Source organism: Tessaracoccus bendigoensis DSM 12906 (assembly GCF_900141915.1).
Taxonomy (GTDB): Bacteria; Actinomycetota; Actinomycetes; order Propionibacteriales; family Propionibacteriaceae; genus Arachnia; species Arachnia bendigoensis.
On sequence record NZ_FQZG01000006.1, the window covers coordinates 1 to 110,574 of the forward strand.

At 67.3% G+C, this 110,574-nt stretch carries 93 protein-coding genes, 3 pseudogenes and 1 riboswitch; of the genes and pseudogenes, 51 read left to right on the forward strand and 45 right to left on the reverse strand.

What is annotated here, in order from left to right:
• Nucleotides 1–155: 155 nt before the first annotated feature.
• Nucleotides 156–1,706, reverse strand: a complete 1,551-nt coding sequence (locus BUC15_RS01635) for a serine/threonine-protein kinase (protein WP_084189279.1) — start codon at nucleotides 1,704–1,706, stop codon at nucleotides 156–158.
• Nucleotides 1,707–1,811: 105 nt separating this feature from the next.
• On the opposite strand from BUC15_RS01635, the gene BUC15_RS01640 reads away from it, so the two are divergent.
• The gene (locus tag BUC15_RS01640; protein WP_073185831.1) at nucleotides 1,812–2,261 is read left to right on the forward strand and encodes a MarR family winged helix-turn-helix transcriptional regulator; all 450 of its coding nucleotides are present in this window, start codon (nucleotides 1,812–1,814) and stop codon (nucleotides 2,259–2,261) included.
• Nucleotides 2,254–4,311, forward strand: a complete 2,058-nt coding sequence (locus BUC15_RS01645) for an MDR family MFS transporter (RefSeq protein WP_139280051.1) — start codon at nucleotides 2,254–2,256, stop codon at nucleotides 4,309–4,311. The genes BUC15_RS01640 and BUC15_RS01645 overlap by 8 nt, the downstream gene beginning before the upstream one ends.
• Here BUC15_RS01645 and efeB read toward each other — a convergent pair.
• The 3 genes from efeB to efeU are packed head-to-tail and all read right to left on the reverse strand — an operon-like array spanning nucleotide 4,308 to nucleotide 7,572.
• Nucleotides 4,308–5,573 (reverse strand): iron uptake transporter deferrochelatase/peroxidase subunit, encoded by a 1,266-nt coding sequence (efeB, locus tag BUC15_RS01650; RefSeq protein WP_073185833.1) that lies wholly within the window; start codon nucleotides 5,571–5,573, stop codon nucleotides 4,308–4,310. The two genes, BUC15_RS01645 and efeB, sit on opposite strands and share 4 nt — an antisense overlap.
• Entirely contained in the window at nucleotides 5,570–6,724 is a 1,155-nt protein-coding gene (efeO, locus tag BUC15_RS01655) for an iron uptake system protein EfeO (RefSeq protein WP_073185834.1), read from the reverse strand. Before efeO ends, efeB begins: the two co-directional genes overlap by 4 nt.
• Complete coding sequence (gene efeU, locus BUC15_RS01660) at nucleotides 6,721–7,572, reverse strand: iron uptake transporter permease EfeU (protein WP_073185835.1); 852 nt, start codon at nucleotides 7,570–7,572, stop codon at nucleotides 6,721–6,723. Before efeU ends, efeO begins: the two co-directional genes overlap by 4 nt.
• A gap of 123 nt (nucleotides 7,573–7,695) precedes the next feature.
• On the opposite strand from efeU, the gene BUC15_RS01665 reads away from it, so the two are divergent.
• Together BUC15_RS01665 and murJ are read left to right on the forward strand one after the other, a co-directional pair.
• Complete coding sequence (locus tag BUC15_RS01665) at nucleotides 7,696–9,573, forward strand: DUF6049 family protein (RefSeq protein WP_073185836.1); 1,878 nt, start codon at nucleotides 7,696–7,698, stop codon at nucleotides 9,571–9,573.
• The gene (gene murJ, locus BUC15_RS01670; protein ID WP_073185837.1) at nucleotides 9,557–13,135 is read left to right on the forward strand and encodes a murein biosynthesis integral membrane protein MurJ; all 3,579 of its coding nucleotides are present in this window, start codon (nucleotides 9,557–9,559) and stop codon (nucleotides 13,133–13,135) included. Before BUC15_RS01665 ends, murJ begins: the two co-directional genes overlap by 17 nt.
• Here the strand turns inward: murJ and BUC15_RS01675 are convergent, their stop codons facing one another.
• On the reverse strand, nucleotides 13,136–13,537 hold the full coding sequence (locus BUC15_RS01675) for an NINE protein (protein WP_073185838.1): 402 nt from the start codon (nucleotides 13,535–13,537) through the stop codon (nucleotides 13,136–13,138).
• A gap of 142 nt (nucleotides 13,538–13,679) precedes the next feature.
• Here BUC15_RS01675 and BUC15_RS01680 point away from each other — a divergent pair, with 142 nt between their 5' ends.
• On the forward strand, nucleotides 13,680–14,405 hold the full coding sequence (locus BUC15_RS01680; protein ID WP_084189281.1) for an FMN-binding negative transcriptional regulator: 726 nt from the start codon (nucleotides 13,680–13,682) through the stop codon (nucleotides 14,403–14,405).
• A gap of 320 nt (nucleotides 14,406–14,725) precedes the next feature.
• Here BUC15_RS01680 and BUC15_RS21055 read toward each other — a convergent pair whose 3' ends face one another.
• Both BUC15_RS21055 and BUC15_RS01690 read right to left on the reverse strand, forming a co-directional pair.
• Complete coding sequence (locus BUC15_RS21055) at nucleotides 14,726–16,879, reverse strand: ATP-dependent DNA ligase (protein WP_073185839.1); 2,154 nt, start codon at nucleotides 16,877–16,879, stop codon at nucleotides 14,726–14,728.
• A gap of 582 nt (nucleotides 16,880–17,461) precedes the next feature.
• Nucleotides 17,462–18,070: a TetR/AcrR family transcriptional regulator gene (locus BUC15_RS01690; RefSeq protein WP_073185840.1), complete on the reverse strand. Its 609-nt coding sequence runs from the start codon at nucleotides 18,068–18,070 to the stop codon at nucleotides 17,462–17,464.
• Nucleotides 18,071–18,125: 55 nt separating this feature from the next.
• Between BUC15_RS01690 and BUC15_RS01695 the strand changes: the two genes are divergently transcribed.
• Together BUC15_RS01695 and BUC15_RS01700 are read left to right on the forward strand one after the other, a co-directional pair.
• Nucleotides 18,126–18,809 (forward strand): ATP-binding cassette domain-containing protein, encoded by a 684-nt coding sequence (locus tag BUC15_RS01695; RefSeq protein WP_073185841.1) that lies wholly within the window; start codon nucleotides 18,126–18,128, stop codon nucleotides 18,807–18,809.
• Nucleotides 18,802–20,952, forward strand: a complete 2,151-nt coding sequence (locus BUC15_RS01700) for a YhgE/Pip domain-containing protein (protein WP_073185842.1) — start codon at nucleotides 18,802–18,804, stop codon at nucleotides 20,950–20,952. The genes BUC15_RS01695 and BUC15_RS01700 overlap by 8 nt, the downstream gene beginning before the upstream one ends.
• Nucleotides 20,953–21,096: 144 nt before the next feature.
• Here the strand turns inward: BUC15_RS01700 and BUC15_RS01705 are convergent, their stop codons facing one another.
• The 7 genes from BUC15_RS01705 to BUC15_RS01735 form a co-directional block, all read right to left on the reverse strand.
• On the reverse strand, nucleotides 21,097–22,446 hold the full coding sequence (locus BUC15_RS01705; protein ID WP_073185843.1) for a Na+/H+ antiporter family protein: 1,350 nt from the start codon (nucleotides 22,444–22,446) through the stop codon (nucleotides 21,097–21,099).
• Nucleotides 22,447–22,487: 41 nt separating this feature from the next.
• Entirely contained in the window at nucleotides 22,488–23,696 is a 1,209-nt protein-coding gene (locus BUC15_RS01710) for an MFS transporter (protein ID WP_073185844.1), read from the reverse strand.
• A 128-nt stretch (nucleotides 23,697–23,824) separates the two neighbouring features.
• Nucleotides 23,825–25,345, reverse strand: coding sequence for a glycerol kinase GlpK (gene glpK / locus BUC15_RS01715; protein WP_073185845.1), 1,521 nt, complete (start codon nucleotides 25,343–25,345; stop codon nucleotides 23,825–23,827).
• Nucleotides 25,346–25,386: 41 nt separating this feature from the next.
• Nucleotides 25,387–26,151 (reverse strand): MIP/aquaporin family protein, encoded by a 765-nt coding sequence (locus BUC15_RS01720; protein ID WP_073185846.1) that lies wholly within the window; start codon nucleotides 26,149–26,151, stop codon nucleotides 25,387–25,389.
• A gap of 202 nt (nucleotides 26,152–26,353) precedes the next feature.
• On the reverse strand, nucleotides 26,354–27,202 hold the full coding sequence (locus BUC15_RS01725; RefSeq protein ID WP_073185847.1) for a hypothetical protein: 849 nt from the start codon (nucleotides 27,200–27,202) through the stop codon (nucleotides 26,354–26,356).
• A 398-nt stretch (nucleotides 27,203–27,600) separates the two neighbouring features.
• The gene (locus BUC15_RS01730; RefSeq protein WP_073185848.1) at nucleotides 27,601–30,030 is read right to left on the reverse strand and encodes a YhgE/Pip domain-containing protein; all 2,430 of its coding nucleotides are present in this window, start codon (nucleotides 30,028–30,030) and stop codon (nucleotides 27,601–27,603) included.
• A complete protein-coding gene (locus tag BUC15_RS01735) occupies nucleotides 30,027–32,702 on the reverse strand; it encodes an MMPL family transporter (protein ID WP_073185849.1) in 2,676 nt (891 codons plus the stop codon). Before BUC15_RS01735 ends, BUC15_RS01730 begins: the two co-directional genes overlap by 4 nt.
• Nucleotides 32,703–32,833: 131 nt before the next feature.
• Between BUC15_RS01735 and BUC15_RS01740 the strand changes: the two genes are divergently transcribed.
• On the forward strand, nucleotides 32,834–33,439 hold the full coding sequence (locus tag BUC15_RS01740; RefSeq protein ID WP_073185850.1) for a TetR/AcrR family transcriptional regulator: 606 nt from the start codon (nucleotides 32,834–32,836) through the stop codon (nucleotides 33,437–33,439).
• Between the two features lie 283 nt (nucleotides 33,440–33,722).
• Here the strand turns inward: BUC15_RS01740 and BUC15_RS01745 are convergent, their stop codons facing one another.
• On the reverse strand, nucleotides 33,723–34,346 hold the full coding sequence (locus tag BUC15_RS01745; RefSeq protein ID WP_073185851.1) for an MBL fold metallo-hydrolase: 624 nt from the start codon (nucleotides 34,344–34,346) through the stop codon (nucleotides 33,723–33,725).
• 110 nt (nucleotides 34,347–34,456) lie between these two features.
• Between BUC15_RS01745 and galE the strand changes: the two genes are divergently transcribed.
• Complete coding sequence (gene galE / locus BUC15_RS01750) at nucleotides 34,457–35,446, forward strand: UDP-glucose 4-epimerase GalE (protein ID WP_073185852.1); 990 nt, start codon at nucleotides 34,457–34,459, stop codon at nucleotides 35,444–35,446.
• A 249-nt stretch (nucleotides 35,447–35,695) separates the two neighbouring features.
• On the opposite strand, the gene BUC15_RS01755 is transcribed toward galE, so the two are convergent.
• Nucleotides 35,696–36,913, reverse strand: a complete 1,218-nt coding sequence (locus tag BUC15_RS01755; RefSeq protein ID WP_073185853.1) for a dicarboxylate/amino acid:cation symporter — start codon at nucleotides 36,911–36,913, stop codon at nucleotides 35,696–35,698.
• Nucleotides 36,914–37,231: 318 nt separating this feature from the next.
• Between BUC15_RS01755 and BUC15_RS01760 the strand changes: the two genes are divergently transcribed.
• Nucleotides 37,232–38,443, forward strand: coding sequence for a sensor histidine kinase (locus BUC15_RS01760; protein WP_084189284.1), 1,212 nt, complete (start codon nucleotides 37,232–37,234; stop codon nucleotides 38,441–38,443).
• Nucleotides 38,440–39,090, forward strand: a complete 651-nt coding sequence (locus BUC15_RS01765; RefSeq protein WP_073185855.1) for a response regulator — start codon at nucleotides 38,440–38,442, stop codon at nucleotides 39,088–39,090. Before BUC15_RS01760 ends, BUC15_RS01765 begins: the two co-directional genes overlap by 4 nt.
• A gap of 3 nt (nucleotides 39,091–39,093) precedes the next feature.
• On the opposite strand, the gene BUC15_RS01770 is transcribed toward BUC15_RS01765, so the two are convergent.
• Together BUC15_RS01770 and BUC15_RS01775 are read right to left on the reverse strand one after the other, a co-directional pair.
• A complete protein-coding gene (locus BUC15_RS01770; protein ID WP_073185856.1) occupies nucleotides 39,094–40,431 on the reverse strand; it encodes an MFS transporter in 1,338 nt (445 codons plus the stop codon).
• Nucleotides 40,432–40,436: 5 nt separating this feature from the next.
• On the reverse strand, nucleotides 40,437–41,642 hold the full coding sequence (locus BUC15_RS01775; protein WP_073185857.1) for a TerC family protein: 1,206 nt from the start codon (nucleotides 41,640–41,642) through the stop codon (nucleotides 40,437–40,439).
• 187 nt (nucleotides 41,643–41,829) lie between these two features.
• Here BUC15_RS01775 and BUC15_RS01780 point away from each other — a divergent pair, with 187 nt between their 5' ends.
• Nucleotides 41,830–43,710 carry a penicillin-binding transpeptidase domain-containing protein gene (locus BUC15_RS01780; protein ID WP_073185858.1) on the forward strand — a complete coding sequence of 627 codons (1,881 nt, stop codon included), beginning with the start codon at nucleotides 41,830–41,832 and terminating at the stop codon, nucleotides 43,708–43,710.
• A 24-nt stretch (nucleotides 43,711–43,734) separates the two neighbouring features.
• Here the strand turns inward: BUC15_RS01780 and BUC15_RS01785 are convergent, their stop codons facing one another.
• The 3 genes from BUC15_RS01785 to BUC15_RS01795 all read right to left on the reverse strand — a co-directional run bounded on the left by BUC15_RS01785 (nucleotide 43,735) and on the right by BUC15_RS01795 (nucleotide 45,419).
• Nucleotides 43,735–44,199: a hypothetical protein gene (locus BUC15_RS01785; RefSeq protein WP_073185859.1), complete on the reverse strand. Its 465-nt coding sequence runs from the start codon at nucleotides 44,197–44,199 to the stop codon at nucleotides 43,735–43,737.
• Between the two features lie 549 nt (nucleotides 44,200–44,748).
• A complete protein-coding gene (locus BUC15_RS01790; RefSeq protein ID WP_073185860.1) occupies nucleotides 44,749–45,108 on the reverse strand; it encodes a DMT family transporter in 360 nt (119 codons plus the stop codon).
• Nucleotides 45,105–45,419 (reverse strand): DMT family transporter, encoded by a 315-nt coding sequence (locus tag BUC15_RS01795; RefSeq protein WP_073185861.1) that lies wholly within the window; start codon nucleotides 45,417–45,419, stop codon nucleotides 45,105–45,107. The genes BUC15_RS01790 and BUC15_RS01795 overlap by 4 nt, the downstream gene beginning before the upstream one ends.
• A 21-nt stretch (nucleotides 45,420–45,440) precedes the next feature.
• A riboswitch (guanidine-III (ykkC-III) riboswitch) is annotated at nucleotides 45,441–45,499 on the reverse strand.
• Nucleotides 45,500–45,555: 56 nt separating this feature from the next.
• On the opposite strand from BUC15_RS01795, the gene BUC15_RS01800 reads away from it, so the two are divergent.
• Nucleotides 45,556–47,223: a DUF885 domain-containing protein gene (locus BUC15_RS01800; RefSeq protein WP_073185862.1), complete on the forward strand. Its 1,668-nt coding sequence runs from the start codon at nucleotides 45,556–45,558 to the stop codon at nucleotides 47,221–47,223.
• Between the two features lie 7 nt (nucleotides 47,224–47,230).
• Here the strand turns inward: BUC15_RS01800 and BUC15_RS01805 are convergent, their stop codons facing one another.
• From BUC15_RS01805 to BUC15_RS01820, 4 genes are all read right to left on the reverse strand, one after another.
• Complete coding sequence (locus tag BUC15_RS01805) at nucleotides 47,231–48,088, reverse strand: acyltransferase domain-containing protein (RefSeq protein ID WP_073185863.1); 858 nt, start codon at nucleotides 48,086–48,088, stop codon at nucleotides 47,231–47,233.
• Nucleotides 48,089–48,185: 97 nt separating this feature from the next.
• Nucleotides 48,186–48,935 (reverse strand): extensin family protein, encoded by a 750-nt coding sequence (locus BUC15_RS01810; RefSeq protein ID WP_073185864.1) that lies wholly within the window; start codon nucleotides 48,933–48,935, stop codon nucleotides 48,186–48,188.
• A gap of 55 nt (nucleotides 48,936–48,990) precedes the next feature.
• Nucleotides 48,991–49,488 (reverse strand): flavodoxin domain-containing protein, encoded by a 498-nt coding sequence (locus tag BUC15_RS01815; protein ID WP_073185865.1) that lies wholly within the window; start codon nucleotides 49,486–49,488, stop codon nucleotides 48,991–48,993.
• Nucleotides 49,489–49,545: 57 nt separating this feature from the next.
• Nucleotides 49,546–50,148: a mycothiol-dependent nitroreductase Rv2466c family protein gene (locus BUC15_RS01820; RefSeq protein ID WP_073185866.1), complete on the reverse strand. Its 603-nt coding sequence runs from the start codon at nucleotides 50,146–50,148 to the stop codon at nucleotides 49,546–49,548.
• Between the two features lie 164 nt (nucleotides 50,149–50,312).
• Here BUC15_RS01820 and BUC15_RS01825 point away from each other — a divergent pair, with 164 nt between their 5' ends.
• Nucleotides 50,313–51,260, forward strand: coding sequence for an NAD-dependent protein deacetylase (locus tag BUC15_RS01825; protein ID WP_245787850.1), 948 nt, complete (start codon nucleotides 50,313–50,315; stop codon nucleotides 51,258–51,260).
• Between the two features lie 162 nt (nucleotides 51,261–51,422).
• On the forward strand, nucleotides 51,423–52,397 hold the full coding sequence (locus BUC15_RS01830; protein WP_073185867.1) for a DUF808 domain-containing protein: 975 nt from the start codon (nucleotides 51,423–51,425) through the stop codon (nucleotides 52,395–52,397).
• A gap of 211 nt (nucleotides 52,398–52,608) precedes the next feature.
• On the opposite strand, the gene BUC15_RS01835 is transcribed toward BUC15_RS01830, so the two are convergent.
• On the reverse strand, nucleotides 52,609–53,184 hold the full coding sequence (locus tag BUC15_RS01835; RefSeq protein ID WP_073185868.1) for an NADPH-dependent F420 reductase: 576 nt from the start codon (nucleotides 53,182–53,184) through the stop codon (nucleotides 52,609–52,611).
• A 77-nt stretch (nucleotides 53,185–53,261) separates the two neighbouring features.
• Between BUC15_RS01835 and BUC15_RS01840 the strand changes: the two genes are divergently transcribed.
• From BUC15_RS01840 to BUC15_RS01865, 8 genes and pseudogenes are all read left to right on the forward strand, one after another.
• A complete protein-coding gene (locus BUC15_RS01840) occupies nucleotides 53,262–53,744 on the forward strand; it encodes a MarR family winged helix-turn-helix transcriptional regulator (RefSeq protein WP_073185869.1) in 483 nt (160 codons plus the stop codon).
• Between the two features lie 474 nt (nucleotides 53,745–54,218).
• Nucleotides 54,219–54,476: a hypothetical protein gene (locus BUC15_RS20180; protein WP_217652073.1), complete on the forward strand. Its 258-nt coding sequence runs from the start codon at nucleotides 54,219–54,221 to the stop codon at nucleotides 54,474–54,476.
• Nucleotides 54,477–54,500: 24 nt separating this feature from the next.
• Entirely contained in the window at nucleotides 54,501–54,752 is a 252-nt protein-coding gene (locus tag BUC15_RS20185; RefSeq protein ID WP_217652074.1) for a hypothetical protein, read from the forward strand.
• A 2-nt stretch (nucleotides 54,753–54,754) separates the two neighbouring features.
• The gene (locus BUC15_RS20190; protein WP_245787856.1) at nucleotides 54,755–55,321 is read left to right on the forward strand and encodes an ABC transporter permease; all 567 of its coding nucleotides are present in this window, start codon (nucleotides 54,755–54,757) and stop codon (nucleotides 55,319–55,321) included.
• A 4-nt stretch (nucleotides 55,322–55,325) separates the two neighbouring features.
• Entirely contained in the window at nucleotides 55,326–56,246 is a 921-nt protein-coding gene (locus tag BUC15_RS01850; protein WP_073185870.1) for an ABC transporter permease, read from the forward strand.
• 52 nt (nucleotides 56,247–56,298) lie between these two features.
• Nucleotides 56,299–57,350 (forward strand): annotated as a pseudogene (locus BUC15_RS01855) (ABC transporter ATP-binding protein).
• Nucleotides 57,347–58,432, forward strand: a complete 1,086-nt coding sequence (locus BUC15_RS01860) for an ABC transporter ATP-binding protein (protein ID WP_139280052.1) — start codon at nucleotides 57,347–57,349, stop codon at nucleotides 58,430–58,432. The pseudogene BUC15_RS01855 and the gene BUC15_RS01860 overlap by 4 nt, the downstream one beginning before the upstream one ends.
• On the forward strand, nucleotides 58,429–60,159 hold the full coding sequence (locus tag BUC15_RS01865) for an ABC transporter substrate-binding protein (protein WP_139280053.1): 1,731 nt from the start codon (nucleotides 58,429–58,431) through the stop codon (nucleotides 60,157–60,159). Before BUC15_RS01860 ends, BUC15_RS01865 begins: the two co-directional genes overlap by 4 nt.
• A 62-nt stretch (nucleotides 60,160–60,221) precedes the next feature.
• On the opposite strand, the gene BUC15_RS01870 is transcribed toward BUC15_RS01865, so the two are convergent.
• Genes BUC15_RS01870 through BUC15_RS01880 form a run of 3 tightly spaced genes read right to left on the reverse strand, consistent with a single transcriptional unit; the run spans nucleotide 60,222 to nucleotide 66,408 of the window.
• Entirely contained in the window at nucleotides 60,222–61,259 is a 1,038-nt protein-coding gene (locus tag BUC15_RS01870) for a family 20 glycosylhydrolase (protein ID WP_073185871.1), read from the reverse strand.
• Between the two features lie 2 nt (nucleotides 61,260–61,261).
• Nucleotides 61,262–63,955 carry an endo-beta-N-acetylglucosaminidase gene (locus tag BUC15_RS01875; RefSeq protein ID WP_073185872.1) on the reverse strand — a complete coding sequence of 898 codons (2,694 nt, stop codon included), beginning with the start codon at nucleotides 63,953–63,955 and terminating at the stop codon, nucleotides 61,262–61,264.
• An 8-nt stretch (nucleotides 63,956–63,963) separates the two neighbouring features.
• A complete protein-coding gene (locus BUC15_RS01880; RefSeq protein WP_073185873.1) occupies nucleotides 63,964–66,408 on the reverse strand; it encodes a family 20 glycosylhydrolase in 2,445 nt (814 codons plus the stop codon).
• Between the two features lie 220 nt (nucleotides 66,409–66,628).
• On the opposite strand from BUC15_RS01880, the gene BUC15_RS01885 reads away from it, so the two are divergent.
• Complete coding sequence (locus BUC15_RS01885) at nucleotides 66,629–68,185, forward strand: M81 family metallopeptidase (protein WP_073185874.1); 1,557 nt, start codon at nucleotides 66,629–66,631, stop codon at nucleotides 68,183–68,185.
• A 31-nt stretch (nucleotides 68,186–68,216) separates the two neighbouring features.
• Complete coding sequence (locus BUC15_RS01890) at nucleotides 68,217–69,551, forward strand: alpha-L-fucosidase (RefSeq protein ID WP_073185875.1); 1,335 nt, start codon at nucleotides 68,217–68,219, stop codon at nucleotides 69,549–69,551.
• 615 nt (nucleotides 69,552–70,166) lie between these two features.
• On the opposite strand, the gene BUC15_RS01895 is transcribed toward BUC15_RS01890, so the two are convergent.
• On the reverse strand, nucleotides 70,167–71,177 hold the full coding sequence (locus BUC15_RS01895) for a LacI family DNA-binding transcriptional regulator (RefSeq protein WP_073185876.1): 1,011 nt from the start codon (nucleotides 71,175–71,177) through the stop codon (nucleotides 70,167–70,169).
• Between the two features lie 130 nt (nucleotides 71,178–71,307).
• Here BUC15_RS01895 and BUC15_RS01900 point away from each other — a divergent pair, with 130 nt between their 5' ends.
• From BUC15_RS01900 to BUC15_RS01930, 7 genes are all read left to right on the forward strand, one after another.
• The gene (locus BUC15_RS01900) at nucleotides 71,308–74,388 is read left to right on the forward strand and encodes an alpha-mannosidase (RefSeq protein WP_073185877.1); all 3,081 of its coding nucleotides are present in this window, start codon (nucleotides 71,308–71,310) and stop codon (nucleotides 74,386–74,388) included.
• Between the two features lies 1 nt (nucleotide 74,389).
• Nucleotides 74,390–75,586, forward strand: a complete 1,197-nt coding sequence (locus tag BUC15_RS01905; protein ID WP_073185878.1) for a glycoside hydrolase 5 family protein — start codon at nucleotides 74,390–74,392, stop codon at nucleotides 75,584–75,586.
• Nucleotides 75,587–75,723: 137 nt separating this feature from the next.
• Nucleotides 75,724–76,470, forward strand: coding sequence for a succinate dehydrogenase cytochrome b subunit (locus tag BUC15_RS01910; RefSeq protein ID WP_217652076.1), 747 nt, complete (start codon nucleotides 75,724–75,726; stop codon nucleotides 76,468–76,470).
• Nucleotides 76,467–78,494 carry a fumarate reductase/succinate dehydrogenase flavoprotein subunit gene (locus BUC15_RS01915; protein WP_073185879.1) on the forward strand — a complete coding sequence of 676 codons (2,028 nt, stop codon included), beginning with the start codon at nucleotides 76,467–76,469 and terminating at the stop codon, nucleotides 78,492–78,494. Before BUC15_RS01910 ends, BUC15_RS01915 begins: the two co-directional genes overlap by 4 nt.
• Nucleotides 78,491–79,252: a succinate dehydrogenase/fumarate reductase iron-sulfur subunit gene (locus tag BUC15_RS01920; protein WP_073185880.1), complete on the forward strand. Its 762-nt coding sequence runs from the start codon at nucleotides 78,491–78,493 to the stop codon at nucleotides 79,250–79,252. The genes BUC15_RS01915 and BUC15_RS01920 overlap by 4 nt, the downstream gene beginning before the upstream one ends.
• A gap of 274 nt (nucleotides 79,253–79,526) precedes the next feature.
• Nucleotides 79,527–81,026, forward strand: coding sequence for an alanine/glycine:cation symporter family protein (locus tag BUC15_RS01925; protein ID WP_073185881.1), 1,500 nt, complete (start codon nucleotides 79,527–79,529; stop codon nucleotides 81,024–81,026).
• A 503-nt stretch (nucleotides 81,027–81,529) separates the two neighbouring features.
• Nucleotides 81,530–81,718 carry a hypothetical protein gene (locus BUC15_RS01930; RefSeq protein WP_073185882.1) on the forward strand — a complete coding sequence of 63 codons (189 nt, stop codon included), beginning with the start codon at nucleotides 81,530–81,532 and terminating at the stop codon, nucleotides 81,716–81,718.
• A 32-nt stretch (nucleotides 81,719–81,750) separates the two neighbouring features.
• Here BUC15_RS01930 and BUC15_RS01935 read toward each other — a convergent pair whose 3' ends face one another.
• Nucleotides 81,751–82,614: an NgoMIV family type II restriction endonuclease gene (locus tag BUC15_RS01935; protein WP_073185883.1), complete on the reverse strand. Its 864-nt coding sequence runs from the start codon at nucleotides 82,612–82,614 to the stop codon at nucleotides 81,751–81,753.
• On the reverse strand, nucleotides 82,614–83,570 hold the full coding sequence (locus BUC15_RS01940; RefSeq protein ID WP_073185884.1) for a DNA cytosine methyltransferase: 957 nt from the start codon (nucleotides 83,568–83,570) through the stop codon (nucleotides 82,614–82,616). Before BUC15_RS01940 ends, BUC15_RS01935 begins: the two co-directional genes overlap by 1 nt.
• Nucleotides 83,571–83,733: 163 nt before the next feature.
• On the opposite strand from BUC15_RS01940, the gene BUC15_RS01945 reads away from it, so the two are divergent.
• From BUC15_RS01945 to BUC15_RS01955, 3 genes are read left to right on the forward strand one after another with little or no spacing between them, the layout of a single operon-like run.
• Nucleotides 83,734–84,243, forward strand: a complete 510-nt coding sequence (locus BUC15_RS01945; protein ID WP_073185885.1) for a flavin reductase family protein — start codon at nucleotides 83,734–83,736, stop codon at nucleotides 84,241–84,243.
• A gap of 11 nt (nucleotides 84,244–84,254) precedes the next feature.
• Nucleotides 84,255–85,265, forward strand: a complete 1,011-nt coding sequence (locus BUC15_RS01950; RefSeq protein WP_073185886.1) for a serine hydrolase domain-containing protein — start codon at nucleotides 84,255–84,257, stop codon at nucleotides 85,263–85,265.
• Nucleotides 85,266–85,323: 58 nt separating this feature from the next.
• Entirely contained in the window at nucleotides 85,324–87,252 is a 1,929-nt protein-coding gene (locus BUC15_RS01955) for a solute carrier family 23 protein (RefSeq protein ID WP_245787852.1), read from the forward strand.
• A 26-nt stretch (nucleotides 87,253–87,278) separates the two neighbouring features.
• Here BUC15_RS01955 and BUC15_RS19750 read toward each other — a convergent pair whose 3' ends face one another.
• The 4 genes from BUC15_RS19750 to BUC15_RS01975 form a co-directional block, all read right to left on the reverse strand.
• Nucleotides 87,279–87,512 carry a hypothetical protein gene (locus BUC15_RS19750; RefSeq protein ID WP_073185887.1) on the reverse strand — a complete coding sequence of 78 codons (234 nt, stop codon included), beginning with the start codon at nucleotides 87,510–87,512 and terminating at the stop codon, nucleotides 87,279–87,281.
• Nucleotides 87,513–87,524: 12 nt separating this feature from the next.
• Nucleotides 87,525–87,797 (reverse strand): hypothetical protein, encoded by a 273-nt coding sequence (locus BUC15_RS19755; RefSeq protein ID WP_175558219.1) that lies wholly within the window; start codon nucleotides 87,795–87,797, stop codon nucleotides 87,525–87,527.
• 443 nt (nucleotides 87,798–88,240) lie between these two features.
• The gene (locus BUC15_RS01970) at nucleotides 88,241–88,663 is read right to left on the reverse strand and encodes a hypothetical protein (protein WP_139280054.1); all 423 of its coding nucleotides are present in this window, start codon (nucleotides 88,661–88,663) and stop codon (nucleotides 88,241–88,243) included.
• Nucleotides 88,664–88,708: 45 nt separating this feature from the next.
• Nucleotides 88,709–88,948, reverse strand: coding sequence for a hypothetical protein (locus tag BUC15_RS01975; protein WP_073185890.1), 240 nt, complete (start codon nucleotides 88,946–88,948; stop codon nucleotides 88,709–88,711).
• 77 nt (nucleotides 88,949–89,025) lie between these two features.
• On the opposite strand from BUC15_RS01975, the gene BUC15_RS01980 reads away from it, so the two are divergent.
• Both BUC15_RS01980 and mobF read left to right on the forward strand, forming a co-directional pair.
• A complete protein-coding gene (locus tag BUC15_RS01980; protein ID WP_073185891.1) occupies nucleotides 89,026–90,150 on the forward strand; it encodes a type I restriction enzyme subunit R domain-containing protein in 1,125 nt (374 codons plus the stop codon).
• A gap of 309 nt (nucleotides 90,151–90,459) precedes the next feature.
• A pseudogene (gene mobF, locus BUC15_RS18960) lies at nucleotides 90,460–95,352 on the forward strand (MobF family relaxase); the annotation flags it as partial.
• A gap of 156 nt (nucleotides 95,353–95,508) precedes the next feature.
• On the opposite strand, the pseudogene BUC15_RS20630 reads toward mobF, so the two are convergent.
• Nucleotides 95,509–96,297 (reverse strand): annotated as a pseudogene (locus BUC15_RS20630) (IS256 family transposase); the annotation flags it as partial.
• Between BUC15_RS20630 and BUC15_RS02010 the strand changes: the two are divergent.
• Together BUC15_RS02010 and BUC15_RS02015 are read left to right on the forward strand one after the other, a co-directional pair.
• Nucleotides 96,245–96,565 carry a hypothetical protein gene (locus tag BUC15_RS02010; protein ID WP_073185892.1) on the forward strand — a complete coding sequence of 107 codons (321 nt, stop codon included), beginning with the start codon at nucleotides 96,245–96,247 and terminating at the stop codon, nucleotides 96,563–96,565. The pseudogene BUC15_RS20630 and the gene BUC15_RS02010 sit on opposite strands and share 53 nt — an antisense overlap.
• Before the next feature lie 171 nt (nucleotides 96,566–96,736).
• Nucleotides 96,737–96,931, forward strand: coding sequence for a hypothetical protein (locus BUC15_RS02015; protein ID WP_073185893.1), 195 nt, complete (start codon nucleotides 96,737–96,739; stop codon nucleotides 96,929–96,931).
• A gap of 49 nt (nucleotides 96,932–96,980) precedes the next feature.
• Here the strand turns inward: BUC15_RS02015 and BUC15_RS02020 are convergent, their stop codons facing one another.
• Both BUC15_RS02020 and BUC15_RS02025 read right to left on the reverse strand, forming a co-directional pair.
• On the reverse strand, nucleotides 96,981–97,328 hold the full coding sequence (locus BUC15_RS02020; RefSeq protein ID WP_073185894.1) for a type II toxin-antitoxin system HicB family antitoxin: 348 nt from the start codon (nucleotides 97,326–97,328) through the stop codon (nucleotides 96,981–96,983).
• Nucleotides 97,328–97,573 (reverse strand): toxin HicA, encoded by a 246-nt coding sequence (locus BUC15_RS02025; protein WP_073185895.1) that lies wholly within the window; start codon nucleotides 97,571–97,573, stop codon nucleotides 97,328–97,330. The genes BUC15_RS02020 and BUC15_RS02025 overlap by 1 nt, the downstream gene beginning before the upstream one ends.
• Before the next feature lie 144 nt (nucleotides 97,574–97,717).
• On the opposite strand from BUC15_RS02025, the gene BUC15_RS02030 reads away from it, so the two are divergent.
• From BUC15_RS02030 to BUC15_RS02040, 3 genes are all read left to right on the forward strand, one after another.
• The gene (locus BUC15_RS02030) at nucleotides 97,718–97,963 is read left to right on the forward strand and encodes a hypothetical protein (RefSeq protein ID WP_073185896.1); all 246 of its coding nucleotides are present in this window, start codon (nucleotides 97,718–97,720) and stop codon (nucleotides 97,961–97,963) included.
• 315 nt (nucleotides 97,964–98,278) lie between these two features.
• Entirely contained in the window at nucleotides 98,279–98,830 is a 552-nt protein-coding gene (locus tag BUC15_RS02035) for an RNA polymerase sigma factor (protein ID WP_073185917.1), read from the forward strand.
• Entirely contained in the window at nucleotides 98,827–99,786 is a 960-nt protein-coding gene (locus BUC15_RS02040; RefSeq protein WP_073185897.1) for a hypothetical protein, read from the forward strand. Before BUC15_RS02035 ends, BUC15_RS02040 begins: the two co-directional genes overlap by 4 nt.
• Before the next feature lie 105 nt (nucleotides 99,787–99,891).
• On the opposite strand, the gene BUC15_RS20195 is transcribed toward BUC15_RS02040, so the two are convergent.
• Both BUC15_RS20195 and BUC15_RS20200 read right to left on the reverse strand, forming a co-directional pair.
• Nucleotides 99,892–100,446: a tyrosine-type recombinase/integrase gene (locus BUC15_RS20195; RefSeq protein ID WP_217652077.1), complete on the reverse strand. Its 555-nt coding sequence runs from the start codon at nucleotides 100,444–100,446 to the stop codon at nucleotides 99,892–99,894.
• Nucleotides 100,379–100,780, reverse strand: a complete 402-nt coding sequence (locus BUC15_RS20200; protein WP_217652078.1) for a site-specific integrase — start codon at nucleotides 100,778–100,780, stop codon at nucleotides 100,379–100,381. Before BUC15_RS20200 ends, BUC15_RS20195 begins: the two co-directional genes overlap by 68 nt.
• Before the next feature lie 134 nt (nucleotides 100,781–100,914).
• Between BUC15_RS20200 and BUC15_RS02050 the strand changes: the two genes are divergently transcribed.
• From BUC15_RS02050 to BUC15_RS19760, 4 genes are read left to right on the forward strand one after another with little or no spacing between them, the layout of a single operon-like run.
• Nucleotides 100,915–101,304 (forward strand): GntR family transcriptional regulator, encoded by a 390-nt coding sequence (locus BUC15_RS02050; protein ID WP_073185898.1) that lies wholly within the window; start codon nucleotides 100,915–100,917, stop codon nucleotides 101,302–101,304.
• On the forward strand, nucleotides 101,301–102,143 hold the full coding sequence (locus BUC15_RS02055; protein WP_073185899.1) for an ABC transporter ATP-binding protein: 843 nt from the start codon (nucleotides 101,301–101,303) through the stop codon (nucleotides 102,141–102,143). The genes BUC15_RS02050 and BUC15_RS02055 overlap by 4 nt, the downstream gene beginning before the upstream one ends.
• The gene (locus tag BUC15_RS02060; RefSeq protein ID WP_073185900.1) at nucleotides 102,136–102,774 is read left to right on the forward strand and encodes an ABC-2 transporter permease; all 639 of its coding nucleotides are present in this window, start codon (nucleotides 102,136–102,138) and stop codon (nucleotides 102,772–102,774) included. The genes BUC15_RS02055 and BUC15_RS02060 overlap by 8 nt, the downstream gene beginning before the upstream one ends.
• 27 nt (nucleotides 102,775–102,801) lie before the next feature.
• The gene (locus BUC15_RS19760; protein WP_175558220.1) at nucleotides 102,802–102,969 is read left to right on the forward strand and encodes a hypothetical protein; all 168 of its coding nucleotides are present in this window, start codon (nucleotides 102,802–102,804) and stop codon (nucleotides 102,967–102,969) included.
• Between the two features lie 243 nt (nucleotides 102,970–103,212).
• Here BUC15_RS19760 and BUC15_RS02065 read toward each other — a convergent pair whose 3' ends face one another.
• Nucleotides 103,213–103,614, reverse strand: coding sequence for a hypothetical protein (locus BUC15_RS02065; RefSeq protein ID WP_073185901.1), 402 nt, complete (start codon nucleotides 103,612–103,614; stop codon nucleotides 103,213–103,215).
• Between the two features lie 233 nt (nucleotides 103,615–103,847).
• Between BUC15_RS02065 and BUC15_RS02070 the strand changes: the two genes are divergently transcribed.
• Nucleotides 103,848–104,864: a S41 family peptidase gene (locus BUC15_RS02070; RefSeq protein WP_139280055.1), complete on the forward strand. Its 1,017-nt coding sequence runs from the start codon at nucleotides 103,848–103,850 to the stop codon at nucleotides 104,862–104,864.
• Nucleotides 104,865–105,523: 659 nt separating this feature from the next.
• Here the strand turns inward: BUC15_RS02070 and BUC15_RS02080 are convergent.
• Together BUC15_RS02080 and BUC15_RS02085 are read right to left on the reverse strand one after the other, a co-directional pair.
• A complete protein-coding gene (locus BUC15_RS02080; RefSeq protein ID WP_073185903.1) occupies nucleotides 105,524–105,961 on the reverse strand; it encodes a hypothetical protein in 438 nt (145 codons plus the stop codon).
• 125 nt (nucleotides 105,962–106,086) lie between these two features.
• Nucleotides 106,087–106,977: an ATP-grasp domain-containing protein gene (locus BUC15_RS02085; protein WP_073185904.1), complete on the reverse strand. Its 891-nt coding sequence runs from the start codon at nucleotides 106,975–106,977 to the stop codon at nucleotides 106,087–106,089.
• Between the two features lie 363 nt (nucleotides 106,978–107,340).
• On the opposite strand from BUC15_RS02085, the gene BUC15_RS02090 reads away from it, so the two are divergent.
• The 4 genes from BUC15_RS02090 to BUC15_RS02105 all read left to right on the forward strand — a co-directional run bounded on the left by BUC15_RS02090 (nucleotide 107,341) and on the right by BUC15_RS02105 (nucleotide 109,584).
• Entirely contained in the window at nucleotides 107,341–108,084 is a 744-nt protein-coding gene (locus tag BUC15_RS02090; protein ID WP_073185905.1) for a hypothetical protein, read from the forward strand.
• Nucleotides 108,071–108,610, forward strand: coding sequence for a type II toxin-antitoxin system VapC family toxin (locus BUC15_RS02095; protein ID WP_040283213.1), 540 nt, complete (start codon nucleotides 108,071–108,073; stop codon nucleotides 108,608–108,610). The genes BUC15_RS02090 and BUC15_RS02095 overlap by 14 nt, the downstream gene beginning before the upstream one ends.
• Nucleotides 108,611–108,779: 169 nt before the next feature.
• Nucleotides 108,780–109,193, forward strand: a complete 414-nt coding sequence (locus BUC15_RS02100; RefSeq protein WP_073185906.1) for a hypothetical protein — start codon at nucleotides 108,780–108,782, stop codon at nucleotides 109,191–109,193.
• A 76-nt stretch (nucleotides 109,194–109,269) separates the two neighbouring features.
• The gene (locus tag BUC15_RS02105) at nucleotides 109,270–109,584 is read left to right on the forward strand and encodes a hypothetical protein (RefSeq protein WP_073185907.1); all 315 of its coding nucleotides are present in this window, start codon (nucleotides 109,270–109,272) and stop codon (nucleotides 109,582–109,584) included.
• A 72-nt stretch (nucleotides 109,585–109,656) separates the two neighbouring features.
• On the opposite strand, the gene BUC15_RS02110 is transcribed toward BUC15_RS02105, so the two are convergent.
• Complete coding sequence (locus tag BUC15_RS02110) at nucleotides 109,657–110,100, reverse strand: hypothetical protein (RefSeq protein WP_073185908.1); 444 nt, start codon at nucleotides 110,098–110,100, stop codon at nucleotides 109,657–109,659.
• Nucleotides 110,101–110,574 lie beyond the last annotated feature (474 nt).

The window sequence follows — 110,574 nt, forward strand, 5'->3', positions numbered from 1 at the left end:
CCAACGCCCCCGCAAGGCCGGGAATCGGCGTCGGATTTGAGCAGGATCCGACACTCAACGACGCCGACGCGGCATCGTCAGCAGACAACGCCCCAACCCCCGCAATGACTTGCAAATCCTGCTCAACCACCTCCGACGACGCAGCGCATCGGCTCTCAGGGGCGGCGGAACGACCCTTCGCTCGGGGCGTCGGGGGTCGTCGCGACGCAGTAGAAGAGCCGACTGCCGCCCTCGAAAGCCGACTCGCTCGGCGGCAGGACCTTGGTCTCCAACTCGTCGACAGGCAGGTCGGTGTAGGCCGCCAAAGCCTCGGTCGTACAGGCCGCCCGCACGGCCGGGTCCTGTTCCACATCGGCGATGCTCGCAGACGCGATGTCGTCGGACAGCGAGCCGACGACGTATGCCTCCCAGTAGTGCTCCGAGTCGCAGTCGACCTCGCGTGACGAGTAGAAGCCGCTGATCGACGTCATCCCCCCGAAACAGACCGGGCTGACGGGCACCACGGCACCAGGAACGCTCGACCCACTCGCCGTCGACCCGGTTGACGGCGTAGGCCCGGTTGACGGCGTCGGGGTTGCCGTGGCACCCCGGGAACCAACGGGCGACCTGGTCACGGTCGCGTCGGCGACCGGCCCGTCCGAACCCACCAGATTGTTACCCAGCGCGAACCCACCGGCCCCGACGGCGACCACGAGCAGCGCGCCGACCACCACCGGCCAGGCCCGCCGCGGCCTCGTCGGCCGGTCCACCGCGGCCAGGTGCGCCGACGACGTCGACGGCGGGGAGGGCGACCCAACCTGCCGGGGCTGGGACCGCACCACCGGAAGCACCCTGGTGACATCTGTGCGAGGGGCCTCGGCCTGGGTGCCGAGCCGTCCACGCAACCCCAGGAGCGCGGCGTGGAGTTCGACCCCGTCCGCGTAGCGCTGTTCGACGTTGGGCGCCGTCGCCCGCCAGATGACCCTCATCAGGGCTTCGGCCCCGGCGCCGAGGCCCGGGATCGCCGGGAGGGGTCGGTAGAGCGTCTGGATGATCTCTGCGACGCTCTGGGGCGACCCATCGTCGTTTCGGCGCGGCACCTCGCCGGTGAGCAGCGAATAGAGCGTGGCGCCGAACGCCCAGACGTCGGCGCGCTTCGTCGGCGCCGCCTGTTCGAAAGCCTCGGGAGCCGCGTAGGCGGGCGTCAGCGCCTCGAGGGTCACCGACGACTCCCCTTCAACAGGCAACGCGGCCAGCCCGAAATCGCCGAGCCGCGGCGTGCCGTAGTGGTCAATCAGGATGTTGGAGGGCTTGATGTCGCGGTGCAGGATCCCGTGCTCATGGGCCGCGGCGAGCGCGCTAGCGATGGCGATGCCGAGCTCAAGCGCCGCCTCGGGCGACATCGGGCCGTCGCGTTTGACCAGTTGCCCGACCGAGCCGTTGTCGCACAACTCCATCACGAGGTAGGGACGGTTGTCGCGGGTGGTGCCGGCGTCAATGAGAGACACGACGTGCGGGTGCGAGGAGATGAGCGCCGCCGCGGTCGCCTCCCTGAGGAAGCGCCGCCGGTTGCGAGGATCGTCCAGGACGCGGGCGTCGATCTTGATCGCGACGTCCCGGTCCAGCGAGACCTGCCTGGCGCGGTAGACGGTGGCAAAGCCCCCCTTGCCGATCACCTCACCCAGCTCGAACCCGGGCACAAGTCCTGGGGAAACGGGCTCGGGCATCGGGGTTCCTAGTCTCGGGTTGACGGTGCCGCGATTCTACCGGGGGCCCGGTTCTCGGCCTTGGTCGATTTCTCGCCCACACCCCGAGAGATATATGCTTGCGCCATGCAAGTAAATCAGGGGCTCTCCGACGAGCTCTTCCGGCTCTTCGCCAACCTCGGGCACGCCACCCATCGCCCCGGCGCGTCGGAGACTTCCACCGTCACCTTCTCTTTGCTGGCCGCCCTTGACGGCGCCCCCCGTAGAGGGTGTGAGCTCGCCGCCGCGCTCGGGCTCGACCAGTCCACCATTTCCCGGCGCCTCACCTCGCTCAGGGACGCGGGCCTGATCGAACGCCTCCCCGACCCCGAGGACGGCCGCGCCCACCTGATCCGGACCAGCCCCGTAGGGCGCTCGTTGGTCGAGAAGGAACGCTCTCGACGCGTCCGCACGATCACCGATACGCTCGACGGCTGGTCCGACGAGGACCGCAGCGAACTGTCCCGCCTGCTCGGCCAACTCAATTCGACGCTCGAGGCCCACCGCGGCCTCCGCCAGGAGGAATCGCGTGACTGAAACCCAGGAGGTTTTCCGCCTCACCCCCCAATCCCGCCGGGTATTCACCGGCCTGCTGATCGGCATGTTCGCCGCCTCCGTCAGCCAGACCATCGTCGGCCCGGCGATGCCGCGGATCGTCGCGGAGCTCGGCGGAATGGACCACTACTCGTGGGTCGCGACCGCGGCGATGCTCGCCTCTGCGGTGGTGGTGCCGATCGCCGGGAAGCTGTCCGACCAATACGGACGCCGCCCGTTCTTCCTCGGCGGCCTGCTGGTGTTCATGGTCGGCTCGATCGTGTCGGGCCTCGCGCCCAGCTTCGGGGTGCTGGTCGCCGGTCGCGCCATCCAAGGGCTCGGCATGGGGACGATCATGCCGCTGTCCCAGACGATCATCGGTGACATCATCCCCGCTCGCCAGCGTGGCAAGTACCAGGGTTACATGGGCGCGGTGTTCGGGCTCACCTCCGTCGCCGGCCCGCTCGTCGGCGGGGTGATCACCGACAACTTCGGCTGGCGCTGGCTGTTCTTCTCCGCGCTGCCGGTCGGGGTGATCGCCTTCATCCTGGTCTCGATGTTCCTGCACCTGCCGCACAACCCGCGGAAGGCCAAGGTCGACGTCGCGGGCATGATCACCCTGAGCTTCGCCCTGATCGCGATCCTGCTCGCCACGAGTTGGGGCGGCTCGACCTACGCATGGGGCTCCCCGGTGATCATCGCGCTGTATGGCGGCGGCGTCGTCCTTCTCGGCCTGTTCGTGTTCTTCGAGCGGCGGGCCGCCGAGCCGGTGCTCCCGCTGCGCCTGTTCCGCTCGTCGGTCTTCACGCTGACCAACCTGTCGGTGTTCACCTTCGCGATGCTGATGTTCTCCGCGATCATCTACATCCCCGTCTTCGCGCAGGGCGTGCTCGGCGTCAACGCGACCAACTCCGGCCTGATCCTGATGCCGCTGATGCTCTCGTTCGTGGTGATGGGCATCGTGATGGGCCAGATCGTCACGCGCACCGGCCGCTACAAGGAGTTCATGCTCGCGGGGATCGCCATCATGGGCGTCGGGGTCACGCTGCTGACCCGCCTCGACCACCTGTCGACACCGCTGCAACTGTCGCTGTCGATGCTGGTGCTCGGCATCGGCATGGGCATGGTCTCGCAGCAGTATGTGCTGGTCATCCAGAACGCCTCGACCCGCCGCGACCTGGGCGTGGCCACCGCCTCGACGCAGTTCTTCCGCAACGTCGGCTCCACCGTCGGCACCGCGGTGATGGGCGCCGTCATGACCTCCGGGCTCAGCGTCGCCATCGCCGGCCACCTGACGGCGGAGGCCGCCTCGAAGCTGCCCGAGGGTGGCATCGATGCGGGTTCGGTGCTCGACCCGGCCGCCCTCCAAGGCCTGGACCCTGCCGTCGTGGACGCCGTCCGCCAGGGACTCGGCGAACAGCTGCACACGGTCTTCCTGCTCCTCTACCCGCTGATCGTGGTGCAGTTCGTCGCGATCCTGTTCGTCAAGGCGCTTCCGCTGCGCGAGACCTTGGACGACCCCGGCAAGGAACTGCTCGACTCGATGGCCCAGACCGCGGCGCACGAGGGCGACATCGTCCCCGTCTTCCACTCGGCAAGCACCACAGGCGCCCGCTCCCGCGAGCGGGTGATGGGCTACCGGTTCCACGCCATGGCCGAGCAGTCAGAGCAGCCCGACCGGCCGATGCTGCGCCGGGCGATCACCGAGATCGGCTCGGGCGACCTTGAACGCGGCCGACGCCTGCTCCAATTGGCCGGAGACATGCTGATCACCGAGGACCCCGAGGTCGCCGCTCATCGGGAGAAGTATGCGGCCGAGATCGCGTCGAAGGTCAAGGGCGGGTCGGTGCTCTCCCCGGAGCTCCGCATCGATCTGGCGGCCGTCTTTGCCGACCTCGAACGTTCCAAAGTCGTCGGGAGCATCGAGCCGACGGTCGACGAGCGGTTCGAGGCGGTCGACGTCGGCAGGCTCCGGGAGGCCGCGACCGACCTCGCCGTCGCGTTCCTCGCCGACATCTCCGGACGGAGCACCCGGCCCCCGGAGGACGCCTAGGCGAACAGCGCCTGGCCCACGAACTCACCCTCCGTGACCCCCGGCGGCACCGCCCACAGCCCCGAGCCGATGTGCTGCAGGTACTCCATCATCAGGTCGTTTCTGCTCAGCCTCGACTGCATCGGGATGTAGTGCGTGCGCGGGTCGGTCACGAATGCGATGAAGAACAACCCGGCCGACAGCCGACCCAACTGGTCGTTGCCGTCGACGTAGTTGTAGCCGCGGCGCAACATCTGGACGCCGTCGTTGTGATCGGGGTGCGCGATCGCCACGTGTGAGGCGACGTCCATCACTGGCACGCCCCCGCGTCCCTCCAAAGTGAAGTCGGGCTGGTCGAACTCGACGCCGCCGGAGAGCGGTGCGCCCTCCCGTTTGGTGCGCCCGACGATGTTCTCCTGCTCGCGCATCGGCGCCCTGTCCCACGTCTCGATCTGCATCTTGATCTTGCGGGCCACCATGTAGGAGCCGCCGACCAGCCAGTCAGCCGCCGGGTCTGCGCCCGCCTGTACCCAGACGTGCGCGTCGATCAGGTCGGTCTGCTCGGCCCGCAGCCCCATGGTGCCGTCCTTGAACCCGAACAGGTTGCGTGGGGTCGCCTGGTCGACGCTCGTCGACGACGTGCGCCCGAACCCCAGCTGCGACCACCTGAGCACCGCCCGCCCGAACGCGATCCTGGTCAGGTTCCGGATGGCATGGACGGCGACCTGAGGGTCGTGCGCGCACGCCTGGATGCACAGGTCGCCGTCGGAGAGGTTGGGGTCGAGGTTGTCTGCCACGAAGTGCGGCAACCGCTCAAGCGCCGCCGGGCGACGCGCCGCGATCCCGAACCGGTCGGCCCCCGCCGCGTCGAGAAACAGGCCTGGCCCGAACCCGAACGTGATGGTCAGCCCAGACGGCGGCAGGTCATAGGCCTCGCCGGTGTCCTCGGGCGGCGCGTCGTAGCTGCCCGACATCGCGTCCAGTTCCCCGGCCGAGCCGCCCTGCGTCATGCGCGACGCGGCATCGGTCCAGTCCCGCAGCAGCCCGATCAGAGCGTCCCGGTCGAGCCCGGGGGCCGTGTCGAAGGCGGCGAAGTGCATCCGGTCCTGGGCCGGGGTGACGATGCCGCCCTGGTGAACGCCGAAGTACGGATAGGCGTCCGAGACGGTCTCCTCCTTGCTGGACGGCGACGCCGAGCCTGCCGCGGCAAGCACCAGCGCCCCGGCCGCCGCACCACCGACGCCGACGGCGCCGAACAGGCCGCGGCGGCTGAGGTCGCTCATGACAAGATCACGCCCGCCATCTTCGACAACGGCTCGGACAAGGTGTTGACGGAGTCGGCCAGCTCCTTCACATCGGACGCGGAGAGCTGGTCGTAGGTGACGAAGCCGTCGCCGGAACGGTGCTTGTCCAGCAGGGTCTGCAGGTCTGCGAACGCCTGCCCGATCTGCGAGTCGAGGGCCTCGTCCTTGCGCTGCAGCAGCGGGCGCAGCCCCTCCCAGGCGACCTTGGCGCCGTCGACATTGGCTTGGAAGTCCCATAGGTCGGTGCGCGACCAGTACTCCTCCTCACCGGTCACCTTTCCCGTGGCGACCTCGTCGAGCAGCCCCTTGGCGCCGTTGGCGATGTCTGAGGCGGTAAACGTCATGTCGCGGGTGCGGTCGTACAACGTGTTGGTGTCCGCGACGAGCCGGTCGGCGACCGCCGCGCGTTCCTCGTCCGTCATCGGCGTGTAGCCCTCGGCCCGGGCGGGCCAGAGGTCCTTCTCCAGCCGATGCCAGCCGGTGAACTCGTCCCCGGCCTCGAGGTCGGCCTCACGGGCGTCCATCTGCGGGTCCAGGTCGCCGAAGCTCTCCGCGACGGTCTCCACGCGCTCCCAGTGGACGCGGGCGTCGGCGTAGAGCGCACGGGCGGCGTCGTCGTCGCGGGCCTTTACGAGGTCGGCGAACGTCTGGGTCTTGACGAGCAACTGGTCGACCTGGTCGCGGACGTACGAGGCGTACTGGGCATCCGCCTCGGCGACCAGCTCCGCATCCTCGCCCTTGGGTCCGACGTCTTCGCCGGAGTCGGTGACGGTGAACCCGCCGCGGATGCCGTCGCCCACCATCCCGGGCTTGCAGGCCGTGAAGTAGTTGCCTGCGGGCGCCGTCAGAACCAGGTCGCGGCTGAGGCCCGGGCCGATGTTCTCGATCTCCGCGACGATCCGCAGGCCGTCGTCAGCCAGCAGGTAGAACTCGTTGATCTTCGAGCCGTCGTTGGTGACCTTGAAGGTCAGCGTGCCCGACGGCGCCTCCGCGGCCGACACGTTGCACTCGGTGTCGGAGGCATTGACCGTCAACGTGCGGGCATCGCCGGTGGCTGCGGTGTTGTCGGTGCAGGCGCTCGTCAGCAGGAGGCCTGCGACGAGGGCGGGGATGACGAGTCGACGGTTCACGAAGCGGCTCCTTGGGGAATGGGGGTCGGGGCCGGACGGTGCGCGGCCCGGTTGCGGCGGAAGAAGAGGGTCCCGACGATGGCGACGTAGCTCACCCAGGCGAGAGCCTCGAGCACCGTCGTGACTGGCGAGAAGTTGAAGATGCCCTTGAGCAGCGAGCCGAGCAGGCTGTCGAGGGAGATGACGTGGCTGACGTCGAACGCGATGGTGTGCAGGCCGGGCAGGAAGCCTGCCTCCTGCAGGTCGTGGATGCCGTAGGCGAGCACGCCTGCGGCCACGAGGATGAGGAAGGCCCCGGTCCAGGTGAAGAACTTGGAGAGGTTGATCCTGAGGGCGCCACGGTACATCAGGTAGCCGAGGACGACCGCGGCCAGGATGCCGAGCAGCGCTCCGATCAGCGGTTCGGTGGTGGCACCGGTGCCACGGGCGGCGGCCTGGGTCGCGGCCCAGATGAACAGCGCGGTCTCGAGCCCCTCCCGACCGACCGCGAGCAGGGCCACCACCACCAGCGGCCAAGGTCTGGTCGCGTGGTCGAGGCTGCCCTTGAGGCTGCGGCTGAGCGTCCGCGACGCGGTCGCCATCCACAGCACCATCCAGGTGACGAAACCGACCGCGACGATGGAGAGGGTGCCGCCGATCAGTTCCTGGGCCTCGAACGTCAACCCTCGCGGCCCGTAGGTGAGCGCGGCGCCGAACGCCAGCGACACCGCGACGGCGATCCCGACGCCGAGCCAGATGTAGCGCAGGTCGTGACGCCGGTCCGACTTCACCAGATAGGCCACCAGGATGCTGACGATGAGGGCGGCCTCGAGCCCTTCACGGAGCCCGATCAGAAAATTCGCCAACATTGTCTTTCCCTTAATCTTTACGGTGAGGGTGACCTAACTAAAGACCCGGCGGGGGGTCAGAGTCAACTCCGCGGTCTGACGACCCACATCGGTGAGACGGCTCCGGCCGACTACGATGAAACGGTGAATCTCCGACGACTGATAGGTGCGCTGTCCGCCGCGCTCCTCATCGTCGTCGTTATCACCGTCCCAGCGAAGACCGCATCGGCGGATGTGTCGGCCCTGGACGTCCGCATCGACTCCGTGTCAACCCCGGTGCTGGACTTCTCCGATCCCACCCAGTTGGTCGAGTTGAAGGGCACCGTCACAAACACCTCCACGACACCCGTCACGGAGGCGGTGGTCCACTTCTGGCGGCTCCCCACCCCGATCCGATCTGCCGAGCAACTCCGCGAGTTGCGCGCTGCACCCCCAATCGGCTCAAGGATCACGGACCTGCCGAGCCTGTTCGAGATCGCCAGCGTCGGCCCGGGCGAACGGGTCGCGTTCACCGTGAAGGCGAGCGTCGCGCAACTGACGCAGGGCAGCACCCCACTGACGTTCGACGACGCCACCTACCTGATCGGCGCACAGGTGAGGGGGCTCCCCGGCCCGGAAGCGGAGCGGTCGATCGTCGGCTCAGAGGTCTTCCCGATCACCGCCACATCCTCACCCGTCGCCTCTTCCTCCCTGGTGATGCTCACCACCGCACCCTCCTGGCTGCCCGACGGGGCCTTCATCGACTCATCGCTGGTCGACCAACTGGGCAACGGCCTTGAAACGCTGCTGGTCAGCGGGGAACGAGACGACGTCCAGACCGCGATCGACCCGGCGCTCTACGACGCGGCCGTGCGGCTCTCCACCGAGCACACGGTCGCAGGCGAGAAGGTTGCAGGAAACGGCATCGCGCTGCGCTGGGTGCAGCGGGTCGACGCCTTGGCGAAACAGGGCAGGCTTTGGCGCCTGCCCTACGGGAACCCGGATCTGGTGAGGGCGGCGGCCTCGGGGCAGCTGCAGCAGGTCCTCGCCTGGAGCCGCGCAGCCAGTGGCAGCCAACTCAGCAGTCTCGACTCCATCGCCGTCCTCGACGATCCGACGGCGGACGTCGTCGCCCAGCTGGGCGAGTTCGACACCGTCGTGGTGCGCGACGCGACCGGCGCGAAGGCCGGGCCACCGATGCTCATCGGCGCCGCCTCGGAGACGACCTCCCCCGAGGACGGCACCGCCCTCGCCTCCCGGGTCAGCGATGAATTCCTGGCGACGCGCCCACCGCTCCATGTGATCGACGACGCGGCGGCGGCAGCCGTCGACGCGGAGCTGGGGGCTTGGCGCACCCACATTCCCCTCTCCCCAGACCCGGCTGAACCTCTCATCTGGTCCCCCGGCGACACCCAGCCCTGGCCCGACCTCACCTCCGCCCTGACCGACGCGGCGGGCAACGCCGAACTGCTGGCCGACCTCACGGCCACGCCCACGCCCGACGGCTCCGTCCTGGGCGCCATGGCGTGGTCGGCCGGGTTCAGTGACCAGTCCGCCGCCGTGGCCTACGTGCGCACCAGCTCCCCCGCGGAGGTGAGCCTCGACAAGATCACCCTGAGCGCGGCCGGGGCGTTCGTCATGGCATCGCGCACCAGCACGTTCCCAGCCACCTTGACCAACAGGCTCGACGTGCCCGTCGCCATCGGGGTCCGGTTCACCTCAGATTCCCCACAACGCATCTGGGTCCCGGACGTGGAGCCTGTCACAATCGAGCCGGGCGCCTCCGTCCCCGTCGAGGTCGTCCCCCAGGCCTCGGCCAACGGGGTAGCCCTGGTGCAGGCACAGGCAGTCACCACCGGCGGATTGCAGGTGGGCAAACCAGTCACAATCGAAATCACAGCCTCCGACTTTGGGCGCGTCGGCTGGATCATCATCGTCGTCTCGGGTGCAGTGGTCCTCGGAGGGACCGCGTGGCGCATCCGGGCGGTGCGTCGCGAACAGGCGAAGGCGTCCATGAAGGAAAACAGTGAGCCAAGTCAGTAGCACCAGGAAACTCGTCTCGGCCAGCGCGCTGATGGCGTCAGGGACGATGGTCTCGCGCATCCTCGGGATGGTGCGGGTCGCGCTGATCGCCTACATTCTCGGCGTCAGTACCCGTCAGGCCGACATGTTCGAACTGGCCAACACCGTGCCCAACTCGATCTACATCCTCTTCGCGGGCGGGGCGCTCAACACGGTTCTGGTGCCACAGATCGTGCGGGCCATCAAGAACGACCCGGACGGAGGTGAGGCTTACACCAACCGCATCATGACGGCCTTCATGCTGATCGTAACCGGGGTGGCCGTCCTCGTGACGGCCCTGGCCCCGGTCGTCGTGGCCATCTACTCGTCTTCGAAATGGCGGGTGCCTGAACTCGCCGAGCAGTATTCGTCGCTGATCACGCTCGCGTATCTGACCCTGCCGCAGATCTTCTTCTACGGTGCCTTCTTCCTGCTGGGGCAGGTGCTCAACGCCCGCGACAAGTTCGGCCCCATGATGTGGGCCCCGATCGCGAACAACATCATCTCGATTCTGCTGCTTGTGGCGTACCTGGCGATCTGGGGCAACGGGCAAGACACCTCGCAGGCCTTCACCCTGGGCCAGATGCTCATGCTCGGGCTCGGCTCGACGTTCGGCATCGCGGTACAGACGGCCGTGCTGATCCCATTCGTGCGGAAGGCCGGGTTCAAGCTGAGGCCACGCTTCGACATCATCCACACCGGCCTGGGCAAGACCTTCAAGCTGGCCGGTTGGACGCTCGGCTTCGTGGCCGTCAACCAGGTGGCGCTGGTCGTCGTCCAACGCCTGGCCACGTCGGCGACAGCCTCAGGCGAGGGCGCGGGCCTGCTCACCTACAACAATGCCCACCTCCTGTGGATCCTCCCCCATTCCCTGATCACGGTTTCGCTGGCCACGGCGATGCTGCCGAACGCATCCCGGCTCGCCGCAGCCGGGGACAACACCGGGCTCGCCAGCGAGGTCACCAAGACGATGCGGCTCGCGCTGCTGGTGATCGTGCCTGCCGCCGTCACGTTCATCGCGCTCGCCGGCCCCATCTCGGGCATCCTGTTCGGGCACGGCACCAACCCCGACGACGCCGTCCTGATCGCCTGGACCCTGATGGCGTTCACCGTCGGCCTGGTCCCGTTCACGATCCAGTTCGTGTGCCTGCGCACCTACTACGCGCTCGAAGACACCCGGACGACCTTCCTGCTGCAGATCCTGATCGCAGGCATCAACATGCTCGGCGCGGTGGTGCTGGTCAGCCTGGTGTCGTCCACCGCATGGATCGCGCCCGCGCTCGGGCTGGCCTACTCTCTCGCCTACTTCGTAGGTGTTCTGGTCTCCTGGCGGTTGCTCCGCAGCCGGATCCCCGGCTTGGACGGCGGAAAACTGGTGCTCCACATCGTGCGCTTGGCCATCGGTTCCGCCGTCGGCGGGGTCGGGGCCTACTTCCTGTCCCGATGGCTCCTCGTGCTGATCCCCAACGCGCTGGTGGCCAACCTGGTCTCGTGCGCCGCGGGAGCGGTGCTGATCCTCGGCGGGTATCTGCTGGTCGGCAGGCTCCTGAAGGTGCATGAACTTGCCAACCTGCGCGACCTGGTGCGTACCCGGTTCGGCCGCGGGAAGGCGTCGGCATCCTCCGCCGCGGTGGCGACCCCGGATCTGGCCGACGAGCCGGAGACGGTGCTGCTGCCTGCCGCCGACGACACGCCGACGGTCGTCTCAGACGCGTTGGACGACATCGGCCCCATCACGATCGTGCGGAACCGCCCCCCCGCGTCGCTGCACACCTTCGACGACGGTGAAGAGGAGTCGATCATCGATTCGGTGTTCCGCAAACCTGCCATGGAGAGCGGCTCCGCTGACGGAGCCGATCCGGGCGATGGTGCCGCCGGGCCAGACGAAGCCGACGAGGACACCGGCGATCCCACTGACCAACCGACCGGGCCACTCGATCTGGAAGGACTGTTCCGCGACGAGGAACCGGCTGCCCAGCTCGATGGGATCGCCAACGTCGGCACCTTGATCAACACCCGCTACGAACTGCTCGAGCTGTTGGCTAGCCGCCACGGCACGGAGACCTGGAGGGCTCACGACCAGGTGCTCTCCCGTGATGTCATCGTCCACGTGATCGCCGCCGGCGATGCCCGCATCGGTGAGCTGATGACCGCGGCCCGGAAGGGGGCCGTCGCCACGGACTCGCGATTCCTCAGGGTCCTTGACGCCGACGAACTGACCGGACCCGCTCAACCGATCGGCGCCTACGTCGTAGCCGAGTACGCCCACGGCCGCTCGCTGACCCGCCTGCTAACCGCCGGACCGCTGAGCGGCATCGAGGCGGCCTTCATCGTGCGCGAACTGGCGGATGCCCTCGTCGGCGTACACAGCCAGGGGCTGTTCCATGAGGCGATCAATCCGGACAACGTGATCATCACCTCATCGGGCGCCGTGCGCCTGGTCGGGTTCGGCATCGAGGCCACGCTCGCCGGGCGCGGAGACGGGGGCAGCGCGTGGGCGCTGCGGGAGGCCTCAGACGTGGTGGGGCTCGGGAACCTCCTCTACGCCTGCCTCGTGCAGCGCTGGCCGGGCGAGCCTGGATTCGGGCTGACCGCCGCCCCCGTGATCGCCGGGGAGGCCGCTCCCCCCCACACCATCCGGGCCGGGATCTCTCCCGCCCTCGACCGGATCTGCAGCGTTACCCTGACCCGACGCGGGGCCGCGTCCGAACGCCGCATCACCACGGTGTCCCAATTGGTGGACGCCCTGAACCAGGTGCTCGGCACGGCTGATGCATCGGCAGACCTGGAGCAGAGGGTCCGCGCCTCGGATTCGAAGGCCATCGCGCCTGCCCCGTCGGTGACTCGCGAGGAGGCCGCCGAGCCGGTGAGCGCCGCCACACGGACCGAACCGCGACAGTCCTACGAGCCCATCGCCGGCAGCGAGCGCACCGGGCGTTCCCGCCGGGTGCTCGGCATCCTGGTCGCGTTGGCGGTCCTGGCACTGGTCGTCTCCCTGATCATCGTGGGGGTCAACAATTCCCGCGACAACGCGGCGCAGCCCTCCGACCCGGGGGTGTCGGCCTCCGCCGACCAGAGCGCGGCGACCTCCCCGATCCAGATCGTCGGGGCCACCGACTTCGACCCGGAGACCGATGGTGGCAACGGTGAAGAACACCCCGAAAGGGTCGACGCCGTGTTCGACGGGGACCCGTCGACGTCGTGGGTCACCATGTCCTACAGGAGCCGCCCGGACCTGGGCGGTCTCAAGCCCGGCGTCGGAGTGATCCTGGACCTCGGTGAGGAGAAGACGGTAACCGCTGCCGAACTGACGCTGACCGGCGGGCCGACCGGGATCGAGCTTAGGGTGCCTACCGGCGCCGAGCCGTCGATGCGCACGCAGGCCGACTGGAAGGTGGTGGGGGCCGACGACTCCGCCGACGCCACGGTGACGATCCCGCTCACCGAACCCGTCCAGACCCGTTACCTGATGGTGTATTTCACGATGCTTCCGCAGGTCGGCGACAGCTACATCGGGGAGCTGAACGAGGTGGTGCTCCGCTGATCAGCGCAGGGGTCGGCCGTCGACGTCGGGCAGCTTGCGGATCGCGATCATCACGATGTCGATCAGCGCCCAGATCCCGAATCCGCCACCGGTGATGAGTTTCAGGATGCCGAGGCCGGTCTGCCCGAGGTAGAACCGGTCGACGCCCAACACCCCGAGGAAGATGCTCAGCAGCAGGGCGACCATCCACTCCCGCGACGAGTAGAGGCCAGGCAGTTGCCCGGCCGGGAAGTAGCCGCCGCCTGCCGCATCGCGCAACATCGACTCGGGCTTGAGCTGCCCCGCGTTTGCCATGCCGGCCAGCGCCTGGATCGGATAGGGACCGTAGTCCTGCCCCATGGAGGAGATGTAGAACATCCCTGGTACCGGGGCGTTGGAGTAGCCGTACGTGCCGTAGCTCATGGGCAACACCCTAGTCGTGTATTAGGTCGGCCCGGCTGAGGGTTCCGGGTTGTCCATATCCGGATGTGAGGGGTATCAGATCGCCCGATCCGGTGCACCGCAGCCGTGACATGGTTTGACACCAGCCACCTAAAGTTGGGTCGTGAACATCAATCGCGGCTACGTCTACGTCCCGGCAAGTCAGCGCGTGGGCGAAGCCGACTGTCGAGCACTTCTCGAGGACATCGGAGCGGGCCTGTGGGTCACCGCGGCCGCGGGGGAGGTGCCGTCAGCGACGCTGCTGCCCACGTTGTGGCGCGGCGACCGCTTGATCGCGCACGCCTCAGGCCACAACGAGCAGTTCGCGACGCTCGACGGCCCGCTCCCCTGCCGGGTCGTGGTGCAGGGAGCCGAGGCCTACGTCAGCCCTCGTTGGTACCCGAGCATCCAAAGCCCTGACGAGGGTGGGGCCGCGCGGGGCCGGGCCGAAGGTCGCGCCGTCGGCACTTGGGACTACCAGCAGGTGCAGTTCGCCGGGCGCTTGACGGTTCACCGCGACCGGGAGCGGCTGCGGCGTGAGGTCGCCGAATTGGCGAGGCTCCACGATGAGGAGCGGCTCGCGGAGGGCTGCCCGGCCGATGCGCACCGCGGCCCGTGGACCCCGAAGGAGGCGCCGTCGGACTTCCTGGAGGCGATGCTGAGCGGGATCGTCGGCCTGGAGTTGGAGATCACCGATGTGGTTGGGCGGTTCAAGCTGTCGCAGAACCGTGTCGAGGTCGACCGGGACGGGGTGGCGGCGGGGTTGGAGGAGCGGGGTCGCCCGAGGGACCTGGCGGTCGCCGAGGCCGTCAGATCCGCCGTCCCGCTGTACGAGTCGACCGGGGAGTGAGCTTGGGTCGCCTTTGGCGCGCCACCGTCACCCCTGACGTTGAGCCCCCGTCACCCCTGACGTTGAGCACTATTACGGGTTCGATCCGGCACCGAGCGCATCGTCAGCAGACAACGCCCCTCCCGCACAATCGAACCCCGGATAGTGCTCAACACCCACCCAGCCCCAGCGCCCCTCACCCCAACACAAACCCGGGGCCGACCGTCACGCACCGCGCCCCCGTCGCCCCTGACGTTGAGCACTATCCCGACCTCGATCCGGCACCGAGCGCATCGTCAGCAGACAACGCCCCTTCCGGACAAACGAACCCCGGATAGTGCTCAACGCTCACCCAGCCCCAGCACCTCCGCCAAGTCGTAGCTGACGGGCTCCTCCAACTGCTCATACGTGCACGACTCCGGGGAGCGGTCGTCGCGCCACCGGTTGAACTGCGCGAGATGGCGGAACCGCTGGCCCTCCATATGCTCGTAGCGCACCTCGACGACGCGTTCAGGCCGCAGCGGGGTGAACGACAGGTCCTTCTTCGCGTTCCACCTCGACGCGGCCGCCGCCGTCGGGGTCCGGGGGACGGACTGGTCCCGATTGTCGGGCAGCTTCTCGTCCGGTTCGGACCACGCCCACGGATGCCCCTCGAACCCCGTCACCAGGGGTTGGAGTTCCTCGAACAACTCCCGCCGCCGCGCCATCGGGAAGGCCCCGATCGCGCCGACTGAGTTCAGCTGGCCGTCCTCGCTGTAGAGGCCGAGGAGCAGCGACCCGACCGCGTCGGGTTCGTCCCGGTACAGCCGGTACCCGGCGACGACGCAATCCGCCGTCCGTTCGTGCTTCAGCTTGTACATCACGCGCTTGTCCTCGGCGTAGGGCGCGTCGAGGGGTTTGGCGATCACCCCGTCGAGCCCTGCCCCCTCGAACTGCTCGAACCACTCCATGGCCATGCCGGCGTCGTAGGTCGCCCTCGTCAGGAAGATCGGCGGCCGGGCCTCCCCCAGAGCCACCTCAAGCGCCCGACGGCGTTCCCGGAACGGTTGCTCCGCATAGTTCGTCTCCCCCAAGGCAAGAAGGTCGAACGCGACGAAACTGGCCGGCATCGACCCGCTCAGCTTCTTGATCCGCGACGCCGCCGGATGGATGCGCTGCTGCAGCGCGTCGAAGTTCAGCCGGTCGCCGTCGACCATGACGATCTCGCCGTCGATCACGCTGTGGTCGGGGAAGTTCGCGACGACCGCCTCCACCAGTTCCGGGAAGTAGCGCGTCAACGGGCGCGAGTTGCGCGACCCGATCTCGACCATGTCGCCCGAGCGCCAGATGATGGCGCGGAACCCATCCCACTTGGGCTCGAACAGGTAATCGCGGTCTGGCAACTTCTTGACGGCCTTGGCCAGCATCGGCCCGAACGGCGGCGAGATCGCCGTGCCCCATTCGGCGTCGCGTTCCGCCTTCGGCGCGAGGTAGTCGTCGTCGGCCCGGTCGGCCTTGCGCCTGCTCGGCGGCACGCGCGGGGGCTCGCCTGGCATCTTCGGATAGTCGGGAGGGAAGTTCAGCTCGTGCAGGCCATTCTCGACGTCCGCCTCCCAGAGCGCCAGGGCCCCGGTCACGTCACCGACGTGGGCGTCCATGTCGCCCCAAGGGCAGGGTCGGTCCTCAAGGAGGCCGGGGACGGTGTGGACGGTGAGGTCGCGCGGGTCGGCGTCGACCAGTTCCTCCCAGGTCAGCGGGGTCGACACGGGTGCCCACGCCAGGGGACGGGGCGAGTAGGCACCGGCGATGGTGCGGTCGCGGTTGGCCTGGTTGAAGTCGACGAACACGCGCTCGCCTCTTTCCTCCTTCCACCACGAGGTGGTGACGAGGTCGGGCAGCCGCCGCTCCAGAACCCGCGCGACGCCGATGACGGCGTGTCGGACGTCGCGAAACTCGTGGGTCGGGTGAATCCTCGCGTAGACGTGGATGCCGCGGTTGCCCGAGGTCTTCGCGTAGGCCGTCAAGCCGACCTCCGCCATCACGTTGCGCAGCTCGAGCGCGGCGGTGACGGCGTCAGCGAATCCGCGGCCGGGCTGCGGGTCCAGGTCGATCCTGAACTCATCGGGCCTGTCGAGGTCGGCGGTGCGCACGGGCCACGGATGGAAGGTGATGGTGCCCATCTGCGCGGCCCAGGCGAGGTCGGCGGGTTCGTCGAAGACGAGCTGCTCGTGGCGTCGCCCCGACGGGTAGGTACACATCACGGCGCGGAGGTAATCAGGCGCGCCGCGCGGCGGCCGCTTGGAGAAGAACTCCTCACCGTCGACGCCCTCGGGGAACCGCTGCAGCGTCATGGGCCGCTCGCCGTTGATGGTGAGGAACGGTTCGGCCACGGCGAGCAGGTAGTCGGCGAGGCCGCGTTTCGTGACGCCGGCGTCTGGCCACAGCACCTTGTCTGGGCTGCTCAGCTTCACCCGGCGGGGCCCCGGCCCGGGGATGTCCAGGAATTCGTCGACCATGGTTGAACCGTAACAACCGTCGGACCCGGGCGGGTGGTGTCAGGGGCTCGGATGCGTCGGGAGGGAGCAGTCGGCACCGTTTATGTGCGACACGTACTGGACGTCCGCATTCAACGGGGGGCCACTCGACTCTGACGGGATCCGTCACGGAAATGGCTGTCCACGCCCAGATGGCGGGCCCCTGGACAGCCAGTCGACGCTGAGATGGGTCCCGCCAGACGGAGCGCCATTGGACAGCCGGTCGACGCCGATAGTGGTGACCACGCCCAGAGGGAGCGCCAGGCCGCCCCGTCGGGTGCAGCTCAACCAGGCAGTGGCCGATACTCGACGCCAGACACACCAAAATCGACCACTGGCCGATCCTCGACCCCCGACACAACCCCAGCACCCCACCCCACCCCAAGCAGTGGCCGATACTCGACGTCAGACACACCAAAATCGACCACTGGCCGATTTTCGACAGAGCCGCCCTTGGACACGGTCTTGGACCAGCCGCCCAGGGGCGAGAGTTCAGATTCCCTCGGACCGAAACGCAAACCCTCAGGCCACGACGCCAACACTTCAGACCGAAACGCCAACGCGTCAGGTCGGGACGCCGAGGCCGCGGAGCAGCACACGGACGCGGGCCCGCAGCGTGGCACGCCGATCGGTGCTCGGCCGACCGACCACATCCTGCAGCAGGTCGCTGACCAGGGCCGAGACCACCCAGCGCGAAGCCTCTTCAAGCGCCATCTCCGCCTTGAAGCCTTCACCGTAGGGAGCGAGCAACGCGGCGATCCGGGCGACCAACTGATCGACCAGCTCCAGCGAGTCACTCCGTTCCGGGCCCTCCTCCCCGAACAACACCTCGCGCAGGAAGGGCCCGGCGTTCTCGGGTTGGGAGTCGGCCAGATCGATCAGCGGTCCGAGCAGGTCGAGCACCTTGTCCTCCACGGGGCGCTCCCCAAGGGTGGTCTCGGCCGAGACCAGCGGGCGGAGATGCTCGTTGATCACCATCAGGAGGAGTTCCGGCTTGCTGCCCGCGTACCGGAACAACGTGCCCTCGGCCACGTCCGCCAGGTGTGCGACCTGCTGAGTCGTCGTCCCGGCGTAGCCGTGTTCGGCGAACAGGTCGGCGGCGGCATGCGTGATCGCCGCCTTCTTCGCAGCTTTGTTGCGGTCACGGCGTCCGAGCACTGAACCGGTCTTCATGCCCACCATCCTACCAAATTTCTGAGGACGCTCATTTTTGAGTACACTCCTCTTTGTGGAAACACCGAACCATGCCCGGCAGGACGAAGACACCTCACCACCCCTGATCGTCGCGACCGACCTCCGTCTCGCGACGGTGCACGGCGTGGTCTTCCAGCACGTCACCACCCAGATCCCACGCGGTTGCGTCGTCGCCGTTACCGGCAAGGCAGGAAGCGGCAAGTCCGCGCTCCTGCTGACGCTGACGGGCCGCATGCGCGGGGCCACCGGAGAGCTGACGGTAGACGGCCACGACGCCGCCAAGCACTACCGGCGGATCCGAAAGGCGACCTCGGTCGCCCGGATCGACCAACTGATCGACCAGGAGGAGTCGCTCTCGCTGGACGACTGCATCGTCGAACGCACCCTCGCAGACGGGGCCCCGGCAAGATCGCGGGTCGCCAACTACCTCCACACCGCCAACCTTCTGGGCCTGACCGAACCGCTGACGACGCACTACGGCGACCTGTCCCCGGCCGATCAAATCCGAGCCTCCGTCGCGCTCGCCACCATCCAACCGACCCCGCTGGTCGTGCTCGACGACATCGACCGCGAGACGACGGCCCTTGAGCAGAGCGATCTCTGGGAGGCCTTCGGCAAGCTCGCTGCCGAAGGTGTCACCGTCATCGCCTCCACCTCGGAGCGCTCAGCCCTCCCCGTCGACGTCATCACCATCGAGATGGATGCCACACATGCCTGACAGCTCAAGCAACCCGCTCACCCTCGCGCGCTTCGAACTCAAACGATTCAAAGGGCCGCTGCCACGCCTGGCGCTGGTGTTCATCCTGCTGATCCCGCTGCTGTACGGCTGCATCTACCTGGCGGGAAACTGGGACCCCTACGGTCGACTCGACCAGGTACCGGTCGCGATCGTTAACGAGGACGTGCCGACCACGGTCAACGGCAAGGAGGTGCACGGCGGGCAGGACTTCGTCGACAGCCTCCACCGCAAGGGCACCTTCGGCTTCGTGGACACCGACGCCGCCGACGCCGAGGAAGGCCTGAAGTCAGGACGCTACTACCTCGTGATCAGCGTCCCCGAAACCTTCTCGACCAACCTGGTCAGCGGTCAGGGCGACGACCCCACCCGCGCCCAGATCATGCTGCGCCGCAACGACGCCAACGGCTTCGTCATCGGCACGATCACCAACTCGGCGCAGAACTCCATCGCGAACGCGATCGACGAGACCGCCGTCAGCAGCTACTTCGAGGCGGTGTTCGCCAACCTCCGAACCATCCGAGAAGGGATGCTCGAAGCGGCCGACGGCGCCGCCCGACTCGACACGGGCCTGGCCGACGCACACGACGGCAGCACCAAACTGCGTGACGGCGCAGCCACCGCCGTCACCGGCGCCGACGCCCTGGCGACCGGGGCGGCCCAGCTCTCCACCGGCGCGGCCACCGCAGACGACGGGGCCGGCGCCCTCGTCACGGGGCTCACCAGCCTGAGCGACGGCGCCGACCGGTTGAAGGACGGGTCCAGGCAGGTCGCCGACGGCACCCAGCAACTGACCGACACCCTCGACCCCGTGCTCGGGCTGGCCGCCGAAAAGTTGCCAGCGATCCAGGCCAACCTCACGAAGGTCGCCGACGAGGCTGCCGGCCTCACCGACCTGACCGCGCAGGGCGCCGGCAACATCGCGACCAGCAGCAAGGGCATCTCAGACGCCGTCGACTCCCTGGTTGCCGCGCACCCCGAACTGGCCGACGACGCGGCGTTCAAGCGGCTGCAGACCCACACCTCGAACCTCGCGACCGCGACCGGCGAGGTCGCCCAGCACGCGGGCGCCATCTCCACCGCGGTCGACGCTGCCGACCAGGCCATCCGCAACACCGGCGACCTGTCAGGCAAGGCGAAGGAGGCGAAGACGAAGGTCGACGCGCTCAACAGCGGAGCGCACCAGGTCGCCTCGGGTGCCTCCGACCTCAGCGCCGGCGCAGGCACCGCGCTCAGCGGCGCGACGACGCTGAGCGACGGCCTCGGCGACCTCTCCACCGGGGCGACCCAGCTCTCCACCGGCGCCAGCACCCTGGCGACCGGACTCCACACCCTCTCCGACGGCGCATTGACCCTCGACGACGGCCTAGCCCAGCTCTCCACTGGTGCCACCACCCTCGCCACCGGAGTCGCCGACGGTGCCTCGAAGATCCCGGTGCTCACCGAGGATCAGGAGGCCGACGCGGTCAGCGTCCTCTCCGCCCCCGTCGACGTCACGATGGAGGTCGACAACCCGGCGCACGTCTATGGCCGAGGGCTCGCCCCGATGTTCTTCTCCATCGCGCTCTGGGTGCTCGGCATCTCCGCGTTCTTCATCATGCGTCCGGTCACCGGCCGGATGCTGGCGGCTCGGGGCAGCACCCTCCGGATCGGGCTGACTGCGTGGGCACCGCTCGGGTTCGTCTCGGTCGTGGCGGGCTGGCTGATGCTGGCGGCGGCCTGGATCGGGCTCGGCCTCGACCCGGTCCACCCCTGGCTGATCATCCTGTTGACCACCGTGGTCGCGCTGGCCTTCTCGTCCGTGGCGCACCTGATGCGCACCTGGCTCGGGTTCGTCGCGACTGCTGCGATGCTGGTCCTACTGATCATCCAGCTCACGGCCGCGGGAGGCACGTACCCGGCCGAGTTGCTGCCGCCGTTCTTCGGCGCCATCAGTCACTTCATGCCGATGACCTACTCGATCAACGCCTTCCGGATAGCCATCTCGGGCGGCCTGATGACCAACTTCGTGCGCGACATCGCGCTCCTGCTGTCCCTGTTCGTCGGTTGCATGGGCCTGCTGCTGTTCGTGGTGCACCGGAAGCGGCGCTTCACCGTCAAGGACCTGCACCCTCCGCTGGGCTGAGACCGGCACCGACCGGGTGCCTCAAAGCACCCGGTCGGCCGCAACTGACGGAAAAGTGCGGCCATCTCGACCTTCTGGAAAACAGCGGCGTTTCCGGAGCATCTCGGTGGCGCTTTCCGTCCAAAACGGCGGGTATCGAGGTGCTCAGAGCACCATCGCGGCGACCCACCCAGCGGCCAGCAACGGCAGGTTGAAGTGCAGGAACGTCGGGATGACGGTGTCGCGCATGTGGTCATGCTGGCCGTCCGCGTTCAGGCCCGCCGTCGGCCCGAGCGTGGAATCCGAGGCGGGCGAGCCCGCGTCGCCCAGCGCGCCGGCGGTGCCGACGATCGCTACGGTCGCTATCGGCGAGAAGCCGAGCGAGACGCACATCGGCACGAAGATCGCGGTGATGATCGGCAGCGTCGAGAACGAACTGCCGATGCCCATCGTGACGAGCAGCCCGACCAGCAGCATCGCGAATGCCGCGACCGCCCGGTTGCCGGCGAACAGCGCCGCGGTCCCCTCCACCAGTGGTGCGATCTGGTCGGTCGCGCGCATCACGGACGCAAACCCCTGGGCCGCGATCATGATCAGCCCGATGAGCGCCATCATCCGCATCCCACCCGAGAAGACGGCGTCGGCGTCCTGCCACTTCACCGCACCGGTGACCACGAAGAGGCAGAGCCCGATCAGCGCGCCGACGAGCAGCGGGTCGGCCTCGGAGCCGACCAGGGTCAGCCAGGCCTGCACCCCGAAGGAGACCACGATCGCGACTAGGGCGATGGCGACCTTGCGCGGCTTGATCTCGGTGGGCGCATCGTGGTCGACGACCGCGTCGGGGTCGTAGTCGCGCGGACGGCGGTAGCTGACGAACACCGCGAGGAGGAGCCCGGCCACCATCCCAAGCGCCGGGATGCCCATCGCAGACATGACGGGCACGTCGCTGACGTCCAGGCCGGAGGCGATGATGTTGGCGTAGAGGATGTCGTGGAGGAAGATCTTCCCGAACCCGATGGGCAGGAACATGTAGGTGGTGACCAGCCCGAACGTCAGGACGCAGGCGATGGCCCTCCGGTCGAGCCGGAGCCGGTTCATGATGATCAGCAGCGGCGGGATCAGCAGCGGGATGAACGCGATGTGCACCGGGATGAGGTTCTGGCTCATGATCGACATCGCCAGGATTCCGACGATCAGCCCGGCGGTCGTCCACCGCTTGACCTTCTGCGTGGTGGACATGCCGTCGGAGTCGAGCTTGCGGATCAACCAGTTCGCGAGCAGTTGCGGCAACCCGGAGTGCGCCACCGACATCGCGAACGCACCAAGCAGTGCGTAGCTGAGCGCGATCCTCGCTCCCCCGGCCAGCCCGTCCTGGAAGGCGACCATGGTCGCCTCGAGACCGAGCCCCGCCAGTAGCCCACCGACCAGCGCGCCGACAAACAGCGAGAGCACCACGTGTACCCGCAACACCGACAGCACGAGCATGACGACGACGGAGACCACGATCGCGTTCATTGGGGACCTCCGGAGACGGGGTAAGTCTGGCGGGCGGCAGCCTACCGGGTGCCCGGCCGCTCCAGCACCTCGGGGCGCGCGCTCCTCGGCGGGGTGAGCGCCGGGGTGAGCGCGAGCGCCAGAACCGCCGCCACCGGGACGACGATCAGGGCCCAACGCAGGCCGACGGCGTCCCCGACGATCCCGATCAGCGGCGGACCGGCGAAGAAGCCGACGCGCATCAGCCAGGTGACGAACGTCAGGCCCGAACCGACCGCCATCCCCGGCAGCTCGTTTGCGGCATTCATGGCGCTGGGAATGCCGGTGGCGATGCCCCAGCCGGCACACGCGAACCCGATGACGGTGCTGACAGGGCTTGGGAACGCTACGGCCAGCGCCATGCCGACGGCGGCGACGCTGACCCCCAACGTCACCGCCGGCCTGGCCCCGATACGGTTGACCACCGCGTCGCCGGTGAATCGGCCGATCATCTGCGCGCCCTGCAGCGCCACGAACGCCAGGCCGGCCACGAACGGGATGACGGCGAACATGTTGTCCATGTAGATCGCGCCCCACGACGCAGCGCTGTCCTCCACCAACCCGACCGACGCCCCCAGCAGGCCTAGCGCGATGAGCCGCACCCAGATCCCGGCCGGGACGCGGCGCTGTGGGCGGGCCCGGGTGGCCGCCTCGCCGCCGTCAACGTCGCCGTCCTTGCCTGGGAGCAGCATGGTCCGCGCGAACAGCGAGAGCCCGCCGAACACGAACGTGGCTGCCAGTGCCTGTATCCACAGCGGCATCCCGGCCTGGGCCGCGACGGAGCCGAGGAAGCCGCCGCACACCGCGCCGATCGACCACCAGCCGTGGAAGGAGTTGAGGATCGATCGCCCGTAGAGCTTCTGAACCCTCAGCCCGTGGGCGTTCATCGCGATGTCGGTGAACGCGTCCATGGCCGCCATGAATGCCAGCGAAGCCGCGAACACCGGGAGGGTCGGGGCGTTGGCGACCAGGCTGAGGCCGGCGATGCCGATCAACTGGGTCACGGCGGCGACCCCGGCCGATGAGTAGCGCCTGACCAGCCTGGCCGTGAACAGCCCAGCAACCAGTCCACCCACGGGGCCGAGCCCGACCGCCAGCCCGAACGCCGTGTTCGAGGCGTCCAGCGCCGTCTTGATCTCGGGGAAGCGGGGCACGATGGACGACCAGGCGACACCGTTGAGCCAGAACAACAGGACCACACCCCAGCGGGCGCGCACGACTTCCTTGGACATGGAACCTTCGGGGAGAGAGAACGGATCGGACGGATGCAGTCCGCCCCGACGATCGTGCCAGACGGTTCGTCGGAATATGAAACGGGGGCATCGGCCGAAGCCGACGCCCCCGAGACGGGTGGGTCAGATCACTCGATGACGTCGTCGTCGACCCAGTCGAAGGTCCGCGTGACGGCCTTCTTCCAGTTGCGGAACAGACGGTCGGCTTCATCCCGATCCATGCTCGGCGTCCAGCGCTTCGACTCTGCCCAGTTGTCGATGACGTCCTGCTCGCCGTCCCAGTAGCCGACGGCGATGCCTGCGGCGTAGGCGGCGCCGAGCGCGGTGGTCTCGGCGACGACGGGGCGCACCACGGCGACGTTGAGCTCATCGGCCTGGAACTGCATGAGGGTCTCGTTGGCGGTCATGCCGCCGTCGACCTTGAGCTCGGCGAGCTTCACACCCGAATCGGCCTCCATGGCCTCGAGCACCTCGCGGGTCTGGAAGGCGGTCGCCTCCAGGACGGCGCGGGCGATGTGGCCACGGTTGACGTAGCGGGTGAGGCCGACGAGCGCGCCGCGGGCGTCGGAGCGCCAGTACGGTGCGAACAGGCCCGAGAAGGCCGGCACGAAGTAGGCGCCGCCGTTGTCGTCGACCGTCGCGGCGAGCGTCTCGACCTCGGGTGCCGAGTCGAACATGCGCAGGTTGTCGCGCAGCCACTGGACGAGCGAACCGGTGACGGCGATCGACCCCTCCAAGGCGTAGACGGCGGGCTGGTCGCCGATCTTGTAACAGACGGTGGTGAGCAGCCCGTTCTTCGACGGGACGATCTCGGTGCCGGTGTTCATCAGCATGAAGTTGCCGGTGCCGTAGGTGTTCTTCGCCATGCCGGATTCGAAGCAGGCCTGGCCGAAGGTGGCTGCCTGCTGGTCGCCCAGGATGCCGGCGATCGGGACGCCCGCGAGCATGCCCTGGGTGCGGCCGATGCCGTAGACCTCGGCGGAGCTCTTGATCTCGGGCAGCATCGACACCGGGATGGTCATGTCCGCGGCGATCTCGGCGTCCCAGTCGAGGGTCTTCAGGTCCATCAGCATGGTGCGCGAGGCGTTGGTCACGTCGGTGACGTGGACGCCGCCGTCGACCCCGCCGGTCATGTTCCACAGCACCCAGGTGTCCATGGTGCCCATGACCAGGTCGCCTGCCTCGGCACGGGCGCGGGCGCCGTCGACGTTGTCCAGGATCCACTTGACCTTCGGGCCACAGAAGTAGGTGGCCAGCGGCAGCCCGACGCGGTCCTTGTACCTGTCCTGGCCGATCTCACCCCCGAGTTCCTGGACGATCTTGGCCGTGCGGGTGTCCTGCCAGACGATCGCGTTGTAGACCGGCTCACCGGTCGTCTTGTCCCAGACGACGGTCGTCTCACGCTGGTTGGTGATGCCGACCGCGGCGATGTCGTTGTGGGTCAGCGACTTCTGCGAGAGGGCGTCGGCGACGACGGCGCGGACGTTGTCCCACACCTCGATCGGGTTGTGCTCGACCCAGCCGGCGCGCGGGAAAATCTGCTCGTGCTCCTTTTGAGCGACGGAGAAGATGGTGCCCTTGTGGTCGAAGACGATGGCCCGCGAGCTGGTCGTGCCCTGATCGATTGCTACTACGTACTTGTCAGACATGTATTGACACTTCCTTGTGTGTTAGTGGATTCGGTGCGGGATCAGACCGGGAGCAGTACGCCGGAGAGGACGCCTGCGAGGACGCCACCGACGATCGGCCCTGCGATCGGGACCCAGGAGTATGCCCAGTCGGAGCTGCCCTTGCCCTTGATCGGCAGGACGGCGTGCGCCAGGCGCGGGCCGAGGTCACGGGCGGGGTTGATGGCGTACCCGGTCGGGCCGCCGAGGCCGGTGCCGATGACGACGACGAGGAGGCCGACACCGAGGGCGCCCAGCCAGCCGAGGTTTGCCGGGCCGACGCCGGAGTGGTTGGTGAAGTTGCCGGCCGCGATGACGACGAACACAAGCACGAACGTGCCGATCACCTCAGTGAGGAAGTTCCAGCCATAGCTGCGGATCGCGGGGCCGGTGGCGAACACACCGAGCTTCGAGCCGGGATCGGGTTCCTTGTCGAAGTGCTGCTTGTAGGCGACCCAGCAGAGCACCGCACCGATGAAGGCGCCGGTCATCTCGGCCGCGAGGTAGGTGGCGATGGAGGCGGGACCCACTGCGATCCCCGGCACGAACTCTTCGATGCCGGTGGAGGCCAGCCCGAGGGTGACGGCAGGGTTCAGATGGCCGCCCGACTGGTAGGACACGAGCACGCCGGCGAAGACGGCGAGACCCCAGCCCCAGTTGACGAATAGGAAGCCGGTGCCGTTGCCCTTGCTCTTGGCTAGGGCGGTATTTGCGACCACACCACAGCCCAGCAGGGTGAGCATGGCGGTGCCGACGACCTCCGATATGAAGATGACTCCCAACGACATAGTTGAAGCTCCGTTCCTGACAGCTTTGTCAGCTAGGCGCCACTTCTGACGCGCTTTGATGAACGACCCCGTGTCGTCCAATGCCAAGCCAACCGCGATTTTGCACAACGTTGCAAGCTCGCTGCACGACTGTGCAGCAGATCGGTGGGCTGCTGCACTCGTGACTTACGACCAGGCACTCTTAAGATCTACGGCGGGGTCTCTACCGGTCTGCGCGCCCAGCATCGGTGTCCGGGTTGAGGAGCGCAGTCAGGAGGATCGACAGCATCCGTTGCTCCTCAAGCAGGCCATCCACCTCGCTGGCCTCCGGGTGTGCGACGAACTCGGCATGCGCACGATCGGCCGCCAGCTGCACGTGCGTGACGAGCGCCCCGACGTGTGCCCGGTCGAGCCACCGCTCGTCGAAGTCGACCTCGATCGCGTTGCCCCACTGGTCGACGGTGACACTCGCGCCCTGCGAGCGGCCGACGAAGGTCCGCGGCTCAGATCGGGAGGCATCCTGCGCTGCCAGGGCAACTTCGGTGCGGGCCCCCAGCTCATCGGCCACCTCCTCGATGGCCGCCACCAGTTCCCCGCTGAGCGGAGGCAGGGAGTCGACGGCGGCGCGGATCTCGTCGGGCAACGCGGCCAGTTCGGCAAGGGGGCCGGGCGGCTCCGGGTCTAGGGCGTCCCGTGCCTGCATGGCGCCGTCGAGGAGGGCTAGGGCAAGGGCTTCGCGGAAGTGGTTCTGCAGCTTGTCCCGACGCGCCAGTTTGGAGAACCAGATGGGGCTGATGCGGTTCCTGACCAGTCGTCCGTCCTCGAGCCAGACCCGCACGAGGCCGTCCTGGTCCGAGAACCCGCCGTCGCCATGGTCGTCGACGTCGTCGGATTCGGCGTCGGACTCGGACGAGGCGTAGGTCGGCGCGGCCAGGGGATCGTCCTCGGGCGGGCTCTGGTCAACCGGATCAACGGGGGCTGTCGGTACTTCGGTCACGACCTCAGTGGCCTCGGAGAAAGTGGCAGCCGGGGCGACCTCGGCGTCGTCCCAGTCGAACATCCCGCGTGTCATGGGGCCCCCTGTGATGCAGTGTGCTCAAAGTGACGGCGGCTCTGTCTGCTTGGACGCCCCGTCGCAACCCACCATAGTGGCCGGGGGTGTCACCGCTCGGCTGGTTCCGACAGGCTTGGGCTGCCGGATCGTCGGTCGGGTCGTTGGTCGGGTCGTCGGTCGGATCGCCGATACCAACGAAAAGCCCCGACACCTGCCGTATTCCCCTGGTAACCAGCGCTTTCGCTGGTGACGACGTCTGAGCGCTGGTATCGCCGTCCAATCCCTGGTGTCCCGCACTGTCGGCGGCACAAACATCCGGAAAAGTGCGGCGCGATGCTCCGTAAACGGCCCAGAATCCGAAAACGTCGTTCTGACCGCACTTATCCGTCAGCAGCCCGACGGTCAGGCCGCCCTGGTCAGGCCGCCCTGGTCAGGCGTTGGCGGAACCGGTCGACGCTGAGGCGCCGCCTGCTCGAAATCGACAGGAACGACAGCGCTGCGGCCACGATGAACATCAGCACCGAGACCGCCGCGATACCGACCTCGCCGCTGCCGCCCGACAGCCAGGTCCGCACCAACTCCAACCCGTTCTGCAGGGGCGAGACCGCCGCTACCGGGCCGAGCCAGGCGAGCGAAGATGAGATCCCCACACCTATGGTCAGGACCAACAGCAACACCGACACCGCACGACCCGCATGCCCGAGCCAGCCCGCCAATGCGTGGTTGGCAAGCACGAACGACGCGCCGAGCAGCACGAGGACACCCATCAGCGCAATGGTCTTGCCGACTCCAAGATCGAGCACGACACCGCCGACGATCCCGAGCACCAGCGCCTGGCCACCGACGATGGCGGCAGGCAGCCACAGCGACTTCAGCCACAACATGACGCTGGGCTCCCGCGAGGCGACCACATCGCGTGGCACCGGTCGGTACACGGTGAACGCGGCCAGCGCCCCCAGCCAGAGCCCCGACAGGAGGAGCAGGGACACCAGCGGAACCTGGGTCGACGTGGCAAGCGAATCGGTGCGTTCGACGGGGCTGGAGACCACCTTGGAGAGTTGCTCCCGGTCGTTCTGCGAATAGCTGGGCACCTGGTCGGCTCCCTTGGCCAATTCGGTGGCAAACGTGCCGATGCCGTCGCTCAGCTTGGTGGCACCGGCCGAGAGCTCCACCATCCCGTCGGTCAGGTCGCTGGTTCCGTCTGCTGCGGAGCCCACGCCGTCGACGAAGGCGGACACGCCGTCGACGTAGGTGCTTGCGCCTTCGCGCAGGGTGCCGACGCCGGTGTCCAGTTCCGCGACGCCGTCGGCCAGTTGCCTCGCGCCGGTCGAAAGCTGGTTGACGCCGTCCGGCAGCGCACCCACCTGCGTGCCCAACTGCTGGATGCCGGTGTTGAGTTCGGTGGCGCCCGCGGCGATCGCCGGGGCGTTGGCGACAAGCGGCGCGGCCTGGGTCTCGATGGTCGCGGCACCGTCACGCAGTTTCGTGAGGCCGTCGTTCAGTGAACCGAGTTGGTCGCCGACGCCGCCGAGCCCCTCGACGGCGGCGCCGACACCGTCGGAGAGCTGCCCGGCGCCCGTGGCGAGCGCCCCGGCACCGGAGACCAGCGACTGTCCGGTGGCCGGGTCCGAGGTGGTCAGCATGCCGGCCGCGACCCCGGTGCCCGCCTGGAATCCCGCGCCGACGCCCTGGGCGAAGACCGCCTCAAGCTGCGCACAGGTTTGAGGGTCTGCGACGGGGCACTGGAACTGCGCGTTCACGCCGGCGATGACGCCGCGGGCCGTGTCGTCGAGCTGGCCCTGCGAATAGCCACCCAGCGCGCCGCTGACCTGCTGGAGACCGGAGGAGAGCCCGGCGGCGCCCTGCTGCACACCCTTCGCGCCGGAGGCCAGCTGATCGAGGCCGCTGAGGTCGCCGACTCCCGCACCTTCGAGCCCGGCGATCACGGCGTCGAGCCCCTTCCGAAGCTCCGTGACCCCGCCGATGGCGGCCGCCGAACCGTTGGCGAAGGCAGGCAAGTTGCCGAGGAGCTGATCGGCACCCTCCGCGAGCTGCTCCACGCCGCCGACCAGTTGCGGGGTCTGGGACGCGAACTGGCCGACGCCGTCGGCCAGCTGGTCAGCCCCGTCATCAAGTTGCGCGGTGCCGTCCAACAGGTCGCCGATGCCATCGACCAGCTCGTTGCCGCCGTCCACCAGCAACGGGCCGTTGTCCTGCAGCTGGGCCATGCCTGCGCTGAGCTGGGTCGCCCCCTGCGTGGCGGCCTCCACCCCGTCGGCCAGCTGTGTGGCGCCGTCGTGAAGCTGCCCCGCGCCATCCACGATGGTGGTGAACTGTTCGCCGACGGTGTTGAACCCGACGTAGATCCCGTCGAGGTATCCGCTTGTCAGCGTCGAATTGATGGTGTCGACCGCCAGGCGGGAGATCTCCTGGGCGACCTGCGCGTCCGTCACGGGTGCGTTCTCGCTGACCTGGACGCCGATGGTGGCCTGCTTGGCCGTCTCGGCGTCGTTGGCCGAGAACGAGGTGGCCGCGGCGGAGAAATCCTTGGGGATCGTGACGACGACGGAGTATTTCCCGGTCTTCAGGCCGGACGCGGCGCTCGGGGCGTCCGCGAGGGTCCAGTCGATGTTGTCGCCGTCCCGGTCGATGATCGCGGCCGCGAACTGGCGCCCCATCGGGATGTACTGCCCGTTGACGGTGACCGGCTCGTCGAGGTTGACGACCGCGGCGCTCACCGCGGAATCGGCACGCGCCCCGACCAGCCCGATCAGGGCCAGGGCGGCAAGCAGCGGCACGAGCGCAAGGGCGACGAGCTGCACCCAGTTGCGGTTGGTGGTGGTCATGCGTTGCTCCCCTCGAGCGTTGCGTTCGGGACTGTGAAGGTGCCATCGATTTCGATCCCGCTGAGGCTCTCCACGCTGGAGCCGCAGAGCACGACGGCCCCACCCGACTCCCGCGTGCGGGCGATGAGCCCGTCGAGGGCTTCCCGGGCGGCGTCGCCGTCGGCCAGTTCGACGGTGTCGACGAACACGACGGTGCCGCTCGCCGCGTTGCGAAGCGCGGAGGCGGGGGCGTCTACCACGGCAAGGTCGAGGTAGGTGACGCGGCGGCGAACGCGCCCCGCGCCCTGCGGCAGCAGAGCCCCCGCGACGCGCGCCTTGCCGCCGGTGGTCTCGAGGCGACCGCTCAGCGCGAGCGCGGCGCCGGTGCGGGCCCCGACCGGGCCGACCATCGCCACCACGTTGCCGGGCACCAGGCGCAGGTGGATCGGTTGCACGATGCCTTCGACGGTGAGGCCGTCGGCGAAGGCGACCGAGTCGTCACCCGGCCAGCCTCGGAGCGCCATCTCGGTGGTGAGCGCCTCGCCCTCGACGTCGAAGGTCGGCAGCAGCTTGTCGAGCCACTTCGGCAGCCACCACGCCTTGTCGCCGAGCAGCGTCATGACGGCGGGCACCAACGTCATGCGGACCAGGAACGCGTCCACCGCGACGCCGACGGCCAACGCCAGCGCGATCGCCTTGATCGCGGCCATGCCTTCCGGCACGAAGAATGCGAACACCGAGCACATGATGACCGCCGCGGCAGCGACCACCGGTCCGGAGGCGACGAACCCGTTTCGGACGGCCTCGACGGCGCTCTTGCCGTGCACGTATTCCTCACGCATGCGGCTCACCAGGAACACCTCGTAGTCCATCGCGAGCCCGAAGAGGATGCCCATCAGCAGGATCGGCAGGAACGAGATCACCGGCATCGGTTTCTCAAGGTTGACGAGTTCCTTGAGCCAACCATGATTGAACACGAGCGTGGTGACGCCGAATGCAGCGCCGACGCTGAGCAGGTAGCCGAGCGTCGCCTTGACCGGGACCCACACCGACCTGAACACGGCGGCCAGGAGCACCAGGGACAGGCCGACGACCAGGATGCCGAACGGCAGCAGCGCCTCGGTGAGCTTGTCGCTCACATCGATCGCGATGGCCGTGAACCCGGTGACCGAGGTAGACACGCCGTAGCGACTCGCCCAGTCGTCGTGGTGGTCGCGGAGCGATCGGACCAGGTCGGCGGTGGCCGGGTCGTCCGGGCCGGTTGTGGGTACCACCTGGATCATGCCGGTGTCGACGTTGGCGTTCGGGGTGGCGATGGGCACCTGGGCGACACCCGGCATCGCCTCGATGTCGGCCTTCAGCCCGTCGAGCACCCCGATGGGGTCGGTCGCACCGATAATGTCTGCGGTGACGATGATCGGCCCGTTCGAGCCGGGGCCGAAGTGCTCGTCCATCAGGTCGTAGGCGACCCTGGCCGGGGAAGTGGCGGCCTGCTGCCCGGCGTTGGGCAGGGAGACCTGCAGCCCGACCGTCGGGATTGTGAGCCCCACCAGGCCGGCGACGACGATGACGATGGTGACGATCGGGTGGCTCGTGGTGACGCCGACCCACCACTCGAACGCGCCCTTGCGATTCCTGGCCTTCTTCGCATGCCCCGGCGCGACGGCCTTCCTGGGCTTGGGTCGCATGCGCTCGCCCATCACACCCATCAGGGCGGGCAGGAACGTGAGGGCGATGAGCACGGCGATCGCCACCGTGGCCGCGGCGAACAGGCCCATCACCGTCAGGAACGGGATCTGGGCTACACCGAGCCCGATCAGGGCGATGAACACCGTCAGCCCGGCGAACACGACCGCCGAACCCGAGGTGCCGACGGCGCGCCCAGCGGACTCCTCGGGGTCCATCCCCTCGCGCAACTGGTCGCGGTGGCGGGAGAGGATGAACAGGGCGTAGTCGATCCCGACGGCGAGGCCGAGCATCACCGAAAGCAACGGGGTGGTCGAGTTGATGTCGAACAGGTTCGTCATCAACAGCATGATCGACATCGCGATGCCGACGCCGGTGATCGCCGTCAGCAGCGGCAGACCGGCGGCCACCAGGGAGCCGAGAAGCACCGTCAGGACGACCAGTGCCACCACGAGCCCGATGGCCTCGATGACGGTGAGCGCGGGCAGTTCGATGTTGTATGCCTCCCCGCCCATGGTGACGATGGCGCCTTCGGGCAGCGAATCCCGGAGGTCGTCGGCGACCGCGGTGACGGGGGCGAGATCTTCGGCGGTCGGGGTGACGCCGGGGAAGTCGAGGCCGAGTTGGATGACCGCCGCGTTCCCCTCGTCTGAGACCAGCCCTGTGGCGAGCTCGCTCCACGGCGAGGTCGCGGTCTCGACCTCGTCGACTTGGCCGAACTCCTCGACGGCAGCCTCGATCTCGGTGCGGTACTCCTCGACGGTGTCGCCTTCGGGGGCGACCACCACCGCGGTGGCGGAGAGGGCCGCGGCCTCAGGGAAGGTCATCCGGAGATTGTCCAGCGCGGCCTGGGACTTCGAGGACGGGATGTCGAACGCGTTGTTGAACGAGCCCATGAACGCGACGCCGAGGCCGCCAAGCGCCACGAGGGTGGCGAGCCAAGCCGCGATGACGGTCTTCCTCCGGCGATAGCACCAGCGTCCGAGGGCATAGAGCCAAGCCGACATCCCGCAACTCCTTCAGACGAGCAGACCACAGTCAAGACAGGAGTGTATCCAATACACTGACGTATCCAAACCGACTCGGACTGTGGGACACTCGTGGTCTGAACCCGAACCGTCCCGCCCCCGGAGGAAACATGCCAAGGCCGATCCCAGAGACCGCGAGACGCCGCGCAACCCGCGAAAAGCTCGTGCTGGCAGCTCTCGACCTTTTCGGGCGCAACGGGATCGACGCCACCTCCGTCGAGCAGTTGTGTGAGGCGGCCGGGTTCACCAGGGGCGCGTTCTACTCCAATTTCGAAACCAAGGACGACGTCTGCGAGGCGGTCGCCCGCTACATGGCAGAAGAGAGCATCGAGGCCTGTCGCGTGACGCTGAGCGAGGCCACGCCGCGCGCCCCGCTCGGGTCGCTGGTGACCCGCCTCTTCGAGGCGACCGCGTTCGGCCCGGACCGGAGACAGACCATGGTCGAGATGCAACTTCGGGCTGCTCGGGAACCGGCTCTGGCCGAGCGGCTGGCCAAGGCCCGCGAGGACATGTGGCCCCCGCTGATCGAGGTGGTCGAGTGGGCCACGGTTCAGGCGGACTGCACTTTCAGCGTCGAGGTCCACGACCTGTTGAGGCTGTGCGAGGCGCTCTACTTCTCGCCGCTGTTGGCCCACGACGGCGCGAACCTGCGCCTCATGGCCGCCACCATTGAGGCGCTCGCCGTCCCCAACCACCCGGCTGCGGGTCGGGTCTGACCTTGAGCACTATTACGGGTTCGATTGCCGAAATGACGCCCAACTGCGGCGTGTCGTCGAACGAGTCCTGGATAGTGCTCAACGCCCCAACCGCGGGGACATCGTCGACGGCGACGATGTCACCAGCTGACCTCGCGGCTCGGTTTGGACGGCGCCAGGTCGCGTCTAGCCCGCCTTGAGCACTATTCCGGGTTCGTTGGACGGTTGAACGTTCCAACGTGTCTGATCGCCCATCGAGTCCTGGATAGTGCTCAACGCCCCAGCCAGCCCCAGCGCACCACCCTCACCAACCCCGCGCGACCCACTCCCCCAGGTGCGGAGCCTCCGCACCGATCGTCGTCGACGGCCCATGGCCGGTGTTGACGACGGTGTCGGCCGGCAGCGTCAGCAGCCGGGTGCGGATCGACTCGATGATGCCCGGGAAGCTCGAGTAGTCCCAGCGGGTCGCCCCAGGCCCACCTTCGAAGAGGGTGTCGCCGGTGAACACCGCCCCGAGCCCAGCGGCGACGAACGACGTCGACCCCGGCGTGTGCCCCGGGGTGTGTCTGGCCTCAAGCGACACCCCGGCCACGTCGAACACCTGCCCGTCGCCGATCGGCTCGAACCCCGCGTCGTCGTGGCTCTGCCTCCAGAGCTCGACATCTGCCGGGTGCAGGAACACCGGGCCACCAACCAGCTTGGCGAAGTCCAACACCGCCCGCACGTGGTCCCAATGCCCGTGCGTAAGAAGGGTCGCCACCACCCGACGACCCCCCACCGCCCGGGCAACGGCGTCCGCATCGTGCGCCGGGTCGACGACGATCACCTGACGGTCGTCGCCCACGAACCAGACGTTGTTCTCATGTACCGGTGGCCCTCCGGGATCGACGTTGCCGGCTGTGACGAGCCTTTCGATGTGCGCATTCATAGGTCCTCCTTCAGCGCCAGTCTGGCATGTCCGCTCGCAAGTACCGCCCACCTCTACGGGCACGGGGGCCACGGTTCTAGGATGGAGGCTCAACCTGAGGAAGGAAGCACATGCAGATCTTGATCACGGGCGGGGCGGGCTACATCGGTAGCACCGTCGCTTCGGCCTGCGAGGACGCCGGGCACCAGGTCGTCATCCTCGACGACTTCTCCACCGGTCGTCGTGAGTTCATCGGTGAGCGGACGCTCTACGAAGGTGACATTGCCGACTCCACCCTGCTCGACCGGATCTTCACCGAGCAGAGCATCGACGCGGTCGTCCACTGCGCCGCCAAGATCATCGTGCCGGAGTCGGTCTCCGAGCCCCTCGCGTACTACGAGAACAACGTGTCGAAGACCGTCACGCTGCTCGAGGGCCTCCAGCGCAACGGTGTCCACCGCTTCCTCTTCTCCTCCTCCGCCTCGATCTACGCCCCCGACGAGAACTTCGTCGTCACCGAGGCTTCCCCGCTGCAGCCCGGCTCCCCGTACGCACGCACGAAGTTCATGGTCGAGATGGTCCTCGAAGACTTCACGAAGGCCTCCGACGTGCGCGTCCTGTCGCTGCGCTACTTCAACCCGATCGGAACCGACCCCAAGCTCCGCTCCGGCCAGCAGCTCGAGCGTCCCAGCCACGTGCTGGCGAAGCTGCTCGAAGCCTGGGTCAACCACGAGACCTTCACCGTCACCGGTGTCGACTGGCCTACCCGTGACGGTTCCGGCATCCGCGACTTCATCCACGTCTGGGATCTCGCCAAGGCGCACGTCGCTGCGCTGGAGGGCTTCGACAAGGCGACCGCAGATGGCCCCTACCAGGTGTTCAACATCGGCACCGGCAACGGTGTCACCGTCAAGGAGCTTGCGGCGTCGTTCGAGGCGATCTCGGGCGACCCGCTGAAAATCCAGGAAGGCCCTTCGCGCCCCGGTGACGTGGCAGGCGTCTACACGGTCTCGTCGAAGGCCAAGGACGTCCTTGGTTGGGAGGCGCAGCTCTCCGAACAGGACGCCGTCCGCGACGCGATCGCGTGGCTGCCGGTCCGCAAGGAGATCCTCGGCTACTGAGAAGCTCGATGGGAGCGGAGCGTCGCCCGTCGCCGCTCACGGCCGGGCTCAACCGACCGCTGGTTGAGCCCGGCCCCCAGCGCGAAGCGCCGGGCCGGTGACGAAACCACCCGGCACACGGTGCAGAATCCCGACCACCAATTCTTGGAGAGACTCCCCGGACAAGGTCACGACGGTTTCGACACGCGCAGGCGTCGCTGCGCTCCTTCGGCGCGGCTCAACCAACGCACGGCCCCGCTCAGCCCACGCTCAGGCCTGGCTGGGTTCCCCGTCCGGCAGGTGCAACCCGAGGTCGACGTGGCCAGGATGGCCCGCGAGCTTGTCGACGATGGCCGCGATCGCCGCGTCACCCGTCACATTGGTTGCCGTGCCGATGGAGTCGATGGCGATGTAGGTCGCGACCATGAGGCCGACCTGCTCCGGCGTGAACCCCAACGTGCTCGCCAACAGGCCGGACGCCGTGACGATGGCGCCGCCAGGCACCCCCGGGGCGGCGATCATCGCGATCCCGAGCATCATGATGAATCCGAGGATCAGCATCGGCGGCGTCTCCATCCCGAACATCACCATGATCGCGAGGGCGAACCCGGTGATCTTGATCGTGGAGCCAGCCAGGTGGATGGTCGCGCACAGCGGGATTACGAATGAGGCGATGTTCTCCGAGATCCCGATCTTGATGGCAGATCGGAGCGTGACCGGGATGGTGGCGGCCGAGGACGACGTGCCGAGCGCCGTCGCATAAGCGGGCAGCATGCCGCGAAGCATCACGAACGGGTTCTTCTTGGCGATCGCTCCAGCCACCACATACTGCAGGATCAGATAGACCACCGTGAGTAGGAAGACCACGATGACCACCTTGAAGAAGGCGCCGATCACGGCCACCACTTGGCCCGCGTAGGTCATGTTCAGGAAGATGCCGAAGATGTAGAGCGGCAGCAGCGGGACGATGACCTTGCTGATCACGATGTTGATGACCTGCCGGAAGTCGCTGAACACCTGATGGAGGGCCGGCGCATCGAACGCCGTCAAGGCGACGCCGACGGTGAAAGCGAAGACCAGCGCCGACATCACCCCGAACATCGCGGGCATCTCGATCGTGAAGAAGGGGGCGGCGAGCCCGGATTCGGGGTCGGCCAGTTCGGTCACGTCGGTGCCTGCGAGGAGGCGGGGCCAGACCACCATGCTGGTGCCCCAGGACAGGAGACCGGCCAGAATCGTCGAGAGGTAGGCGATCCCCGCAGTGATCGCGAGCCACTTGCCCGCGCCCTTGCCCAACTCGTCGATGGCTGGGGTGATGAGCCCGACGATCAGCAACGGGATGATGAAGCCCAGGAAGTTGCTGAAGAGGGAGTTGAAGGTCACGAAGACCCGAACCAGTACCTCGGGCATGATCAGGCCGAGCCCGATGCCGAGGACTATGCCGATCAGGACCTTGAGCAGCAGGTTCAGTTTGGGCAGCTTCGCCATCGTTGGCCTCTCAGGTAGAACGAGTCGCCTTATTGAACCACCAATGGAGGTTTGCCCGCTGACGCGGAGGATCAGTCGGTGGCCTCTGACCAGAGTTCGCGGCGACGGGCGGCCCTGCTGCGATCGACCAGGCTCGTCGCCGTACACACCAGCGCGAATGCCGCCACCAACCAGAGCAATTTTCGGATCATGGGTCCAATCTATGCCGCGACAGGCTTCGGGTCCCAGCGACGGGGGCGAGGTGAAGACCTGGGTCGGCCAACTGTCGCCCCGGGTCTGACATCGTCCCCCGACCCGTCGCACTAATGTTGGTGCATCATGAAAGAGTCTCGGTGGTCTCGGGAGACCCGCACGGTGTTGAGCGACGCGGCGCTCGCCGGGTTACTTGCAATCACATCCCTCGCCCCCCTCCTCATGATCCCCGATTACGAGGCGCGGACCCCTTCGCTTGTCTGGTCGCTGGTGATGTGTTCTGCGGTCGTGACAAGGCGCGTCGCCCCGATGGTCAGTCTCGGAATCGTCACGCTCGCCGGCGTCGGGATGGCCTACATGTTGACGGTTCCGATGCCGGCTCTTCTCGCGGTGCCGGTCGTGGTCTACAGCGTCGCCCGCTACCGCCAGATCTCGGGCCTGCTCCCCGTCGTGGTCGTCGGAGTCGTGGCCTCGGTCGTCGGGCCGATGTCGTGGACCCGGACGCTCGATGAGCGCTACCGGTTCCTCGGTACAACCATCGTGGTGCTGCTTTGCGCGGCCCTGGTCGCCCTGGCGTATCTCAGCGGGCGTTACATGCGGGAGCGGGTGCTGAACGCGACGCTCGACCGGGAGATCGTCACCGAACGCTTCACCGCTGCGAGACGGCAGAGCGAACAGGAGTCCCAACTGGTGACGGGCCGGGCACGGGCCGAGGTCGCGCAGGAGTTGCACGACGTGCTCGCGCACTCCCTCTCGGTGATCGTGGTGCAGGCGGAGGGCGCAAAGGCACTCACGAACAAGCGGCCAGAGGCTGCGGTGCAGGCCCTGACCGTGATCGCGGACACCGGCCGCAGATCCATAGAGGAGGTGCGCCGCATCGTCTCGCTGATGAGAGGCGAGACCGAGTCCGCACGGTTCGGCCCGGCACCGACGCTCACCCAGATCCCGGACCTCGTCGCGGCGGCCGGCGACCGGATCACGCTCACCACCCGCGGGGAGACCCCGGTCGTGCCGGAGTCGCTGGGGTTGGCCGCATACCGCATCGTGCAGGAGGCGACCACCAACTTCCTCAAACACGCCGGCCCGACGGCGACCGCTCGCGTCCTGATCGAGTACCGCCCCGACGACATCACGATCACCGTCAGTGACGACGGCATCGGGTCCCTCTCCTCCTCCGACGGCCATGGGTCCGGGCTGGCCGGGATGCGTGAACGCGTCACCGCCATGGGGGGCTCTCTGGAAGCCGGGCCACGGCCCGGCGGTGGCTACGAGGTGCGCGCCGGGCTTCCCATGCCCAACCGAATCGGAAAGAGCTGGCTGAAGGAGGCCTACAAGTGATCAAGGTGCTACTGGCAGACGACCAGTCACTGGTGCGCAGCGGATTCAGGATGTTGATCGACTCAGCCGACGACATGGAGACAGTCGGCGAGGTCGACAACGGTCGCGACGCCGTCGCCATGGTCCGGACGCGGCCCGTCGACGTCGTCCTGATGGACATCCGGATGCCCGTCATGGACGGCGCGGAGGCGACCCAGCAGATCAGCAGGCTGGGCCTGGACACGAAGGTGCTGGTGCTGACCACGTTCGACCTGGACGAGTACGTCTTCGCCGCGCTGCGAGGCGGGGCCAGCGGGTTCCTACTGAAAGACGCCCTCCCCGAAGAGTTACTCGGGGCCATCCGGTCGGTGGCCGCCGGGGATGCCGTGGTCGCGCCGTCCACCACCAAACGCCTGCTCACCCACTTCGCCGGGCTGCTCCCGAAGAGCGACCCCGGCGCCAGCGGACGGCTCGACACGCTGACCGAACGGGAACGGGAGGTCCTCGGGGAGGTCGCAAGGGGCGCCAACAACCAGGAAATCGCTGAGCGTCTCTACATGGCCGAAGGCACCGTCAAGACACACATCGGCCGCCTCCTGAGCAAGCTCGACGCCAGGGACCGCGTCGGTCTCGTGTTGATCGCCCTTGAGGAAGGGCTTGGCGACTGATCTTCAGTCGGCGACCAACGATTCGGTGCCCCGCTCGAAGGTCTCCGCCCCCAGCCGGGATCGGGATGCCGCCAACCAGGCCGCGGACAGGCAGTAGGCCACCGCGATGCCTGCGAAGGCGACCACTGAGATACCGTCAGCCGGGAGCACGAATGCCGCGACGACCCCTGCGAGCACGAAACCACCGTTGTAGCCCATGTCGTAGAACGTGAACACCCGACCCTTGTAGCGGCCGTCGATATTGGCCTGCACGATCGTGTCGACACAGACCTTGAACGACTGCACCGAGAGCCCGATAAGGAAACTCGCCACAAACAGCGGTGCCTTCGCCGAGGTGAAGACCGTCACCATACTCACGGCCGCGGCCGCCACGAGGATACCGACCGCCGAACGCCCGAGGCCGAATCGGCGCACCAGCACCGGCACGAGGGGCGCCGCGAGGATGAACCCCGCCCCGGTCGCCACACCCCAGACGCTGAGGTCCGCCAACGCCGCGTCCGGGTCGGTGACCGGATGCCATAGGTGGCGAGCAGCCAGAATCACCGCGACACTCAGCAAACCGAACAACAACCGCGTGACCACCATCAGGATCAGGGCAACGAGCGCAGCCGGACGCGTACGCAGGTGCCGCCAGGCCTCCACCAGCCCCCGAGCGACCGACGCGGCACCGCCGGACGACGACTTTTCCCCGGTCGCCGACGGGCCGAGCGCGCCGGGCGCGAACCCGCGGCAGATCAGCACCGAGCCGACGAACCCAGCCGCGGCGATGACGAACACGAGCGAGTTGGCCCTGTCTGCCCCGAGAAGGTCGGCGAAGCCGAACCGCACCACGAACCCGATGACCGCCCCGAGGACCACCCCGATGGGCCCGATCGTCGGCACGATCGAGGACGCCGTCAGGAACTCATCCCGGTCGACGGTGTGCTGCAACCCCGCCGACAGCCCCGCGAGCATGAACCTGTTGATGCTCATCGCGACCAGCAACGCCCCGTAGAGCGCCACGGCCCAGACCCCGGTCGTCGCGCCGGTGAAGATGATCGCGGCGATGATCAGGCTGAGCGCCGCACGGGTGATGTCGGAGTAGAGGGCGACGTTGCGACGCGACCAGCGGTCGAGCAGCGGGGACACAAACGGCCCGATCACCGTGAACGGTAGGAGCGTCAACGCCAGGACGCCGGCGATCGCCCAGGCGTCGGGCTGCGACTGCGGTGAGAACAGGATGTAGGAGGCCATCCCGACCTGGAGGGTGCCGTCGGCGGCCTGGCTCAGGACCCTGAGCGTCAGGAGACGCCGGAAGGGCGCGTGGCGCCAGAGCCGTCGAACGGCGGTGATGATCGACATCTGGTTCAGTTTGCGTTTCCGGCGAAGTTGCGGCGGGCCTGCTCGACTTCCCAGTCCGTGCCGGTCTCCTTCATCAACTCGCCGATCTTGGCCTGGTCGAACCTCATCAGCGCGGTCTCGGAGGCGAGCATCTTCTCGTAGTGGACCTCGTGGTCGCCGGCATCGCCGTGGTAGGCGGTGTTGTTGTAGGCGTGCGCGTGTCGGTGCAGCGCCCGGACTGCGGAGATCATCTTGCCCTTCGGCGAGACCATCGATGCAATCACGGTGAGCGTCAGGACCCCGATGATGACGGCCAGCGACATGTAGGGGCTGAACGTGAAGACGTGGACGGGCTCACCGTCGTTGATGAACGGCAGCCGGTTCTCGTGCAGCGCCTCCAGGATCAGCTTGACGCCGATGAAGCCGAGGATCACCGCCAGCCCGTACTTGAGGTAGACGAGCCGGTCGAGGAGGCCGTCGATGAGGAAGAACAATTGACGCAGCCCCATCAGGGAGAACGCTGTCGCGGTGAACACGATGTAGACGTTGTCGGTGACGCCGTAGATGGCTGGGATCGAGTCGAGCGCGAACAGAATGTCGGTGCCGCCGATGGCGACCATGACCAGCAGCATCGGGGTGAGGACCCGCTTGCCGTTCTCGATCGTGAAGAGCTTGTCGCCGTCGTAGTGGTCGGTGGTGCGGAGGAAGCGCTTGGCGAGCTTGATAATGAAGTTGTCCGCGTCGTCGTCGCCTTCCTTCTCGGGGGCGAGCAGGCGACCGGCCGTGACGATCAGGAAGAGGCCGAAGAGGTAGAACGCCCAGGAGAAGGTGTTGATGATCGCCATGCCGAGGAAGATGAACCCGGCGCGGGCGAACAGGGCGAAGACGATGCCGAACAGCAGCACCTTCTGCTGATCGGCGCGTGGCACCGCGAAGCTCGCGATGATCACGACGAAGACGAAGAGGTTGTCGACCGATAGGGCCTTCTCCAGGATGTAGCCCTGGAAGTAGTCGACGCCCATGCCGTGGCCACCGAAGATCCACAGGACCACCCCGAACAGTAGGGCAATGGAGACGTAGATGGCCGACCAGATCGCGGCCTCACGCAGGGTCGGTTCGTGGGCCTTACGCACGTGGAAGAAGAAGTCGAACGCCAGCAAGCCTGCGATCACCACGATGGTGATGAGCCAGATATTCAGGGAAACGTTCGTAGTCAGCAAGGAAAAGGGCATCAAGGCGTTGCTCCATGGAAGGCGAGAAATCTGTGGTTTCTGCCATCGGTACCCTTAAGGGCCAACGTCGATGACTGCCCTCAAGGATACCCAACCGGCCCGCGATCCCCCAACCAACATGGCCGGCGCGGAACCTGTCGGTGGGGACCGGTAGCCTGTGGGCAGGGCAATCACAGGAGGTTTCTCGATGCGTCGCACTCTGGCCGCACTGTTCGCCGTCGCACTTCTCGCGGTGGGCTGTACCCCAGGCGGGCAGGCACCCGAGCCCGAACCGTCCGGCACCGTGCGCCCCGACAACCTGCCAGACGCCGCCCCACAGGCGGAGGAGGTGGTCGACGCCCTGAACGCCAACGACCTCACGACGCTCAGGACGGTGGAGGGCGGCTCGACCGCGCAGGCCGACCTGACAACCATCTTCGCGGGCATGGACGGCATCTACCCTTCATTCACGCTCGGCGACATCGAGTACACCCAAGACACCGCGACGGCGACGCTGCAGGTCGACTACCCGAATCTCGGCACCGCAGGGTGGCACTACTCAACGAGGGCGAGCTTCCGGCTATCCGGCGACACCTGGGTCTTCGACTGGGAGCCGAGCGTCATCGCACCGGAACTCACGTCGGAGACGCGGCTGCGTCACATCCAGACGGAGTCCAAGCGCCAAGCCATCAACGACTCGACCGGGCTGGCGCTCGTGGAGGAGCGATCCCTTTACGAGGTCGGGCTCAACAAGGGCGCTATCACCGAGGCCGAGTGGGCGTCATCGGCGCTGGAGATCGCCACGCTGCTCGGTGTGGACGTAGCCGATTTCCAGGCGAAGGTGGAGGCCAACGGGCCGCAGGCGTTCGTGGTCGCCACGACCATCGCACAGGAGAACATCCCCGCCGCCGTCTCGGACGTGCCCGGCAGCCTAGTCAATGAGGTGTCGGCCGTCGTCGGGCCGAGCGACACGTTCGCCGCGTCGCTGCTCGGCGCAGTCGGCCAACCCACGCAGAAGATGATCGACGATTCCGACGGGAAGCTGAGTTCGCTCGACAGGGTCGGCCTCTCGGGCCTCCAGGCCCGCTACGACGCAGACCTGAGAGGGGTCCCGGCCCGCAGGGTCGAGATGGTCGGCCGCTCGGGGGTCGAGGATCAGGGCATCACCGTCTTGTTCCAGCAGGATGCCAGCGTAGGGAAGCCGATCACGCTCAGCCTCAACCGCGAACTCCAGACGAAGGCCGAGTCGGTGCTGAGCACCCAGACCGGCCTGGCGACGCTGGTCGTGATCGACACCCAGACTGGAGGAGTGTTGGCCGCGGCGCAGTCGCCGTCGGCCGGCACCTATCCCTATGCCACCTATGGCAAGTACGCGCCGGGTTCCACATTCAAGGTCGCCACCGCGCTGGCGATGTTGCGGGCCGGGTCGACACCGACGTCGACGGTGCAGTGCCTCTCCACCCTCCAGGTGGGCACCTACACGTTCGGCAACTACTCGAGCTACCCGTCCTCTGCGCTCGGTGCGGTGTCGCTGACGGACGCGTTCAAGTACTCGTGCAACACCGTCTTCGCTGGCGCCACCGGCGTCACGGGCGACCTACTGCACTCGGCGGCCGGGTCGCTCGGGGTCGGCACCGACTACGACGCGGGGTTCACGGCGAACTTCGGCACCGTCGAGCCCGGCAACGCCATCGACCTGGCTGCGTCCAAGATCGGCCAGGGGCAGGTGACCATGTCGCCGCTCGGGATGGCGGCCGTCGCCGCCTCGGTCGCCTCGTCGCAGACGGTGATCCCCTGGTTGGTTCAGGGGCATCAGGCCGAGTCGACCGCCGCCCCGCTGACGGCCGCGGAGGCCCAACAGTTGCAGACGATGATGACGGCGACCGTCGATTCGGGCACCGGCACCCGGCTGAAGGGCATCATGACCGGCGCGAAATCCGGCACCGCCGAGTGGGGCGAGGCCGGTGCACAGCAGACCCACGCCTGGATGATCGCCTACAACGACCGATACGCGGTGTCAGCGTTCGTTGAGGTGGGAGACTCGGGCGGCACGACGGCGGCACCGCTGATCGTCCAGTTGTTCAGCTGAGCGGCCGCCGGGAATCGGCCTGCGTCAGGCTTGCCGGTCCTGGCCCCAGGGCGATTGCGGGTACTGCTGGGTCGGCCCCTGCTGCGGCGGATACTGCTGCTGGTACTGGGGCTGCTGGTACTGCTGCTGCGGATGATACTGGGGTTGGTTCTGCGGGGTCCCGCCGTGCTGATTTGGCGGTGGCGCCGTCCAGGTCGGCTGCTGGTGCGTCAGCCCGCCTCGGTAGCCAGGTCGGCCGATGATCAAGGCGACGCCGAGTACTGCGGAGCCGACAAAGTTGACAATGCCGACCAGTAGCGAATAGCCGCTGATGCTCAACGACACGATCAGTTGCTCAAGCATGACGGAGAGGACGATGCCGCCCGCGGTCAGCCCGACCCAGACGGCCAGCAGCACCCTGGCGGCTCCCCGGCTGCGGACGACTCCGACGATGTACAGCGCGAGGAGGATCAGTTGCGTCGCCAGCAGCGGGATGAGTTCAAGGCCCATGCCTCAAGGTAGCAGCGGCCACATTGAGGCTTCGACGACTCGTTCAGGTTGGGGGTGGGCGCGGTGACCGCGATGGGGAGTGGTGGGCCGCGGTGGGGCGCGGTGACCGCGATGGGGAGTGGTGGGCCGCGGTGAGGCGAGGTGACCGCGGTGGGGCGCGGTAGGCGCGGAAGGCGCGATAGGCCCGGGGGGCGCGATAGGCCCGGTGGGCGCGATAGGCCCGGGTCCCATGCGGGAAGGACGACCGAAAATCGACCACTGGTCGATCCTCGACCCCAGACGGAGCAAAATCGGCCACTGGCCGATACTCGACGACCTTCACCCGCCAGAGGCCGAACCCAAACGTCAGGCAGTGGCCCATACTCGACCCCAGACGGAGCACAATCGACCACTGGTCGATTTTCGCGGGTTGACCGTCGAGGCAGAACCCAGGCACTGGCCCATACTCGACCCCAGACGGAGCAGAATCGACCACTGGTCGATTTTCGCGGGACGAGTCCGTCGCCTACCTCCCACCGACGCCCCGATCCCGGCCGACCTCGGCACCGATCAGTCGCCACTCCTGGCGTCGAGCTGTTTCAACCCGATCACACACCCCACGATTCCCGCCAGAAACAACGCCTTCAACCGCGAAATCGACTCGGCACCGACCGCTACCGAATAGCCGACGGTCAAGACCGTCCCCACGCTCGTCCACACCGCGTAGGCCGTCCCGGTCGGAATGTGTCTCATGGCCATCGAGAGCCCGATCACGGATGCGACGGTGGCAACGGCGAACACCGCCGTCGGCACCGGCTCGGTGAAGCTCCTGCTCGCCGACAACGCGTTGGCCCACACCGCCTCCAGTACGGCGCTGAGTAGCAGCACCGGCCACGCGAACCGCCGTCCCACCACGAACCGCGCCATCATGCCAGCACCTTCAAACCGACCACGCACACGACGATGCCGCCCAGCAGCAACACCTTCGCGACGCTGGCCCGCTCGGTGCCCGTGACCATCGCCCAGATCACTGTGAGCGACGCCCCGGTCGCCGTCCACACCGCGTAGGCGGTACCCGTCGGCAGCGTGTGCAACGCAATGCCGAGGCCGACAAGGCTGAGGATCGATGCGACGACGAAAACGACCGTCGGCCAGGGCCTGCGGAATCCGTCAGAGCGTCCCAACGCCGTCGCCCACACCGCCTCGAGAACCCCCGAAGCCAGCAGAATGACCCAGTCCATATTCGGCCTTCCTTCCGATCGGATGGCCAGTCTTGTCTTGACCGGGTACTGATCCGTCGTCCGGGGCGGGGCGCCGAGCACAGAGTATCAAACAGCGGTCGACAAGCCCCGAAACGGCTGGTGGTAGCGTCGAAGCATGACAGAGCCAGCGCCGCGCACCTCGACCCCCCTCGACCGCATCGCCGACGAATACGTCGGCAAGGTCGCCTCGTTGAGCCCCCTGACGGCGACCTCGCTCGGCGTCCCCGGCGACGAACGCGCGATCGACGACTTCTCCCCTGAAGGCCGCGACGCCGTCGCGAACGCCACCCGCGAGACGCTGCGCCGGGTTGAGGCGACCGAGCCGCTCGACGACGTCGACACCGTCACCAGGGCGGCCATGATCGAGCGGCTTTCCCTCGAACTCGAGCTGCACGACGCAGGCGAGGGCTACGCGGAACTCAACAACATCTCCTCTCCGCTGCAGGGCATCCGCAGCGTCTTCGACCTGATGCCCAACGAGACCGACGACGACTGGGCCGACATCGCGGCCCGCATGCAGGCGGTCCCCGACGGCGTCGACGGCTACATCGCGTCACTGCGGCACGCCGCCTCACGCGCGGACGGTCCGTTCCCGGCCAGGCGACAGATCGACATCGGCGTCGACCAGGCCCGCGAACTCGCAAGGCACGACGGCTTCTGGGGCGGGCTCGCCGCCGGGGCAGACGTGCCTGCCACCCTGGCGGCCGATCTCACCCGCGGGGCCGACGCCGCTCGCGCCGCCTACAAGCGGCTCGCGGTCGCCCTTGCCGAACTCCACGACCGAGCCCCGGAAGACGACGCCGTCGGCCGGGAACGCTACGAGCGGTTCTCCCGGAGCTTCCTCGGGGCGGCCATCGACCTCGACGAGACCTACGAATGGGGAAGAGCAGAACTCACCAGGATCATCGCGGAGCAGGACGAGATCGCGCATCAGCTCTACGGCGACGGGACCACCACCCCCGAGGCGATGGCCAAGCTCGACGCCGACATCACCCGCCAACTGCACGGCACCGACGCGCTGCAACGCTGGATGCAGGAAACCTCCGACGCCGCGATCGAGGCCCTTGCCGGAAGCCAGTTCGACATCCCGGAGCAGCTGCGTCGGCTCGAGTGCCGCATCGCGCCGACCCAGGACGGCGGCATCTATTACACGGGCCCATCGGCCGACTTCTCCCGGCCCGGCAGGATGTGGTGGTCGGTGCCGCCGGGTGTTGAGACATTCTCAACCTGGCAGGAGAAGACGACGGTCTACCACGAGGGCGTGCCCGGCCATCACCTGCAGATCGGCCAGGCCGTGTATCGCGCCTCCGAACTGAACAAGTGGCGCAGCCTGCTGTGCTGGGTCTCGGGCCACGGCGAGGGCTGGGCGTTGTACGCGGAGCGTCTGATGGCCGACCTGGGGTTCCAGGACGAGCCGGGCGACCGGATGGGCATGCTCGACTCGCAACGCCTGCGGGCCGCGCGGGTCGTGCTCGACATCGGCGTTCACCTGGGGAAGGAGTTCCCCGGCGGCGGCACCTGGAACGCCGACAAGGCGTGGGGCTTCCTGCGTGAGAACGTCAGCATGCAAGGCGACTTCCTGCGCTTCGAGCTGGACCGCTACCTCGGCTGGCCGGGGCAGGCGCCCTCCTACAAGGTGGGTCAGCGGCTGTGGGAACAGGCGCGGGACGCGGCTGCGGCCCGGGAAGGCGCCAATTTCGACCTCAAAGGCTTCCACCGCAGGGCGCTCGACCTCGGCTCCGTCGGCCTGGACGTCTTGCAGGAGGCCTTGCGCCGGGCCTGACGCGCCGTCACGCGGGGTTGAGCGGAAACCAGCCGGGCTGGACGGTGATTCCACGGCTGCGGATCCGTTCGACCACGACCCGCTGCAGCGATGAGGACTGCGGAAGCCTGTCGAGGTCCACCTTCTGCCCCGACCTGGTCTCCCTGTGGAACCCGAAGTAGAGCGCGTCGCGCGTCCCGTCCGTCGGTTCGCCGAACGGCGTGAAGCGGGCCGCGAACCTGGCCATGTTGGACGCCGGGTCGAGGCGTGCGACCAGCTCGCGGTCGAGCAGCCAGGAGACGCAGGTGAACCGCTGCAAGTCGACCTCCGGCCAGGCCTGCACCGCGATCCGCCTGGCCAGTTCGAGGGACTCGTCGATCGCCTCGGGGGCGAGTGGGCCCGACTCCGGGATGTGTACGCCCAGGGCCTGCATGTCTGGTTCGAGCGTGAACTGCAGCCTTCCGAGCCAGAGGTGCGAGCCGCTGTAGTTCCGCGCGACCCAGCCGCGGTCGGCGAACCCGAACCGGCCGTGCACCAGGCGGTGGATGTGTACCTGCTGCCCGAGGTCGGCGACGCTGTGCCATGCCACATCCTCAGCCACGCCCCTGCGGACCAGTTCCGCCTGCACCAGGGGCGCGACCCGCACCAACGCGACCAGCAGCGGAAACTCCGTCCCCACGGGGTGTGCGACCTCGGCTCCTTCGACGGGGTTCCAGCGGCGCTCGACCCGCCCGACATTGGCAGCTAACCGCTGATAATCGGCCTCGATCATCTGAAGGTCTTCGGGGGTGAGCCGCTCCAACCCGGCGCCGAAATCGGACGCATCGACGGCTCTGAACTCCAGCAGGTCGAGCAGCTGTTCCAGGTCGGGGGTTTCCAGAGTCATGGGTCCTCGCAGGTTGGCAATGATCCATCACACCACTTCACCGGGGTCGATCGCCACCCCGGGACGGACCCGTGCAGGCCTCGGGTGCGGGAGGCGTTCAGGCCACGACGGCGGCGTCGAGGAACGCCTTCCACCCCTCTGCCGTTGCGAGACGGACGGAGATCCCCGCATCCTGTTGCACCGCCCGGACGGCCTCGCGGGTCGCGTCGTCGAAGTCACCACTGATGGCGACGTCGCGTCCGAAGACGTGGCGCAGGACCCCCTGCGCGATCTCCGTCTGCGCCTGGGAGCGTTCACGGAAGCTGGTTGCCCCGTAGCCGTTGACGCCGTTGTCGACGTGGAGATGGTTGTGGTGCTCGGCGTTGTACGGGTACGCGAGGGTGTAGGTGAAACGGGTCGAGAGGGAAGCGGCAAGGCGCCAGTACTGCCGGAGCCGTGCCGGGTCCTCCCCCCACCGGTCGTAGCGACAGGACACGGTGCCGTCCTCGTGAATCAGTTCGGCGATGTCGAACGCACGGCCGGAGGCGTGCCAGGAAGGGCACTTGTCCACGTGGGCGCCGTAGGTCGACACCTCCACCAAGGGGCCGAGGCCCGCCACGTCGACCCATTCGGCGGCCCACTCCTCTAGGAGGTCGACGAAGGCCGGGTCTGCGTTGAACGACTGCCGGGTGCCGGTGCCCGCGTAGCTGAGCGGTGCCCCTCCCAGGGTGTCGAATGAGGTCAGCTCCCCCGGGGACAGGCAGGGCGCGGCCCCGTTCATGCCACCGCCCAGGTTTGACCCGCACGCGGCCAATGGAGCGAGCGCCGTGGTGACGCCGAGGCCGAGGAGCAGGCGGCGACTGATCATGCCACCCAAGATAGTGGGCCGTCACAATCGCCGGATCAGGCCAAGTCGACCGGTGTCAGGCGCCCGTCACCAGCGGCAGCAGCCGCCCAGCCCACTCACGGGCCGCGGCCGGGTCGACGTGATCCTCGGCCTTCTGGCCGGTCGCCTTGGCGAGGATCCGGGAGAAGAGGCCAGCCTTCGCGGGGACGTAGCGGCCGCCGAACGACGTGGACGCCACCGCCCCGCACTGCTCGGCGACCGCGTCGTTGTAGGCGATCGCCGACTCGCGTTTGGCCGGGTCGACGGCGTTCATGCAGGTGTTGAACACCGCCACCCTGGCGGCCGACAGCGCCTCGGCGTTGCGTCGCAGCCACCCCGTCGCCTCCGGGTACCAGGACCCGGCGTTGATGCCGCTGCCGATCACGACCAGGTCCGCGGGTTGCACGCCGGGGTCCTTGTCGAGGTTGGCGATCCTCACTTTGTGCCCCATGGCGTAGAAGGTCTCGGCCATGGCGGTGGCGATGTCCGCCGCCGCCCCGGTCCGCGTCGCGTAGCCGATCAGGATTTGTCCCATGGGCTGAGACTAACGGGGCAGCGGGCACACGAGGAAGCAGGGTGCCCGAACCCGGGCTCAGTCGAAGATCGGGTCGACGGTGCGGGTGCGCTTCAGCTCGAAGAAGCCGTCATAGGCGGTGACCTTCTCCAGCCCGTCGAACAGGCTGCCAGCCTCTTCACCCTTGGGCGCCGGCGAGATCACCGGGCCGAACAGGCTCTTCCCGTTGATCCGGATGACGGGCGTGCCGACCTCATCACCCACCGGGTCCATCCCCTCGTGGTGCGAGCGGCGAAGGTCGTCGTCAACGGCGTCGGTGAAGGCAATGTCGACGATGTCGGCGTCGGCCCCGACCGCTTCGAGTGCGGCGCGCAGCGTGTCGGCGTCCTTGCGTTGCCCACCGGGGTGGAACCGGGTGCCGATCTCGGTGTAGAACTGGCGCAGCCGCTCCGATCCGTGGCGCTGCTCGACGAGCAGGGCCGCACGCGCCGGCGCCCAGGCCCGCTCCATCTCCCTGAGGTAACCCTCGGGCAGGTCGCGTCCGTCGTTCAGGACCGAGAGACTCATCACGTGAAACGTGACGCGCACGTCGCGCACCTTCTCCACCTCGAGCATCCAGCGGGATGCCATCCAAGCCCAGGGGCAGGTCGGGTCGAACCAGAAATCAACGCTTGTCGTCATGGCACCATCTCAGCACAGCGCGCCGCTTCGGGTGCGGGCGTCTTGCGTCGGTGGTCGACTCGCTCATCTCACGGCGGCCACGCATCCGCGACCGATGGCGTCGGCTCGGCAGGCAACGGCGTCGACAATCACTATCCTGGGCGCCAACGACTGGAGGTGGACGTGTGAACAGCACACCCGGCGATGTGGGCGGCTGGTTCCGCACGGCCGACGAGAACGCCGTCATGATCGTCGACACCTCGGCCTGGTCGCCCGGCGAAGGGTCGTTCGGGCGCGTCTCAGACGATGACGATGTCACCGCGGCCTTCGACCTGTTCCGGGGCCGGTCGACCTTGGTCCTGACCGGGGCGGGCATTTCCACCGATTCGGGCCTGCCTGACTACCGGGGCCGCGACTCGGTGCCGCGTTCACCGATGACCTACCAGGAGTTCGTCTCCTCGGATCTGAGCCGGCGTCGCTACTGGGCCCGAAGCACCGTCGGCTGGCGCTTCTTCGGACTGGCTGTCCCGAACGCGGCCCACCTCGCTTTGGCGAGACTGGCGGAGCTGACCCCGATCTCGGGCGTCGTCACCCAGAACGTGGACGGGTTGCATCAGAGGGCCGGGTCGCGCCCCGTCGTCGACCTGCACGGCCAGCTATCCGACGTGATCTGCCTGTCGTGCGGCACCCGGGTCGACCGGGCCGCGATGCAGGAGACCCTGATCCAGCTCAATCCGGGGTTCCGGAGCCGCCTTGAACTCCTGGCTGAGCAGGCGCGGACGGCACCCGACGGCGACGCCGAGGTCGACCGGACCGCCGACTTCGAATACCCGGATTGCCCGGATTGCGGGGGCATCCTCAAACCCGACGTCGTGTTCTTCGGTGAGAACGCGCATCGCGAGACGGTGGTGGCGGCCAACCGGCTCCTCGACCGCTCCGACGTCCTGCTGGTGCTCGGCACGAGTTTGACGGTGATGAGCGGGTTGCGATTTGTGCGCCGCTCGGCGAAGGAGGGCCGGGACGTCATCATCTGCGGCGACGGCGAGACTCGCGGCGACGACCTGGCGACGCTGCGCCTGCACGGTCGCCTCATCCCGATCCTGACCCGATGGCTCGACCTCGCCCACCCCTGACGCTGTGGTTGAGGAAGCGTTGAGCACTATTCCGGGTTCGTTGCCCAAATGACGCCGATTTGCGGCGTTTCGGCGATCGAGTCCGGGATAGTGCTCATCGCCCACCCAGCCCCAGCACCACCCAAGCCGTAGAATCTGCCCGTCACCGGACGAAAGGCACCCATGGCTGGCGGACTCGCGGCACTCCTCGACGACATCGCGGCGATCGCCCGCGCGGCGGCAGCATCCGTCGACGACATCTCGGCCGCAGCGGCCAAGGCCTCGACCAAGGCGGTGGGAGTCGTGGTCGACGACGCCGCCGTCACCCCACGCTACGTCCAGGGCTTCACCCCGGATCGCGAACTGCCCGTCATCTGGCGGATCGCGAAAGGGTCGGTGTTCAACAAGGTCGTCTTCATCCTGCCCGTGATCCTGCTGCTCAGCTGGCTCGCACCCTGGGCGCTCACGCCGCTGCTGATGTGCGGCGGCCTCTATCTCAGCTACGAGGGGGCAGAGAAGCTGTGGGAGGCGGTGAGCGGACACAGCAAAGTCAAGGAGGCACCGGCCCTGGTCAAGGGCGGCAACCACGAGGACACCATGGTGAAGGGAGCCATCGCCACCGACTTCATCCTGTCCGCCGAGATCATGGTGATCTCGCTGAACGAGGTCGCCGACCTCTCCATCTGGGTTCGGGCCGCGGCTCTCGTCGTCGTCGCCCTTGCGATCACCGCGCTCGTCTACGGCGTCGTCGCGATCATCGTCAAGATGGACGACGTCGGCCTCAAACTATCGCGACGTGAGAACACCGAGGGCCTGGGCCGGGCGCTGGTCAAGGCGATGCCTGTCGTGCTCAAGGTGCTCAGCACCGTCGGGGTCGCCGCGATGCTCTGGGTCGGCGGCCACATCCTGCTGGTCGGCATGAACGACCTGGGCTTCCATCCGATCTACGAGTTCGTCCACCACCTCGAGTTGGCCGCGACAAATGCGGCGGGCGGGTTCGTCGGTTGGCTTGTCAACACGCTCTTCTCCGCGCTGCTCGGCGTGATCATCGGCGCCATCGCCGTCGTGGTCATGCACTTCCTGCCGTTCGGGAAGAAGCAGCACCTTGACGCCGACGACGTCCATGCGGAGCCTTCCAACCCAGGAAGCGACGCCTGACTCCCGCCCTGCTTCATCCAGTCCCGACCTGAAGGTTCCGGGCAGTTCAACCTGACCGGACGTGCACAGATCTCTGTACACGTCGAGGCAATCGCTATCCGGCCCTTGCTCAACGCATAGAGAGATCTGTGCACAGGCCCGCGTTCCCGCAGGGCCGACGAAGACGCGGCCCGCCCCGATTCCGAGGCGGGCCGCATTTCGTCTACCCAACTCAGCGGACGACGGCGAGCCCCGCCGTCCAGCCCACCTGCTCGGTGGCCGCCAGCACCAACTGGGCGAAGCCGACCGCCTCAAGTTCGCGGGCCCGCTTGAGCGACCCGAGGTCGAGCGCGACCAATCCGGCCGCCTCCACGACTTCCGCGAGGCTGTCCTTGGCCTCTTTGTCGTCCCCGGCGATCAGGACGGTGACGGTGTTCTTCCCGATCTTGCCGGAGTTCAGTGTCGCCGCGAAATTGGTGTTGAACGCCTTGAGCACCTTCGACTGCGGCAGCTTCCCGGCCAGTTGCGCCGTCGCCGAGCTGTCGGCAGGGACGACGAGCGAGTCGAAGGTCTGGAAGTCGAGGGGGTTCGAGATGTCGACGACGACCTTGCCTACCAGCTGGTCGGCGCGCTCGGCCACGACGTCGTCGTGGGCGCCGTACGACACCGCGAGGACGACGATGTCGCCTTCCACCGCAGTGGCCGTGTCGCTGTGCGCAAGCACCTGAACGGTGTTGCCGCCCCTGGTCGCGAGCCCGGCGATTGCCTGCCCCATGTTGCCTGAACCGATGACTGTGATGTTGCTCATACCTACTCCTTTTGGTTGTTGCGTCAACCAATATACATCGATTGCTTGTCGTGTCAACCATTGAGTAGCATGGCCCCATGACGACATGGCTCGACTCACGCGAGATGAGGGCCTGGCGTCGGTTCTCGTCGGTCCTGGAACTGCTCCCAGGCGTACTGGAGACCCAGCTCAAGCGCGATTCCGACCTCACCCACTTCGAGTACTGGGTGGTCGCGATCCTCTCCGAGGCCCCCAACCGCACTCTGCGGATGTCAACGCTGGCCCGCCACACCAGCGGCACCCTCCCCCGGCTCTCGCACGTCGTCAAGCGACTGGAGAAGCGCGGCCTGGTGGAACGCACACCGCACCCCGACGACGCCCGCGTCACCAACGCTCATCTGACCGACGCCGGCTGGGACCTCGTGGTCGCTGCGGCCCCAGGGCATGTCGCGACGGTACGGGAATCGCTGATCGACGCCCTGACCCCCGAGCAACTCGATCAACTCGCGGCCATCGGGGAAGCGATCCTGGGCAGGATCGCCCCCGAGATCCTGCCAACGCTCGACGATCACCACGACTGATCATTTCCCAAGCCCCCGGCCAGGCGACGCCTCGGGGTAGACCCCTGCGGTGACTGCGCCTTTCGGGGAGCCACCGGCAGGTTGACAATGGTTGAGACTGACCGCTCCGACCGAGCCGCCGCCACCCATCCATAAGCGAATCCGGATCGGCACTTGCCATCATTAACTAATCCGGTTTAGGATGGCCGCAGCAACCCCGATTCCGACACCTTCGAAGGAGAAGATGTGCTCGAACTGCACCGGTCCTCGACCAGCCGCCGCCCGGCGGCCCGGCGACGCATGTGCGGTTCGCGTCCCCGTCGCAGAAACGAAGCCCCCTGAGACAGCCGATCCGATAGATTCCGGTTCAGACGCACCGGAACACCGCACGCAACGTCACGGTCAGTCGCGGAAGAGCCCGGCTGATCCCCCCGGCGAAGAGGCCGGAGAAGCCCTCGCAGCCAAAGGAGGCTGGAAGCAGATGGACGACCGACTATGACATCCACGCCACTTGTGGGGATCAACTCCCCGGATTCAGAGGCCCCCGAGGCGAAAGAGACCCCCGAGAGCGCGGGGCGCGACCGCCGTGTATTGAAGGACCTGGCCTTCCTCGGCAAACGGCTCGTGACCTACGCCTTCATCGGGTTCATCAGCATCGTGTTGAACTTCGTGTTCCCGCGCCTGATGCCCAACGATCCGGCCGAATCCATGATCCGCGACATCTACCAGAAGACCGGCCAACGGCCGAGCTAGTTCCAGATCGACCAGATCCACCGGATGTACGGCGACCCGGACACCAACATCTTCGTCCAGTTCTGGAACTACATCTCCCAGCTGGCCCAGGGCGACTTCGGCAAGTCGATCATGTACTACCCGATGGAGGTCACCGAGCTGGTCGGTAAGGCCATCCCTTGGACCCTCTGGCTCTCCATCGGTTCGATCATCATCGGCTGGATCATCGGCACCGTGCTCGGCGCCCGCCTGGGCTGGAAGCCCGGGGCAGGTTCGATTCGTTCATCACCCCGGTGACGATGTTCTTCGCCTCGATCCCCGCCTTCTGGCTCGGCCTGATCGCGGTGTGGCAGCTGTCCTACATCAAGGGATGGTTCCCAGCCCAGGGATCGGTCGATCAACGCATCCAGCCGCAGAGCCTCACCAATCCAGACTTCATCGTGAGCGTGCTTTACCACTCGATTCTGCCGATGGGCGTGCTGATCGTCGTCGGCTTCACCGGCTGGATGCTGAGCATGCGCAACATGATGATCACGACCGTCAACGAGGACTACGTCCACCTGGCCAGGGCAAAGGGCCTCAAGCCTTCGGTGGTGCGCAGCCGCTACGCGATGCGCAATGCGCTGCTTCCCAATGTCACCGGTCTTGCCCAGTCCTTCGGTGGCGCGCTCACCGCGGTGGTTCTGGCGGAAACGGTGTTCATCTACCCGGGCGTCGGCGGCCTGGTCGGCGCCTCGACCGGAACCCGTGACTACCCCCTCCTCCAGGCACTGATGCTGATCATCATCTTCCTGGGGCTCATCTTCAACTTCATCGCAGACTCCGTCTATGTCCTGCTGGATCCGCGAATCCGAGACAAGGACTGAGAGCATGTTCAAGCGATTCATCTCCGTCCCGAAGGTCCAGATCGGGCTTGGCATCATGGGGTTCTTCACCCTGGTCGCCATCTTCGGCAAGCCTTTCGCCACCCACGTTCTGCACCGGCAGCCGACCGACGTCTTCCTGGACGCCATGGGCGTCGGCCCGAGCCTCGCACACCCGATGGGTACCACCGTCAGCGGCCAGGACGTCCTGACCTGGATGCTGCACGGCACCTACAACTCGATGTTCGTCGGATTCGTCTCGGCCATCATCGCCACCATCATCGCCCTGGTGATCGGAACCCTCGCGGGCTTCCTGGGCGGCTGGGCTGACAACGTGATCAACGCGTTCATCCTGGTCTTCCAGAACATCCCCAGCTTCCCGGTGCTCATCATCATGGCCGCGTTCTGGCGCGACATGCCGCTGGTGGTCGTCGCACTCATGGTCGGCATCTTCGAGTGGACGGGTGGGGCCAGGCGGATCCGGGCCCAAACGCTCAGCCTCCGCAACCGTGACTTCACCACTGCCCTCCGGACCGTTGGCGAAGGAAAGCTGCGGATCGTGATGGTGGAGGTCATGCCGCACCTGTTCGGGATCGTGTCTCCGATGTTCCTGACGGCCATCGCCGCAGGTGTCTCGATGCAGGCCTCGATCGCCATGCTGGGCATCGGAAGCGCCGGTGAACCCAGCTGGGGCCTGATCATCAACTACGCCTTCCAGCAGAACGCGTTGTTCCGAGGAATGTGGTGGTGGTTCGTACCGCCGGGCATTGCGCTGGCCCTGCTTGGCTTCGCGACCACGATGGTCAACTTCGGACTCGATGAGGTCACCAACCCGACCCTCAGCTCGAAGCGCATGAAGCTCATGACCAAGTTCAAGAAGAAGCTGCGGATGCGCGACTCCCGCGCCCTGCCGGTCGAGGTGGCCTGACGTGACTGATCTCCTACCCGCAACTGACATTCTCCACGCGGAGACCCCACACATCGAGACATCAGAGGAGATCGCGGCGCGGCTCGCTGCATCCCCACCCCTGCTCGTGGCCGAGAACCTCGATGTCACCTACGTGACAGAGGCAGGCGAGGTGCCGGCCTGCCGCAACGTCAACCTGACGCTGCACCGTGGCGAGATTCTCGGGGTCGCCGGGGAATCCGCCTCCGGCAAGTCAACCCTGCTCAACGCCCTGGCAAGGCTCCAGCGCCCCCCGGCAATCACCAGCGGCGGCAAGGTCACGTTCTACCCGACCGATGACAGCGATCCGATGGAGATCAGCTCGATGTCCGAGGAGGAGCTGCGCGAGCGTCGCTGGACCTCGCTCTCGTTCGTCATGCAGTCGGCCATGGCCTGCCTCAACCCGGTGATCCGGCTTGAGTCGCAGTTCACCGACGTCATCCGGGAGCACGACCCCGAGGTCTCGAAGGAGGATGCCAGCAAGAAGGCCGGAGAACTGCTTGAGATGGTGGGCATCCCGGCTCACCGGCTCAAGGCGTTCCCGTTCCAGCTCTCGGGTGGGATGCAGCAGCGGGCCCTGATCGCCCTTAGCCTCGCCTGCGACCCCGACGTCGTCTTCATGGACGAGCCCACCACGGCCGTCGACGTCATCATGCAGCGCCAGATCCTCAGCCAGATCCTGCACCTTCAAGCTCGACTCGGATTCGCGATCGTCTTCGTCACGCACGACCTGTCCCTCCTGCTTGAGATCTCCGACCGGATCGTCATCATGTACGGCGGCCGCTTCGTGGAGGTCGGGTCCGCCGAGCAGATCTACGAGTCGGGGCTGCACCCCTACACGAGGGGTCTACGCAGTTCCTTCCCGCCCCTTTCGGAGCCAGTCAGGAAGCTGCATGGCATCCCTGGGACCCCTCCGGACCTGCTGGGCTTGCCGGTGGGTTGCGCATTCGCGCCGCGGTGCCCGAGGGCGACACAGCTCTGCCTGGAGGAACGCCGGAACTGACTTCCGTGGCAGGTGGCCAGGCTGCGTGCCACCATCCCCACCTGCGCGGCGAGAGCGATACCGAAGGAAGTGAACAGCTGTGACCGACGTCATATCTTCCGCCCGCGACACCCGTGAGGTGGTGTTGCAGACCAAGAACCTGAAGGTTCACTTCGATGGCGAGAACAGCGAAGGCAAGAAGGTCAAAATCCGCGCCGTCGACGGAGTCGATTTCACCCTACACAAGGGCGAGATCGTCGCCCTCGTCGGTGAGAGCGGCTGCGGCAAGACCACCTTGGCGAGGGTCTTCTCGCTCATCTACAAGCCGACCTACGGTGACGTGACGGTGCTCGGGCAGCCCCTTAAGGAGGCGGCGCGCAACGAGCGCAAGTACTACCGCAAGGTGCAGCTGATCTTCCAGGATCCGTTCGCGTCCATGAACTCGCTCAAGCGCATCGTGCACATCGTGGGCCGGGTCGTCCAGATCCACAAGATGGCAGGCCGTGGCGCCGCGGTCCGTAAGCGGGTCGAGGAACTCCTCGGGCACGTCAACCTGGTGCCCGCCGAGAAGTTCATCAACCAGTTCCCCACCGACCTTTCGGGTGGCCAGAAGCAGCGCGTCGCGATCGCACGTGCCCTTGCGGTCGAACCGTCCATCATCCTCGCCGACGAACCGACGAGCATGCTGGACGCGTCGATCCGGCTCGAGGTGTTGAACCTGCTCTCCGACCTGCGCGACAACGACGGCCTCGCGGTGCTGATCATCACCCACGACATCGCGAGCGCCCGCTACCTCAGCGACCGGATCAACGTCATGTATGGCGGCCGGATCATCGAGGAAGGGCCGACCGAGAAGATCGTCAGCGACCCGGTGCATCCGTACACCGAGCTGCTGATCGGGGCTGCACCCGATCCCGCACACTACAAGGGCTCAGGCCACTCCGCGGTGCAGGCCTCGTCGACCAACGCACCAGTCGACAACTCCATCAAGATGGTTGGCTGCCGGTTCGCAAACCGCTGCCCCCACGCGATCAGCCGTTGCGTGGACGCCCCCATCCCCGAATACGTCTCCAAGGACGGAGACCGGCGAGCGATGTGCATCCTCGCCGAGAAGCGTGACGACTTCATCAACCCCAACGACCCGGCGCTACCGGGAGCAACCAGCTACACGGAGGAACAGCTATGAGTATTCGTACGACCCAGATCTCGAGGCGCACCCTGCTCGGCGGCCTCGGCGCCGTCGCCGCAACCGCGACCCTGTCCGCCTGCGGCGGCAACGGCGGCGGAAATGGAAGCGGAAACGGCGAAGGTGGTGGAGGCGCCGGGTCGACGATCTTCGTGATCGGCACTGGCGTCGCGGCCTCCAACCAGTTCCCGAACAACTTCAACCGCTATGGCGGCGGCGACACCGCCCCCGGTATCGACCTGGTCTACGAAAGCCTGTTCCGGCTCTCCTCCAAGGACGGTGGACAGCTGATTCCCGTCCTGGCCGAAAAGGTTGAGCACAACGACGAAGGCACCCAGGCTACCTACACCCTCCGCCAGGGCGTCACCTGGTCTGACGGTGAGCCCTTCACTTCCAAGGATGTGCTCTACACCCTCGGCACCATCTACGGTGAACCCAACCCCGCCCCGGCCGAGGACGAGTTCGTCTGGCTTTCCAAGGCGATCGAAACTCCCGACGACTACACCGTCATCGTCAGCTACAACGACGATCAGCGGCAGCAGGAAGTCAACCTGGCCCTGTACTACCCGATTGTGCCCGCGCACGTGTTCCAGGACGGTGACAAGCTCGAGTTCCCGCAGGACACGATGGCCAGCCCCATCGGCACCGGTCCGATGAAGCTGAAGAACTTCGGCAGCCAGCTCGTCCAGTACGAAGCACGCGACGACTACTGGGGTGGCGCGGTCGGTCCGGTGGAGGTCCAGTTCGTTCCCTCCGGCACCGCGGGCAACATCGAGACCCAGATCACCCAGGGCAATGTCGACATGGCCGAAGGTGGTAACCCCGGCGTCGTCAAGGGCTTCGCCACGGCCAAGGACACCAACCATTACAACTTCGTCGCCGACGGCGCCTCGCGCGGCGTGATCTTCCAGGTGCAGAACACCGAACTGCCGACCTCCGATGTCAACATCCGCAAGGCGCTCAGGGGTTCGATCGACTTCCCAGCGGTCGCGGACGCCGCCGGTATCGGCTTCTCGATCCCCAACGTGGCTGGCGTCGATCCGGTCATCAACGAATCGATCCAGCAGCCCGAGTTCAACGAACCCATCGCGATGGACGTCGATCAGGCCAAGAAGGACCTGGCCGCGGCCTCATGGACGGTCAACGCCAACGGCAACCTGGAGAAGGACGGCAAGGAGCACCCGCTTACCATCCAGGTCCAGAACGACCAGGCAACCGACATGGTCACGGTCCCGATCCTCGTCGCGCAGTGGAAGGAGAACCTCGGCCTGAACGTCACCTTCGACCCGAAGCCGAAGGACGTCATGGACGGCATCCTGCAGAGTGGCACCTTCGACATGGTGGTCAGCGGCGTGAACTACCCGGGAACGCCCTGGACGAACTACACGATGTACGACCAGAAGGTGACCCCGGCAGGCGAGACGGGCACCAACGGTAACTGGGGTCGTTGGACCTGGTCCGATGAGGCCGAGCAGTCGATGAGCATCCTGGTTTCGACGCTCAACACTCCCGAGACCAAGGATAGGATCGCCGAGGGCGTGCAGGGTGTGCAGGCGGCCATCCGCGACGACGCCCCCTTCATCCCTTACCAGGGTGGCGGTTCCGGTGTCATGTCGAGCAGCATCAACTGGGCCGAGCTGCCCAACGTTGCAGACGTCAACTACTTCCCGCGGGTCGGTGGCATGGGCAACCTGATCAACCTGCTGAAGGACGTCAAGTCCGCGTGACCTTGTGACGTTTGAGGGGCGGGTGGCCATGGCCACCCGCCCCTCAAGTGCTCTGCTTGCCTTCAGCCGAACGTCCGGGCGAAGGGGGTCAGCCAGGTCTGCAGCCGCTCCCAGGTCTCTTCCTGGCTCATCGAGTCGGCGGCGTCGCACCACACGGTGAGCTTGGCCCCAAGGAAACGCGGTTCCGCGGCGTCGATGTCCAGCCAGGATCGTTCCCCCGCCAGCCCCATGAACCTGGTGGGGCGGAACGTCTCGGCGATGTCTTCGCCCGACTTGAGCCCGGTGACATTGGGTTTCCCGTCTCCGGACAGCACGAAATAGAGCAGGTCGCCGTTGGAATTGAGCACCCGGTAGCCGGAGTCCAGGTAGTCGTTGACGCTGGGCGTCCAGTCCCGCCAGCGGACCCAGACATCGAGCGCGATGTCGTTCGGCACCGGGACCAGCGGGCTGGCCGAGGCCGGGACGACGTGGTCGTTCCAGAGCCAGATGTCGTCGACGCGAGGGCGGAGATGCGCCGCCAGTTCTGTGATGTACAGGGCGTAGGCGTCCTCGACGGCGGCGCCCTCCTCCGCAGCGGCACGCGCCCAGTCGAGCAGCACCGGGTAACGGTCCGGGCGTCGCTCCTCCTCCCCTTCCCAGGGGGCGGCCAGGTATTCATCGCCGCCAAGGTGGACGACCTCGGGCTCGAAAAGGTCGAGCGTGGCGTCCCACAACGAGCGGATGTGCGCCGTGGCGTCGGGGTTGGAAATGTCGACCTTGTCCGGGTGTACGGCGCCGCTTCGGTCGGTCAGGCACCACTCAGGGTGGCCAGCCAGCAGCGCGACGGCGTGCGACGGCGTATCCAGTTCGGGGACGAGCCGGACCCCGCACGCCCTGGCGGCCGAGGAGAGTTGGCCGATCTCGGCCGCCGACAGCGCCCCAGGCGAGGCCAACGCCTCGAAGCCGGGCAGTTCCACGCCGAGCCCCGTTGAATCGGAGAGGTGCAACTGCAAGGTGTTGAGCCCGAGTTCCCCCATCGTTTCGAGCAGCCTGGTCACCCAGGCCCGGCTGAACCGCTTCCGGCCGATGTCGAGGCCGATGCCTCTCACCTGAGGGCCCATGTCTAACCTTTCGATAGTGCTGCCACCGGGATCGGCTGGGTGCCGAGGTTGCCCGAGTAGTCCGTCAGCTCGACGACAAGGTGGCCGTCGAGGCTGGTAAGGGGGCGCGGGTCCTGGAGGCCGGCGTTGCTGGCGTCGCCCCGGGTCACCGAGAGCAACTCGACGTCTGAGCCGTCCTCGCGCACGTGCGTTACGCGCAGCTTCCACCAGTCACGCGGGCTGGGCGAGTGAACCACCAGCGCCCCGTCGACCAGCTCGAGATCGGAGAGGGGCAGCGGGGCTGCGACGGTGTCGCGGGTGTGTCCGCGCACCACGATTCCGGTCGACTCACCTTCGGGGGTCAGCGTCAGGTCGAAGAGGTGCCCTTCAGCGACGGGCACCGGCACACTCGCCTGCCCGACCGCCAGCGGCACCTCGACCTCAAACGGCCCACGCAGGCGCGGATCGGGCTCGTCGACCAGCGCGACGCTCACGCGGCACCGGCGTCGATCGTCGACGGCAGGGTCCCACCTCACGTCGACCAGCCCGGGCCTTGCGGCCTGCACCAGGAGCCCCGAGGCGGTCGGCGCCTCCTCAATCCGCAGGTCACTTGGGAAGGCGGCGAAGTCGTGCGTGAGGGTCACGGGCGCAGAAAGCGCACCGTCCTTGGCGATGGCCCTCAGCTCATAGCGCACCAGAGCATCGGTGGGCGCACGCTTTGCGTAGGCGCGCTCCGCGTAGCCCTGATAGAGGTGTCGGGCGGACCCGTCGCCGCCGATCGCGGTCAGGAGATAGCCGTCGACGTCACCGAAGGGGGCAAGTTCCCATTCGGCCTTGAGCTGCCTGTCCGCGTAGACGGCGGTCAGCTCGAATCCGCGCGGGGCGGCCGGGGCTGCGGCCCCGGACGAGATCGCGATCTGCCCCACGTTGACCTGGTAGCCGACGGCTGGCGCGAACTGTAGGCCGATGGTTGCCAGGCGTCGACCGGCGAACCGGTCGAGCGGCACCTCGACCGTCGTCCACCCGATCGACGTGGAGGTCACGGGGAGGTCGACGACGACGGGGGTGTGCGGGTCGTCGGCGAAGACGAGCAGCAGCCCCGGAGCCGGATCTTCCGCACCGCTCTTGCGCAGGGTGAGCCTGGCGGTCGTGGAGCCGCCGATGTTCAGGTCCGTCTTGAACAGGCGCAGGGTTGTGGTGGCCGTGATGTCGCCGTGGATCACCAGCGAGCTGCCGCCGAACCAGGCGCCGATACCGAAGAACGGTGCCTCGACCTCCCGACCCGAGGCGTCGCGTCGGGGCTGCCAGGGGCCGTAGTCGAAGTCGACACCTGGCCGTGCGCCGTCGGTGTCGATCCACCACTGCCAGCTGGGCAGGAGCGACTGGGAACCGATGTCGCCCCACTGCCCGCCCGTGACCTCACCGTCGTCGTACCAGGCCATGCCGTGGCCGGTGTTGAAGGTCGAGTGGAAGTCGGTGCCGCCGATGACGGAGCGCTCGGGGGTGAAGTCGGCGACCCCGACCCAGCCGGACGCGTCGTCGACGCCGACCTCGGGGCGCGATGCGCCCTGCTGTTTCCCGGTCCTCGTGGGGTCGGCGCGCACCCCTGAGAAGAACATGCGCTCACGCTCGGTGACCATCCACTGGTAAGGCTCCTGCTGCATGAGCGGCGGGTCGCCTTGGCCCCGGGTCGCGGCGAGTCCCTCGTCCAGCCCCATCTGGTAGTAGTCGCTCGGTGTAAACAGCGCGACGGACCCGCGCGGGTTGCGTGTGCCCGCCGCGTAGAGCATCGGCAGGTCCGCGAGCGACGGGTGGGCGCCGGACAGCTTGCCCATGCAGGCTTCCACGCCGAAGAACAGGCTGTCGAACGGGTCGACCCCGGTTGCCGCGGCGTGGTTCAGCGACCGGTCGACGTCCTCGGACCATTCGTAGTTCACGAAGACCGAGTCGTGGATCTGGCCGTTGGCCTCGTCCCGTAGCCAGGCGGCTTTGGCCTCGTCGTAGAAGCTGTTCTGGTCGTACCACTGCGTGTACAGCCCCCGGGCGGTGAGCTCTGCCATGAAGGGTTTGAACTCCGAGTCGTCGCCGTGTTCCTCCTGGTTCAGGAAGTAGCTGTCGAAGCCGCAGTACGCCGCCAGTTCCACGAGCTTCTCGAGGATCACGTAGCCGTTGGTGTCGGGGTCGCGCAGGAAGGTCTCGTGGAACGTCAGGCCCGGTCGGAAGTCCGGGTCGAAATAGATCGTGCCGATCGACCTGACGCCGTTGCGGTGCGCCGCATCCGTGTAGGCCGGGTTCGGGATGTTGACGATGCCGAACTCGAAGCCCCGGTTTCGCCAGTGGCTTGTTTCGGGGTCGTAGAGCGCCGACGGCGTGTCTGCGGTCGCCGCGCCGTGCCATGGGCTGAAGTAGTCGACGTAACCCCAGAAGTTGAGGGCGTGGTTGCAGAAGTCGTCGTTGGCCATTGCGGTGTCGAAGAACGCGTTGCCGTAGTCGGCCTGCATCAACATCACCTGGGCATGGCCGTCGAGCGACGGGTCGGCCTGCGTTTCGCGCAGTGCCGCGATCCGTGGCTGCAACGGAACCCGGGACCTCAGGAAGGCCGCGTGTGGGTCGGCCTCCGGGGTCCAGTCACGGATCTCCTGGATTCGGTATCCGGAGAATCGGGGCTGGGCCGAGGCGAGGGCCTTGTCCTCCTTTGGCGGCACGCAGTCGGCCATGGTCGCCCCTACTGCTCGTCAGGCTTCGGGTCGGGGCTGCCGCCGTGGTCCTCGGGGCGGTGCAGGCGCCCGGTGCCGCCCATCTGCCACGGCTTGGCGCCTCCAACGCTGCGGTGGTTGATCCCGGCCGCGTCCCAGCGACCACCCTGGACCACGAGCCTTGCGAAGAAGTCGTCCTCGGCCGCTGGCTGCTTGGCCCAGCCGATCTCGGCGATGGCAGCGGCCCTCGGGAACGCCATGTATTCCTTCGCCTGCGCGGTCGGCATGTACTCCGACCAGAGCTGGCCCTGAACGCCGAGAAGGGTTCCCGGGGCGTCGGCCGGCACGTCGAGCGCCGGGTCGTAGCCCAGCACCTTCTGCCAGCTGGTGAAGGCCCCGATCGCGAAGGGTTCGCGCTGATCCTCCGACTGGTACTGGTCGAGGTAGGTGTAGTGCCAGGGAGCCATCACGGCCTCCTGGCCGCGGCGGAGAGCCTCGACGCCGGGGCCGTGTCCACGCCAGGACATGATCACGGTGCCGGGCGACTCGTGGTCGTCGATGACCTCGTCCCAAGCCACGGCCTGGCGCCCACGCTCGGTGAGCCAGTCGCGCATGTGGTCGGTGAACCAGTTCTGCAGGTCCTCCACGCGCGCCAGCCCGAGCTCGGTGGCCAGTTCGGCGGCGGCGGCGCTGGCCTGCCACTGGGTCTTGGGGCATTCGTCGCCGCCGATGTGGATCCGCTTGGACGGGAACACGTCCAGCAGTTGGGTGAAGATCTCCTCGACCATGGCCACCGTGTCCGTGTCGAGGTGCAGCACCTCGTCGAAGACCCCGAAGGTGGTGGCGACCGGCTTGCGCTCCGCGGCCGGGTCACCGAAGTGAGGGTAGGCGGCCAGCAGCGCCCGGACGTGGCCGGGCAGGTCGACCTCAGGGACGATGGTGATCCCCCGGTGCTGCGCGTAGTCGACCAGGGCCCGAAGCTGATCCTGCGTGTAGAACCCGCCGTGGGGGGTCCCGTCGTTCTCCTTCTGCGTCCAGACGTGGGTGTCGGTGCGCCAGGAACCCACCCGAACCAGGCCGGGGTAGCCCTTGACGTCGAATCGCCAGCCCTGGTCGTCGGTCAGGTGCAGATGGAGGACGTTCAGCTTCAGTGCGGCCATCTGGTCCAGGAAACGGTACAGCGCTGGCAGCGGCTCGAAATGCCTGGCGACGTCGAGCATGAGGCCACGCCAGGCGAACCGCGGCGCGTCCGAGATGGTGACGTGCGGGAGGCTGAGCTCGGCCCCCGGCAGCGGCCACGGGCCCGAGGCCCACTCCGGGAACAGCTGACGCAGGGTGTGCGCGGCGGCGAGGAATCCGTCCCGGTCTGTGGCGCTCACCCGGATGCCCGAGCCGTCGACCTTCAGTCGGTATCCCCCCGCCGCGATGTCGGCGTCGTCGACGAGCGTGAGGAGTGCTCCGTCGCCCTCGCCGAGCCGGATGCCAGTGCCCGTTCCGAGCGCGGATTCGACGGCGTCGACGGCCGACGGCGCCCCGGAGACGGTGACGCGCCGAGGCAGCGTGAGGCGACCCTCACCCAGCTCGACCGTCTCGGGCGTCGGGATCAGACCCAGCGCATTGACGCGGTCCGCGCCCGCGTGCAGGGCGTCGTGGACCCGGTCGATCCATTCCCAGGGCGCAGCCACTCCGCCGGGCAGCGCGTTGAAGTACTCCCAGACGTCGACGCCACCGATCTCCGGGTAGCGGGCTGCCACCTCGGACAACGTGACGCACAGTTGATCGATCTCCACGAAACCGGTGCCGGTCTCGGGCGCCCCGATCGCGCCGAGCACGAGCTTGTCAACGGGGTAGACACCACGGTCGATGACACGCTGCACGTCGCGCAGGTCGGAGAGTTCGCCGAAGCCGCTGTAGAACTGGATCTGCACCCAGTCGATCTCCTCGCCGCGGGCGCGGTAGAGCTCCTCGTAGTCGAAACCGGAGAGGTTTGCGCCACCCCACATGGCGGAGGCGACCGGGGCGAGGATGATGTCGAACTCCCGGCCGAAGTCGGCGCGAAGCGCATCGATGAGCCGAATCACGACGTCAAGGCTCATGTCCTGCTCGACGTCGATGTCGATGCCCTGGAGTTGGTGCGCCTTCAGGAAATCGCGCAGCGGCGGGTAGTAGGTGTCGAACTGGTCACCGTCGAGCTTGTCCGTGGTTCCGGGTGCCCACCCACCGACCATCACCAGGACGGGGACCCCCGCCTCCTGGACCATGCGCGTCTCCGCCCAGAGCTGGTCGTGGTAGGGATCGTCGTGCGGGTGGTCGTTGAGGGTGACGGTCTTGTCCTCGTTGATATGGACCGCCGCCAGGACGAGATGCGTGAGCTTGCCGCTCTCGATCATCGGGGCCAGGGGGACGAACGTCTCACCGTGTCCGTGGCTCTGGTGGTAGATGACGACGCGCGGGGTGGCTTCGGGCTTGACCATGGAAATTAGCTCCAGCACTTGATCGGGGTTGGGTGGGGGCACTTCGTTGCGCACAGACAGGCTGACAATCCGTGCGACGACTCTACTAAACCGGTTTTGCTCTCGTCAAGGGGCATGACATGATGGTTCCCGCAGGACCCCTTGCACCACGAAGGGCAGCAACGACGATTGCCCCGTGACCCGGCACCGTCATCCGACTCGACCGAAGAAGGATTTGTTGATGGAGAACCGTCCCCAGGCCAACGACATCTGGATGCCACCGCTGCCCCCGCTCTCGGAGGGGGGCCTCGCCCGTCCCCGGATCGGGATCGCGGGCATCTCCATCGAGTCGAGCACCTTCTCGCCCCACCTGTCCGGCGACGAGGCGTTCACCATCCGCACCGGGCAGGACCTGCTGGACTACTACCCGTTCCTCGCCCCCGGCCAGGACCTTCGCGAGGCGGCCGACTGGGTGCCCATCTACCATGGCCGCTCCTTCCCCGGCGGGGCGGTCGTCCCGGCCAAGTTCCGCGAGATGTCGCAGGCGATCGTCGACGGCATCCTGGCCGATGGCCCGTTCGACGCCCTGTTCTTCGACATTCACGGTGCGATGAGCGTCGTCGACCTGCAGGACGCGGAGGGCGTTCTCGCGACCGCCGTGCGTGAGGCGATCGGCGAGGAGGCCCTGATCTCGACGTCCATGGACCTGCACGGCAACGTCTCGCGTGAACTGCTCGACGCCGTCGATCTCATCACCTGCTACCGGATGGCGCCGCACGAGGACTGGATGAACACCAAGGAGCGGGCCGTGTTCAACCTGCTAACCCGGCTGCGCTCCGAGGCCGGTGCCGACCCTGTGGCCCGACGGCCGTTCAAGGCCTGGCGACAGGTGCCGCTGTTGCTGCCCGGAGAGAAAACCAGCACCCGGCTGGAGCCCGCCAAGGGGATCTACGACTCCGTCGCCGACGTGGCAGACCTTGACGGCGTGCTCGACGCCGCGCTGTGGGTCGGCTACGCGTGGGCCGACGAACCGCGTTGTCAGGCCGCCGTCGTGGTCACCGGCGACGACCGCGATCTGATCGCAGTGGAGTGCCGGAAGATCGCGCTGTCCTATTGGGACGCCCGCGACGAGTTCGTCTTCGTCGGGCCCACCGACACCCTTGCGGGGGCGCTTGACTCGGCGCTCGCACCGGGCGCCGCGCATCCGTACGTCATCTCGGACTCGGGGGACAACCCGACGGCGGGCGGGGCCGGGGACGTGTCTTGGACCCTGGGCGAGCTGCTGGCGAGGCCGGATCTGGTCGACGGCTCCCGTGTCGTCATCCACGCCTCCATCTTCGATCCGGCTGCGGTCGGCGTCGCCAAGCAGGCCGGCGTCGGGGCGACCGTGACGCTGGAGGTCGGCGGCCGTGTCGATCCCGGGCCACGCGGCCCGGTGAGTCTGACCGGGGAGGTCTTGTCCGTCACCGAGGGTGACCCGGTTGCCGGGGTGCAGGTCGTGATCGGGAGCGGCAGCGTGCGTGCGATCATCACGGAGCGCCGCAAGCCCTTCCATCATCTCGACGACTTCCGCATGCTCGGCCTCGACCCGGCCGCGGCCGACGTCGTGATCGTCAAGATCGGCTACCTTGAGCCCGAACTCTACGAGTTGGCCGCCGACTGGACGTTGGCGCTGACCCCCGGTGGCGTGGACCAGGACCTGATCCGGCTCGGCCATCACCGCCTCGCGCCCGGCGTCTACCCCTTCGACGCCGACGCCCCCGAACCGGACCTCACCCCGGTCGTCACCCGACGCTGAGCCCCGACCACACCGTCCAGGAGGATGGCAGATGCTGAACTTCGAGAAGCGCACAGGGCCGGACTTCGGCGCAGACGCCCCGACCTACCCGGCCGGGGAGGTGCCCGACTGGTACCGGGATGCGAAGCTGGGCTTCTTCATCCACTGGGGGCTCTACTCGGTGCCCGCGTGGGCCACGACCCACGGTGAGCGCGACGTCCCCGTCGAGGACGCCTACACGCACCACCAGTACGCCGAGTGGTACGCCAACACGGTGCGAATCACCGGCAGCCCGGCCTGGCTGCGGCACCAGGACCGCTACGGCACCGGCACCAGCTATGAGGACCTGGCGCAGCTGTGGCGGGTCGACAGCTTCGACGCGGACGCCCTGGTGGGCGAACTCGTCGACGCCGGGGCCCGCTACGTCATCCCCACCACGAAGCACCACGACGGCTTCTGCCTGTGGGAAACGGCCACCACCGGTTTCAACGCGGTGCGTCGCGGGCCGGGCAGGGACCTCATCGCCGAGCTGCACGACGCCACCCGGCGGGCGGGGGCCAGGTTCGGGGTCTACTTCTCGGGTGCGCTCGACTGGCACGTGTCGGACTTTCCCCCGATCGAGTCGGACACGGACCTCTTCCGCTTCCGGCGCAACGACGCAAGGTTCGCGCGCTACGCCGCGGCCCAGCTGGCCGAGTTGGTGGAGCGGTTTGTCCCCGAGGTGCTCTGGAACGACATCGAATGGCCCGACGGAGGTAAGGGCCGAGACGACTTCGCGCTGGCCGCGGTGCTGGGTCGCTACCTCGACGCGGTGCCGGACGGCGTCGTCAACGACCGTTGGGGGGTGCCGTACCACGGGTTCCTGACCCGCGAGTACACCGGGATGGACGGCATCGCCGATCAGGTGTGGGAGTCGACGCGCGGGCTGGGGTACTCGTTCGGGTACAACCAGGCAGAAGACACCAGCCACAGCATGTCCGGCGCCGCGCTGGTGCGCCACCTCGTCGAGGTCGTGAGCCGCAACGGCAACCTGCTGATCAACGTGGGCCCGCGCGCCGATGGGAGCATCCCGGAGCTGCAGTTGGCCGCCATGCGCGAGCTGGGCGCCTGGTTGCGGGTCAACGGCTCCGCGATCTACGGCACCCGGCCGTGGCTGCGTTGCCGGAACGAGGAGGGCACCCCGTGTGCGTACACGGCTTCCGAGGATGCGGTCTTCGTCCACATCCTGGACCCCGGCGCGGCCACGGCGACCTTGCCGGAGGAGTTGGCCGAGGGGGGTAGGGCCAGGTGGGCGGACGGCTCAGCCGCGCATGTTGAAGGCGGTCAGGTGATCATCCCCGAGGGGCTGCGAGGGGAACCGGTCGCCGTCCTGACGGTGGCTCGCTGAACCGGGTCGCCGTCCTGACCTTGAGCACTATCCCGGGGTCGCCGTCCGGGCCACGGGTCGGGCGTCGGGGATGCGTCGCCAGGGGGGAATGCCCGCGCCGCCCGCGAGCCCGGCGCGACTCGACCTTGAGCACTATCCCGGGGTCGACGTCCGAAAAGACCTGTTTTCACGTTCAAACCACCAACGAACCCTGGATAGTGCTCAACGCCCGACGCAAGCAGAGTCCCAGCGGCGCCAGACCCCCCGTCACCAGCGAAATGCCCGCGACACCAGCGAAAAGCCTCGACACCAGCGGTATACAGCAGGTATCCAGACATACCGCTGGTAACCACGCCACAACGCTGGTGACGACGTCCAACCCGTAAGCAGCACCTCGTCGACGGCGCCGTCGACACCACCCGTCGACCCGCACCACCCGGGCGCGACCCGACCTTGAGCACTATCCCGGGGTCGACGTCCGAAAAGACCTGTTTTCACGTTCCAATCCCAAACGAACCCTGGATAGTGCTCAACGCCCGACGCAACCACAGCCCGACGCAACCACAGCCCGACGCAACCACAGCCCGACGCAACCACAGCCCAAGAAGCCCCAGCACCCAACCCGCGCGCGGCGGCCTAAGCTTCGGGATCCGTCGAACCGCGCACGATCAGTTCCATGGTCGGCTCGGTGCGCCCACTGACGGGTCGACCGTCGATCGCGTCGAGCAACGCCTCGGCCGCGTGGCGACCGAGTTCGGCTGGGTCGCGCACCATGGCGGTGATCTGCGGCCGGACGATCCGGCACATTGGTGTGTCCTCGAACGTTGCGATGGCGACCTGATCCGGAATCGAAAGCGACGCCTCGACGATCGCGACGACGCCGCCAAAGACCAACACCTCGTTGTCGAAGATGATCCCGGTGGGAGGTTCCTGTGACGAGATCAGCGCCCAAGTGGCCGCCCTCCCGGACTCCTCACTGAAGTCCGTCGACGACGGCGGTAGCGCGACGACGCCACGTTCTTCGCAGCGCTTCTCAAAGGCCTCCCGCCGACGCTGCGTGTGCAGCAGGTCAGGCGACCCGCTGACGTGCGCCAACCGACGGTGGCCGAGGTCGGCGAAATGGTCGACGAGTCTCTCCATCGCGGCGCCGTCGTTGACCCTGAGTGTCGGCAGTGTGGACTGCGACTGGGCTCCGACGACCACCCCGGGGAGCTGCAGATCCGCCAACAGTGTGGGGCGCGGATCGTCGTCCCTCGGGTCAGTGAGGATCACACCGTCGACCCGATGCTCGGCCCACCATTGCCGATAGGTGTCCACCTCCTCTTCGACGCTGGTGGCGAACCTGAGCACCAGGTTGCGCGACCTCGCGCTCAGGATCCGCTCAACGCCGGCGATGAACTGCATGAAGAAGCGCTCACCGGTGAAGCTCTCCTCCGACCTGGCGATCACCAGGCCGACGGCGCGGGCCTGGCGCGCTGAGAGCGCGACGGCGGCGACGTTGCGGGTCCAGCCCATCTCGTCGGCGATCCGCTTGACCTTCGCCCTAGTCTCCTCCGAGACCCCGTCCCTGTCGTTCAGGGCGAACGAGGCCGCGCCGGGCGAGATGCCAGCGGCCTTGGCGATGTCACGGATAGTGGGGCGATTCACACCGTCAATGCTGACACGACGCCACCAGTTCTGCCATCTGGGGACACGCATCGTGAATAGTGGTTGCTCTCGTTACTAAACCGGATTAGAATGATCGCGCCAACGCCAGTTCATCGTCGAAAGGCCCGCTGTGCACGATCACGCCCCCATTCTCGACGGCAGGGTCACCCGCCACCTCAACGAGAAGATCCGCCCCGTCGAGACCACCGTCGTGGCTCAGCTCAACGTCGCAATCGCGCCCCTGACCGACGCTGAAGGCTCGACGGCGCTCGGCGCCTGCCCCGGGGTCGTAGGCCAGGGTGAACCCATCCCCGCCGCCGAGGCCCTGCTGCTCGACTATGAACCGTTCGAGGTGGGCTCGGAGTGGGGACCGGCCTGGGGCACCAGCTGGTTGCGTTTCCGTGCGACGGTGCCGCCGGAATTGCGTGACGCCGAGCTTGAACTGTTCATCGACCTGGGCGGGGAGTTCGAGTCACCCGGCTTCCAGGCCGAGGGGCTCGCCTACCGCGCCGACGGCACGATCATTAAGGCTCACAATCCGTACAACAAGTGGCTGCCGGTGGAACCGGACGCCGACGGCAACGTCGAGGTCTACCTGGAGGCAGCCGCCAACCCTGTTGTGCTTGGTCTTCCCCCCTTCGCGCCCACCGAACTCGGCCGCAAGACAACCTCCGGGTCGGCACCGATCTACCAGCTCCGACGGGCCGACCTCGTCGTCGTCAACACCGACGTCCGCGAGCTGATCGCCGACCTCCAGACCCTCAGGCAACTGGCGGAAGAACTGCCCGAAACGAGCGAGCGCCGCTGGGAGATCCGCCGCGCCATGGACCGCGCCCTCGACCGGATCGACCTGTTCGACATCCCTGCCACCGCGGGCGCAGCGCGCACCGAGCTTGAGCTTGTCCTCTCCCGACCGGCGGCCGCCTCGGCCCACACCCTGTCGGCGATCGGGCACGCCCACATCGACTCCGCCTGGCTGTGGCCGCTGCGCGAGACGCGCCGCAAGGTCGCAAGGACGATCGCGAACCAGCTGAACCTCCTGAAAGACCATCCCGAGCACATCTTCGCGTTCCCCGCGGCGCAGCACGCTGCCTGGCTGGAGGAGGACCAACCGGACCTGTTCGCGCAGTTGAAGGACGCCATCGCCTCGGGCGGGATCGTGCCGGTGGGTGGCATGTGGGTCGAGTCCGACGCCAACCTGCCCGGCGGCGAGGCGATGTGCCGCCAGTTCCTGTACGGGCGCAACTACTACCGCGACAAGTTCGACCACTACTGCCCCGAGGTGTGGCTGCCCGACTCCTTCGGCTACTCCGGCGCATTGCCGCAGCTTGCGAAGCTCGCGGGCGCCCAGTGGTTCCTGACGCAGAAGATCTCCTGGAACCAGGTCAACAAGTTCCCGCACCACTCGTTCTGGTGGGAGGGCATCGACGGCACCCGGATCTTCACGCACTTCCCTCCTGCCGACACCTACAACTCCGACCTGTCCGGCTCTAACATGGGCCACGCGGCCCGCAACTTCCAGGACAAGGGTCGCGCGGCCACGTCGCTGGTTCCCTTCGGATGGGGCGACGGCGGTGGCGGCCCGACCCGGGAGATGCTGGGCCAAGCGAGCCGCATCGCCGACCTCGAGGGCTCCCCGAAGGTCCGCATCGAGGCGCCGCGCGACTTCTTCGCCCGCGCGGAGGCCGAGCACGAGTCGCCCGGCGTCTGGGTCGGCGAGCTTTACCTTGAGTTGCACCGCGGCACGTTCACCTCGGTCGCCGAGGTCAAGTCGGGTAACCGGCGCAGCGAACACCTGCTTCGTGAGGCCGAGCTGTGGTGCGCCACGGCCGCGACCCGCGGGCTCATGGAATACCCGCTTGAGCGGTTCGGCGACCTCTGGCGCGAGGTCTGCCTCTACCAGTTCCACGACATCCTGCCCGGCACCTGCATCGCATGGGTCTACGACGAGGTGCTGGCGGGCCACGCCCGCGTCGCAGAGGAACTCGAGACGCTGATCGGCCAGGCCCAGCGGCTCCTCGCCGGTGAGGGTTCAGACGCCATCACGTTCAACGCCTCTCCCCTGGTCCGCGACGGAGTGCCCGCGCTGGCTGGCGGCCCCGCCACGGCCCCGAGCACCCGGATCGACACCGCCGCCGACGGCGCCATCACCCTCGACAACGGCCTGATCCGTTTGAAGGTCGACGCGGACGGCCTTGTCACCTCCCTCTTCGAGGAGGCGACCGGCCGCGAGGTGATCCCGACGGGGGTGCGCGGCAACCTGTTGCAGATCCACCCCGACTTCCCCAACATGTGGGACGCCTGGGACATCGACCCGTTCTCGTTCAACACCGCGACCGACATTCTCGGCGGAACCCCCGAACTGGTCGAGGGTGACGGCGAGGCAAGCGTCGTCGTCAACCGCCGGTTCGGCGACTCCAGCGCCACGCAGACGCTCACCGTCAAGGCCGACGACCCGCGGCTGCATGTGCGCGTGGATGTCGACTGGAAGGAGCGCGACACGCTGCTCAAGCTCGGCTGGCCCATTGACGTCCACACCGACCACGCCGCGTTCGAGATCGAGATGGGCCACCTGGTGCGCCCGACCCACACCAACACGTCGTGGGACGCGCACCGCTTCGAGGTCCACGCCCACCGGTGGCTGCACGTCGGCGAACCCGGCTTCGGCGTCGCCGTCGCCAACGCCCAGACCTACGGCTGGGACGTCACCCGCCAGGCCCGCGACGGCGGCGGGACCTACTCCCTGGTGCGCGCCTCGCTACTCAAGGGCGCCCGCTACCCGGACCCTCGAACCGACGTCGGCCAGCACTCCTTCTCGTTCACGATCCATCCGGGGGCAACGATCGAGGACGCGGTCGCCGACGGCTACGCCGCCAACCTCACGCCGCGCACCCTCACCGGCTCCCCGGTCGCCGCGCTGATCGACGTGGATGGGCCGATCGCCGTCGAAGGCGTCAAGCTGGCCGAGGACGGCTCAGGAGATGTCATCGTGCGCATCTACGAGCCGTATGGCAGGCGCGCCACCGCCACCCTGAAGGCCGGGTTCGAGGCGGTCTCCGCCGTCGAGACCGACCTCCTTGAGGACGAACTCGTGGTGGGCAACCCGCAGCAGCAGGTCGCACCGAGCGCAATCTCGACCCCACTGTCCGACGGTTCGGTCGGCGTTGCGCTGCGGCCGTTCCAGGTCGCCACGATCCGTTGGGCTCGCTGACATGCGTATCGGAGTCAACTACACGCCCAGAGTCGGCTGGTTCCACAGCTGGCTCGACCTGGATCTCGAGTCGGTCAAGGCAGACTTCGACCAGATCGCAGAGCTGGGCCTCGACCACGTCCGCGTGTTTCCCCTCTGGCCGCTCTTGCAGCCGAACCGCGGGTTGATCAGGCCGACAGCGGTCGCCGACCTGGTCGCCGTCGTCGATGCCGCAGCCGCAAGCGGGCTTCAGGTCAGCGTCGACGCCCTGAACGGGCACCTGTCCAGCTACGATTTCCTGCCGAGCTGGGTGGTCACCTGGCACCGTCAGAACCTGTTCACCGACGAGGTCGCGCTGGCCGGTGAGGCGGCGCTCGTGCGGGAACTGGGTAGGGCGCTGCAGGACCATCCTGCGGTGACCGGCATGACGCTCGGCAACGAGTTCGCCCAGTTTGCGGGCCCTGCGCCGGGGCACCGGCACCCGATGCTCTCGGAGGCCACCGCGGACGACGTCGACGCCTGGTTCGACACGCTGCTCGCACCGCTGGAGGAGGCCTGGCCCCTCGGACGCCACCATCACGGCTTCGACGACGACCTCTGGTTCGTCGACGAGCACCCGTTCACGCCGCGCCACGGCGTCACGAAGGGCGCCTCGACCACGGTGCACTCATGGGTGTTCTCGCAGGTCGGGCCGCGCTACGGTGAAGGCCACCCGGCCCTGACGTCGTTCCCGCGGTATCTGCTGGAGCTGGCCCGTGCCTGGAGCCCCGATCCTACGAGGCCGCTCTGGCTCCAGGAGGTCGGGGCACCGCGAACCCACGTCCCGGACGCCGACGCTGCCGACTTCGTCAACGCGACGATCGACGCCGTCGTCGACACCCCCGGCCTCGAGGCCACCACATGGTGGTGCAGCCACGACGTGAACCGTGCCCTCCTGGACTTCCCGGAACTGGAGTACTCGCTGGGGCTGTTCACCTCTGACGGCGTGGCCAAGCCGGAGGCCAGGTTGCTGGCTGAGCGGATGGCCGAGTTGCGTGCGGTGTCGATCCCGGCTGCCCAGGATGCGCCCGAGCGTCCTACGATGGAGTTCACCGCCGACTGGCATACCGGCGCCGGACGAGGGGTCACAAACCCGATGGGCGACTTCTTCGACGAATGGCAGTCCAGGTTCGCCCGCGGCGAGGTGTGCGGGATCTCCAGGAGGCAACCGGAGGCCTAACGACACTCCCGTCGAAACTGTGCGGCAGAACCGGTAGGTACTACGTCGACCGACGACGAAGTCAGTCGCCCCAATAGCACTCCATACCCGTGCAATTGGGCGCGGCGCCGCTAGGGTCGGGAGAAGGGAGGTCACGCATGAGCACCCACACGCCCGATATCCAGATCGGTCCGCCCGCGAGAACCGTCCGGCACCGCAGCCGCCACCGGGTCCCGTCCTGGGCGCTGAAGGCGACGATGGCCGTCAGCGGCGCGCTCTGGGTAGGCTTCGTCGCCATCCATCTCTTCGGCAACCTCAAAGTCTTCCAAGGTGCCGCCGCCTTCAACGGCTACGCGGCCTGGCTCCGCGAGGCCTTCTATCCGATGCTGCCGAAGGAGTTCCTGCTCTGGGGGCTGCGGATCGCCCTGATCGTCGCGCTGGCCGCGCACGTCTTGTCCGCAGCCGTCATCTGGTGGCGCGCCCGCCTGGCCAGGGGCCCGCACCGGGCCAGGATCAATGGGGCGCGCTCCTGGGGCTCCTGGTTGATGCCGGTCACCGGTGTCGTCCTGCTCGGCTTCCTCATCGTGCACCTGCTCGACCTGACGCTCGGCCTCGCCCCGACGGCGACCCAGGCGTTCGCGCATCCTGCCGACGGCGAAGCGTTCGCCTACGAAAACCTGGTGGCCTCCTTCCACCGGCCACTGATGGCGTGGTTCTACATCGCGACGATGGTGCTTCTTGCCGCCCACACCGCTAAGGGGGTCACGACCATGGCCGCCGACCTCGGGGTGATGGGCCACCGGCTCCGGGCGACCTTCACCGTCGTGGGCGGCCTGCTCGCCGTCGCGATCATGGTCGGCAACGCGGCCATCCCACTACTCGTCCAGGTCGGAGTGATCTCATGAAGTGGCCGCGTCGAAACACTCCCCCGGTCGGCGCGCCCGAGGTCGAGCCGAAGTGGCGGGCACCGCGCGTCACCGTCAGGGGCGCCCACACCGGCCGCACCCTCGACGGGGCGGTCCCGGATGGCGACCCCTCCACCGCCTGGGACCGGCGACGCTCTGAATACAAGCTGGTTAGCCCGCTGAACGCGAAACGGTTCACCGTCGTCGTCGTGGGCACCGGGCTGGCGGGCGCAGGCGCGGCCGCCGCCCTCGGCGAGCTCGGCTTCAAGGTGCACGCCTTCACGTATCACGACTCGCCAAGGCGGGCCCACTCGGTCGCCGCGCAGGGTGGCATCAACGCGGCCCGCGCCAGGAAGGTCGACGGCGACTCGCAGCGTCGGTTCGTGGTCGACACCGTCAAGGGCGGCGACTTCCGGGCCCGCGAATCTGAGGCGTACCGGCTGGCGCAGGAGTCGGTGCGGGTGATCGACCACATGTCGGCCATCGGTGCACCGTTCGCGCGTGAATACGGCGGCATGCTCGCCACCCGTTCCTTCGGGGGTGTGCAGGTGTCGCGCACCTATTACACGCGCGGGCAGACGGGCCAGCAGCTCCAGATCGCCGGCGCGCAGGCGTTGCAGCGGCAGGTCAAACTGGGCACGGTCGACCTGCATGACCGCGCCGAGATGCTTGACCTGATCATGGATGACGGCGTCTGCCGCGGCGTCGTGGTGCGCGATCTGGTCTCCGGCCAGGTGTGGGCGCAGCCTGCCCACGCCGTGATCCTGGCCACCGGTGGCTACGGCTCGGTGTACTTCCACTCGACGCTGGCGGTCAACTCGAACGCGACCGCGGTGTGGCGCGCCGCGAGGCAGGGAGCGTTCCTCTCGCATGCCTCGTTCGTGCAGTTCCACCCGACGGCGCTGCCGATCTCGACGCACTGGCAGTCGAAGAACATCCTGATGTCGGAGTCGCTGCGCAACGACGGCCGGATCTGGGTTCCCAAGAAGCCGGGCGACGACCGCGCCCCCGGCGACATCCCCGAGGCGGAGCGCGACTACTACCTTGAACGCAAGTATCCGTCGTTCGGGAACCTCTCGCCGCGCGACATCTCTTCGCGGGCCGCGAAGGAACAGATCGACTCGGGCCACGGCGTCGGGCCGCTGGCCAACTCCGTCTATCTCGACTTCTCGGACGCGCTCGCGGCGCACGGCCGCGAGACGATCGCGGCCCGTTACGGCAACCTGTTCGACATGTACGCCCACGCCACCGGCGAGGACCCCTACACGGTGCCGATGCGCATCGCGCCCGGCGCACACTTCACGATGGGCGGGTTGTGGTCCGACTACGACCAGATGACGTCGATCCCCGGCCTGTTCGTGGGCGGTGAGGCGAGTTGGGCCTACCACGGAGCGAACCGGCTGGGCGCAAACTCGCTGCTGTCGGCCTGCGTCGACGGCTGGTTCACCCTGCCGTTCTCGGTGCCCAACTACCTCGCAGGCCACCTCGGGGAGCGGCTTCCGGGGGCCGGCGACGCTTGCGTGCGCGACGCCGTCGCGCGGGTCACGACGCGAACCTCGGCACTGTTGGCCGTCAAGGGCAAGTTGGCGTCGTCGCACTTCCACCGCGAACTCGGCGAGATCATGTATCGCGGGGTCGGCGTCGAACGCACCGCCGAGGGCCTTGCCGCGGCGATCGACGACATCCACGACCTCAGGCACCGGTTCTGGCGTGAGGTGCGGGTGCCCGGCGAGGGACGGCAGCTGAACCAGGCGCTGGAGAAGGCGGGCCGGGTCGCCGACTTCCTCGAATTGGCCGAGCTGATGGCGGTCGACGCCCTCGACCGTCAGGAGAGTTGCGGCGCGCACTTCCGCAGCGAGTTCCAGGACGGCGGCGAGGCACGTCGCGACGACCAGCGCTGGGCCTTCGCTTCGGCTTGGGAGACCCGCGGCGCGTCCGGTGCCACGCACGACCTGCAGTTCACGCGGCACGCCGAACCGCTGGCGTTCGCCTCCGTCCCCCTGGCCACGAGGAGTTACAGGTGAAGCTCGACATTGAGGTTTGGCGGCAGGCATCCCCCGGGGCCAAGGGCCGGTTCGAGCGGCACAGCATCGACGGCGTCGAACCACACCTTTCGATCCTCGAGCTTCTCGACGCTCTCAACGAGCAGTTGATCGACTCGGGTCATGAACCGGTCGCGTTCGAATCCGACTGCCGCGAGGGGATCTGCGGGGCCTGCGGCGTCACCGTCGACGGCGCCGTCCACGGGCCCGAGAACAACGTGCCGAGCTGTCACCAACGGCTGGTGCACTACCGCGACGGCGCCACGATCCGGATCGAGCCGCTGCGCTCGGCATCTTTCCCGGTGTTGCGTGACCTCATCGTCGACCGTGGCGGCCTCGACGACATCATCCGGGCGGGTGGCACGGTCGCCGTCGATGCGGGCACAGCCCCGGACGCCGACGCCTTGCCGATTCCTGAGTCGACGGCCGAAACGGCCCTCGATTTCGCTGCCTGCATCGGCTGCGGGGCGTGCGTGGCGGCGTGTCCGAACGGGTCGGCGCACCTGTTCACCGGGGCGAAGCTGACGCATCTGGCGCTGCTGCCGATCCCGGCGTTGGAGCGGACGCGCCGGGCACGGAGCATGGTCGCGGAGGCGGATGGGTTGTTCGGCCCGTGTTCGCTGTATGGGGAGTGCGAACAGGCGTGCCCCGCGGGGATCCCGTTGACGGCCATAGCCGCCGTCAACCATGAAAGGCTCTTGGGAGGGCTTCGGAGAAGGCTCAACCGACGCGCTGGTTGAGCCAGGGGCGCCCACAGGTCGGTCGACAACACCCACCTACGCTTAACATCGCGATGTTGGTTCGTCCATGAACAAACATCACGATGTTAAGGCCAAAAGACCCGACTACAAGTCCCCGGGCAAGGTCGCCATGGTTTCGTCACGCCTCGCTCGTCCCTCACGAGGCGGCTCAACCACCGCATCTCGGCGTTTTGCTGGACCACCACTTTCATGAAACAAATCCTCAGTAGTGTCCCGAACAGAAATCTGCGAACGCCTACTGAAAGGCAACCCGATGGACACCATCACCGACTTCCTCAATTGGCTCAGCGGCATCGTCTGGGGTCCGTTCCTCCTGATCCCTCTGCTGCTGGGCACCGGCCTGTACCTGACCATCAGGCTGGGTGGCATCCAGTTCATCCGCCTGGGCGCATCGTTGCGGCTTGGTCTGCTGAAGCGAAAGGACCCTGGGTCCGAGGGAGACATCTCCCAGTTCCAGGCCCTGACGACGGCATTGGCCGCCACCGTCGGCACCGGCAATATCGTCGGCGTGGCCACGGCCATCGCGATCGGCGGCCCGGGCGCCCTGTTCTGGATGTGGGTCACCGGCCTGCTCGGGATGGCGTCCAAATACTCGGAGGCCTTCCTCGGCGTGCGGTTCCGCACCACGGACTCGGCAGGTGAACGCAACGGCGGCCCGCAGCAGTATCTGGAGAAGGGCATCAAGGGCCCGGTCGGCAAGATCCTCGGCTGGTCGTTCACGGTCTTCGCGGTGATCGCCTCGTTCGGTATCGGGAACCTCACGCAGGCCAACTCCATCGCAGCCAACATGGACCGAAGCTTCGGCCTGCCGACGTGGATGAGCGGTGTTCTGATGCTGGCGATCGCGATGCTGGTACTGGTCGGCGGCATCAAGTCGATCGGCAAGGTGACCGCAGGATTCGTGCCAATCATGATCGTGTTCTACGTCATCGGCGCGCTCGTGATCCTGTTCATCAACATTCAGGACCTTCCCGCCGCCCTCGCACTGATCTTCACCGACGCGTTCACCGGATCTGCCGCCGTCGGCGGTTTCCTCGGTTCGTCGCTGATCATCGCCATCCAATACGGTGTCGCGCGCGGCATCTTCTCCAACGAATCCGGCATGGGATCGGCCGCGATCGCCGCGGCGGCGGCACAGACCAGCCACCCGGTTCGCCAAGGCCTGGTTTCAATGACCCAGACGTTCATCGACACGATCATCGTGGTGTCCATGACCGGCCTGGTGATCGTCACCACCGGCACCTACCACCAGGTCGACGAGGCCGGCGAGCAGATCTCCGCTTCCCTGATGACCGGCGAGGCTTTCACGCACGGGCTGCCCGGCGAATGGGGCCACTGGATCGTCACCATTGCGCTGGTGATGTTAGCCTTCTCCACGATCCTCGGCTGGGCCTACTACGGCGAACGAAACATCGAGAGGCTCTTCGGCCGCCGTGCAGTGATGCCCTTCCGCGTCTTCTTCTCGTTGATCACCTACGTCGGCGCCACCACGACCCTCGAGGCCGTCTGGGCGTTCTCCGACGTGGCCAACGGCCTGATGGCGCTGCCCAACCTGCTCGGCCTGATCATCTTGTCCGGCCTGATCGTGCGTGAGACCAGGGCTTATCTGAAGCATGACCCGAAACTCGAGGCGACCACTGCAGAGATCGAGCAGTTCATGGTCGGTGAGCCCGGCTGGGCCGAGTGGAAGGCCCTCGAAGGCCAGCCTGTGAGCGAAGCTGGGGAGACGGTGCCCCCTACGCCGACATCGTAGTGGGTTGGCGCCCGTCAAGGATCGGCGGGCGCCGAAGGCGGCTCCGGCAGCAGGGACCCGGACCGGTTCTCCTCCCCCCAGAGTATGAACGGTCCGAGCCCTGCCGACCCCCCGCGGAAGGCGCGGGCCGGGCTGAACCGGTTGTCCCACATCCCCCCGAACGTGTAATGGACAACTGCGGTGCAGCGTAACTGAAACATAGCCCGTGGTGGGGTCATTCGCCAGACCTTTCGGAGACGTCAGACAAGTTGTCTCGAAGACGGTCCAATTCGGTGATCATCCGGGCCGCAGCCGAGGGCTCGGCCCCATGGGCGGCCGGGGTCGTCGGGGTGGCACGGCACGGCGCCTGAAGCCCGGCCCTCTTCCAGGCGGTAGGCTCCCGGCATGGGCGGCGAGTTGGAGCGAAGCGAATCGGGACGCCACATCGTGGCCAGACGTTGGGGCACGGTTGTCCGAAGCAATGACACCGGTCGGCCCGTCGCGGTCTACCGAGCCGACAGCCCATGGGGCTCGCTAGCCGCCCTCACCGCCGCCCGGGGGAACTCGATGCCGCGATCTCCACCGCTGAGCTTGCCGATGCCCCTCGATCGCTCGCCGCGCTGCGGGCCGCGACGCAGGCCCTTGATGACGAGATCGAAGTGGTGCGGGGAGTCACGCAGGAACAGCTGCGGGCAAACGGCGGATCGGCGTGACCCCGTCGCCTTTCGGCGCCTCGGACGGCGGGTCAGACTGCAAGGTCGAGCGGCAGGTCTGCAATGTCGCGCAGCCGCTTGCCGTCGACCAGATGCCCAAGCATCGAGATTCCCTCATCGTTGCCTGTCGCCTCGACGCCATCTATGAGTTCGGGAAGGGCAAAGTGGTAGATGACGTCCAGATCACCTGTTCCGAGCGCCAACGACGCCAGCCGGGATGGCGACGGTTCACCGGTGACGACGGCGATGTGAGGGGTACGACCCTTCCGGTTGCGGATCAGGTTGAGCGCCTCTGACCGGGCGTTTTGTGCCCGGTCGGAGCGCAGAGTCCATTTGCAGCTCACCACCGCATGGACGATCGCCCTGTCCTGGTTCGCCCTCCTGATCACCGCATGACGGGCGCTGAAGCGGTCAACAAGTTCGAGTTGACGGTTGATGACTTCGTCTGTCTCCGGCTCACGTGTGATGAGCACGTCCGGGGAGATCTCGTAGGAATTGCCCAGAACCGAGATGAGGGTCGGAGATTTTTCGATTGCGCGTGCCAACTCATCGAGATGCGAATAGGGCTCGTATCTGGCTAGGTGGTACTCACCTCTCTGGCCTCCGACGTTCTCCACATGCCACTTTCCGGGGCGAAGGCTCTGCATCAGGGGAAAAGTCTGCTCAAGGAAGCTCTGCACCGCCACCTCGAACTGACGGCCTGCCTGTTGTCCCGGCAGCTTCTTGGGACCCTGCCGCGCGCCCAGACCCCTGGCGATGAAAGCGGCGATCTCCCTGGAAGTCCGTTGGGAACCGTCTGCGTTGGATGCGATCCCCGCCTCGTCGAGCATCAGCGTGCGGTCCTCGACGAGTTGCCGGTGAAAGCCCCTGCGCGCCTCAGTCAATAGCGCGCTCATCAGGCGACCGCGTGCAACCGTTGCGCGGTGATCGCCTTAGCTATCTGTCTGCCCACCGCCTTGGCCACGGGTGGCGGAAACGCGTTGCCAACCTGCCGGTAGGAGTTCGTCTTGCGACCGGCAAACTCCCACTCATCCGGGAAGCCCTGGACGCGTGCCGCCATGCGCACTGTCAGTCTCGGCATCCCGACGAAACCAGGCTCCGGAGCCTCTTCCGCGATGGTCCTACCCTCGACTCCGAGCGCGGCCCATGCGCGCCTGGCCCTGGTCGGGCCAAGATCCGGTCCACCATGCTTCTTCGACCCCCCGACGAGTGTGGGCGCGATGGCGTTGGCCCCCTCCGCCCAGGCTGCGGCCTGTTCCCAACCGCGCTCCCCCATGAGGTCAAGCAGCAATTGCCCGACCGTCGGTGGCAGATCCAACTGCTCCGAAGGCCAGACAAAGCCGTCGGCCAAGTCGTTCTTGATCGCTACGAAGACCACCCTCGGCCGCAACTGGGAGACGCCGAACCCAGACGCGTTGAGCAGTTTCCAACCTGGGCGGTAGCCCAGCTTCACAAGTTGTTGCTCGACTTTGTTGCGGTAGTCGTCGAACACCGCGTCGAGCAGGCCGCGGACGTTCTCGAGCATGACGGCCTTCGGTCGGATCTCGTCGACCAACCGGATAGCGGTGGGGAACAGGTCGCGCTCGTCCCCTTCACCCAGTTGCTTACCGGCCTTGCTGAACGGCGGGCACGGCACCCCGCCAGCCAACAGGTCCACACCCGCGTAGTCCTTGCCTGACCAGTCGAGGAGATTCGCCTCCGTCACATTCCAGGACTCACCGCGATTGATGCGGAGCGTGCGGCAAGCCCACGGATCCAGCTCTACGGTCGCCAGATGGTCGAAACCGGCGCCTTCAAGGCCCAAGGCCTGGCCCCCGGCTCCAGTGCAGATTTCCACCGAGGTGAGGGACATCGCGGGTCCTCCTAGCTGCCTTCGTGACTGAGACGACAGCCTACCGGGCACCAGTGACATCTCTGCCCTCGATCATCCTCCTGCCAACGACCACCTCCGGCGGCTAGGCTCCGCGCATGCACCGTGACGTTGGCACCTACCGCGCCGAGACAGACAGTCAAGCATGACGATCCACAGCTCGCATCCATTCCTCCCGCCCCCAGAGGACCGCGACCCGGTCCGCCGGCTAAGGGGGCGGCTGCCCGCGCCGGTGAGCGTATGGACCAGCTCGAACGGCCCTATCCGCGGCGGCTGGACCATCTCCTCCATGCTGGTGGCCGACGGCGACCCCGGGGAACTGGTAGCGCTCGTCAACGAGGACGCCGACTGGTGGGACCTGTTCCGAAAGACGAGGCTGGCTTGCGTCAACGTGCTCGCTTCGAGGCAGAGTCGGGTGTCTGAGGTGTTTGCCCGCGTGGCGCCGTCGCCGGGTGGCCCGTTCCGGACCGGCGAGTGGGTCGACTCTGCGTACGGCCCTCGGCTGGCTGACGCCGCCGCCTGGGTGGGGGTCCGCCTCGTCGACGCCGACCCGGAGCATTCGGGGTGGGGGCTGCTGGTCCGCGCACGGATCGAATCGGTGGATCTCGCTGAGGGCAGGATCGCGCTGCAACATCTGGGCGGCCACTACTCCTGAGACAATCGGCCATGGACCACGAAGCACTCGATTTAGCGGCGGCCACGCACAACTTCAGTGGTGTCGTCACCGTCGATGTCGGCGACCGCCGCGCGCTCGAGCGCTGCTACGGTTCGGCGCACCGCGCCCTCGGGGTGCCGAACACCTCGACCACCCGGTTCGCAATGGCCAGCGGCAGCAAGACGTTCACCGCGTGCGCGGTCATGCGGCTGGTGGAACGGGGCCCGCTGGCGCTCGACGAACCGGCCCGGCGCTACCTGCAGGGCGACCTTCCACTGATCGACGACGCCGTCACAATCGAGCAATTGCTCGGCCACACCTCCGGGATCGGCGACTACCTCGACGAGAACGGCGACTGGGAGGTGGACGACTACGTACTCCCGGTGCCGGTACACACCCTCACAACCGCCGAATCGTTCCTCGCCGTCGTCGACGGCTTCCCTCAGCAGGCTCCACCCGGGGCGCGCTTCGTCTATTGCAACGGCGGCTACATCGTGTTGGCCATCATCCTTGAGCGGGTGACGGGCAAGGCATTCCAACAGGTCGTGGCGGACGAGGTGCTCGCCCCCGCCGGGCTCACACGCACCGGCTACCTCCGATCAGACGAACTTCCTGGAGATGCCGCGGTCGGCTATATCTACACAGAAGGCGACCGGAGCAACGTCTTTCACCTGCCCGTGCTCGGCAACGGGGACGGCGGCGCCTACACGACCGCGTCCGACCTCCACCTGTTCTGGAGGGCGCTGTGCCGAGGCGACATCGTCTCCAGCGGGACGCTCGCCGAGATGACCCGGCCCCGCGTGGACGTACCAGAGGAGGGGTTGCGCTACGGCCTCGGCATGTGGCTCCACCCGTCAGATCCCGCGGTCGTGATGGAGGGCTATGACGCGGGCGTGTCGTTCCGCTCCACCCACGACCCGGCCGCTGCGACCACCGTCAGCGTGCTGGGCAACACCTCGGAAGGCGCCTGGCCGGTGATCGCGCACCTGGAGGAACTGTGGCCGGAGCTCGTCCCAGGCTGAGCGGCGTGGAGGGGCCCGCGTGCCTCCCCGGCCGTGCGGTTTCCTATGATCATTGCCCGTGAGCACAGTCGAAGCCCCAGCACGCATCGTCGATCCGGTCGACGCCGTACCTCCAGTACCCAAGCTGGCGGTGTTGGGTGTCCAGCACGTCCTGGCCTTCTACGCGGGTGCCGTGATCGTCCCGTTGGTCATCGCGCAGGGCCTCGGGCTGTCCCCCGAGGACACCATCCACCTGATCAACGCGGACCTCTTCACCTGCGGCATCGCGTCCATCATCCAGTCGGCCGGCCTCGGCCGACACATCGGCGTCCGGCTCCCGCTGCTCCAGGGCGTGACGTTCACCGCCGTCTCGCCGATCATCGCGATCGGTCTGGCATACGGCGGAGGCACCGACGGCCTCGCCCAGGTCTACGGCTCGATCATCATCGCCGGACTCGTCACATTCTTCGGGGCCCCCTACTTTGCGAAACTGCTTCGCTTCTTCCCACCGGTTGTGACGGGCACCCTCCTGACGATCATGGGCACCACCCTGATCGGGGTGGCGGCTGGCGACGTTGTGAGTTGGGGCCAGGCCGACGAAGCCATGATGGGCCCCGGGTTGCTCTACGCATTCGGGACGCTCGCCGTCATCGTCGCCGTGCAGCGGATCTTCAAGGGCTTCATGGCCACCATCTCCGTCCTGATCGGCCTCGTCCTGGGCACCGCTGTCGCTGCACTGCTCGGCCACACAGACTTCTCAGGGGTAGCCTCGGCCGCCCCGATCGGGCTCACGACCCCCTTCTTCTTCGGCTGGCCAGCGTTCTCGCTGGCCGGGGCCGTGTCGATGATCATCGTCATGGCGATCACCGCCGTGGAGACGACCGGGGACGTCTTCGCTACCGGCGAGGTGGTCGGCAAGCGGATCACCCCACGCCACATCTCCAACGCGCTACGTGCTGACGGCCTGTCGACCGCGCTCGGTGGCGTGCTGAACTCGTTCCCTTACACCTGTTTCGCCCAGAATGTCGGCCTGGTGCGGCTGACCCGTGTCAAGTCGCGCTGGGTGGTCACGGCGGCGGGCGCCATCATGATCGTGCTCGGCCTGATCCCAAAGGCGGGCGCCATCGTCGCCGCCATCCCCGCGCCCGTCCTGGGTGGCGCTTCGCTGGCGATGTTCGCCAACGTCGCGGTCGTCGGAATCCAGACGCTCGGGAAAGCCGACCTGCACGACAACCGCAACGCGGTGATCGTCTCCACTTCCATCGGCCTTGCGATGCTTGTCACCCTCCAGCCCGGGATCGCCGACGCCGTGCCGTCATGGCTGTCGATCATCTTCGGCTCAGGCGTCACCCTCGGCGCGATCGTCGCGATCCTGCTGAACCTGGTCTTCTTCCACCTCGGCAGGAAGACCGGCCCGGATGTCGCCCTGTCCGGGGGCCGACCGGTGCGTCTCGATGAGGTGAACAAGATGACGCGGGAAGAGTTCTGCGAGACCTTCGGCTCACTCTTCCCGGTCACCTGGCCGGTGGATCGGGCCTGGGAACAGCGGCCGTTTGAAGATACCCAGGCCTTGCGTGCCGCGTTCCAGAGCGCGGTCCTTTCGGCTGATGAGGACGAGAAACGAGCCTTGGTGGGCAGCTACCATGACATCGCCGAGCTGCTCCTGACCGATCCGGAGAGCGCGCCGGACGACGTCATCGCGCTCCAGGAAACCGGGTCGCTGGCCGTCGACCGCCTGGATGACCGGGACCGCTCGGAGATCGCCGCCGTCAGCGAGGCGTACCGGGCGCGGCACTCCATGAGGTGGGTGGTGTGTCTGGCGAATCTCGCGGACCGTGGTCAGTTGGTCGAAGAGGGGTGGCGCCGGGTGGCCAACTCGTCGGAGCGGGAGTTGGTGACGGCCATCGGCGAGGTGGGCGACATCGCCGACGCCCGGTTCGACGCGCTCGTCGCGGACGCGAACCCGATCCGCTCGGCCTGGATCCGGAAGTTCGAGCAACTGGCCTAGTCAGGCACGATTCCGGGCCGCCCCCTTCACCGCGCCTCGGGCTCGGGTGGCACCGCGGCAGTGCGGTAGTACTCCAGGAACTCGGCGTACTCACGGTTGACCTCGCGAGCCCGCTCTGTCTTGCTGATCTGGTTCGAGGCGGTCGAGGCGTTATCAGGCACGATCATCTGGCTGGCCTCGCCGAAGTACTCGAACGCCCGCCGATGCCTGTCGCACCAGGCCGACTGCCGCTCATCGAGGTAGCCGTAGGCGAACACCATCCCCGAGAACGGCTACGAGGCCACGAACACCGAAACCGGCGTGGACTTACGCGTGACCCGGCCGACCAGACCCATCCTGGTGCCCGCCCAATCGACCTGCATCGTATGCCCCGGCACGTGACTGATCGGCATCGTCAGATCGTTCGCCCGCACATGAGAGGTCACGATCTGACAGAACCGCTCATACCCGTAATGACGTACCCCGGCCGGTGCCTCGGACTGCAGATAGCGCGCCCACAGCACCTTCAACGGCGGCTTCCTGCGGCCGAGCCTGGCAGCGGTCACCCCCTAACAGTGCTACCGGATACCCACACCCCTGCTACCACTTCGTTACACAAGCGCTGCCCAAAGCGCCGACTCAACAGACTCCGACCTGGCGGGCGACGCCTACCCGCTGGGGGCCCGAGGTGGGTGGAGCCGCCACCGCCGTATGGCACGACGTTTTCTGCCGTCCTATAGTCCGCAGTACTGGATGACGTGACTGGCATGTTGGTGTCTCCGAGGATGGCCGCAAGGCTGCCGCAGCGCCACCAAGATGCGCTGGCCGGAGCGATCTTCATATCCGACGCGGCGGGGACCTCAAGATGATCCTTGGCAACACCGCCGTGGTCGAAGAGCGCACCCCTCGATCTGACTCACCTGAGCAAAGACCGCATCGGTGAATGCGAAGTTGTAACCCGGATGCTCCCCAACGACCGCAGGACGTCAGCGGCGACGATAAGTGCGGATTAGGAGGGCGGCCGGTTCTTCGGGTCGATCGCCTCAGCGATGAGGACCGTCCTGATGAAGCCAATAGCTCTCAGCGTGGCAAGGGTGGAGACTCCGACAGCCCCGAGGGCAATCACCCATGCGTAAGTCTCGCTCGCTGCGGCGACCGGGATGGCGATCAGCGCCGCGAGTGCGCAAAGTAGAACCACGGTGACAACCCATGACCAGATGCCGCGTAGTTCTCGTCCGAAGTGGGCGCGCATCCTGACCGTTGCAGGTGCCTGCGACTGATAGACCATGCCACAGGCGAACGTGACCAGTGCGGCCATGATAGAGATCACCGCCGACCCCGCGCTTGCGAACTCACTCGCCTTCGCGAGAACAGCGCCCGGGAGGAAGAACGCGATCGCACCCAGAACTCCACCCAGGAGGTCTGTTGCCACGTTTCGACCCCACAAGCGTTTCACGTGGTTCACCCCCCTCGTTGTCTAGGACTCAGCAGCGATTACGGCCTCTTGGATCTGATCATGCATCTTGCCACCGACAGTTTCGAATGCCTCCACCAGCAATCCTAGATCCACACCCCCACCCAGTAGTGGCAGGTCGAAGGACACCGCAACGTTGTGCTCCATGAGGTCGAGCATCTCCTGCTCCTCGGTTGTGACCTGGAGCTTTGTGGCCGTTGCGCTCAGTTCTTCGGGCTTGATGAGGTTGCGCAGGTTGCGCATGTTTACGCGACGTTTGGAGGGGTTTCTTACTCGAATGACGCGCAAACGGAGCCGTCCCCGCACCAAGGAAAGGCCCGATGACGGAGAAGACGCAGAACCCAGGCGTGTGGACCGCGGATCTGGCCGAGGCGTTCAAGCCGGCGATCTACAACGTGATGATTGTGGCCGAGAAGTTCCAAACCGGCTTCGACCAGCCACGCCTGGTGGCGATGTACGTCGACAAGAAGCTCGGCGGCGTGCAGGCTGTGCAGACCCTGTCCCGCCTGAACCGCACCTACCCGGGCAAGGACAAGACGTTCGTGCTCGACTTCGTCAACGAACCCGAGGCGATCCTTGAGGTGTTCCTGCCGTACTACCGCAAGGCCACACTCACCGCGACCACGGACCCCAACCTCGTCTACGACCTCAAGACCAAGCTCGACTCGGCCGGCATCTACGACTGGTCCGAGGTCGAGCAAGCATTCGCCGCTGCCCTCGCGGGCGGGGTCGAGGCCAACAGCGCACTCCACGCCGCCACAGAGCCCGCCGTCAAGCGGTTCACCAAACGCTGGCAAGAGGCATTCATCCACGACGACCGGACAGTGATGGACGAGCTGAAGCTGTTCAAGTCCGACGCCGGCGGCTTCGTGAAGTTCTACGACTTCATCTCCCAGGCCCGCAACCTCGAGGACACCGAGCTACCCAGGCTGCACTTCTTCCTCCGCCGGACCCTGCCCAGACTGTCGACCGCGACCATCGAGGAACCGGTCGACATCTCCCAGGTCAAACTGACCGGCTACACCATCGCCAAGGGCGACTCCGTCAAGCTCACCCTCACTGAGGGGCCGGGCCTGGACCCGATCACCGCCATCGGCTCCGGCACCATCCACGAGAAGCACCGTAGCGCCCTCGAGGAGATCATCGCCAAGCTCAACGAACGCTTCGGCGACAAGTACGGGCCCGGCGTCGTCGCCGGCACCATGTCCAACATCGTCGTCCACCTCGCGCACGACGAGACCCTCGCCAACCAGGCTCGCGTCAACACCGCGCAGCAGTTCAGCGAATCGCCGGCCCTGCCCACGGCTTTCATCGACGCCGTGATGGGCGTCCGCGACCAGACTCCCCAGCTCGTTTACGACCTCTTCAACGACCCCGATCTGTACCAGGAACTGTCGAAGGCATTGCCGGCCATGTTGTACGAGCACCTGCACACCGCCACGTAGGCCAGGTAAGCGCACCTCCCTCGGACGACTGATCCTCATCAGGCTGACTGATGCAGGTCCTCGGATGCGCGTGCTGTTGCGAGGATCGACCTAGCCGTCGAGCCGCCTGCTCGCCCTTCCGTCGGTGACCTCCTCCAAGCGGACGACGGAGCATCCGGGTTCCGTAGCCGCAGACGCAGCGAACCACGGCTTCACCTGGCACGGCTGCCTAGCTCCGCCTCGTCTCGTCCCCCCTGACCTTGAAGTCCCACACACCTCCTGCACTCTCGGATCGCGCTGTGGCCAAGGCCGGTTCGGGTTCTAGGGGGTATGACGGCGTCCCTGCATAAGCTGACCGCCGGGTCGGGCTATGACTACCTGACTCGGCAGGTCGCCGCCATGGACTCCACCGAGAAGGGCCACGCGTCGCTGACGTCGTACTACACCGAGAAGGGTGAGGTTCCCGGCCGCTGGGTCGGCAACGGCCTCCAAGCGCTGGAGGTGGAGCCGGGGTCGGCAGTGTCGGCTGAGCAGATGCAGTCGCTGTTCGGGGCAGGGTTCCACCCGGACATGGCCGCTCGTCTGGCTGCCTTGCCGGTCGGCGCGACGCGCGAGCAGGTCCGTGCCGCGGCCCGACTGGGGTCACCGTTTCGGGTCCATGCCGCGGCCAGCGCGTTTCAGCAGGAGGTCGCGACGAGGTGCTCGGTGTGGGCGGTCGAGCACGGTCTCGCAGCGGATGAGTCGGTGCCGTTGGAGGTCCGCGCGCGGGTCCGTAACGAGGTCGCGACGGAGGGTTTCGCGGCGCGGATGGGTCGGCCGCCGAGCGGGTTGGAGCTGTCGTCGGAGGTGGCCCGCCTGTCGCGGAACGCGACGACGGCTTGCGCGGGGTTCGATGTGACGTTCACGCCGGTGAAGTCGGTCTCGGCGTTGTGGGCGGTCGCCCCAACGCCGATCGCCGCGCAGATTGAGGAGGCTCACAACGCGGCCATCGCTGACGCTCTGGCCTATCTGGAGGAGCGGGTCCTGTTCTCGCGCAGGGGTGCGGGCGGGGTGCGGCAGGTGGAGGTCACCGGCCTGATCGCCGCGGCGTTCACGCATCGCGATTCGCGGGCGGGGGATCCGAATCTTCACACCCATGTGGCGATCGCGAACAAGGTTCAGACGCTCGACGGCGCCTGGTTGGCGATCGACGGCCGACCGTTGTTCGCCGGGTTGGTGAGCATCTCGGAGGTCTACAACACCCAGCTGGAGGCCCACCTCGCCGCCCGCCTGGGTGTGCGGTTCGCCGCCGAGACTGCGCGCGATCCGGCGAAGCGACCGGTGCGCGAGATCGTCGGGGTCCCCGCCCAGTTGAGGGAGGCATGGTCCAGCCGCAGGGCCGCGATCGTGGCCCGCCAGGCTGAGCTCGCCGTCAACTTCCAGCACGCGCATGGCCGTCCGCCAACACCGGCCGAAGCGATCGCCCTGGCGCAACAGGCCACCTTGGAGACCCGCCAGGCGAAGCACGAACCCCGCACCCTCGACGAGCAGCGCAGCGCCTGGGCCGCGCAAGCAGCGGCGGTCCTCGGCGGCGACGGGGTGGCCCGGATGCTGGCTGACGTGACCGCCGCGGGCCGCGTGACCAGGCCAGCACCGACGGCAGAGTGGATCGACGAAGTGGCCGACGAAATCGTGACCCGGATGGGCCTGTCGCGGGCATCGTGGACAGTGTGGCACCTCCAGGCCGAAGCCTCCCGCCGAGCCCGGGAACGCGCCACCACACCCCAGCACGCGACCCAACTCACCGCCGATTTAGTGGCGGCGGCGACCGGCCGCTGTATCGCGTTGGAGGGATGGATCGACCCGATCAGCGACCCCCAAGTGCTGCGCCGCAGGGATGGGGAATCGGTGTACACCACGGTCGGGAGCCGCCGGTTCACCTCCACCGCCGTGATCGAAGCCGAACAGCACATCACCCACGCAGCGACCCTCCTCGACGGCCGACAAGCCAGCGAAGCCGACGTGTCACTCGCCCTCCTGGAGGCGACCGCCAACGGCATCAACCTGACCCCGGGCCAGGTCGCGTTGGTGCGTCAGATGGCCACCAGCGGCCGCCGGGTCCAGCTCGCCCTCGCCGCCGCCGGCTCCGGTAAAACCACCGCCCTGGCAACGCTCGGGCACGCGTGGGAGGAGATTGGTGGCAGGGTGGTCGGGCTCGCTCCCTCGGCGGTCGCCGCGCGCCTGCTGGCCGATCACGTCGGCCACGCCACCACCCTGGCGAAGGTCGACTGGGACCTCCACCACCACCGACGCGCAGCCGAGACTCTGATCGGCCCGGACACGCTGCTGATCGTCGACGAGGCGGGCATGGCCGACACACCGACGTTGGCCGCCGTGATCGGATTCGCCATCCAACGGGGCGCATCGGTGCGGCTGATCGGGGACGATCAGCAGCTCGCCGCCGTCGGCGCCGGCGGGGTGCTGCGCGACCTCGCCCACACCCACCCCGCCGTCCACTTGACCGAAGTGTTGCGGTTCAACGACCCAGCCGAAGCCGCCGCATCGTTGGCGCTACGCGACGGCCGACCCGAGGCGCTGGGCTTCTACCTCGACCAGCAACGCATCCACGCCGGCTCGGACGAAACCGTCCTCCGCGACGCCCTCAACGCCTGGCTTACCGACAAGGCAGCCGGGCTCGACACGGTGATGCTGGCCGGCACCCGCGACCAGGTCACCCAACTCAACCAGTGGGCCCGCGACCACCGCCTGAGCGCCACCCACGACACCAGCGAGGGTCCGGTTGCGGTGCTGTCGGACGGAAATGTGGCCTCGGTCGGGGACGTGATCGTCACCCGACTCAACGACCGACGCCTCTCGATCAGCGCCACCGACTGGGTGAAGAACGGCGACCGATGGACCGTCACCGGAGTCGACCCGGCAGGCGCGATCCACGCCCACCACCTCCACACCGGGCTGCGAATCACCCTCCCCCCGACCTACGTGACCGAGAACGTGGAGTTGGGCTATGCGGTGACCGTCCACGGCGACCAAGGCATCACCGTCGACACGACCCACACCGTCCTCACCGGGACGGAGACCCGGCAGCAGCTTTACGTCGCGATGAGCCGCGGCCGACAGGCGAACCACGCCTACATCCAGGTCATCGACGGCGGCGGCGAGAACTCCCCCATCCACCCCACCACCCTGCGGCCCGTCACCGCCGTCGACATCCTCGAGCAGGTCCTCGCCCGCGACGGATCAGCCCGCTCCGTCACCACCGAAACCCGCCAAACCGCCGACCCCCACACCCGCCTCGGCCTCGCGGTGGCCCGCTACAGCGACGCGCTGAGCGTCGCCGTCGAACACCTCCACGCCGACACCGCCCGCGAACTGGACCAGCACGCCGACGAGGTCGTGGACCAACTCACCTCCAGCCCCGCCTGGCCCACCCTGCGCGCCCATCTGCTCCTCCTCTCCGCCACCGGCGACACGGGGCCCTCACCCCTACAGCTGCTCCGTGACGCGGTCGACGCGCGGGAACTGTCCACCGCCCACGACCCGGCCGCGGTGCTGACCTGGCGACTCCCCCACCCCAACACGACGGGGCCACTCCCCTGGCTCACCGGCATCCCCCAAAGCCTCGCCGATCACGACCAGTGGGGCCCCTACCTCACCGCCCGCCACGACCAGGTGCGCGCTTTCGCCGCCGACGTCCGAGCCGCCACCGCAACCATCAGCCAGCCGGTATGGGCGCTACCGGGACAGACTCTCACCTCGTCGACTGTGGCAGAGGTGGAAGTGTGGCGGGCAGCCTGGCAGGTCGAACCCGCCGACCGCCGCCCCACCGGACCCGCCCAGCTCGGCGCCGCCGCGCACCACTGGCAACAACACCTCACCGAGCGGCTCCGACCCGCCCACCCCGTCTCGATCTGGACCGACCTGCTGCGCGACATCCGTGACGATCTCCCCCGTGACCCCTACGCCACCGTGCTGGCGCATCGCCTCGCCGCCCTGCACACTGCTGGCGTCCCCGTCACCGAGCACCTCGCCGCGGCCGTCGCCGACGGGCCGCTGCCGGCGGAACAACCCGCCGCGGCTCTGTGGTGGCGGCTGGCCCGACACCTCGCCGCCGCCGACGGCCCCACCCTCCCCGCCTGGGAAGGATCGCTGGTGAATCGACTGGGCTACGGGGCGGCCGCGGAGCTGGAGGCCAGCCCCTGGTGGCCGCACCTGGCAGCCGCGCTCACCCACGCCACCGACCACGGACTCAACCTCGAGGATCTGATCGCCCCCGTGCCCGACATCTCGGGGTTCGACGACGCATGTCAGGCGATGCTGTGGCGCGCCCACCAGGCCACCGCCATCCCACCCGAGGAAGTGGAGCCGCCGCACCCCGATGAGCTGCCGCCCGACGGGATCGATCACATCGACTGGTCTACCCGCACCGCCGACCTCGCCGAAGCCGCGCGGCTGCGGGAGCGCACCGACCCCGACTTCACCGACATCGAAATGCGGCAGGGATTCGCGGCCGCCGACCGCTGGGCCGAGACCCCCCACACCCCGCAACGCCTCGCCCAGGTCACCGAGGCGGCGGCCGGGTTCTTCGAGGCCCAGCTGCCCGGCTCGTGGAGCCGCAGCTACTTCTCGGAGAGGTTCGGTCAGGATCTGGCCGGCGACCCGCGGTTCCGGATCGGGCACGCGCCCGCGGGCTGGACGACGCTGGTCAGTGCGCTGCGGAAGCAAGGATTCGACACCGCGGAACTGCTCGCCGCAGGGGTGGCCACGACCACCCGGCAGGGCACTGTGATCGATCGCTTCCGCGACCGCGCCATCCTCCCCATCCACCATGAAGGCGTCATCGTCGGGTTCGTGGGCCGCCGGCACCCCGACGCCGGCGACGACCACGGCGCGAAATACTTGAACAGCCCCGCCGGCGCCTTGTTCGCCAAACGCGACGTGCTGTTCGGCCACCAGCTCCTCACGCCGGAGGCTGTGCCGGTGATCGTCGAAGGGCCGATCGACGCGATCGCCGTCACCCTCGCCGGCCAAGGTGCCTTCGTCGGCGTCGCACCACTGGGCACCGCCCTGATGCCGGAGCAGACGCTGCTGCTACGCCGGGGACCGACACCGCTCATCGCCACCGACGCCGACAACGCCGGCCACGTCGCAGCCGAGAACACCTTCTGGCAGCTGGCCCAGCACCGCCACGACCCCCACCGCCTACTCCTGCCAACCGGCAGCGACCCCGCGCAGCTGCTCGAACAGGACGGCCCCGACGCCCTCCACGACGCCCTGGCCACGGCCACCACACTTCAGGGTGAACAGATGATCCATGACCGGATAACGTTCCTCACCCCCGCCGACGCCGCCCTGCAGATCGCCCAGATCCTCGCCGCCCGCCCGGCGGTCGATCTCCCGGTTCAGGCGTTCGGCGGGGTTGTTCGACCAAATCTGGGTCCAGCCGTCCTTGGGGAACGTCGCGAACGCGAGCACGTCGGCCCGGGCCTGCTCGAGGTGCTCCGCGACTTCGGGGAGCTTCTCGCTCGTGTAGTCCAGCAGCCGGTCGAACTGCGCCTCCACGGATGCGGCGTCGGGCTGGTCATAGACGGAGTGGAGCATCGCCTTCACGGCCGGCCACATGCTCTTCGGCGTGACGCTCATGAGGTTGGCGGAGTAGTGGGTTCGGCAGCGCTGCCACGATGCTCCGGGCAGGTTCGCTGCGATGGCCTCCACCAGCCCGGCGTGGGCGTCGGAAGTGACCAGTCGGACGCCTGCCAGGCCGCGGGCGACCAGGTCGGCGAAGAACGTGTTCCACGCGCTGCAGGTTTCGGAGGTGGCGACCTGCAAACCGAGGACTTCGCGGTGGCCGTCGCCGTTGACCCCGGTCGCGACCAACGCGACGGCGTTGATCACCCTGCCCCCTTCACGCACTTTCATGGTGAGCGCGTCGGCTGCGACGAACGTGAACGGACCCGCCTCGCCCAGAGGGCGGTGTCGGAACTGCGCGACGTGCTCATCGAGGTCAGCAGCCATCCGGGACACCTGTGACTTCGACAGGCCGTCGATGCCGAGGGTTTTGACGAGTTTGTCCATCCGGCGGGTGGAGACTCCGGCGAGGTAGCAGTCGGCGATCACCGTGATCAGCGCCGCTTCGGCACGTTTGCGACGCTCCAGTAGCCATTCGGGGAAGTTACCCCTGGGGAAAGGGGAGGGTGAGGACGTCTTCTATCTCTCAGCCAGAGGAGGATCAGTTGAACTCCGCCTCGACCCAGACGCCAACACAAGGCAGGTCGTCCCGAAGAACGCCATCAACTACTCGGGCAGCCTGACGGTCGTCACACGGAACAGCAGTCCCAATCCTGGTGCGGTCCTGCTGCGCTGGTTCAACGTGACGATCAGCTTTGAGGGGCTGGACGACGACGGGAGACTCGTCATCAAAGTGACCCGCGAACCCTGAACCACCTCCCACCGAGCCGCTGGACATCAGCAGCAGCGAGGTGAACCCAGCAACGACACCCATGGCATCAGCAAGAGACATGGTGACGAGGAACCCGATGCCACAGCAGTCGGCGCTGAGCGAAGGCTGCGCACCGTGATACGCACGGCGCGCAGGCGAAGGAGGCCAGGAGTGGTGCGATTCACCCTCGAACTGCTCACCGGCCTCGCCGTCGCGGCGATCGTCACCGCGGCCGTCATGGTCACGATGTTCTACCTCGGCCCCTGGGCCGATCCACCTGGGATGGACAAACTCTGGTGGCTGCTGTCGACCGCAGCTGTCCTACTCGCGTCCTGGCGATGGTGGGCACGCCGACGAGCACCCTGAACCCGCGAGCATCACCCATCGCGGCAATTGCGGATGTTCCAGAGGTGGCTCAGGAGGCCTCTGAGAGGCGTTGCACGACGTACTGGTTGAGGCTGAGGTGCTCTTCGGCAGCTTGGATCGCGAGGCGGCGGTGCAGGCTTTCCCCGACACGGAGGTTGAACTTGCCCGAGTAGCTCCGCTCCGACAGCGGTTCGGGGACGGCCTCACTCTCCGCCGCCAAGTCGGCCACGGTGTCGGCGACCAGGTCAACCAGCCCCTGCAGGGCAGCTGGCTGGGAGTCGGCGAGCCACGACAGCGAGGGGAACTCGGCGCAGGTGGCGACGAACTCGTCGTCTTCGACCGACCACGTCACTCGGTAGGTATAACGGGACACGTCGGCCGTTTCGGTGTGGGACATCACTTCGCCTCCTTCTTGTCGATCGCGGCCAGCACCTGCCGCACCTGGTACGGCTTGGCCTGGCCATTGCTGTTCTGGATGTTCACCCGTGGATCACCGGGCCAAGGGGTCTTGAACACCGCGTGTGATCCGCCGGTTCTGCGGGGCGGACCGAAGTAGTGCTCGCAGACCTTGTGGAGGTCGTCGTAGCGCACGTTCTGTGGGTTCTTCCGCATCGCTGCCACGAGCTTGTCGACGGTCGCCACAGAGATATGGTACCGCGGGCAGTACCACCGTCAAGCCTATATCGGTCGATCTTCACCCATCCAGATCACACCACGAGCGGCAGATCCGAGTGTCTGGGGAGCAAGCAGGTAGCCGTCGGACTTCGCGTCCGGCAGGCTGTGTCTATGCTCGTGCGCTCCGTTGACCCCCGGGACCAGACGTGGGAGGTCACCCATCCCAGCTACCGCGTCATCTTCCACGATGCCCACGGGGCGGCAGAGGAACTCGAGATCACCGGAGCCGACGTCTCCGCGATTCTCGAGTGGGGAGAGGCTGAGCGCCGCGGCAGAACCTACGTGCTCTACGTCTGCGCGCCGGTCGACGGTCTGGGCCTTGTCCGACTTCAGGGCAGCGACCCCAATGAGCGGTAGAAAGCCCCTGGTCGCGGCATGAGCGCGCATGTCTGGCGCCGCCTATTGACCCTATGGGGATTGCAGGTCGGCGAAGAGTGGGTGGTTTAGGCGCCGCCTCAGGTGGCCTGTCTTGCTGGCATTCGGGGCCCGATCAGGGGCCAGTAGCGGGAAGCGCAGTAGGTTCCCTCTCCGGCGGACTGGAGTGTGAAATGCACTTCATCGTTGGGGCGGGAGGGCCATAACGAGGACCACGACGCTGCCGTGTTCGTCGGCGTCCAGGACAGTCGGCAGAATGAGCTGTCACGATGCGGCGAGGAGCGGGAACTACTGAGCATGAGACAGCTTCCCCCGCCGCAAGATCTGGAATGGCTTGAGAGCCTATTCAAGCTTTACTCGAAACGAGTCAGGGCCTTTGCGATCCGACGCGTGGGCCCGGATGCGGCCGACGATGTGGTCTCGGAGGTGTTCGGCATCGCCTGGAAGCGTCGCCCCAATGTCCCCGAGCCGGCTCTTCCCTGGCTGCTGCGCACTGCCCATCACGTCGTGTCCCACGAACGCCGGGGACTGGCTCGGCGCCTCAATCTCCGAGACGCAATCGCCGGGGCGCTGCCAGACACGCCCAAGGCGGGAGCCGACGCCTCCAGCCGGGTCCTGGCAGACAGTGTGCTCAGCGAGCTCTCCTCGACAGATGCCGAAATCCTCCGGCTGACGGCCTGGGAGGGGCTGACTCCAAGAGAGATCGCCGTGGTCCTGGACCTCAGCGATGCAGCTACTCGTACTCGACTCAAGCGTGCGAGGCAGCGCGCCCAACAACTACTCAATGACTCCGATCCAGCTCCCAGACTCGCCGTCGTCACCCCCCACCTTCAAGGAGAACCGTCATGACCGACATTGACACCCTGCTGAGGGCTGCTGACCCTGCTGCCGGTGTCCCTGACTACAGCGACGCCGAGCGCCGCCACATCCTGGTCAGGGCGATCGCGCCCACGACGCCGCCCAAGCGGCATGCGGGGTTGCGGATCGGCGCGGTGGCCGCGGCCATGGTGATGGTGACCGCCGTCGGCGTGAGCAACCTGGTCGGAACCGGCGCCACAGCCCGCGCCGATCAGATCCTGACCGAAGCTGCCATCAACGCAGTCGACCCGCCAGCGACGGCGGACCAATACTGGAAGATGACCGCGACTGCCGACTACGGCACCGGAGAGGTGTGCGGCGAGAGCTTCACCGAAACGCACTACCTCGCGGTGGATGGGAACCGACCCAGCTGGTACGTCGAGAGCTACGACACCACACCTGGCTGCCCGCCGCTGGGCGAGGACCGGATCTGGACCCTGCCCAAGAGCCCCAACGCCATGGTCGACAGCTGGCGTTGGCCGAGCCCCGCGTTCCTCGCTTCGCTCCCCCGCGACGCAGAGCAACTGCGCTCGCGGCTCTACGCAGACGCAGAGGGGATAGGGGCGCCCTCCACCGACGCCGGCGTGTTCGTCCTGATTGACTACGCGCTGACCTACGGAGCCCCCCCGGCCGACCTCCGCTCCGCCATGTTCGAGGTACTCAAGAACGTGCCAGGCATTTCGGTTGCCGACGAAATGGTCGTCGACGGCCGCGAGGTCGCTCTGTTCACCCTTGAAGGCGGTGAAGTCACTGAGATGCTGATGATCGACCCGGAAGCCGGGCAGCTGGTCGGCTTCCAGGGCGTGCAGAGTGAGCGCAAGGTCACCTACGAGCGCCTAGTGGTCGACACGGTTCCCGAGGAGGTTCGGGACGCCGCGGACGTGCTGGACTGCGAAGTCGGCTTTGACGACACGATCAACCCAGCGGGCGATCTCATTTGCCGCTGAGACGAGCCTCAAACTCGGTGAGGGCTACCCGGTCGGGACGGCCCTCACCCTCGCCCTGGGCAGAATCAAACTCCCCGCCCGCGGCAAAGTAGTGCGTTTGCCGAGTCAGGTCCCCGAGGCCATGTAGGCGGCCAGGATGTAGTTCGGGTGCCGGTCGAGATTGTTCCTGGCGCGGTCGTAGCGCATCGTCGTGCGTGGGTCCGCATGGCGGGCGGCGATCTGCACGTCGCGCAGGTCGACACCGGCATCGAGCATGGTGGTGACGAAGGTGTGGCGCAGCATGTGCGGATGCATCCGCGCCGTCGTCACCCCAGCAGTCTTCGCCAAGGCACGCAGGCGCCGCTTCGCGGAGTGGCGATCCATCCGGGTGCCTCGGCTGCAGCGCGGGATCGGCCCGCTGCTGCGGCCGTCGATTGCGCGTTCGATGGCTCGTTGGACCGCTGGTGGGAGTGGGGTTTGGACGACCTTGCCGCCCTTGCCACGGACCTTCAACACGCGGTGGCCGTGTTCCTCGCCGAGGTCTTCGATGTTCGCCCCACACGCCTCGAAGATCCGCAGACCGAGAAGGCCGAGCATGGCGACCAGGGCGAAGTCATTGACGTTCGTAGAGGCCTTCCCGGCAGCGAGCATGGCCTCGAACTGCAGGTGTGACAGGCCCAAGGTCGGTGACTCTGGCGGGACGTTGGGCCGGCGGACGTGCTCGGCGGGTGAAGGCGGGAATGATGCCGTCGATGGCGCAGGTCCGGTAGAACCCGGCTGCCACCGACAGTCGCCGGGAGATCGTCGAGGGCTTGAAGCCGCGGACTTCCTGCATCCAGCGCACGTAGAGCTCGATGTGGGCCCGCTCCGCCTGGAGTGGGTCGAGGTGGTGTTCGAGGCACCACCGGAGGTAGATGCGGAGGTCGGACTCGGTGTGGGTCCGGGTGAGGCCCTTGTAGCGGGCCAGGTGCGCCGCGACCGCGCGCAGGAGCGGATCGGAAGGGTTGGGGAACAAGCGCCAACGGCGGATGTGCTGACATCGACCGCTCCTTTCATCTGCCACCCCGCGGGCAGTTCTGTCGTGCAGGGTGAGGCATTGCCATGGAAGCAATTACTGTCTATATTCAGCATAGACAGAAAGGACGCTTGATGGCATTGCGAGTGGTGGTCTCGAACACTTCCGGGGCGCCGATCTATGACCAGATCAGCACCCAGGTCCAGACCGCGATCCTCCAGGGTGACGTCGAGGCAGGAGACCTGTTGCCGTCCATCCGTGCGCTCGCACGAGACCTGCGTGTCAGTGTCATCACGACCACCCGCGCCTACCAGGAACTGGTGGCGGCCGGATTCGTCGCGAACGTGCCCGGGAAGGGCTACTACGTCCTGCCACGCGACTCCGAGCTGGTGCGCGAACAGCTCTTGCGCGACGTGGAGGGGCACCTCGGCGCCGCATGGGCCACCGCCCGTCTCGCCGGGATCGACCGGTCCGAACTACACGCCTTGCTCGACACCCTCATCGACACCCCGGAGGAGTCATGACCGCACAGTCCACCGCCAGCCCCCTCGCCCTCGACGGCGTCGTGAAGCACTATCCGGGCTTCACCCTCCAGCTGAGCCTCGACGTACCCCGCGGGTTCGTGATGGGCTTGGTCGGCGCGAACGGCTCAGGCAAGACCACCACCATCAAGACAGCCCTCGGCCTCGTGCGACCCGACGCCGGCCAGACCCGTCTGGTGGACAAGACGCGACTCGGAGTGGTCCTCGACACCCCCGCCTACAACCCGACGTGGACCGTCACCCAGACCGGGCGACTCCTTTCCGGCTTCTACCCGTCCTGGGACGCCCAGCGCTTCGCCGCCCTCACCCAGGGCTGGGGCGTCCCCGGCAACCGCAAGGTCAAGGAACTCTCCCGCGGCATGGGAATGAAGCTCCAACTCGCCGTCGCCCTCAGCCACAGCGCAGAACTGCTCATCCTCGACGAGCCGACATCCGGCCTGGACCCGGCCGCCCGTGACGAACTGCTCGACGTCCTGTCGGAGTTCATGACCGCCGACGACCACAGCATCCTGTTCTCGAGCCACATCACCGCAGACATGGCACGGCTCGCCGACTACGTCACCATCCTCGACGCCGGCCGGGTCATCGCCTCCGACACGACCGACGACCTGCTCGCCGCCTACAGCCTGGCCGCCGGCGGCCCTGACGAGCTCACCCCGCAGGTCCGGGCCGTCGCGCATGGACTGCGCAGCCACAACACGGGCTGGGACGCGCTGATCCCCGCCGACGCGGCCCTGGCGCTGCCAACCGGGGTACAGCTCGAGACCCCCACCATCGACGACCTCGCCGTGCGACTCCCGAAAGGACCCGACCATGACTGAGCTTCGACCGCAGCTCGTCCTCGATGCGGCGCAGGTGTGGAACCCCCGCCAGGTCGCAGGCCTCGGTGGCTTCGCCGCCGTCTTCTTGGTGATCGGAGGCCGCCAGGATGGCCTCCAGATGGCCCTGCCCGTCTTGGGCATGATCGGGCTCCTTGCCGCTACTGGCCCCTTCCTAGCCGACCGGATCCACGGCCTCGACCAGCTCTACGGCCAGCTGCCCACCACCCGAACCACCGTCGTCCGGTCGCACTACCTGGTCGGCGTGATCGCCTTCCTCGGCGCCGCCGCCGTCACCACCCTCGCGGCCACGCTGATCAGCCCAAGCCCCCATGATGCAGTGGCACTCGCGCTGGTCAGCATCGCCGCCACTGCAGCTGTCACCGCGATCGCCATCCCTGCGATCGTCCGGTTCGGCCAACAGGCCCTGTTGTTCGTCACCTTCGGACTGGCCGCGCTCGGTGCCCTGGCAGTGAAGGCGATCCCCTCAGTGCAAGCCCGACTTGTGTCACTGGCCACCGGCGCACAGGGCAACCCCACCGCAACGGCCGCCACAGGACTCACAGTCCTGTGCCTGCTGTGGGCGGCGTCCTACCTTGTCACCCACCGCATCTACAGCCGGCGGGACTTCTGATCCCCGCCAAGAAGAGTTGGAGAACCCATGTCTCGTGAACCCGACCCCAGCCGCCGGCGCATCGGCCTACTCATAGGAGCCGCTGCCTTCACCATCGGCGGGATCGGTTCCCTAGCCCACTCCCAGACAGCCACTGGCGTCATGTTCCTGCTACTCGCACTGATCTTCTCGGTGGTCGCGCTCCGCGAGCGGTAACCCCGACGACAGGACGCCCGCACCGCCAAGTGTGCGCGAGGCGCCGTCCGCGCCGCGGCATGACAGGACGTGGCGTGCCACCGACGAGCAGGTCAACCAAACTGTCGGCATGGCCATTGATCCCGAGCTGTACTTCGAGCTCAGCCCAGACGAGCTCCGCGAGGTCACCCGTTTCGCCGCGTGCCAGTGCCGTGTGGAGCTCTGCCAGCATGGCGCCGGCGGCGAACACTTCGGCGGGCTCATTCACGTCCAGCAGGTGGCCGGGCAGGACTTGTTGGAGCCCGACGCTGACACCGTCACGCGCGACCTGCAGCCGCCGTCCACAGCGCGAACTGGAGCCGAGACCGGCAGCCGCTCGCGCCGCAGCCAGTCCGTGACCGCGGCCAAGGCTTCGAGGCCCGCAAAGCGGTCCTTGTTCACTGACCACTTCAGGATGAGCCGGTCACCGTCGAAGGTCTGCAGCCAAGCCAGCGCGTTGCTGTCGCTCATCACGATCTTGTCGCAGCTCGCCATCTGCCTGCCGAAGTCCTGGGACAGGACGCTCCCGAGCCACGCCGCTGCGCCGGGAGCTCCGTCGTGGCCGAACCGCTCACGCAGGACCACGGCAGCATCGTGTGGCTCCCACAGCATCACCAACGAAGTCATGCACCGAACTCAATCACAGTCCGGTAGAGCGCAGGCCTTTCCGCGTAAAGCAGCGGACGTCAAGCACCCATCGCATCCGGACCTCCAGGGGCGACACCGCGCTCGCGACGTCGCCTCAGCTACCGTTTGGGCATGGGCATGGGCCTGGTCGCCAGGAGGAAGTCCGATCTGCTGGGCGAGGTTTGTATGCACTGCCGGTTGACGGTGGCCCCCGGGCAGGGGAGCATGAGCGGGTGAGTACCCCCACCACCCCAGGTATCCGGCGTCAGCGCATCCGTCGACGTGTGAAGGTCATCGTGGCCACATTCCTCGTCCTGCTTCTGCTGGCGGGTGCCGCGGTCTGGAAGTTTGGTCCGCGTTATGGCGTGTACCTGGTGCCTCCGAGCCCTGCGGCCTATGCCGATGCCGCGCTGGGCATCATGGATGGCGGGTACTACACGACTGGTGAGAGCTGGCGCACGGCCCGGGCACAGGCCGTCGCGGACACGCGGGACGCGAAGTCCTATGCGGAGACCATCCCGGCGCTGCGCAGGGCGGTGGTCGTCGCGGGCGGTCACCACAGCAAGGTGATGGATTCGGGCAAGGGCCTGGATGAGGCGATGCCGCAACGGCCGTTGCCGACGCTGCGCAGCGCCGGAGGGATCACCACGGTGGTGGTGCCGGAGCAGGCGGTGTCGGACAAGGCCTTCAAACAGACCTACGCGGACACGTTGGCGAACGGGATTGCCTCGTCGCGCACGGCCACGACCTGCGGTTGGATCGTGGACCTGCGCCACAATCATGGCGGTGACATGGGCCCCATGCTCGCAGGACTGTCGGCCTTGTTGCCCGACGGCAACCTCGTGGGCTTCAAGGACCGCTCTGGCACCGTGGTGTGGGAGACCTTGGAGGGCGGCACAGTGTCCCAGGGCGGTCAGGTCTCGATGGCCGTCGCCGATGCCGCGAAGCTCTCCCAGCCGATCGCGGTGCTGCAGGGCCCGGACAATGGCAGTTCGGGGGAGGCGACGGTGCTGGCCTTCCGCGGCCTGGGTCATGCGCGCAGCTTCGGTGCGCCGACGGCCGGCTACTCGTCGGCCAACCAGGTCAGGAGCCTGTACGACGGCACCCAGATCCTCATCACCACGGCAGTCGACGTGGACCGTACTGGCAAGACCTGGAACGGCGGTCCGGTACCACCCGAACAGTCCGCCGACGTGGACACTGCCCACAAGACCGCAGCGACCTGGCTCAACACACAGTGCCACCGCTGACCGTGCGTATGTGCTGAGGCGTGGGGTCACCCATACCGTCTAGAGGAAGCCCCTGGCGGTCGCGAGGATGCTGTTGGCAAGACACGCGATGAGGAAGCCGCGCCATCCGCCGCGCCGGGACAGGGCACCGTCCCCTCCGCGCCACAGCTCCCGGGCCGCGAACCAGAGGACGCCAGGGTCCGCCCCCGCGCCCGCTCACTGTGATAGCCCGGGTGCCACACCACGCCAGTGACACGCTCACGGTCATCACGGACACCGCCGTCAATGCCGACCTGGATCTCCAGGTGGTACTGGTTCACCGCCGCCTCCAACTCAGCCGCGTTGTCGAAGGCAGCCACCACGACGTCTCGACGCTGCCGCCTCTCCGGGTCGAAGCGGTAGTGATGAATGACCCATCGCCAGATCGTGTCATCCATCGGATCCACCTCGGCCACCCCGCTCACCCCCATGCTTCCGCAACAGTCAATCGATCCAACACACAGGCCCACAGTGGCCCTGGAAGCCCCACCAGTCAACGATCGCCGGGCCAGCGCGGGACCACTACGCGCCCACGCGGCGCGGCCGCGGAAGGTCCCCGCCGCTCTCCGCCATGAGCGCGCGGTAGAAGAGTGCCCAGTGCTGCTGCGCCTCGCGGCAAATGCGCGCATTCTGCAGGGGTCTCAGTTCGCGAGGAAAATGTCGTGCTCCGCGCACTCCGCGGGGACCGTGACACCGCCCGCGAGGAAGTCGCCTGCCTCAACTTTTCGCGACGAATGCTCCAGAGCGAAACCTCCAGCGACAAGCACCTCGTCGCCAAGACGGTAAGTCCCCACGCTGGGGATCCGGATCGTCAACGGCTGGTCCTGGACAACCTGAGTACCGTGCGGCCACACGATGACCGAGCCACCCGCTCCGAGGCAACCGCCAACCACCTCCAGCGTCCCTCCACCTTGAGCGGCCATTCCACCGTCGGCGCGTTCCGACACCAAGACGGAGACGTCACCGGACTGGACGACCTCCCCTTGCCCACCGCACGCCGAGAGGCCAGGCACCATCAGAACCGTCAGCCCCACAAGCCCCACCCTCGCCAGACATCTCACATCCTGCCCCCCGTTCATGCGACCGCCTCTACGCTCAGTATGCCGCTGCATGAGTCCACGAACCGGCCTCCCTTGAGCGTCCGCGGCGCGGCAGAAGAGGATGTTCGGAGTCAGTAGCCTCCGACCATGCCGCCCGGACGCCGTCAACCCGACTGTGGCATGGACCTCGGGCCTGAGGCTGGTGACTTCCCGGCCAGGGCCGCAATAGATGACGTCATGTCCCGGACGAAGGCATCCAGAACGGGAGGAGCGACTCGCTCCAGGGACAGGTACGGGTTGAGGTCCTCAAGCTCGACGAGGAGGAGGCCGCCGTCCCGTGTGCGGCAGGCGTCCACGCGCTGGATCCCGTGCTCGATGTCGTTCCAGTCGATGAACCGCTGCGCGAAGGACAGATCGGCCTGGGTCGGTTCGTAGGGTTCGAGCAACCATCGCTGCTCTGCATGGGGCGCGTAGAGCGCATACTCGAAGGTGCGGTCGACGAAGTAGAACGACACCTCGTAGTCGAAGTCGACGCGAGGCTGCACCAGCAGTTCCTCGAAGCTCAGCCCTCGCAACTGGTCGGGTTCGACGAACTGTAGACCGACCGAATCAGCGCCGTACTTGGGCTTTGCCACGTACTGGACCACCGGCGGCAACTGGTCGAGGTCCTGGAGCCGTTCGACCGTGGGAATGACCGGATAGCCGGCGCGGTACAGGTCGGGCAGGTACTGCTTCCCGATCATGTCGGCCTTGCCCGTCAGTTCGTTGAACACCCGGATACCGGCCTGCAGGGCGCGGCTGCGGAACTCGTCGTGGTGCCCTTGATAGTGGATGACGGGGCCGCTGTTGCGAACGACGACCACGTCGAAGGAGTCCATGAAGACGACCGCGTCCTTGGGGTGGCACAGGGCGATGTCGAAGTCAGAGCGAAGGCGATCGGACAAGAACACGTCCTCGTCGCCATAGCGACGCCCCCGCGCCTGGTACGCCAGATCAGTCACGTACAAGACGCGGATCCTGTGCGGCGACAGTGATTCGCCGTCGTGGTCAGTCATGGCTGCAGTCTCACCAACCCACGCGAAAAAGTCCAAGACGCCGGGCGTTGCGCCGATCGGATCGCGCTCACGCGCGAGGAGAGGTCGCCTGACCACCACGCGGAACCCAAGCACGCCATAGGGAGGCTCAGGCGCCTCGCCCCCCACGAGCGCACAGGTCGCGGCAATAGCGGATGTTCGCAGCCAGGCTCTGCATGCTCAAGCGGGTGACAAGTCACCGCCGTAACAGGGACGCCTCCGGAACGGCCACTTTACTGTCGCCCCTAATAATTCTTTGGGAGCCAAACGAGGCCTGATCGCTCGGAGACCTCGCGCGCTGTCGGACCGCAATGGGAGGATTGGTCATGTAGAGAGGAGCTCAGCGTGGACGCCGATATCGTGCTCACTGTCGACGACGGTCAGTCTGCCGACGCGGCACGCTTCTTCGCGGCCGGGGTGCACCTGCTGGAACTGCTGGACGATCTGTCCGACACCGCCGATGTCCAGTGGAAGGTCGCAGACCTGAAGCTCGGCTCCGCGGTCTCCGCTCTAGCTGCTGAGGGCGAGCACCGCACCGAGGGCATCGACGCGGCCCGCGCGGCGGTCACCGGGCTGGCCCGAATCCGCGACGGCAACGGGATGCCGGCCGATTGGACCCCGAACGCCGTCGCGCACGCCAAGGACATGGTCAGAAGGGCCGGCGACCGCTCCAAGGTCGAAGCGGCCAGCAACGTGGTCTGGCTCGACCGGCGGCTGCGTAACGGGCTTGACGAGATCTCCCCGTGGGTGCGCGAGTTCTACGGCTCTGTGCGCGGCCAGATGACCGGCGTCAACGTCACACGCGGCAACCGAGCCTCCATCAAACCCCAGGGCGGGGGCAGGGTCGTACACGTCGGGTTCCCGACGCAGCTAGCCCAGAAGATGCGCGACGGCCTGCTGGAGTTCGTCGAGGTCGAAGGGACGCTCCGACAGAACGAAGACGGCCGGACCTACTACATCACCGCCGATGACGTCCGTGTCGTCGAGGAGCCCACGCTGACGTGGCGCGAGCTGCGGGGATACATGCCCGAGATCACCGAGGGCATGACGGTCGCGGACTACCTGGAGGCCATCCGTGGCCAAGACTGATGTCAAGCGTGTCCTGATGGACTCAAGCGCCCTCCTCGCCTGGATCAACGGCGAGCCGGCGGCCGGGCGCATCACCGGTCTGCTCGATATGATCGACCGCGGGGAAGCCGAGCTGGTCGCGTCGGTCATCGTGCTGGCCGAGGTGTACAAGAAGTCGAACGCCGTCTCGCAACGCGAGCGAGAGCTCCAGGACGCCAAGCTGGCCGCCATCCGGGCGAAGCTGGAATCGCGCGACGTGCTGCTGCTGGACGTAACGGTGCCGGTCGCACGCAAGGCAACCGACTACCGAGGCACGCACGGGATGAAGCTTCCTGACGCGACGCATTTGGCTACCGCCGTACTCAACCGATGCGACTGGCTGGTGACACTGGATCGCGACTTCCCACAAATCGACGGCCTGCGGGTGTTCCGCATGAAGGAGCTGCTCTCCTCCATCGAGCTGCCCTGGGACACGGCAGTCCAGCAGACGTTCTTCGCGGCCGACGACAACGTGGCTTGGTTGACTGCCCGCCCCGCTGAGCGTTGACCGCGATCATCCGGCCTCGGAGCCTCCGGCTGCACGCAAGGGCTTCCTATTCGCGCACCGCTAGTTTAACCATGATCCAACCTGACTCGATGCCCACGAGCTTGACCACTGCGGCATGAGCGGTACTTCAAACGCCGCAGCCAACCGCTGGCCAAGCTAGGCTCCGGGCATGCTGACAAGGGTCCAGAGCGGATCGATCGTCGCTTCCGTCGCCGTGCTGGTCATCGGGGTGGGCTGTAGCGGCGCGGGCGTCATGTTGCCGACCGGGTACGAGAATCTCCCGCCATGCGAGGTCCGCCAGTATGTGGTTGAACGATTGCCCGAGGTCGGTGAGCCGGGCTGCAATATGGAGGGCTCGACGCTTCTCTTTCCGGACGGCACGGTGATTGCGATCGAGGAGGTTGGAACCAGTTTCGTGAGGCAGGTCGAGGCTCCACACGGGCCCGAGTTTCATTCCTTGAATTGGGGCGTCCCGGGAGTGGGTGCTGCCTTCATCGAAGATGGTTCTGTTCAAGGAGTCTGGGCGACCAGCGCCAAGGCGCTGGATCTACATCGACAGCAACTCCGTGTCGACGGCTATTGAGTGCGGGCATACAACTGAGCGCGGCAGATCCGTGTGTCCAGCGTTACGGTCGTGGCAGCGAGGCTATTGTGCGAGCATGCATGAAGAGGTCCGCCCCTCTTGGGCGACTCCCCTCGTGGTGCTTGTCGCGCTATGGGGTCTGGCCCTCATCGTCCTGACGGCCTTTCTGATCGCGATGTCGCTGATCGGTCAGCCGTTTAGTTCATCGGCGCTCATCGCTAGCGTGGCTGTCGGCTTCGGCGCATTCGTGACGCTATTCCCCGTCCTGCAGTGGCTTCGAAAGCTGGGCAACCAGCAGCTACGCAACACTGTCTTGCCCGGAGTCATCACGATGGTGGCTGCCGGTGCTTGGCTGATGTACTTACTGCTTCAGCCATCAACCGGCTTCTAGCATTGCCCAACCACGACCTGCAGGACAGACTCATGGCGGCATGTGCGCGCGTTTAATAGAGTGCATGTCCGCTCAGGGTTCGGAGCGGAGATGTTGTTGGAGAACGGTGGCTTCAGCCTCGGCCAAGCCACGGGAGATAATCGCCGCCGCGGCACTGGCTGCCATCGCAGTTGGCGCCAACAGCGCAATCCACCCGAGACTCCCGAAGGCCCAGAACCCGAGTAGAGGCACGACCGTCCCCGCGATCAAGAATCCAACCGCGAGCCACGAGGGCGGGCCCCTGCGCACACTCAAGACGAGCAGGAAGAACCCCGCTATCCCTGCCAACAGCGCAAGCGGCGCATCGAAACGAGCTACGCCGAAAAGAAGTGGGTCGAACCACGAGTGCCTCGTTACCGTCGGCTCGAGTCCGAGTGCGGGGTCAACGCCCCACCGCAGTTCCATCGTCGGGAGAAGCATCACCACGACGCCCCCTGCCGCGACGATTAGGGAGGCCATGCCCAGCCAGCGCTTCATCGTAGGATCATCTCAGAACGCCGCACCCACCGGGACGGACCCCGCACTGCATAGAATGGGTATGCGGCAGTTCCGGACGTCCGTAGATCGGCACGGCTGCGGCAGATCCGCGCTTTTCCAGATTATCCGGCGGGGCTGGATCGCCCCCTGGAGCCTGAATCCGTGGACCGGTGGGTGGTGGTGCGGCGGGTCGGAGTGTGAGAGTGCCTTCTGAGTAGGGATAATCGGGAGTGTTGACGTCCTGATCTACCGCACACAAAAGGCACTGATAGTGAAGCTACACCATGTTTGGAGCAAGGCCACCCCGATCTTCGATGATGAGAACCTGATCTCGTGTGCTGGGTTGGTGCCGGTGGTGAGTTTGGCGGAGCAAACAGGCTTGTCAGAACTGGTTGCCGAGAAGGTACGGTTCAAGACCTGCCGGGTGAAATCGGCCGGGTCGAACCCGGCTGGGAAGGTCGGCTCCATTGTTGC

Coding starts and splice junctions, on each gene's coding strand:
- BUC15_RS01635 (WP_084189279.1), bottom strand. CDS start 1,706: ATGCCCGAGCCCGTTTCCCCAGGACTTGTGCCCGGGTTCGAGCTGGGT.
- BUC15_RS01640 (WP_073185831.1), top strand. CDS start 1,812: ATGCAAGTAAATCAGGGGCTCTCCGACGAGCTCTTCCGGCTCTTCGCC.
- efeB (WP_073185833.1), bottom strand. CDS start 5,573: ATGAGCGACCTCAGCCGCCGCGGCCTGTTCGGCGCCGTCGGCGTCGGT.
- efeU (WP_073185835.1), bottom strand. CDS start 7,572: ATGTTGGCGAATTTTCTGATCGGGCTCCGTGAAGGGCTCGAGGCCGCC.
- BUC15_RS01675 (WP_073185838.1), bottom strand. CDS start 13,537: ATGAGCTACGGCACGTACGGCTACTCCAACGCCCCGGTACCAGGGATG.
- BUC15_RS21055 (WP_073185839.1), bottom strand. CDS start 16,879: ATGGTCGACGAATTCCTGGACATCCCCGGGCCGGGGCCCCGCCGGGTG.
- BUC15_RS01690 (WP_073185840.1), bottom strand. CDS start 18,070: ATGAAGACCGGTTCAGTGCTCGGACGCCGTGACCGCAACAAAGCTGCG.
- BUC15_RS01700 (WP_073185842.1), top strand. CDS start 18,802: ATGCCTGACAGCTCAAGCAACCCGCTCACCCTCGCGCGCTTCGAACTC.
- BUC15_RS01705 (WP_073185843.1), bottom strand. CDS start 22,446: ATGAACGCGATCGTGGTCTCCGTCGTCGTCATGCTCGTGCTGTCGGTG.
- BUC15_RS01710 (WP_073185844.1), bottom strand. CDS start 23,696: ATGTCCAAGGAAGTCGTGCGCGCCCGCTGGGGTGTGGTCCTGTTGTTC.
- glpK (WP_073185845.1), bottom strand. CDS start 25,345: ATGTCTGACAAGTACGTAGTAGCAATCGATCAGGGCACGACCAGCTCG.
- BUC15_RS01720 (WP_073185846.1), bottom strand. CDS start 26,151: ATGTCGTTGGGAGTCATCTTCATATCGGAGGTCGTCGGCACCGCCATG.
- BUC15_RS01725 (WP_073185847.1), bottom strand. CDS start 27,202: ATGACACGCGGGATGTTCGACTGGGACGACGCCGAGGTCGCCCCGGCT.
- BUC15_RS01730 (WP_073185848.1), bottom strand. CDS start 30,030: ATGACCACCACCAACCGCAACTGGGTGCAGCTCGTCGCCCTTGCGCTC.
- BUC15_RS01735 (WP_073185849.1), bottom strand. CDS start 32,702: ATGTCGGCTTGGCTCTATGCCCTCGGACGCTGGTGCTATCGCCGGAGG.
- BUC15_RS01740 (WP_073185850.1), top strand. CDS start 32,834: ATGCCAAGGCCGATCCCAGAGACCGCGAGACGCCGCGCAACCCGCGAA.
- BUC15_RS01745 (WP_073185851.1), bottom strand. CDS start 34,346: ATGAATGCGCACATCGAAAGGCTCGTCACAGCCGGCAACGTCGATCCC.
- galE (WP_073185852.1), top strand. CDS start 34,457: ATGCAGATCTTGATCACGGGCGGGGCGGGCTACATCGGTAGCACCGTC.
- BUC15_RS01755 (WP_073185853.1), bottom strand. CDS start 36,913: ATGGCGAAGCTGCCCAAACTGAACCTGCTGCTCAAGGTCCTGATCGGC.
- BUC15_RS01760 (WP_084189284.1), top strand. CDS start 37,232: ATGAAAGAGTCTCGGTGGTCTCGGGAGACCCGCACGGTGTTGAGCGAC.
- BUC15_RS01770 (WP_073185856.1), bottom strand. CDS start 40,431: ATGTCGATCATCACCGCCGTTCGACGGCTCTGGCGCCACGCGCCCTTC.
- BUC15_RS01775 (WP_073185857.1), bottom strand. CDS start 41,642: ATGCCCTTTTCCTTGCTGACTACGAACGTTTCCCTGAATATCTGGCTC.
- BUC15_RS01780 (WP_073185858.1), top strand. CDS start 41,830: ATGCGTCGCACTCTGGCCGCACTGTTCGCCGTCGCACTTCTCGCGGTG.
- BUC15_RS01785 (WP_073185859.1), bottom strand. CDS start 44,199: ATGGGCCTTGAACTCATCCCGCTGCTGGCGACGCAACTGATCCTCCTC.
- BUC15_RS01790 (WP_073185860.1), bottom strand. CDS start 45,108: ATGATGGCGCGGTTCGTGGTGGGACGGCGGTTCGCGTGGCCGGTGCTG.
- BUC15_RS01795 (WP_073185861.1), bottom strand. CDS start 45,419: ATGGACTGGGTCATTCTGCTGGCTTCGGGGGTTCTCGAGGCGGTGTGG.
- BUC15_RS01800 (WP_073185862.1), top strand. CDS start 45,556: ATGACAGAGCCAGCGCCGCGCACCTCGACCCCCCTCGACCGCATCGCC.
- BUC15_RS01805 (WP_073185863.1), bottom strand. CDS start 48,088: ATGACTCTGGAAACCCCCGACCTGGAACAGCTGCTCGACCTGCTGGAG.
- BUC15_RS01810 (WP_073185864.1), bottom strand. CDS start 48,935: ATGATCAGTCGCCGCCTGCTCCTCGGCCTCGGCGTCACCACGGCGCTC.
- BUC15_RS01815 (WP_073185865.1), bottom strand. CDS start 49,488: ATGGGACAAATCCTGATCGGCTACGCGACGCGGACCGGGGCGGCGGCG.
- BUC15_RS01820 (WP_073185866.1), bottom strand. CDS start 50,148: ATGACGACAAGCGTTGATTTCTGGTTCGACCCGACCTGCCCCTGGGCT.
- BUC15_RS01830 (WP_073185867.1), top strand. CDS start 51,423: ATGGCTGGCGGACTCGCGGCACTCCTCGACGACATCGCGGCGATCGCC.
- BUC15_RS01835 (WP_073185868.1), bottom strand. CDS start 53,184: ATGAGCAACATCACAGTCATCGGTTCAGGCAACATGGGGCAGGCAATC.
- BUC15_RS01840 (WP_073185869.1), top strand. CDS start 53,262: ATGACGACATGGCTCGACTCACGCGAGATGAGGGCCTGGCGTCGGTTC.
- BUC15_RS20180 (WP_217652073.1), top strand. CDS start 54,219: ATGACATCCACGCCACTTGTGGGGATCAACTCCCCGGATTCAGAGGCC.
- BUC15_RS20185 (WP_217652074.1), top strand. CDS start 54,501: ATGTACGGCGACCCGGACACCAACATCTTCGTCCAGTTCTGGAACTAC.
- BUC15_RS20190 (WP_245787856.1), top strand. CDS start 54,755: ATGTTCTTCGCCTCGATCCCCGCCTTCTGGCTCGGCCTGATCGCGGTG.
- BUC15_RS01850 (WP_073185870.1), top strand. CDS start 55,326: ATGTTCAAGCGATTCATCTCCGTCCCGAAGGTCCAGATCGGGCTTGGC.
- BUC15_RS01865 (WP_139280053.1), top strand. CDS start 58,429: ATGAGTATTCGTACGACCCAGATCTCGAGGCGCACCCTGCTCGGCGGC.
- BUC15_RS01870 (WP_073185871.1), bottom strand. CDS start 61,259: ATGGGCCCTCAGGTGAGAGGCATCGGCCTCGACATCGGCCGGAAGCGG.
- BUC15_RS01875 (WP_073185872.1), bottom strand. CDS start 63,955: ATGGCCGACTGCGTGCCGCCAAAGGAGGACAAGGCCCTCGCCTCGGCC.
- BUC15_RS01880 (WP_073185873.1), bottom strand. CDS start 66,408: ATGGTCAAGCCCGAAGCCACCCCGCGCGTCGTCATCTACCACCAGAGC.
- BUC15_RS01885 (WP_073185874.1), top strand. CDS start 66,629: ATGGAGAACCGTCCCCAGGCCAACGACATCTGGATGCCACCGCTGCCC.
- BUC15_RS01890 (WP_073185875.1), top strand. CDS start 68,217: ATGCTGAACTTCGAGAAGCGCACAGGGCCGGACTTCGGCGCAGACGCC.
- BUC15_RS01905 (WP_073185878.1), top strand. CDS start 74,390: ATGCGTATCGGAGTCAACTACACGCCCAGAGTCGGCTGGTTCCACAGC.
- BUC15_RS01910 (WP_217652076.1), top strand. CDS start 75,724: ATGAGCACCCACACGCCCGATATCCAGATCGGTCCGCCCGCGAGAACC.
- BUC15_RS01915 (WP_073185879.1), top strand. CDS start 76,467: ATGAAGTGGCCGCGTCGAAACACTCCCCCGGTCGGCGCGCCCGAGGTC.
- BUC15_RS01925 (WP_073185881.1), top strand. CDS start 79,527: ATGGACACCATCACCGACTTCCTCAATTGGCTCAGCGGCATCGTCTGG.
- BUC15_RS01930 (WP_073185882.1), top strand. CDS start 81,530: ATGGGGCTCGCTAGCCGCCCTCACCGCCGCCCGGGGGAACTCGATGCC.
- BUC15_RS01935 (WP_073185883.1), bottom strand. CDS start 82,614: ATGAGCGCGCTATTGACTGAGGCGCGCAGGGGCTTTCACCGGCAACTC.
- BUC15_RS01940 (WP_073185884.1), bottom strand. CDS start 83,570: ATGTCCCTCACCTCGGTGGAAATCTGCACTGGAGCCGGGGGCCAGGCC.
- BUC15_RS01945 (WP_073185885.1), top strand. CDS start 83,734: ATGACGATCCACAGCTCGCATCCATTCCTCCCGCCCCCAGAGGACCGC.
- BUC15_RS01950 (WP_073185886.1), top strand. CDS start 84,255: ATGGACCACGAAGCACTCGATTTAGCGGCGGCCACGCACAACTTCAGT.
- BUC15_RS19750 (WP_073185887.1), bottom strand. CDS start 87,512: ATGGTGTTCGCCTACGGCTACCTCGATGAGCGGCAGTCGGCCTGGTGC.
- BUC15_RS01975 (WP_073185890.1), bottom strand. CDS start 88,948: ATGCGCAACCTGCGCAACCTCATCAAGCCCGAAGAACTGAGCGCAACG.
- BUC15_RS01980 (WP_073185891.1), top strand. CDS start 89,026: ATGACGGAGAAGACGCAGAACCCAGGCGTGTGGACCGCGGATCTGGCC.
- BUC15_RS02020 (WP_073185894.1), bottom strand. CDS start 97,328: ATGTCCCACACCGAAACGGCCGACGTGTCCCGTTATACCTACCGAGTG.
- BUC15_RS02030 (WP_073185896.1), top strand. CDS start 97,718: ATGCTCGTGCGCTCCGTTGACCCCCGGGACCAGACGTGGGAGGTCACC.
- BUC15_RS02035 (WP_073185917.1), top strand. CDS start 98,279: ATGAGACAGCTTCCCCCGCCGCAAGATCTGGAATGGCTTGAGAGCCTA.
- BUC15_RS02040 (WP_073185897.1), top strand. CDS start 98,827: ATGACCGACATTGACACCCTGCTGAGGGCTGCTGACCCTGCTGCCGGT.
- BUC15_RS02050 (WP_073185898.1), top strand. CDS start 100,915: ATGGCATTGCGAGTGGTGGTCTCGAACACTTCCGGGGCGCCGATCTAT.
- BUC15_RS02055 (WP_073185899.1), top strand. CDS start 101,301: ATGACCGCACAGTCCACCGCCAGCCCCCTCGCCCTCGACGGCGTCGTG.
- BUC15_RS02060 (WP_073185900.1), top strand. CDS start 102,136: ATGACTGAGCTTCGACCGCAGCTCGTCCTCGATGCGGCGCAGGTGTGG.
- BUC15_RS19760 (WP_175558220.1), top strand. CDS start 102,802: ATGTCTCGTGAACCCGACCCCAGCCGCCGGCGCATCGGCCTACTCATA.
- BUC15_RS02065 (WP_073185901.1), bottom strand. CDS start 103,614: ATGACTTCGTTGGTGATGCTGTGGGAGCCACACGATGCTGCCGTGGTC.
- BUC15_RS02080 (WP_073185903.1), bottom strand. CDS start 105,961: ATGAACGGGGGGCAGGATGTGAGATGTCTGGCGAGGGTGGGGCTTGTG.
- BUC15_RS02085 (WP_073185904.1), bottom strand. CDS start 106,977: ATGACTGACCACGACGGCGAATCACTGTCGCCGCACAGGATCCGCGTC.
- BUC15_RS02100 (WP_073185906.1), top strand. CDS start 108,780: ATGCTGACAAGGGTCCAGAGCGGATCGATCGTCGCTTCCGTCGCCGTG.
- BUC15_RS02105 (WP_073185907.1), top strand. CDS start 109,270: ATGCATGAAGAGGTCCGCCCCTCTTGGGCGACTCCCCTCGTGGTGCTT.
- BUC15_RS02110 (WP_073185908.1), bottom strand. CDS start 110,100: ATGAAGCGCTGGCTGGGCATGGCCTCCCTAATCGTCGCGGCAGGGGGC.